Source organism: Allobosea sp. TAF32 (assembly GCF_052113585.1).
Lineage (GTDB): Bacteria > Pseudomonadota > Alphaproteobacteria > Rhizobiales > Beijerinckiaceae > Allobosea.
Genome location: NZ_JBFRDM010000006.1, coordinates 55,501 through 165,554, shown reverse-complemented (window position 1 = coordinate 165,554; position 110,054 = coordinate 55,501). Strand labels below are relative to the sequence as shown.

The following is a 110,054-nucleotide window of genomic DNA, read 5'->3' as shown; positions in this document are numbered from 1 at the left end:
GGCACACCCTGCCCCGCGACTTCCGAGCGTGTCTCGGCCGCGAGCTTCTCGGCCACGGCGTCGATCGCGGCCTTCGCCCCTCCGTCGACCGGGACATCGAGCGCGGCGGTGCGCGTCGAGCGGATTTCGGCCAGCCCCATGCCATAGGCCGAAAGCAGCCCGGAGAACGGGTGCAGCAGCACGGTCTTGATGCCGAGCGCATCCGCGACGAGGCAGGCATGCTGGCCGCCGGCACCGCCGAAGGAATTCAGCGCATAGCGGGTGATGTCGTAGCCGCGCTGCACTGAGATCTTCTTGATCGCCTCGGCCATGTTGGCGACGGCGATCTGGATGAAGCCGTCAGCGACCTCCTCGGCCGAGCGGCCATCGCCAACCTCCTCTGCCAGCGCGGCGAACTTCGCCCGCACCACCTCGACATCGAGTGGCTGATCCTGCTGCGGGCCGAAGATCGTCGGGAAGTAGGAGGGGATCAGCTTGCCGACCATGACGTTCGCGTCGGTCACCGCGAGCGGCCCGCCGCGGCGATAGGCGGCCGGCCCCGGATTGGCCCCGGCCGAATCCGGACCGACGCGGAACCGCGCGCCGTCATAATGGAGAATCGAGCCGCCGCCGGCCGCGACCGTATGGATCAGCATCATCGGCGCGCGCATGCGAACGCCGGCGACCTCGGTCTCGAAGGCGCGCTCATATTCGCCGTCGAAATGCGCGACGTCGGTCGAGGTGCCGCCCATGTCGAAGCCGATCACCTTGTCGAAGCCGGCCGAGCGGCCGGTCTCGGCGAGGCCCACGACGCCGCCCGCCGGACCGGACAGGATCGCATCCTTGCCCTGGAACAATTCGGCGGCGGTGAGACCGCCCGAGGACATCATGAACATCAGGCGCGCGCCGGTGCGGGCGACATCCAGTTCTTCCGAAACCTGCTGCACGTAGCGGCCGAGGATCGGCGAGAGATAGGCGTCGACCACGGCGGTATCGCCACGCCCGACCAGCTTGATCAGCGGCGAGACTTCGTGGCTGACCGAAACCTGCGGAAAGCCGATCTCACGAGCAATGCGCGCCGCCGCCTGCTCATGCGCCGGATAGCGATAGCCATGCATGAAGACGATGGCGACGGCGCGTAAGCCGGCATCGTACTGCGCCTGCAGCGCCGTGCGGACCGCGGCCTCGTCAATCGCCTGCTCGACCGTGCCGTCGGCGAGCACGCGCTGCTCGACCTCCAGCACGTCGTCATAGAGCTGCTCGGGCTTGACGATCTCCTTGGCGAAGATGTCGGGCCGCGCCTGGTAGCCGATGCGCAGTGCGTCGCGGAATCCCTTGGTGGTGACCAGCAGCGTCCGATCGCCCTTGCGCTCGAGCAGCGCGTTGGTGGCGACGGTGGTGCCCATGCGCACCTCGCCGACGGCCCCGACCGGGATCGGCTCGCCCTTCTTCAGGCCGAGGAGGTCGCGGATGCCCTGTACGGCCGCATCGCGATAGGCGCCGGGGTTCTCCGAAAGCAGCTTCCTGGCATGGAGATTGCCAGCAGGATCGCGCCCGATCACGTCGGTGAAGGTGCCGCCGCGATCGATCCAGAAGTCCCAGTAAGCCGCCGACATAAGACGATCTCCCCCTCCGCCAGGCCAGCAATGGATTACGCTGACGTTTTATCGATAAATCGTCGATGAGTTATTGACAAGGCGATTCCGACGGCTACGATCTCGATTGTGACTGGAACATGGCTGAGGGGCCAGGCCGGTACGAAAGCGGAGGATGTGACGATGCGAGCAACCCTGGCAACCGGGCGCGCACGCGCCATCGACCGGCGGGAGCGGCGCGCGCCATGATCCGCCGCACGCTCGATGCGCTCTATCTTGCAGCCGGCTACCTCGCAGGGTTCTTTCTCGTCGGCATCTTCGTGCTGATGATGCTGCTGTCGGTCGGCCGCGAGATCAATCTCAACGTCCCCTCCGGCGACGACTTCACCGCCTGGTCCTTGGTCGCGATGGCCTTCCTTGGCCTTGCCCACACCTTCAGGAAGGGCGAGATGATCCGCGTCGGGCTGCTGCTCGAGCGCCTGCATGGCCGCGCGCGACGGATCGCGGAACTGGTCTCCCTGACGATCGCCGGGGCCTTCATCAGCTATTTCACCTGGCAGGCCGGAAAGCTCGCCTATGATTCCTGGCAGTTCTTCGACATGTCCACCGGCGTCGTTTCGGTGCCGCTCTGGATTCCGCAGAGCGGCATGGTCATCGGACTGGCGATCCTGCTGGTCGCGATCGCCGAGGAATGGATCACCGTGGCGCGCGGCGGCAAGCCGACCTACGAGCCCGAGCCGCCGCAGACGACGGAAGAGCTGATCGAGCGCGTCGCGCAAGGCGGGGGCGTCTGAGCCATGACCCTTCCCGTCCTCGCCATCGTCCTGCTCGGTTTCCTCGTCGTCATCCTCGCCAGCGGTGTCTGGATCGCTGTCGGCCTCGGCCTCGTCGGCCTGCTCGCCATGGTCCTCGTCACCGATGTCCCGATCGGACAGGTGCTGGCCACGACCGTCTGGAGCGCCTCGGCCTCCTGGACGCTGGCCGCGCTGCCGCTCTTCATCTGGATGGGCGAAATCCTGTTCCGGACGCGGCTGTCGGCGCAGATGTTCCAGGGCCTCGCCCCGTGGTTGCAATGGCTGCCGGGTCGGCTCGTGCATACCAATATCGTCGGTTGCGGCATCTTCGCCGCCGTCTCCGGTTCCTCGGCGGCGACCTGCGCGACGATCGGCAAGATCGCCCTGCCGGAGCTCAAGAAGCGCGGCTATGACGAAGGCATCAGCATCGGCACGCTCGCCGGCTCCGGCACGCTCGGACTGCTAATCCCGCCGTCGATCCCGATGGTCGTCTACGCGGTCACGGCAAATGTCTCCGTGCTGCAGGTCTTCCTCGGCGGCTTCCTGCCCGGCCTGCTCGTGATGGCGCTCTATATGGGCTACGTCATCATCTGGTCCTGGCTGAACCCGAAGAAGGTGCCGCCGCGCGATCCGCCGATGGCGTTCATGGCCAAGGTCCGCCAGTCCGCCAAGCTCGCGCCCTGTCTCCTGCTCATCGCGGCCGTCTTCCTCTCACTCGTGCTCGGCTTCGCCACCGCGACCGAGTGCGCCGCCTGGGGTGTGACCGGCGCGCTGTTCCTGGCTTGGTGGAGCGGCACGCTGACCTGGGGAACCTTCGTCGAAAGCGTGATGAGCGCGACGCGCCTGACCTGCATGATCATGCTGATCCTGGCCGGCGCGGCCTTCTGCACGGCGGCGATGGCCTATACCGGCATCCCGGCGGCGCTGGCGGACTGGGTCAAGGGCCAGTCGCTCTCCCCGCATATGCTCGTGCTGGCGCTGACCTGCATGTACATCATCCTGGGTTGCCTGATCGACGGCATCTCGATGATCGTGCTGACGGCGGTGATCGTGCTGCCGATGGTGAAGGAGGCCGGCTTCGATCTCGTCTGGTTCGGCGTCTACCTCGTCATCCATGTCGAGATGGCGCAGATCACCCCGCCGGTCGGCTTCAACCTGTTCGTGCTGCAGAACATGAGCGGCAAGGACACGATGACGATTGCGAAGGCGGCCTTTCCGTTCTTCCTTCTGCTGAACGTCGCCGTCATCATCATCACCACCTTCCCCGACATCGTGCTCTACCTGCCGAACCTGGCCTTCCCGGATCGGTGACCGTCGCAATCACAATCAACCAGAGAGAGGGAATGTCAGCATGATCAACCGCAGAACCTTGACGGCAGCCGCCTTCGCCCTCGGCGTCAGCGCGCTCGCCATGGCCGCCCCGGCCTCGGCGCAGACGAAGTGGAATCTCCCCAACGCCTATCCGACCGACAATCCGCATACGGAAAACCTCGCCCTCTTCGCCAAGGACGTCGAGGCTGCGACATCAGGCAAGCTCCAGATCACTGTCCATGCCAACGCGGTTCTGTTCAAGGCGCCCGAAATCAAGCGCGCCGTCGCCAGCGGCCAGGCCCAGATGGGCGAGGTCCTGATGTCGCTCCATGAGAACGAGGACCCGATCTACGGCATCGACGTGGTGCCCTTCCTGGCGACCAGCTTCGCCGATGCGAAGAAGCTCTATCTCGCCTCGAAGCCGGCCGTCGAGAAGAAGCTCGACGCGCAAGGCATCAAGCTGCTCTTCATGGTTCCCTGGGCGCCGCAGGGCGTCTACGCCAAGAAGGACATCAACACGGTGGAGGACATGAAGGGGCTGAAATGGCGCTCCTACAATGTCGGCACCGCCCGCCTCGGCGAATTGCTCGGCATGCAGTCCGTCACCATCCAGGCGGCGGAGCTGCCGCAGGCGCTCGCCACGGGCGTCGTCAACTCCTTCATGTCGTCGGGCGGCACCGGCTACGATTCCAAGGTCTGGGAGTCGCTCGACCGTTTCTATGACGTCCAGGCCTGGATCCCGAAGGATGCGACCTTCGTCAACAAGGCGGCGTTCAACGCCCTCGACAAGCCGACGCAGGACGCCATCCTCAAGGCCGCCGCCGCCGCCGAGGAACGCGGCTGGAAGATGTGGCAGGAGAAGGCCGGCTGGTACATCGACCAGCTCAAGGCCAAGGGCATGAAGGTGCAGGCACCGTCGCCGGAACTGGCGGCCGGTTTCAAGAAGGCGGGCGAGACGCTGACCGCCGACTGGTTGAAGAAGGCCGGCAGCGACGGCCAGGCGATCGTCGACTCCTATAAGAAGATGTGAGGCGGGCGCTTCGCCCCCGCGCCAAATCGCGATCACGGTCATCCCGGGCGACCGGAGGAAACCCGGGATCCATGCCGGAGTGATTCAGGCATGGATCCCGGATCGGCGCCGCTCACGCGGCTTGTCCGGGACGACGCAGCGTTTCTATTCAGGACGATCGAGCGCCATGACCTCTTCGCCCCCCGACGACCTCGGCCCGATCGTCTCCTCCGGCCACCTCGCATCGGGAGCATTACCGGCGCTCTCGGAATTCGAGTTCGCCATGAACATGACGGTGCATGCCTTCCAGCGCTGGATGATCCGTTGCATGGCGGCGGCCGGCATCGCTGACCTGTCGCCGCTCGACGTGCTCGTGCTGCACAACGTCAACCACCGCGGCAAACCGAAGCGGCTCGCCGATGTCTGCCTCGTGCTCAATATCGAGGACACTCATCTGGTGAACTATTCGATGAAGAAGCTCGAACGGCTGAAGCTGCTCAAGGGCGGTCGCAAGGGCAAGGAGAAGACCGTCGAGGTTACTCCGGCCGGCGAGGAGGCCTGCCGGCGCTACGCTCAGATCCGCGAGCAGCTTCTGGTCAAATCCGTCCGTGCGACCGGCACGGATCCCGCCCGACTCTCGGAGATCGCCGCCGCGATGCGTTCCCTGTCGGGCCAGTACGACCAGGCTGCGCGGGCGGCGGCGAGCTTGTAGTCAATCCGCCCCGCCAGGTTCCGGCAAGCCGGCATAGCGTGCGGCATATTCGGCTTCGAGCTTCGCGTGCCCTGACCAGAACCCGCGGCGTGCGCTGCCGCTGAGCAGATCCTCCAGCAGGCCCAGATGCATGTGCCAGCCGCCGGAAACGCTGGTCATCTCCGCCTTGCTGGGGAGCTTGCGGTGCGTCACCACCAGCAGGACCTTGTCGCCCTTGGGGGTCAGCGCGAACTCGACCTCGGACTCCGGCTCGCCGCCGCCCCCCCCAGGTGAAGGCGATGATCCGCGGCGCCTCGCAGCGCGTGATCGTGCCGGTCGCGCGCACGCCGTTCTCATGCACGCCGCGGTAGGCCTCCGGCGGTGCCTCATCGGTGATTTCGGAGTGCCTGAACAGCAGTTCGGCCTGCCCGCCTGCCCGCAGCTCGAACGCCCCTGTCGCCAGCCATTTCCCCCGCTTCTCAGATTCCGCGATATAGGACCAAACCCGCTCGATCGGCCCCGGCAGCAAGCGCTCGAAGCGCACCGCCCCGCTTTCCAGCACGACACCATATTCGCTCATCGCGTTTCTCCCTCGCCCGCCTCGGGCTTTGCGAGTTCCTGCTCCAGCAGATCGAGATGGCGTGCCCAGAAGCGCCGCACCCGGCGCAGCCAGGCGTCGAAGGCATCGAGCCCGGCCGGGTCGAGCCGATAGATCCTCTGCTGGCCACGGACCTCGACCGTCACCAGCCCCGCCTCGCGCAACACCTTGAGATGCTGCGAGATCGCCGGGGGGCTCGCACTGAAGTGCGCCCCGATATCCCCAGCGGGAAGCGCTCGCTCCGCCAGCATCTCGACGATGCTGCGACGGGTCGGGTCGGCAAGGGCGGCGAAGCGGTCCATGCCGGAATGATTCCGCTCTCACTTAATTAAGTCAATACTTAAATTATTCAGTGGCGCCCGTGATGCTGCGGCGCAGGATTGCCAGAGCTCCCGGACTCGGCCAGTTGTGGCCCGCTTCAGAGAACCAACGCCCCGCCATGACCGCCCGCAACGCCTCCCTCACCGGCATCGCCATGATGCTCCTTGGCATCCTGTTGTTTTCGCTCAACGACGTGATGGGCAAATGGCTGGTCGCCACCTACACGGTGGGGCAAGTCTTGGTGATGCGCAGCCTGGCCGCGCTCGTCGTCATCATCCCCTTCGTCTTCAAGCAGGGCGTGCACCGGACCTTGAAGCCGGAGCGTCCCCACCTGCAGGCGCTGCGTGTCCTCTTCGGCTCCGGCGAGGTCGCGCTGTTCTATCTCGCCGTCAGCTATCTGCCGCTCGCCGACACCATGACGATCTGGCTTGCCGCACCGGTCTGGGTCGTCATCCTCGCGGCCTTGCTGCTGGGCGAGCGCGTCGATGGCTGGCGCTGGCTTGCCGTGGCGCTGGGCTTCGTCGGCGTCGCTGTCGCGCTCAATCCGAGCGGCGCGAGCCTGTCGATGCCGGCGCTGATCGCCGTGGTCGGCAGCTTCTTCTTTGCTGCGATGATGATCGCCGGCCGACAGCTGCGCGGCACGCCGGACGTGACGCTGGTGACCTGGCAGACGCTCGGCGCGCTGCTGATGGGTCTGGCACTGTTGCCCTTCGGCTGGGTTACGCCGAGCCTGAAGGACGCAGCCCTGCTCGGCCTGCTCGGCATCGTCGCCATGACCGCCCATATCTGCGTCACCCGCTCGCTCAAGCTGGCGGAAGCCTCCGTCGTCGTCCCCTATCAGTACACGCTGATCGTCTGGGCGCTGGTTTTCGGCTGGTTCATCTTCCACGACTGGCCGACACCGGCCATGCTGTGCGGCGCGGCTCTGATCGTGGCCGCGGGCCTCGCCCTGCTCATCCTCGAGCGCCGGGCGGCCCCCGCGCCGTCACCGATTGAAGCGACGGGAGCCGGTGCTCCCTGACGCCCGCCGACCGAGGACAGACGGCAGACAACGGCTTGCCCGGGAACCTCGTTTCGACCTGTCCGGCGCCCGTCAGTACAGACGCGTGCGATAGCCTTCTTCGAGATTGCGATCGGCCTCGTCGCCATCGACCGCCTTGGTCTGGTCGGCAATGATGCGGCCGAGCGTCGGGAAGCTATGGCGTGGCACCTGCGAAGCCGGGTCCCACAGCTTCGAGCGGATCAGTGCCTTGCCGCAGTGGAAATAGGCCTCCTCGACCTCGACGATCAGGCCGGTGACCGGCGCACGCTCAAGCATGGCCGACGGCGCCAGCAGTTCGGCATCGCGCGTAGCCCGCCCCTTGCCGTTCACGCGCAACGTCTCGGGAATGCCCGGCACCATGAAGACCAGGCCGACGCCGGGCGCGGACATGACATTGCCGAGGGAATCGACCCGGTTGTTGCCGCGCCGATCCGGAATCAGCAGCGTCTTGTCGTCGAGCACGAGCACGAAGCCGGGCCCGTCTCCGCGCGGGCTCGCATCGGCATTGCCCTGCGCATCGCAACTCGCCAGCACGAGAAACGGCGAGAGGGCGATGAAATCGCGACAGAACCGGTCCAGCCTGCTCAGGACCTTGCCGGTCGCCAGCGGATGGACCGGGCCGATATGATTGCGCAGCACATCGGCATCCGAGATGCGCGCGGCCGGATCGTCGAAGCAGTTCGTCATGGCGTCTCCCCTATCACGCACAATCTGTCCGAAGCCGGAGAAGCGCACCAGCATGGCATCCGACGAGATGCCCCGGCTGTCTCGCATGACGCGGAGACTGTTACCGCAAAGACCCCAGGGCGCTCCGCAAGAGCAACGAGAAGCATCTTTTCTTGACCCTCGCCCGCGGCATCGCCATCGTGCCGTCTAGCTTTGCCCTCCTGAAGAGGCCTGATTCCATGCGCCGCGCCCTGCTGCGAACCGCCCTCGTCTCTCTCGCGTGCCTGACGGCCTTTGCCGCCGGCGCGACCGGCCGCCGCTACGTTGATCCCGCGGATCGGGCGGAGGCGCGCATCATCCCCTATTCCGGCAACGTCCCCGCCTGCGAGGATCCTGCCGTGCTCGACGAACTGACGAGCTGGTTCAACTCCCGCGAAGCGAAGTTCTGGGGCCCGCTTCGCGCGGTGAACTATGACCGCATCGCGCAGATCGGCTTTCGCCCCTGGGGCGACGACTTCATTCCGCGCCGCTTCTGCACCGGCCGCATCTTGCTCAACGACGGGAACTTCCACCGCGTCGATTATTCCGTCCGCGAGCGTCTCGGCCTCTTCGGGATGACCTGGAACGTCAACTGGTGCGTCAGCGGTCTCGACCGTAACCGGGCCTATGCGCCCGACTGCCAGATGGCGCGCCCCTGACGCGCAGGGCGCGCCATGATGAAGCGCCTCGCGCTCGTAGCCCTGTCGCTGCTTTGCTTCGGCGCCACCGCCTCCGCGCAGGGCTTCGGCTCGCGCGGCGGCACGCCGGGCGAGTTTGATTTCTACGTCCTGGCCCTGTCCTGGTCGCCCGGCTTCTGCGAACTCGATGGTGATCGCACCCGCAACCGTGAGCAGTGCGGCGAGAGCAGCGGCCTTCGCTTCGTCGTCCACGGCCTCTGGCCACAGAACGAGCGTGGCTACCCCAGCGATTGCGGGCCCGCCGGCCGTTCGCCCTCGCGGCTCGCGCTGAGCGAGGCGGATGGCTTGTTTCCGAGCGAAAGCCTTGCCCGCTACGAATGGCGCAAGCACGGCACCTGCAGCGGATCGAGCCCGGGCGATTATTTTCGCGATGTCCGCCGCGCCCGCGACAAGGTGGCTATTCCGCCGGCTCTCGCCAAGGTTGATCGCGACCAGAGCTGGACAGCGATCGATCTCGAGCGCGCTTTCGTCGCGGCCAATCCCGGCCTGCGCACCGACATGATGTCCGTCGCATGCAAGCGCGGCGTGCTGCAGGAAGTCCGAATCTGCTTGAGCAAGGATCTCCGCGAATTTCGCAGCTGCCAGCAGGTCGATCGTTCCGGTTGCCGCGCCCGCGAATTCACCGTCGTCGCACCGCGCTGAAAGCGGCTGTCGCGATGGCCTTTGCCGCTTTCAGGCGCGGGCCGCATGATCTACGAACGCAGCCATGAACTACCGCCACGGCTTCCATGCCGGAAACTTCGCCGATGTGCTCAAGCATGTCGTTCTCACGCGCGTCCTGCTGCATCTCGCCGCCAAGCCGACGCCCTATCGCATCATCGACACCCATGCCGGCAGCGGGCGCTACGACCTCGGCTCCGAGGAAGCGCTGCGGACGCATGAGTGGAAGGATGGCGTGGCGCGGCTCGACCAGTCGCCGCTCGCCCCCGCGGCCGAGGAATTGCTTGCCCCCTACCGTGCCGCGATTGCCGGCATCCGCGCTCTCTACGGAGCCGGCGCCTATCCGGGCTCGCCCTGGTTCTGCCGCAACCTCATGCGGCCCGAGGACCGGCTTATCGCAGCCGAGCTACATCCGCCGACCTATCAGAAGCTTGTCGAGGCGATCGGGCGCGACAGGCGTTGCAAGGCGCTGGCGATCGACGGCTGGACGGCACTCAGGGCCAATGTGCCGCCCAAGGAACGGCGCGGCCTCGTCCTGATCGACCCACCTTTCGAACAGAAGGACGAGTTTGCGACCCTCGCCGCCCAGTTCATCGCGGCCCACCGCAAATGGCCGACCGGCATCTACGCGCTCTGGTATCCGATCAAGGATCTCCGGGCTGTGGAGCGCATGGTGGAAGAGATCGTCGAGAGCGGAATCACCCGGATCCTGCGCCTGGAGATCGCGGTCGATCGGCCCGAAGCGGCAGGCGGCCTCGGCGCGACAGGTCTGTTGATCGTCAACCCGCCATGGCTGCTCGCCAAGGAAGCGGACATCCTGCTGCCGGCTCTGACCGAGCGCCTCGCGCAGGGGCCGCGACCGCGCTATCTCTGCGAAGCGATCCGCCCCGACGGCTGATCGCCCGCTCTTCCCGAAGGAATTCGCCGATGCTCGTCCTGCGCTCCTCCCCCGCCTCTCCCTTCGGCCGCAAGGTCAAGATGGCGGCCCTCGAACTCGGGCTGATGGACCGCATCGAAATCGTCGCAGCCGACACGACCGATCCGTCGGAGCCGCTGCGTCAGCAGAACCCGCTCGGCAAGATCCCGACGCTGATTCTGGAGGACGGCACGACGCTGTTCGATTCGCGGGTCATCCTCGACTATCTCGACCATATCTCCGGCGGCAGGCTCATCCCGGCCGGCCAGGAGCGTTTCCTGCAGCTCCGTCTGCAAGCGCTTGCCGACGGCATCGCCGACGCAGCCCTGCTCCAGGTCTATGAAGGCCGCTTCCGCCCAGAGGAAGGGCGCAACCCGAACTGGCTATCCCATCAGCAAGGCAAGGTTGCGCGCGGCCTCGCCGCGCTGGAGGCAGCGCCTCCCGCCTTCCCGGATCGCCCGCGCATCGGCGAGATCACCTTGGCCTGCGCGCTCGGCTATCTGGATCTGCGCTTCGCGGGAAAATGGCGTGCCGCTCATCCGGCGCTCGTCGCCTGGCTCGACGATTTCGCGGCCCGCGTCCCAGCCTTCGAGACCACGCGCTTCAAAGGCTGAACAGTTCGACCGACATCGGCCATCCCGATGCCTTGATCAATCCGGTCCGCCGGCAGTCAAAAGCTGCCGGCGTTTCCATGGCAGAAGCTGGGCGGAGTATCCGCCGGACCGCGACAACAAAAAAACCCGGTGGCCGAGGCCACCGGGTTCGTTCTGTCTCCGAGAGGAGAAGATCAGAACTTGTAGCTGAGGCGAGCGCGGACGACCGAGAAATCGGTGCCGACCTTGCCGGTGCCAGCCAGCGTGGTGACGTTCTTGTCGCCGAGGTCGACGTAGAGGTACTCGACGCCAGCGATCAGGTTGTTGGTGAAGGCGTACTCGAGACCACCACCGAGGGCCCAGCCGCCGGTGTGGGTGCGGTCGGACGAGAAGCCGATGCCCGGGATCGAGGTCTTCACGTTGCCATAGGCCCAGCCGCCGGTGATGTAGGGCATGAACCGGTCGAAGGCGACGCCGAGGCGAGCACGGACGGTGCCGAAGTACTCGGTCTTGACGCTGGCGCCGAAGAAGTTGCCACCGGTGCTGAGGTCAGCGCCCTGGATGTCAGCTTCCGCGCCGACCACGAACTGGCCGATCTGGTAGTTGTAGCCGACCTGACCACCGCCGACGAAGCCGTCGAGGTTGCCGATGTTGTTGAAGCCGTTGCTGTTCACGTTGCCCCAGCCGTAGCCGGCGTTGGCACCGATGTAGAAGCCGGTCCAGGTGAAGACGGGAACGTAAACCGGAGCAGCGACCGGGCCCTTGCGGGACGGCAGGTCGGCAGCCGAGGCAGCGCCAGCGGCGACAATGCCGAGCGCGGCGACGCTCGCAAGCAGATACTTCTTCATGATAAACTCCTTAGTCGTCGCAAGCGCCGGACAGGCCGGCAGGTGATTTCGATGAACCCTTTATAAGACAGGGGCCACGGCTTTGTCTGTTGCATCGGAAGCACATCTGTCGTGCAGACCGCGGCAGAAATGCGGCACGAATGCGATGACTGCACGCAAATAGGTAAATACAGGTTAACCACGCTCATAGGAATAGGCATGCTAGATCGAATACTAATAACACGCTAGCCCCGCTCGCTGACGGGAACGGGTCCGGGCGACGAACGCAGGCCGCAGGTTAAGGTTCCACAATTTCAACGAGATCTGCCCAGGGCTTCAGGCACTAAACTTGCCGCACCGGACTGGACATGCTTAAGCCGTGGAATCTCAAGAAGTGACGGAACCGTGCCTCCTCTCTCGATTTTCCTCATCGCACTGAATGAAGTGGACCGCATCGGGCGCACCATCGAAGCCGCCCGCGCGCTCAGCGACGACATCGTGCTGGTCGACTCCGGTTCGACCGATGGGACTCAGGCCCTGGCGGAATCGCTCGGCGCCCGCGTGATCTTCAATCCCTGGCCGGGCTACGGCCAGCAGAAGCGCTTCGCGGAAGAACAGTGCCGTCACGATTGGCTCCTCAACGTCGATGCCGACGAAGTGCTGCCACCGGATCTCGTGGCCGAGATTTCCGCGCTTTTTGCCAGCGGCCCACCGCCAGCCGACGCCTACAAGATCCGCATCGCCGAGATCTTCCCTGGCGAGAAGGCGCCGCATCGCTTCGCCTATGCGCTCGCCCCCGTGCGGCTCTATCGCAAGAGCTGGGGCCGCTATTCGCTTTCGCCTGTGCACGACCGCGTCGATCTGCTGCCCGGCACCAAGGTCGGACGGCTGAAGGGTACGATCCACCACTTCTCCGTCCGGTCGCTGGGCGAGCAGATGGAAAAACTCAATGCCTACAGCGATGCCCAGGCGGATGATCTCGACGCCCGCGGCGAGACGCTCTCGGCATTCAGGCTCCTGGCCGAATTTCCCGCCAATTTCGTCAAGGCCTATATCGGCCGCCGCCATGCGCTGCGCGGCGTCTACGGCTTCATGACCGCGATGAATTATGCGTTCTATCGCTATCTGCGCGCTGCCAAGCATTGGGAGCGTCGGTTGCAACGGCGCTCTTCCGTCAAGGGCGTGGTGACGCCCGGCGACCGGCCCTCCTCGGATGACTGAAGTCGCGCTGGTCACGGGCGGTGCGAGGCGTATCGGCCGCGCGATCGTCACGCGACTGGCGCAAGCCGGCTACGCAGTCGCGATCCACCACGGTGACAGTCGCGATGAGGCCGAAGCCCTGGCCGCCGAACTCCGCGGCGCCGGTTCCGCCTGCTGCACCCTCGCCGCCGATCTCGCCGATACGCAGGCCGTGTCTGCCTTGATTCCGGCAGCTGCGGAGGCGCTGGGGCCGGTCACGCTGCTGGTCAACAGCGCCGCGAGCTTCGTCGACGACGATGTCCGCTCGCTCGACGTCGCAGCCTGGGATCGCCAGTTCGCGGTCAATCTGCGCGCGCCCTCGCTGTTGATTGGGGCCTTGGCGACACATTTGCCGGAGCAAGCGGGCGGAGCGGTCGTCAATATCGTCGACCAGCGCGTCTGGAAGCTGACGCCGCAGTATTACTCGTACACGCTGACCAAGGCCGCCCTGCTCACCGCGACGCGAACCCTGGCGCAGGCGCTCGCACCGCGGATTCGCGTCAATGCGGTCGGCCCCGGCCCGACCTTTCCCAACGCCTATGACGGCCCCGAGCTGATGGAACAGGAGGCGGCAGCGACCTTGCTCGGCCACAAGGTCTCCCCGGGCGAGATCGCCGAGGCCGTTCTCTACCTGGCTCGGGCGCGCTCGGTAACCGGCCAGATGATCGCGGTCGATGCCGGCCAACATCTCGGCTGGCGCACGCCCGATATCGTCGGCTGATTCTCAGGCTTCGCTGTCGGGCCGATAGGGAGCACGTCCGCTCGCCAGTGCCGAATCGAGCAGTTCGAGCCGATCCTGCCCCCAGAACACCTCGCCATCGAGCACATAGCTCGGTGCCCCGAAGACACCGGCCTCGACGGCCTGACCCAGCGCGGCCTCGTAGCGTTGCCGGATCGGCGGGCTGTCGGCCGCGGCGAGCAGAGCCAGCCCGTCGAGCCCCGCTCGGTTCGCGCAAGCCAGAAGCGCTTCAGGGCGGCCCATGTCTTCGTCGCGTGCCCAGACGCCCGCCATCACATCGCTGATGAAGGCAAAAGGATCGCCGCCACCAGCCGGAATCGCGGTCGTCATCCGGTCGGCCAAGGACGGATCGAAGGGAAAATGCTTGGGCTGAAGCACGAGCGGCAGGCCGCGCCGCTCACGCCAGCGCTGAAGATCGACCAACCTGTAGTGTTGCCGCACGGGATGCCGTTTCGGCAGTGGCAGCCCGCCCGTCTCGTTGAACACTGAGCGCAAGGGCATCGGCCGGTAATCGATCGTGCAGCCATGCCGGCGCGCAATGTCGTGGAAGGTCGCGTTGCCCAGATAGGTCCAAGGCGAGTGAAGCGAGAAGTAATAGGTGATCGAGCGGGACAAGGCGGCCTCCGAGACTTCTTCCGGGCGCAGCATCCCCGCCCCCCGTGCCACTCGCAAGTCCGTACCCTTGCAGGACATGCAGCCCGGCTCCGCGGGAAGCCGGGCTGCCGTATTCGCGGACCGCTGTCAGGCTGCCCTGTTCTTGAGCGCGCCGATGATCGCGGTCAGGACGGCGCCGCCCGCGCCGCCCGCGATCAGGTTCGTCAGGACCCCGCCAACGCTGAGATTGCCACCCTGTGCAGCCGCGCTGATCGCGGGCAGCACGAGCGGGACGAGCTGGCCGAGCACGCCGCCGCCTACCAGCCCGGAAATCGTATTGCCCAATGTCCCGAGATCGAAGCTGGGACTGGTCTTGCCGGCGGCATTCCCCCCGATCGCACCGGCGATCAGGTTCATCAGAATCTGTTCCATCTCGGCCCCCGCATGTGAATGCATCGCCCGAAGAACGTCTGTGAGCCGGGGAAGCGATGCATTCCCACCAGCCTGCAGCGACGATGACTCCGCTTGCGGGCCGCGACAAGCGCTATGACCGTTCCGTCGGCAGTTTCCCGTTCAGTCGAGCACGATCGCCGAAATCAGGCGGCCGTAATCGGGTTCGCCGCGATGGGTGGTGCGCCGATAGCTGAAGAAGTGCTTCTCGTCGCCATAGGTGCACAGGCCCATATCGACGAATCGGCCGATTCCCGCCTCCTGCGCCTTGAGCGTGATGAAAGCCGGGAGGTCGAACAGCGCATGGGCCGGCCGCTCGGACGGCGTGAAGAAGCGCGCATAGGTCCGGTTCTCGGCCTTGAAGCGCTCGATGAATTCCGGCCCCACCTCATAGGCCCTTGCGCTGATGGTCGGCCCAAGCACGGCCGTGACACGCTCTCGCCGTGCGCCGAGCTTCTCCATCGCGGTCACTGTCGCGCCGACGATGCCGGTGAACGCCCCCTTCCAGCCGGCATGGGCGGCGCCCACCACCCGCGCCTCGCTGTCCGCGAAGAGGATCGGCCCGCAATCGGCCGTGCTGACGCCGAGCGCGACATGCGATGCGGTCGTCACCATCGCATCGGCCTTCGGGCGCTCCCCCGGCCAGGGCCCGGTGACGACCTCCACATCGGCGGAATGCACCTGGTAGAGGCTGACGAGATGTGCCGGCTCGACCGCGAGGTGCTGCGCCATCCGCATCCGGTTCTCCGCGATCGCGGATGGATCGTCCGAAGAGCCCAGCCCGCCGTTCAAGGAAGCATAGATCCCGGTCGAGACGCCGCCTTCGCGGGTGAAGAAGGCGTGGCGGATGCCGGGCTCTCCGGCGAGTTCGCGGGCGGTGATGAACATGGTTCGAGTCCGGTTTGAGCGAAGGCGCTGGAGGCTCGCTGAAGTCAGCCCTGATCTGGCAGTCGATGAAGGTCAAATCCGGGCAAGGGCGGCAGGTTCCGCTGCGATAGCGCGAGAACCTTGAACAAATCGGCCATGCCGGTCTCGCCGGGTTCGATCAACCGGTCGAAGGCGGCGGAGATCGCCCCGCGCTGGGCGGCATCGGCCTTGAGCGACAGTGCCTGCGCCCGCTGCGGAAGTCCCAACGCCAACAGGAAATCGCGCTGGCTCGCGGGGCCGTGCAGCGCCGCCCCCGCCTTGAGCGCGACCTGCCCCATCCGCTCGAAATCGACATGGACGGTGAGGTCGGCCTCCCCCGGCTCAGCCAGCGGATCGACGAATCCATGCCGTTTCATCGCCTGCAGCGTATCGCCGAAGCCGGAGCGCGCCGAGCCATAATCGACGAAGAGCGCCGCGCCGCCCTCCGCCGCGACATGGCCGGCGACCTGTGCGACGATGTCGAGCGCGAGCGTCGGCTGCTCGAAAACCGTTCCGGCTGGAGCGGAGACGTTCAAAGCACCCTCCATCTCCGCAGCCAGACCGAAAGCCAGATTGCCTGTAGTATCCAGCCCCACGAGCCGCTCGCGCCAGCCTTCGGGCGTCATCACGAACTGGTCGAGCGGCAGCGCGTCGAGAAATTCGTTGGCGACGATGATCGCGGGGCCGGACAGCGCCTGGGCGACCGTGTCATGCCAGACCGGTTCGCTTCCCATCAGCGTCGCCGCCTGACGCTGGCGCAGGGCCGGGCTGGTTTCGACGAGATGGACCGAGGCCGCCTCGTGGAAGCCGGGCACGATCCGCGTCGCGCGTAGCATGTCGGCCATCAACGTGCCGCGCCCCGGGCCGAGCTCGACGAGGCGCAGCCGCGCGGGCGCGCCCATCGCCTGCCAGAGATGGGCGGCCCATAGCCCGATCAACTCGCCGAACATCTGGCTGATCTCGGGCGCCGTGGTGAAATCCCCGTCCTGTCCGAAGGGGTCGCGCGTCATGTAGTAGCCATGACGGGGATGGCCGAGCGCCAGCGCCATATAGCGGCCGATGCCGATCGGCCCCTCCTGCCGGATCAAATCGACGATCTCTGCCTTGAGCGCGCTCACGCACGCACCTCGCCCGGCGCGGCGTTCCGGCTGCGCAGCACGAGCCAGAGCCCGGCAAAGAACACCGGCAGCGACAGCAGCATGCCCATGGTGATGCCGCCGGAGAGCGCATTGACCGAGGTGCCGAACAGGAAGCCGAGCTGTGCGTCGGGCTCGCGGAAGAACTCGCAGACGATACGGGCGAGCGCATAGCCCATGCCGAAGATGCCGGCGACGAGTCCCGGCCGCCTGAAGCCGCCGAAGCGGACGACGAGATTCACCAGGATGAAGAGCAGCAGGCCTTCGCCGAGCGCCTCATAGAGCTGGCTCGGATGGCGCGGCACCGGCCCGCCATTGGGAAATATCATCGCATAGGGAAAGTCCGGCGCCGGCCGCCCCCAGAGCTCGCCATTGATGAAATTGGCGATGCGGCCGAGGAAAAGCCCGATCGGCACCACCGCAGCGGCCAGATCGAACACCGACAGCGCCGGATAGCCACGCCGCTTCGCGAACAGCCACAGGCCCAGTGTCGCGCCGATCAAACCGCCATGGAAGGACATGCCGCCCTGCCAGATCGCGAGGATATCCTGCGGGCGCTCGAGATAGCGGGGCAGATCGTAGAACAGCACGAAGCCGATGCGCCCGCCCAGCACGACGCCGAAGGCGACGAAGAGCAGCATATCGTCAAGCTCGACCGGCTGCGGCCGCGCCCGTCCGCCCCAGAGCCCGTCGGAAGCGACAAGGCGGCGCGCATACCACCAGCCGCCGAGGAGGCCGACGACATAGGCCAGCCCATACCATTTGATCGCGAGCGGCCCGATCTGAACCGCGACGGGATCGATCATCGGGAAAGGGATGGCGAAGACGGGCATGACCAATATCCGGCGGCGGGGGCACGGTGATGGCCGCGCGCCCGCTCAATGGTCAAGGAAAAAGGCTTGCCCGTGGCACGCTGCCTCAGAGCTTGACGATCATCTTGCCGAAGTTCCTGCCCTCGAGCAGGCCGATGAAGGCCTCGGGTGCGTTCTCCAGCCCCTCGACGATGTCTTCCTTGTACTTGACCGCGCCTTCCCCGATCCAGCGCGCCATCTCCTCGCGGAAAACCGGGGCCTGGGCGATGAATTCGCGTTGAATGAAGCCGCGGATCGTCAGGCTCTTGGATAGCACCTGGCGCATCAGCACCGGCAGCCGGTCCGGCCCCGGAAAATCGCCAGTCGCATTGTACTGAGCAACGAGACCGCAGACCGGGATGCGGGCGAAGGTGTTGAGCAGCGGAAAGACGGCATCCCAGACATGGCCGCCAACATTCTCGAAATAGACGTCGATTCCGTCCGGGCAGGCAGCCGCGAGCTTCCCGGCCATGTCGGGATCGCGATGGTCGATGACCGCGTCGAAGCCGAATGTCTCGCGCACGAAGGCGCATTTTTCGGGTCCGCCGGCGATGCCGACCGCCCGCGCTCCTTTGATCCGCGCGATCTGCCCCACTGCCGAGCCCACGGGCCCGCTCGCCGCCGCGACGACGACGGTCTCGCCCGGCTTGGGCTGGCCGATGGTGAGTAGCCCGGCATAGGCGGTGAAGCCGGGCATGCCGAGCACGCCGAGCGCCGTCGTCACCGGCGCGCTCTTCGGATCGAGCTTGCGCAGTTGCGAACCGTTCGCCACCGCATGGGACTGCCAGCCGGAATAGGACAGCACGAGGTCGCCGCGCCTGAAGGCAGGATCGCGGCTTTCGAGCACCTCGGCGACGGTACCGCCCTCCATCACCTGCCCGATCTCGGTCGGAGCGGCATAGGACTTCGCCGCGCTCATTCGCCCGCGCATATAGGGGTCGAGCGAGAGATACCGGACCTTGAGCAGCACCTGCCCTTCGGCGATCGCCGGGATGGCCGCATGCTCCGCCCGGAAATTCTGCGGGCTGGGGCGCCCTTCCGGGCGGGAGGCGAGAACGATCCGAACACTGTCAGACTGGGACATGAGCTTCGATCCTTGATGAATGCGCGGCATGGGCCGGGCTTTCCCCATATTGGGCCGGCCTTGCGTCTGCGACAGCCCCGGATCTGCATTCCGAGGCGAGACAAGCGCATCTGCGGCACGGCGAGATCATGCCCGAACCGCCTTCACCCTCGATCGCGACGCTCCCTCAGCCGATCGAAGGCCGATGGCCGCGACCGCCCGCGCCACGCCGCGATGACGACATCGGCATTGGCCTGCATGTCCTGCGTCCCGTCCACGTCGAGATCATAGAGGCAGTAGGAGTGGATGCGGAAATAGTCGCGCCGCGCATCGCCGACCGGCCGGTCGCCCCGCGCCAGCTCGCGGCGCTCCAGCTCGGCAAGCTCGCAATGGACGCCGACGAAGAAGACGTCCTGCCCGGCGAGCGTATCGGCGAGCCTGAGCAGCCAGGCCTCGCTCTCCATGATGTGCTCGACGATGAGATCGCTGCCAGCTTCGACATAAGCCAGCAGCGAGCGCTCGAAGCCGAGGAAGAAAGCCTCCCGCATCCTCCGCCAGTCGAACTCGCCGCTCTTGATCCGCGCCGTCGGCAATACGCCGGAGTCGCGGAGATGGTCGATCGAAATATGCCAGAACGGGGCGCCGATCCGGCCCTGCAGCGCCCGCGCCAGCGAGGATTTGCCGCTGCTCGACGCGCCGTTGAACAGGATGATGCGGCCGGATTTGAACGGCATCATGTCTCGGTCGCCGGCATCGCATCGCTTTCGAGTGTCGCCAGCAGCTCTTTGAGGAGTTCCGCCAGAGCCGTTCGTTTGGGAGGGCTGAGGCTTTCGAGAAACTGTGCCTCGCTCGCCATATCGGCGCGAAGCGCCTCCTCGGCTCGCTGGAAGCCTTGTTCAGTCAGGACGACGAGGACGCTTCGCCCATCCTCCGACGATTTCTCGCGGCGCACCAGCCCGGCCTTTTCCAGCCGCCCCAGCCGGTGCGTCAGCCCGCCGGAGGTAATCATCAGGGAACGATAGAGCGCCGTCGGCGTGAGCCGATAAGGCGGCCCGCTGCGGCGCAGGGTACTGATAACGTCGAACTCGCCGCGATCGAGCCCAAAGCCCGCGAAGGTCTCCTCGATGCTGGGACGAACGAGATTGGACAGGCGATACGCCCGCCCCAGGATCGCCGTGGGCGTCGTGTCGAGATCCGGCAATTCGCGGGCCCATTGAGCCCTGACGCGCTCGACATGGTCCATCTTCGTCATCGCTCGCCCCACACGCGCTTCGTCCCCTCATCTGCCTTGGCCCGGCTCCCGCGCCAAGAGATATCTTGACGAGAAGATATATTCAGCCCAACTATCTTTGTGCAAAGATAACTGAAGGAGTGTGATGCCGATGATGATCGACAGCAACGCCCTGCGCAGCGGCACAAGCCGCACTGCCCGGTTCGAACGCGGCAGCTACGGTTCGCAGGTGTCGTTTTTCCTGATCGACAACGAGCCCGGGCAGGGACCGGGCCTGCATGTTCATCCCTATTCGGAGACTTGGGTGATCCGGTCCGGCGAAGCAGAGTTCACCCTCGGGACGGAAAAATTGCGAGCTGGCGCTGGCACGATCGTGGTCGGGCCGGCCGGCGTTCCGCACAAATTCGTCAACATCGGAACGGGGCGGCTCGAGCTGGTCTGCATCCACGCCAACGAGGCGATCGTTCAGGAGTGGATCGACGACGATGCCGCGGCTTGAACGCGCCCTGGCACAGGTCGCGGCGAAACGAGATGCGGCGGCTCACCGCCTTCGTCAGGGCCGGCGCCGCTTCGACAGTGGCAATGGCCGCCACTCGACGGACAGATGATGCGAGCGAGCTCTTGAGAGCGCCATATCGTGATGGCTGCCCTGCCGGGATATCCTCCCAGCCAAGCGTGTCAGAGCGGCTTGGCCGCAGCTCGGCGCGGGCGCTTCACCGCCGCAGCGCTGCGCGGCGCCTTCGCCTTGGCCGCAGCTTCCTCGGCGTCTCTTGCAAGTCGCAGGGCTCTCAACTTCTCGGTCTTCAGGCGCGTCTGGCTGGATTGGTCCTCAAGCGCCTGCCACGCAACAAGCGTATCTCGCTTGCGTTGCTCGGTCGTCTCGAAAGCCGCCTGCGCCCGGGCCTTGATCTCGTCCAGCTTCATGTTCCGACTAGACATGGGAAACTCCTTCTCGGCAGGCGACAGCTGATCGATGCTGATCAGATGGAAGGCGGACGCGGCGCTCCGCTACGTGCCTTGCCGACGGGCAGCTTGCGCTTCGGCGCCGGCAGCAGCCCTTCGCGCTGCGCTTGCTTGCGCGCGGCCTTCTTGGCGCGGCGAACGGCCTCGCCTTTTTCTCGGGCGCGGCGCTCGGACGGCTTCTCATAGGCGCGGCGCTGCTTCATTTCGCGAAACACGCCTTCGCGCTGCAGCTTCTTCTTCAGGACACGAAGCGCCTGCTCGACATTGTTGTCCCGAACGAGAACTTGCATGACTACCCTTTCCAAAAAACACAAAGGGTCGGGCTAGCTGATCCCGACCCCTTACTCACCGTTGCCGAGAAACGTATCGTCGTGGCCTGGTATACCCGTGACCCCTCAAATCGCCGTTGCTCGCGCCTCTAGCGGCTACTCGGCGCGCAGATTATCGGCCGAGCTCTTGCCGGACCGCTTGTCCTGGACCAGCTCATACGAAATCTTCTGACCTTCACGTAGATCGCGCAGACCTGCGCGCTCTACCGCGCTGATATGGACGAACACGTCCTGTCCACCATCGTCAGGCTGAATGAAACCAAAACCCTTGGTCGCATTGAACCACTTAACTGAACCCGAAGCCATCGGCGCCTCCCGCAAGCGCGCTTATTCAAGCCGCATGGGTCACATGCAGCGGCGAATTCGATAAAAGGAAGAAATCATCAGCGTGTCGCGCTCACAAGGCGCGAATGGCCAAGTCATCAGGCCTAAATCGAGATTAACGAATAGAACGCGATCAACATGATGTCAAACCGAGATCAGATCGACGGGCGAATGAAAACGCCCCCTGCCCGCGGCGCGACGAAAGACAACGTTGAGAAACCATCGCCGATTTCGCTCGACGTTAAGCGGAGCGCGGGCCGCCGCTGTCGGAGCACAGCCATCCCCGTGCCGCTCCTGACATGACGAAGCCGCTGCGACATCCTACATGAACATCATGAATCGCGAACGTCAGGACGATCTGCCCCAAGACGAGTTCGATGACGAGGAGGATGCACTCCCCGTCGAGCCGACACCCGATCTTGCGGAGGCTGCGCCCGGCGCGCTCAAGGCCGGCATCGAGATCATCCAGCAATTCGCTAGGCATCTTCCGAACAAGCCCGGCGTCTACCGGATGTTCGACCGTGCGGGCGAGGTGCTCTATGTCGGCAAGGCCAAGAGCCTGAAGAACCGCGTGACCTCCTATGCCCGCGGCATGGCGCACACCAACGCCGTGGCGCGCATGATCGCCGAGACGGCGAATATGGAGTTCGTTACCACCGGCACAGAGACCGAGGCGCTGCTGCTCGAGTCGAACCTGATCAAGCAGCTCAGGCCGCGCTACAACGTGCTGCTGCGCGACGACAAGTCGTTCCCCTACATCCTGCTGACCGGCGACCACGACGCGCCCGCGATCCTGAAGCACCGCGGCTCGCGCCAGCGCAAGGGCGATTATTTCGGCCCCTTCGCCTCGGTCTGGGCGGTGACGCGCACCATCGACGCGTTGCAGAAGGCCTTCCTGATCCGCACCTGCTCGGATTCCTTCTACGAGAACCGCACGCGCCCCTGCCTGCTCTTCCAGATCAAGCGCTGCGCCGGCCCCTGTACAGGCGAGATCTCGATCCCCGATTATCAGGCGCTGGTCGGCCAGGCCCGCGACTTCCTCTCCGGCCGCTCCTCCGCCGTGAAACAGTTGCTCTCGGCGCGGATGCAGGAGGCTGCCGAGGAACTCGAATTCGAGAAGGCCGCACGCTACCGCGACCGCCTTGCCGCGCTCTCGGCCGTGCAGGCCGGGCAGGACATCAACACGCAAGGCGTGGAAGAGGCCGATGTCTTCGCCATCGACGAACAGGCCGGGCATTTCTGCGTCGAGATCTTCTTCTTCCGCAACCACCAGAACTGGGGCAACCGCGCCCTGTTCCCACGCGCCGACCGCTCGCTGACCCCGGCCGAGGTGCTGGCCTCGGTCGTCGCCCAGTTCTACGACGACAAGCCGCCGCCGCGCCTCGTGCTGCTCTCGCACCCGGTCGAGGAGATCGAACTGATCGGCCAAGCGCTCTCGGCCCGCGCCGGCCGCAAGGTCGAGGTCGCCCATCCCAAGCGCGGCGAACGGGCCGACCTGATGGCCCATGCCGTCAAGAACGCCCGCGAGGCGCTTTCCCGCAAGCTCGCCGAGAATGCAGGGCAGCAATCGCTGCTCGCCGCGCTTGGCGCCGCCTTCGGCATGGAGACCCCGCCGCGCCGGGTCGAGGTCTACGACAACTCGCACATCATGGGCACGAACGCGGTCGGGGGCATGATCGTTGCCGGACCGGACGGGTTCATGAAGAGCCACTACCGCACCTTCAACATCTCGACCGACACCATCGCCGGCGACGATTTCGGCATGATGCGGGAGGTGCTGACACGCCGGTTCTCGAGGCTCGCGAAGGAGGAAGGCATTTCTCTGAGCCCTCATCCTGAGGAGGCCGCGGATGCGGCCGTGTCGAAGGATGCTCCAGAGAGTGATGGAACCTCCGCGACCATCCTTCGAGACGCGCCTGATGGCGCTCCTCAGGATGAGGGCTCGCCGAAGAAGCCCCGCAAGGCGCCGAAGCCGCGCAAGGACGAGGACGGCTTCCCATCCCGTCCCGATCTCGTCATCGTCGATGGCGGCAAGGGACAGTTCTCCGCAGCGCTCAAGATCATGAAGGAGCTCGGCGCCGCCGACATCCCGCTCGTTGCCATCGCCAAGGGGGAAGACCGCAATGCCATGCGCGAAACCTTCCACATGGCTGGTCGCGAGCCCTTCAAGCTGCAGCCGCGCGATCCCGCGCTCTATTTCATCCAGCGCCTGCGCGACGAGGCGCATCGCTTCGCCATCGGCACCCACCGCGCCAAGCGCAAGCGCGAGACCATGAAGAACCCGCTCGACGAGATTCCCGGCATCGGCCCCTCGCGCAAGCGCGCGCTGCTGCTGCATTTCGGCACGGTGAAGGCGATCCAGCGGGCCAAGCTCGACGACCTCATGCGCACACCCGGCGTCAATGCGGCCACGGCCAAGGCCGTGCATAATTTCTTTCACGATGCGTAGAGCATCACGCGAGAATGCGCTAACCGGTCTTTCGGAGGCACAATGCCCCAGATTTCCGCAATCGAGCCCGCTTTTCGCATTCGGACGGCCCTCGTCGAATGCGACATGGTCTATAACTTCCGCCACATTCACGCTGTTGCGTGTTGACGCTGCCGCAGCGGCCTTGCTTTGGTGCTCGACGTGACGATTCTTCCTGACGCCATCAGGCGGCGCGGCCCGTGGTCGCTGCCCAACCTCCTCACCTACGGGCGGATCCTGGCGATCCCGGCCTTGGTGGCGATTCTGTTCTGGCCGCGCGACGACTGGATGCGCTGGCTCGCTTTGGCGATCTACACCCTCGCGGCGATCACCGACTATTTCGACGGCTACATCGCCCGCGCCTGGAGCCAGCAATCGGCCATCGGCCGCATGCTCGATCCGATTGCCGACAAGCTCCTCGTCGCCGCCCTGCTGCTGATGCTCGTCTATACCGGCCAGATCGAGGGCTGGACGCTATGGGCCGCGATCGTGATCCTCTGCCGCGAGATTCTCGTCTCGGGGCTGCGCGAGTTCCTGGCCGATCTCAAAGTGAGCGTCCCCGTCAGCAAGGTCGCGAAGTGGAAGACGACGGCGCAGCTCTTCGCGCTCGGCTTCCTCATTGCCGGCCCGGCCGGCGACAAGGTCCTGCCGGGGAATACCCAGATCGGGATCGTGCTGCTCTGGGCGGCTGCGGGTCTGACGATCTATACCGGCTGGGATTATTTCAACGCCGGCATCCGTCACCTCGTCGAGCAGGACGAGCGCATGCCATGAATGCCGTCGCCGCCACCACCGCTGCGCCCCGCCGCGTAAAGCTCGTCTATTTCGCCTGGGTGCGCGAACGCGTCGGCCTGCCGGAAGAAACGCTCGATATCCCCGCCGACCTCGCCACTGTCGCCGATCTCGTGCGCTGGCTGAAGGCGCGCGGCGAGAACTACGAGGCCGCTTTCACCAACGAGGCCGTGGTGCGAGCCGCGCTCGATCAGGTTCACACCAAGCCGCAAAGCCCGCTTGGCAACGCCCGCGAGATAGCCTTCTTTCCGCCGATGACCGGCGGCTGAGGCCGCCATGACACTCCTTATCCGTATCCAGCGCGAGGATTTCGAGCTTTCGGACGAGATCGCAGCGCTCAGCCACGGCCGTGCGGACATCGGTGCCGTCGTCTCCTTCATTGGGCTTTGCCGCGATGAATCCGGCGCGCTCGCCGCGCTGGAGCTGGAGCACTATCCCGGCATGGCCGAGGCTGAGATCGGCCGTGTCGCGGCCGAGGCCGCAGCGCGCTGGCCGCTCATGGGGCTCGTCGCGATCCACCGCTACGGCTTGATCCGGCCAGGCGAGCAGATCGTGCTGGTGCTCGCAGCATCGGCCCATCGGCGCGCCGCCTTCGAGGCCGCCGACTTCATGATGGACTACCTCAAGACACGCGCGCCCTTCTGGAAGCGCGAACACCGCGCGGACGGCACGCTCGGCGGCTGGATCGAGGCCAAGACGGATGACGACGATGCGGCGAGACGCTGGGAAGAAGCGCCCTGAAATGCTGAGGGGCTTCGCTCTCGCCGGTGGGTGGGTGCTGCTCCCGGCCCTGGCCGCGGCGGCATCACCGGAGCCGAAGACGTTTCGCGACTGGATGGCCGGCTGCGACAATCTCAAGAGCTGCACCGCCCTGTCGCTGCCCCCGGAGAGCGCCGACGCCGTCGCCTATCTGCGCCTGGAACGCCCTGCCGGGCCTGACGGTGCGGCCAACCTCGTCCTGCGCTTGCGCGGCGACTGGAAGAAGCCTCCGGCAGCGCTTCAGCTCAAGCTCGACGGCGCGCCCTTCCCCGCCGGCGGCAAGCCGCTCCCGGCAGCGGCCGATGGTGACATGGTGTCGCTATCCTTCCAGCCTGCCGAGATCGCGACGCTGATCGAAGCAGCTCGGAAGGCAACCAAGCTCGCCATATCCGCGCCCGGTGTGACAGCGACCATTTCGTTGTCCGGCTCGGTCGCAGCAATGCTCTGGATCGACGAGCAGCAGGGCCGGCTGAACACGACTTCGGCTCTCGTCCGCAAGGGCAACGGCATCTCCGTTCCGGCAGCCCCGCCGCTGCCGATCGTCACGGCAAAGCCCGCGGCCGGCACGCTGTCGGAGAAGGACGGAAAAGCGCTCGCTGCGTCGCTGCGCAAGCAGATCAAACAACGGGACGCCGATCTTTGCGAGGATGACGAAATGCTGGTCGCGGCCGATGAGGCCTGGGCCCTCGACGGCGAGCGCCGCCTCGTTGGCCTGGCCTGCTCGCGCGGCGCCTACAACGTCTCCACTGGTTTCTGGATGGTGGAGCGCGGCGATGTCACAGCCGCGAAGCCTGTCGCTCTGCCGGAGGGCGAAGGCGATGCGAAGAACATGCTGACCAATGCTGATTTCGACCCGAAGACCGGCCGGCTGAGTTTCTTCGCCAAGGGCCGCGGGCTCGGCGACTGCGGCGCCACCGGCGGCTACGCCTGGACGGGCACCGCCTTCGTCCAGACCGAGCTCAGCATGATGGGCGAATGCCGCGGCATCGGCCCGGACGACTGGATCACGCTCTACCGGAGCGAAGTGAAATAGCCGCGTCATTCTCGGGCGGAGCAAGGCTTCGCCCGAGAATCTGGTGACGGAAGGTCACTGGTTTCCGAGATGCCCGGGTCAAGCCCGGGCACGACGGCTGCGTGTTACGCCGCCTTCGACTGCGGGCGCACCGCGGCCGAGTAATCTTCCATGATCACCTTGCCCATGTTTCCGGTGATGAAGCTGTACGGCCCGACCTCGGACACCAGCGTCACTTCGGCGGCCGAGCCGGTGATGAAGCACTCGTTGAAGCCTTCCAGCTCCTCCGGGCGGATGCGCCGCTCCACCACCTCGAAACCGCGCTGCTTGCACAAATCGATCACCGACTGACGGGTGATGCCGTTGAGGAAGCGATCGGCCAGCGGGGTGTGGACCACGCCGTCCTTGATGAAGAAGATGTTGGCGCCGGTGCATTCGGCGACATTGCCTTCCCAATCCAGCATCATCGCATCGGCATAGCCGGCGCGCTCCGCCTTATGCTTCGACAGCGAGCAGATCATGTAGAGGCCCGCCGCCTTCGCATGAACAGGCGCGCAGGCCGGGTCCGGCCGGCGATAATCGGCAACGTCGAGGCGCACGCCCTTCAGCTTCTGCGCCATGTCGAACATGCTCGGCCATTCCCACACCGCGATGGCGGTATGGATCTTGTTGTTGATGCCCGACACGGCCATCATCTCCGAGCCGCGCCAGGCGACGGGACGGAGATAGGCGTCCTTGAGCCCGTTCTCCTTCAGGCAGAGATACTTGGCTTCGTCCAGCTCGGCGACCGAATAGGGGATCGTGAAATCCATGATCTCGGCCGATTTGTGGAAGCGCTGCGAATGCTCCGCGCACTTGTAGATGACGCCGTCATAGGCGCGCTCGCCCTCGAACACGCAGGAGCCGTAGTGGAGCCCGTGGGTCAGTACGTGAATCTTGGCGTCCTTCCACGGCACGAGCTTGCCGTCGAACCAGATGACGCCGTCGCGCTGGTCGAAAGGAATGACTGACATGGGACCTTCTCCTGGGTGCTTCCTCGCTCCGAACTCCGGCACAGCCGATTTGGGAACGCAAGCATGGGTCTAAAGCTGCGCCGCGACGATCGGCTTTGAAATAATCGTTCGCTCAGCGCCCTTGACCGGTAATCTTCCGTCTGAGATATGTCAATAAGGCTGACCCAAATTTTTGGAAGCGTGCTTTTGACCTTGTCCGAACCTCGCCCTGACGACGCCCCCCTGAAGCCCTCGTCCGAGGCCGTTCCGCACGACCTGATCGAGCTGCTTTTCTTCGCCTATCGCGATTTCGTCGGAGACCCCGACAGGATACTCGCGGATTACGGCTTCGGCCGGGCGCATCACCGCGTCCTGCATTTCGTCCAGCGCTGTCCGGGTCTGACCATCGCCGAGCTGCTCGACATCCTGCAGATCACGAAGCAGAGCCTGAACCGCGTCCTCAAAGAGCTGGTCGAGAAAGGCTATATCGAGCAGCGCACCGGCCGGCAGGACAAGCGCCAGCGCCATCTCCACACAACCGCCGCCGGGCAGGACCTGGCGCTTCGCCTCGTCCGGCTCCAGGCCAAGCGCATCAACCGGGCGCTCGAGGGCGTCGGCCCCGAGGCAGCGGCAATCGCCGCGCAATACCTGGCCGCCTTGATCGATCCGGCGGAGCGGCCGAAGGTCGAACGCCTGCTGACGAAGCCCTGACAAGCGACCCGCCTCGCGCATTGTGCTATGGCAGCCGGGCACCGTGATCGTTCCCGGCCCGGATGCAGGAGCAAGGCGCAAGCATGATCGCCAGCGAGACCCTAGCGAAGCCGGCCCGCAAGCCGATCCCCGACGAGGCGCCGCATGTTCTCGTCGTCGATGACGACCGCCGCTTGCGCGATCTGCTGGCCCGCTTCCTCGGCGACAATGGCTACCGCGTCACCACCGCCGCCAATGCGGGCGAGGCGGACACGCGGCTCGGCAATCTCGTCTTCGACGCGATCGTGCTCGACGTGATGATGCCTGGCGAGAACGGCTTCGATTTCGCCCGCCGTTTCCGCGGCGGCTCCGCCGTCCCGATTCTGATGCTGACCGCCCGCGCCGACGGCAAGGACCGGATCAACGGCCTCGAGATCGGCGTCGACGACTATCTCGCCAAGCCCTTCGAGCCGCGCGAACTGCTCCTGCGCCTCGGCAACATCCTGAAGCGCACCGTAGTGGTCGAAGCCGCCCAATCCGGCACGCGCCCCGATTTCGTCCGCTTCGGTCCCTTCATCTATGGGCTGGCCCGTGGCGAACTGCGCAAAGGCGAGGAGACGATCCGCCTGACCGAGCGCGAGCGCGAGATCCTCACCGCGCTCGCCGAGCGCGCCGGCGAGGTCGTCCCGCGCGAGGAGCTGGCGGCTCAGGGTTCGGCTGCGAACGACCGTACGGTCGACGTGCAGATGAACCGGCTGCGCCGTAAGATCGAGCGCGATCCGGCCGATCCGCTCTATCTCCAGACCGCGCGCGGCGTCGGCTACAGGCTGGTGACGGACAGGACGTGACTCCGCTTCACCACGGCAGGAACAGGCAGTCGGCGCTGCGCGCTGTTGCGGCGGCTCTGACTCGCGGCCTTGCCGTGCTCGATGCGATCGGCCACCAACTCGGCCGAATCGTGCGCCCGGCGCTGAGGAGCGTCGGCCGCCCGCTCCAGATCATCGCGCGCTACATGCCCAAGGGGCTCTATCCGCGCGCGCTCGTCATCGTCATCGCGCCGGTGGTGCTGCTGCAATCGGTCATCGCCTACGTCTTCATGGAGCGACACTGGCAGCTCGTGACGCAGCGCCTGTCCTCCGCCGTCTCCGCCGACATCGCGATGCTGATCGATGTCTATGAGAGCTATCCGCAGGATGCCGACACCACGACGCTCTCGCGCATCGCCGCCGAGAGGCTCGGCATGGACGTCGACATCATCCCCGATTCCGATCTGCCGGCGCCGGGTCCCCGCCCCTTCTTCTCGCTGCTCGACAACGCGCTTTCAACCGAGCTCAGCCAGCAGGTCGCGCGCCCCTTCTGGCTCGACACGGTCGGCCGCTCCAGCCTGATCGAGATCCGCATCAAGCTCGGCAAGGACGTGATGCGCATCCTGACCCGGCGCAATGCGGCCTATGCCTCCAACAGCCACATCTTCCTGCTCTGGATGATCGGCACCTCGCTGATCCTGCTCACCATCGCCGTGCTGTTCCTGCGCAACCAGATCCGCCCCATCCTGAAGCTTGCGGATGCCGCGGAGGCCTTCGGCAAGGGCCGCGACGCCGATTTCCGCCCGCGCGGCGCGCGCGAAGTCCGCCGCGCCGGCAACGCCTTCATCGAGATGAAGCGGCGCGTCGAGCGCTCGATCGGCGAGCGCACGACGATGCTGAACGGCGTCAGCCACGATTTGCGCACCATCCTCACGCGCTTCCGGCTCTCGCTCGCCCTGATGGAGCGCTCCTCCGAGATCGAGGCGCTCGAGAAGGATGTCGACGAGATGAGCCGCATGCTCGAGGACTATCTCGCCTTCGCGCGCGGCGACGCAGGCGAGGTGCCGGTCGAGACCGATATCCGCTCCCTGCTGGAAGAGCTGAAGGCGGATGCCGAGCGCCAGGGCCATCAGACCGGGCTCGAGGTGGTTGGCGATCCGCTGGTCGTCATACGCCCGGACGCCTTCCGGCGCCTCCTGACCAATCTCGTCTCCAACGCCGCCCGCTATGGCGACCGCATCGCAATCCGCGCGACGCATGACGCGCGCTACCTGATCGTGATGGTCGACGACGACGGGCCGGGCATCCCGCCCGACCAGCGCGAGGAGGTCTTCCGTCCCTTCTTCCGTCTCGACGAAGCCCGCAATGTCGATGGCGGCGGCACGGGTCTCGGCCTCGCCATCGCTCGCGACATCGCCCGCGCACATGGCGGCGACATCATGCTGAGCGACTCGCCGCTCGGCGGCCTGCGCGCAACGGTGCGCCTGCCGGTCTGACCCAAAAATCCGCTCGACGCCGACCGACCCGTAACCATAGGTATTCGCGAAACTCATTGGGGCCGGTCATGCGGACGTTCCGGATTGCTGCAGCATTCCTTGCAACCTCCCTTCTCCTTTCCGCGACGGCGGCGCGCTGCGAAGAGGTTGTCGATCTCGGCGGGGGTCTCTTCGGCGGCGGCCGCGCGCTTCTGAACAAGCCTGCGGGAAAACCTCGTGCGGGGCTGGTCCTGCTGACCGGCGGCGACGGCTATGTCGGCATAGGCTCCGACGGGAGCGTCGAGCGCGACGGCAACTGGATCGTACGGACCCGCGGCGCCTATCTACGCAGCGGCATCGCCAGCATCACGCTCGATGCCAATGCCGACCCGGCAAAGGCTGTGGAATACATGCGCGCTCTTGCGCCGCGCGTCATCGTCGTGGCGATGAGCCGCGGCGCGCTCAAGGTTGCCGGCACCCTGCCGGCAAGGCCGGACGGCATCGTCTTCACCTCGGCCATGCTTGACCAGGCGCGGGACATGATCGGCGATCCCTCGCGCCTGCCCCCGACGCTCATCATCCATCATCGCCAGGACACCTGTCGCGTGACGCTGCCGGAATCGGCCGTGAGTTTTCAACAATGGACCGGTGGCAAAGCGCGGCTGCTCTGGATCGACGGCGGTTCCTCGACCGGGAACCCATGCCAGGCCCGTGCCTATCACGGCTTCATCGGCCGCGAGGGACAGGTCGTCTCCGCCATATCCGGTTTTGCGGGCTCGCTGCGCTAGGAACAACCGCCGATCGGCGCTAGCTGCGGCAACCGCGCGACGGCATGGTCGATGAAGGCACGCACGCGCGGCGCCGGCTGGCGCCCTCCCGGCATCACAAGCTGCACCGGCAGTGGCGCCGGCTCGAACTCAGGGAGCAGACGCATCAGCGTTCCCGCAGCCAGATCGTCGGCCGCCTGATAGGACAGCACTTGTGCCAGCCCGCGTCCGGCGCGCGCCGCGATCAGCACCGATTCCACCTCGTTGACGATGAGCCGCGGCGTCAGCACGATCCCGCTGCCGCGGCGGGCGCCCCGGAAACGCCAGGTCAGCGTCTGGTTGGCCGCGACGCTCGCGATCGTCTCATGGGCCGCGATATCGGCCGGGCGGCGCAATGGCGGGCAACGGGCGAGATAGGACGGCGCCGCGACGAGGACGCGCCGGACTTCCCCGACCTTGCGCATCAGCAAGCCCGAATTCGGCAGCGGTCCGATCCGGACCGCAATCTGCAGATCCTCTTCGATCAGATCGAGGTTCCTGTCGGCGAGCACGAGTTCGACCTGCACCTGGGGATAGCGGTCGAGAAACTCGGACACCAGCGGCGTGACATGCCGCCTGCCGAAGGCGAGCGGCGCCGTGATCCTCAGCAACCCGCTGACCGGCTCAGCCGCCGCGACGCCCAGCGCGGTTTCATAATCGGACAGGAGCCGCCGGGCAGTCGTCGCAAGCTCCCTGCCTGCATCGTTCGGCGTCAGCCGCCGCGTCGTGCGCGCGATCAGCTGGGCGCCGACGCGCTCTTCCAGCGCCGCGAGCGCCCGCGTCACGGCCGGGCGCGATTTGCGAAGGCGCCGCGCGGCTCCAGCAAGGCTGCCGGCATCGACGATCGCCACGAAGATCGCAAGCTCCTCGATCCGATCCACCGCACTGTTCCATCAATTGAAATTCTGATTTGGAGAGATAGCAGATTTCGACAGTTCTTCGAAACGATCATGATCCTGCACGCAAGCAGGAGCATCGCCATGTCATCGACCGAGATCGTCCTTTACGGCACCGCCCTTTCAGGCCACGCCCACCGCGTCGAGCTGCTGTTGCGCGCCCTCGGGCTGCCCTACCGGTTCGAGCCGGCGCCCGCGGAAGTTCGGCAGAGTGCGGCGTTCCGCAGGCTCAATCCGCTCGGTCAGATTCCCGTCCTGCAGGATGGCGAGCTGACGCTCGCCGACAGCAGTGCGATCATGGTCTATCTGGTGAAGCGCTACGCCCCGGACAGCGTCTGGCTGCCGGTTGATCCCGTCGGCGCGGCGCATGTCCAGCGCTGGCTTTCGATCGCTGCCCGCGAGGTCATGCACGGTCCCTCCATAGCGCGGCTGATCACGCAATTCGGCCTGAACGACGATAAGGCGCGCGCCAAGCGCATCGCGGCACGGCTCCTCGCCTTCATGGAGGAGCATCTGGCGGAGCGCGACTACCTGGCGGCTGTTGACCCGACGCTCGCCGATCTGGCCTGCTACTCCTACGTCGCTCACGCGCCGGAGGGTGGCATCCCGCTGAGCCCCTATCCGGCCGTGCGCCGCTGGCTGGCTCGCGTCGAAGCCCTGTCGTTCTTCAAGCCGATCCCGCCTTCTCCCCTGCCGGCCGAGCTCGACGACGATGCAGCCTGACGGTCCCTTTCATACCGGCGAACTCGCCGTGCAGGCGCGAGCTGGCGTCGTCGCGCGCGGCGCCGGCATCCGCAGTTTCATGCCGGATCAGCATCGCATCTTCTTCGGGCAGCTTCCCTGGCTCTTCGCCGGCGTGCTCGATGCAGAGGGCTGGCCGCTGGCGACGCCGCTCACCGGTGCGCGCGGCTTCGTGACCAGCCCGGAACCGACGAGCCTGTCGATTGTAACTCTGCCGCACCCTGACGATCCGGCATTCGAAGCGTTCCGGCCGGGCAACCCCATCGGCCTGCTCGGGCTCGAATTCGAAACCCGGCGCCGCAACCGCGCCAACGGCTGGATCGACGCGGTTGGAGACGATGGCTTTTCGGTTGCCGTCACCCAGAGCTTCGGCAACTGCGCCAAATATATCCAGGCGCGCAGCAGGGCCCCGAACGGCAGTGTTTCCACCGGACAATCCGCTAGTCTCTCCGGTCTCGATACGGCGGCCCGGACGTTGATCGCCAATGCCGATACGCTCTTCATTGCCAGCGCCGCTCCATTTGGGACATCGCCAGGCGGCGCCGACATCTCCCACCGCGGCGGGCGGCCGGGCTTCGTGCGCGTCGATGGCGATACGCTGACCATCCCGGATTTCGCGGGAAACAACTACTTCAACACGCTCGGAAACCTGCTGGAGCAGCCGCGGGCAGCCCTGCTCTTCGTCGACTTCCAGACGGGCACGACACTGCAATTGCAAGGCGTGGCGGAGATCGTCTGGGACGGGCCGGAGCTTGCCGGGCTGGGGGGATCGCAGCGCCTGTGGCGCTTTCACGTCACGCGGGGTTGGCGGCGCCCTCAGGCGCTGGCGCTGCGTTGGTCGGCGCCGGAATTCGCGCCGACCACTTTGCAGACCGGTCTCTGGTCTGCTCCTGCCGCTTTGATGCAGGCCGGCTAGTACAGCCTTCCGCCGTCCGGGACGCCATCGCCCGGCCCGATCAGCACGACCTCGCCCTCGGCGTCGGGAATGCCGAGCGTCAGCACCTCCGACATGAACTTGCCGATCTGGCGCGGCGGGAAGTTGACCACGGCGAGCACCTGCCGGCCCGGAAGATCCTCGGGCCGGTAGTGCCTGGTGATCTGGGCCGAGGATTTCTTGCGGCCGATAGTGCCGCCGAAATCGATGACGAGCTTGATCGAGGGCTTGCGCGCCTCGGGATAGGGCTCGGCTTCGACGATCGTCCCGACACGGATGTCGACCTTGAGGAAATCGTCGAAGCCGATCGGTGCGGCCGGTTCGGCGGGCGTGCTCAAAATTCCTCCCACCCATTGTCGCGGGCGTCGGCATCGGCCTTGTGGGCAGTTGCCGCGCTGCCATTATAGACCTTGCTGCCGGCCCGTGGCGCGGCGGTGCGGGGCGCTGCGGCCCGCGGCGCGGGTGCGACAGCCGCCTGCATCGTCCGCGCCATCGCCTTGAGCCCGGCGACATCGCTGCCGAGCTGGAAGCGTGCGACCAGCCCCGACAGGCGATCGGCCTCCTGCGACAGGGAATGGGCCGCAGCGGTCGACTGCTCGGCCATCGCAGCGTTCTGCTGCGTCGCCTGATCCATCTCGCCCACGGCGGAGTTGACCTCCTGCAGGCCCGAGGCCTGCTCCTGCGCGGCACCGGCGATCTCCGCCACCAGCCCGGTGACGCGGGTGATCTCGGACGCCATGCGCTGGAGTGCGCCGCCGGTCTGGCCGACGAGGGCGACGCCCTTCTCGACCTCGATCGTCGAAGCGTCGATCAGTGTCTTGATCTCCTTGGCGGCGGAGGCCGAACGCTGGGCCAGCGCCCGCACTTCGGAGGCGACGACGGCGAAGCCCTTGCCGGCGTCACCAGCGCGCGCCGCCTCGACCGAGGCGTTGAGCGCGAGCAGGTTGGTCTGGAAGGCGATCTCGTCGATCACGCCGACGATCTGCGAAATCTCCTGCGCCGATTTCTCGATGCCGCCCATCGCCGTCACCGCATCGCGTACGATGCTGGTGGATTGTTCGGCCTCGGTCTTGACCTGTTCCGTCGCCTGATTGGCGAGGCGGGCACTTTCGGCGGTCTGGCGCACCGTGGCAGTTAGTTCGTCGAGCGCAGTCGCGGTCTCCTCGACCGAGGAAGCCTGCTGTTCGGTGCGGCTGGCGAGGTCGTCCGCCGCCTGGCTGATCTCGGTCGAGCCCGCCTTCATGCTCTCGGTATTGGTCGCGATCTGCCGCATCGCATCCTGGAGCTTGGCGATGGCGCCGTTGAAGTCGCCCTTCAGCTTGGCGTACTCGGCGGTAAACGCCGCCTCGATCCGATAGGTCAGGTCGCCGTCGGAGAGCCGCTCCAGGCCGGTGGCGAGAGCCTGCACCACAGCGGCCTGGGTGCGCGCATGCTCGGCACGCTCGGTCTCATTGCGGCGGCGCTCGCCATCGGCGGCGCTGCGATGGTCCGCTGCTTCCTCCTCGGTGCGCAGCTTGTCGGCTTCCATCGCCTCCTTGGCCAGGGCCGCATCGCGGAAGACCTCCAGCGAGCGGGCCATCGAGCCCACCTCGTCGGAGCGCTCCTGATGCTCGATCACAGTGTCGAGCTGCCCCGAGGCGAGGTCGTCCATCGAACCCTTCAGCGAACGCAGCATGCTGGTGGCGCGACGGCTCAGCACGACGACGAGACCGAGCATGAGAAGGCCGAGCGGCACGAGCACCTTGGCGACGCCCGCGACCATGCTCATGAAGGCGGAGTCGACATCCTGCACATGCAGGCCGGAGCCAACCACCCACTGCCATTTCGGAATGCCGACGACATAGGAGATCTTGAGGGATGGCTGCTTGTCGCCGGCCTTGAGCCAGCCATAGTCGAGGAAGCCCTCGCCTTTCGCCTTCACCAGCGCGATCATGTCCTGGACGAAGAACTTGCCGTCCGCGTCCTTGAGCGGCTTCATGTCCGTCGACTGGATCTTCTTGTTGGCATGCAGGACGCTGATGCCGTCATAGTTGACGAGGAAGTAGTAGTTCCCGTCGTCGAAACGGGCATTGCCGAGGGCCGCCATCGCCATATTCTTGGCGTCGTCTTCCTTGAGCTCGCCGGCCTCGACCCGCGCCAGATAGCCTTTCACCGTCGTCGAAGCAGCCTCGACGAGATTCTTCATCTCGCCGCGCTTCAGCGCGATCATCTCGTTGCGGGCGGCGTTCAACGTGTAGCCGACGCTGCCGACGGCGATCAGCACGGCCAGGGCTGCGATCAGGGCGAATGAGCGGCTGATCGACAGGGTCGCAAGCTTCTTGAAGAAAGACATACGCGTTTCCTGCGCAGGAGGGACCCTTCACCTCGCGCAAATTGACTAAAACGCGCTTAACACCGACCCATTTCGGCCACATTTGGGCTGCTGCCAGGCAGCGGCGATCCGGCTCAGATCGCCGGCGCGTAATCCTCGTTGTCCTCGCCGCGCTCCGGGGCGCGCTCGCGCCGGCGCGTCTTCAGCGGTCGGCCGGAACAGATCGCCCGCGCCAGCCCTCTGAAGGGCGCCGTCAGGCGATGCATGTCCTCCGCCCGGGCCAGGATGCAGCTGGCCAGCTTCAGCTCGCGATCGAGCCGCGCCATGGTCTTCGACAATTCAGGTTGATCGTCATGGAGCCAGGTTTCGGACACCCGTGCCATCAACAGCACCGCGCCCTGCACCCGGAGATGACCGAGCGCATCCTCGGTCGGAATGCCGGCGGATGCCAGCATGTAGCGCCAGGAATTGACCGCGCCGCGATTGAGCGCCGCCAGCGCCAGCGGATCGCGCCGGATGACCGGCACGATCTTGCGCAGGCCCGCCTTGTACGGCGCCATCGCATCGAGCCGGCGCATCACCAGATCGAACATGCGCTCCTTGGCGGGCTCCCCCGCCAGATCCTCCGACGTGCCGGACAGAACCGCGTCGTCGACGAGGCGCGTGACCCCGCCCAGCATCGCGAGCTTGGAGGGGAAGAGCGCGCGCAGCTGCGCCAGGGTCAACCCGGCCTCACCGGCGATATCCGGCAGCTCGATCTGGTCCCACGCACGCTCGGCGGCGAGCTTCATCAGCGCATCGACGGCGCGCTTGCGCGGCTCGGCGGAATTGCCAGCCGGCATCGGCTCGGCGCCCGCCGGCGGCGTGGAAACGGGTTTGCGGACCATGGGGACAGCTCCTCTCGCTTCGCGTTGAAAAGAGGTTAGGCCGCTATCGTGGCATGTGGAAGGCCGATTAGCCGGAAAGCTCCCCGGCGCGACGTTTCGCGGCAGCCACCGCCTTGTTCATCAGCGGCTTCAGGCCGTCATCGGCCATGAGGACATCGAGCGCAGCGGCTGTGGTGCCACCCGGCGAGGTCACGTTCTGGCGCAGCGTTCCCGGCGGCAGCGGCGACTGGAACAGCAATTCGCCGGCGCCCTCCACCGTCGCCCGCGCCAGCCGCTCCGCCACGTCTGCAGGCAGCCCCGCCGCAGCCCCGGCTGCGGCCAGGCATTCAACCAGATGGAAGACATAAGCCGGGCCTGAGCCCGACACTGCCGTGACGGCGTCGATCAGCCCCTCATCGTCGAGCCACTCGACCTTGCCGATGCTGCCGAGCAGCGCATCGGCGCTGGCGCGCTGCGCCGCGCTCACGCCCTTGCCGGGCGCGGCAGCCGTCACGCCGCGCTGCACCGAGGCCGGCAGATTCGGCATCGCGCGAATGATCGCGGCGGCGTTCGGCAGGCGCGCCGCGAGGTCACCGAGCGTCTTGCCGGCCAGGATCGAGATCAGCAGCGTGCGGGGGTGGATGAATGCCTGGACGGCCGGCGCGGCGGTATCCAGCATCTGAGGCTTGGTCGCGAGGACGACGACATCGGCCGCCGGGATCTCCTTCGCGGAAGGATTAAGCCGCATCCCCTTCTCGCCGGCGAGTTCGACCATCTCGTCCGAGGGCTTGGGATCGATCAGGCTGATGCCCTTGGGATCGATGCCGATGCGCAGCCAGCCCTCCAGCATCGCTCCGCCCATCTTGCCGGCGCCGATAAGGACGAGCGATTGCGGAAGGAAATTCGACATGGTGGTTCTCGTCGCTTGGGACCAGGGCGTCATGCCCGGGCTTGCGCCGGGCATCCCAGGACCAGAGCCTGCAAGGGCTGGCCGGGTCAAGCCCGGCCGTGACGGCATTGCGGCCGCTCAGGCTTCGCCGATCGTCTCCAGGATGGCGCCTTCCATGCCCTCCTTGGCCGTCTTGCCGGCCCAGACGACGAACTGGAAAGCCTGATAGTAGCGCTCACAGGCCTCGACTGCCGTCTTGACCAGCGCCGCCGCCTGCTCGTCGGTCGGCTCTGCCCCGCCGGACAGCAGCAGGGCATGACGATACATCACCACGCTCTCGGTGCTCCAGAGATCGAAATGGCCGAGCCAGAGCTGCTCGTTGACAAGGCTTACCAGTTGCAGGACCTCGCCGCGCCGCCGCTCCGGCACCTTGAGATCGAAGGCGCAGGCGATGTGCAGCGCCTCGACCTCCGCGAGCCAGGTGATCGCGACGTGATACTCCGACCAGCCGCCGACAACGGAAACCGAGAGTTCGTCCTCGCTGTCGCGATCGAAGGACCAGTCATTGAGAGCGGCCAGGCGTTCAAACAGGTCGAGGGGGTTGGAAGGCCGATCCAGCTCGGCATCCATATCGAGTTCTATCATGCCCTAAGGTCCACCTTCCGGACGCTGGCGCATCCGGCGCGTTCGAGAACAGGAACACGGCGACTGGAAAGCCGAAGGAACGCAACACACCTCCGGAACGCTCCTGGGAGAGCGGCCCCATCCGTCGGCCAGAAGCGAATGCGCCCAACGAATCAATTCTTTCCACCGACGATAGCGCAGGCGCTGTGACGCTCCCAACACAGAGCGAAGGTCCGCGGATTCGGCCGGTGGGCTCAATCCCCCTGAGCTGCTGTCCACAACACATGGCTGTGGACATGACGTCACGACATGAAAGCTGTCGTTTGCACGCAGCCCCGTCAGGGCTTGCCGGTCAGGACTTGCCGAGCTTCTCCTCAAGCGCGGTAAGACGCGCCGCGAGCTTGTCGTTCTCCTCGCGGGCGATCAGCGCCATCTCGCGCACCGCCTCGAATTCCTCGCGGGTGACAACGTCGAGATCGCGCAGCAGGCGCTCGATCTGCGTCTTCACCACGGTCTCGACCTCCCGGCGCACGCCTTGCGCGGCTCCGGCTGCATCGGTGGCGAGGCGGGCGATGTCGTCGAGGATGCGGTTGCCGGGGTTCACCATGGCTCTCTCCCATCGGGGCGAAACTTTCAGAGCAAAGCCTATAGGCAGCGCGGACCGGCGCCGCAATTGCGACCGGAGGTCCGGCTTGCTCGCAGGCCATGGCCACGATCAGATGCCCGCCCGGCTTGAGGAGACGCATCATGGCCCTGCATTTCACGCCCACCGAATTCGCCCGCCGCCGCACAGCCCTCCTCGCCGCGATGCAGGCAGACCGGCTCGATGCGCTCTTTCTGTTCCAGCAGGAATCGATGTTCTGGCTGACCGGCTATGACACCTTCGGCTTCTGCTTCTTCCAGTGTCTCGTCGTCAGGGCCGACGGGACCATGGCGCTGCTGACCCGCTCGGCGGATCTCCGCCAGGCACAGCACACTTCCAACCTCGACGACATCCGCATCTGGAAGGACGGACGCGACGCCAATCCGGCCCGCGACCTCCTGGCGCTCGCGCGCGATCATGGCCTGTCCGGCAAGCGCATCGGCGTCGAGTTCGAGTCACATGGCCTTGTCGCCTCGAACTACCACAAGCTGGACGCCGCCTTCACCGGCCAGGCCGAGCTCCTCGACGCCTCGGCGATCGTCACGCGGCTGCGCGCCGTGAAATCGGACGAGGAGGTCGTCTATGTCCGCAGCGCGGCAGCGCTGGCCGACGCGGCCGACCGGGCAGCTCTCGACGCCATCCGGGCCGGCGCTGACGAGGGCGAGATCCTCGCCGCCCAGCACAACGCGATATTCGCGGGCGGCGGCGACTACCCGGCCAACGAATTCATCATCGGCTCGGATCGAGACGCCCTGCTCTGCCGCTACAAATCCGGCCGGCGCAGGCTCGGCGCCAGCGACCAGATCACCCTGGAATTCGCCGGCGTCGACCGGCACTACCATGTCGCGGCGATGCGTACCGTCGTGGTCGGCGATCCCCGCCCTCTGCACCGCCCCTATCATGCCGCCGCCCGCGACGCGCTGCTCGCCTGCGAGGCCGCGCTGAAGCCGGGCCGCACCGCGGGTGACGTCTTCGCTGCCCATGCCCGCGTCTTCGACGAGCACGGCTTGGCACAGCACCGGCTCAACGCCTGCGGCTATTCGCTGGGCGCCAAATTCACACCGTCCTGGATGGACTGGCCGATGTTCTACGAGGCCAATGACTGGGAAATCGTGCCGGGGATGGTGATGTTCGCCCACATGATCCTGATGGATTCCGACAGTGAGACCGCGATGTGCCTGGGCCGCACCTATCTGGTGGGCAACGAGGGCGCCGAGGCGCTGAATTTGCCTGAGCTGGACCTCGTCCTCCGTTAAGCCTAGAAAAGCTGCACAGGGAATCTCGAAGCAGTCCACAGCCCAAAGGGCGGGAGGCGTCATGATCAACCGTTTGAGCGGCCTCGTTCTGGGGCCGGTTTTTGCGCTGGCGCTCGCCGGATGCCAGGAAACCAGCCAGACCGCAGCCCGCCCGCGCGTCGATGCACCGGGCGTTCCGGTCTCGGTCCAGAGCATTTCCGGGGCGCCGGAAGACGTCACCACCAGCTTCGCCGGCCTGCTCGGCGAGGCCGCGGCCGAGCGCAAGATGGAGATCGTTCCGGGCAACAAGCCGGCGCGCTTCCGCGTCAAGGGCTATCTCACGGCACAGCCGACGGAGGACGGCCAGACGTCGCTCGCCTTCGTCTGGGACGTCTACGACTCGACGAAGCAGCGCGCCCAGCGTGTTCAGGGCGAGAGCATCGGCCGGCGCAGCAGCAGCTCCGATCCCTGGGCCGGCATCGACCGGACCATCGTCGCCAAGGCCGCCTCCGACTCGATGGATGCGATCGCGAGCTTCCTCGTCACCACCCCGGCCGTCGAGACGCTGGGCGGCGACAAGGACAAGAAGGCCGACAAGCCGGCGAAGCCTGCCACCAAGGTCGCCGCTACCACCGACAAGAAAAAGAGCTGAACGCCCGCGTTCGCTCCCTTCGGCGACGCAGCGTCAGTGGATTCTGGGCCACGCCGGCGCCGCGAGCGCTTTTTGCGCAGCGATTATTGCAGCGCAGCGGTCGACTCCATGTCATCGCACTGTTAAGAGCCGTTCGAATTGAGCCGGCCTAGCCGGCTCGTGCCCCGCCTTGTCCAACGGTGCGCCACGGCATGCCCTCTCATTTCAAAGTCGTCGCCGGCAACTCCAACCGGCCGCTTGCAGAAGCCATCTGCAGCCATCTCAGCATTCCCCTCGCCAAGGCCACGGTGCGGCGCTTTGCCGACATGGAGGTCTTCGTCGAGATCCAGGAGAATGTGCGCGGGCAGGATGTCTTCGTCATCCAGTCCACCTCGTTCCCCACCAACGACCACCTGATGGAGCTGCTGATCATCACCGATGCGCTGCGCCGCTCCTCGGCGCGCCGCATCACGGCGGTGATCCCCTATTTCGGCTATGCCAGGCAGGATCGGCGCGCGTCGGGCCGCACCCCGATCTCGGCCAAGCTGGTCGCCAACCTCATCGCCCATGCCGGCGTCGACCGCGTGCTGACGCTCGATCTCCACGCCGGCCAGATCCAGGGCTTCTTCGACATCCCGACCGACAATCTGTTCGGCGCCCCGCTCATGGCGCGCGACATCAAGGACCGGCTGGAGTGGAAGAACGCCATGGTCGTGTCGCCGGACGTCGGCGGCGTGGTCCGCGCCCGCGCGCTCGCCAAGCGAATCGACGCTCCGCTCGCCATCGTCGACAAGCGCCGCGACCGGCCGGGCGAATCGGAAGTGATGAACATCATCGGCTCGGTCGAGGGCCGCTCCTGCATCCTGATCGACGACATCGTCGACTCCGGCGGCACGCTGGTGAACGCCGCCGAGGCGCTGCTCGAGCAGGGTGCCAAGGAGGTCTACGCCTACATCACCCATGGCGTGCTCTCGGGCGGCGCGGTCGCCCGCATCGCTTCCTCGAAGCTCAAGGAACTGGTCATCACCGACTCGATCATGCCGACCGAGGCGGTGAAGGTCGCGCGCAATATCCGCGTCATCTCCATCGCCGGGCTGATGGGCGAGGCGATCGAGCGCACGGCGAGCGAGACCAGCGTGTCCAGCCTGTTCGACTGAGGATGGTCACTTGAGGTCCGGCGCGCTCGTCCTGTTTTCCGGCGGCCAGGACTCCACCACCGTGCTGGCCTGGGCGCTCGATCGTTTCGACACCGTCGAGACGATCGGCTTCGACTACGGCCAGCGTCACCTCGTCGAGATGGAGTGCCGCCTCGCCATTCGGGAGAAGCTGCCGACGCTCTCCTCCGGCTATGCCGAGCGGCTCGGCCCCGATCATCTCGTCGACCTGAAGGCGCTCGGTGCGATTTCGGAAACCGCGCTGACGCGCGAGACCGAAATCAGCTTCGCCGAGACCGGCCTGCCGACCACCTTCGTGCCCGGCCGCAACCTGATCTTCCTGACATTCGCCGCAGCCCTCGCCTATCGGCGCGGCCTGAAGCACATCGTCCTCGGCGTCTGCGAGACCGACTATTCCGGCTATCCCGATTGCCGGGACGATACGATCAAGGCGATGCAGGTGGCGCTCGGCCTCGGCCTCGACCGCCGGCTCGTGCTCCACACGCCGCTGATGTGGCGCGACAAGGCGCAGACCTTCGCTCTGGCGCGGGAACTCGGCGGGCAGGCCCTCCTCGATCTCGTCCTGGAGGAAACCCATAGCTGCTATCTGGGCGACAGGACGACTCGGCACGGCTGGGGTTTCGGCTGCGGCCATTGCCCGGCCTGCGATTTGCGCGCAAAAGGCTTCGCGGCCTATCTCGTGTCACCCGACGACAGCGGACCCTCTTATGAATCGTGATCACCAGCGGCGGCTCGAAGGCATCGTCGCGCTCGTGCTGTTCGGTCTCACCATTCCGGCGGCCAACTGGCTCATCGGCAATGCCGGCACCGTCTGCGTGCCGAACGGCCCCTGCCTCGTGCCGGTCTGGCCGGGGATCATGGCGCCGAGCGGCGTCCTGATGGTCGGGCTTGCGCTCGTGCTGCGCGACCTCGTGCAGCGCCGTCTCGGTACGCTTGCGGGGCTCGGCGCGATCGCCGTCGGCGCGCTGATCTCGGCCCTGCTTGCCCCCGCGGCCATCGTGATCGCCTCCGTCTCGGCCTTCCTGCTGTCGGAGCTCGCCGATTTCGCCATCTACACGCCCCTGCAGCGCCGCCGCTTCCTGACGGCGGTCTTCGCCTCCGGCATCGTCGGCCTCGTCGTCGACAGCATCGTCTTCCTGCACCTCGCCTTCGGCAGCCTGGATTTCCTTACCGGCCAGGTCATCGGCAAGGCCTGGATGGTGCTGTTCGCGCTGCCGCTGATGCATCTGCTGCGCCGCCGCGACGAGCGCCTCGGCCTCGCCGCCGCCTGAGCGGATAAAGTTTGAATCGGCCCCTCAATCGGCCCTTAAGCCGATTGAGTTAGAATTTGCGTTCTTCGACAAGCCCTTCTCTGTCGGGAACAGCGTGATCAAGCCCTCCGACCGCCTGCAGGCCCTGCAGAACGATATTCTGGAAGACATCGCGCGCGGGGAAACGCTCGCCTTGTGCATGGAACGGCTGTGCCACCGGGCGGAAGCGATCTCGCCCGGCGTGATCTGTTCGGTCGTGACGGTCGATGATGAGGGTCATCTGCGCCCCCTCGCCTCGCCGAGTCTCCCCGATCACTATGCCGCCGCCATCGCCGGCACGCCGACGGGCCCCCGTGCCGGCTCCTGTGGCACCGCGGTCCATCGCGCCGTCCCCGTCGAGGTGACTGACATCGCGACCGACCCGCTCTGGGCAGCCTATACGCAGCTCGTCCTGCCGCTCGGCCTCAGAGCCTGCTGGTCGACCCCGATCAAGGCACGGGACGGCCGCGTCGTCGGTGCCTTCGCCTTCTATTTCCGCAAGCCCCGCCGGCCGCGAGCTCTCGAGCGCCGCATCGTCGCGACCTGCGTCCACCTCTGCGCCATTGCGATCGAGCACGACGAAGTGCGCGCCCGCAATCACCATCTCGCCTATTTCGACACGCTGACCAGGCTGCCGAACCGGGCCCAGTTCAACGACGCCATCACCGCAATGAGCACGGCTTCGCGGCGCTACGGGCTGATGCTGATCGATATCGATCACCTCAAAACGGTGAACGATACGCTCGGCCATGCCGCCGGCGACAGTCTTATCGCCGGCGTCGGCGACCGCCTGAACACGGCTCTGATCGGTTGCCTGTCCTGCCGGATCGGTGGCGACGAATTCGCCGTCCTGGTCCCGGATTGCGACAGTCCCGCTCGAATGCGCAGCCTCGCCTCCGCCGCTCTCGCCGCAATTGCCGCCGCGCCGCTGGAACATGACGGGCACAGCATTCAGCCGAGCGTCACGATCGGCGGCGCGCTCGCCGGCGAGGATGGCGAGGACAGCGTGACGCTGCGGCAGAATGCCGACCTCGCGCTGTACCATGCCAAGGAGACCCGCCGCGGCCGCTATGTGCGCTTCCGCCGCAAGCTGCGCAGCGCGATGATGCATCGCACCCGAATCCGCAAGGATGTCGACGGCGCGCTCGGCGGCGAGCGCATCGTGCCGTACTACCAGCCGATCATCCGGCTCGACACCGCCGAGATTGTCGGCGTCGAGGCCCTCGCCCGCATGCGGCAGGACGACGGGCGCATCGTCACGGCCGGCGAATTTCAGGAAGCTTTGCAGGATCCCAAGATCGCCCACCGCATCACCACACAGATGCTGGCTTTGGTCGCGTCCGACATGGCCGAATGGCAGAGTGCAGGCCTGCATATCCACCACGCCAGCGTGAACGTGACCTCTGCCGACTTCCAGAAGGGGGACCTGGCGCAACGCGTGGCCCGGGCGCTCGACAAGGCCGGTCTGCCGATGCGCCACCTCGTCGTCGAGGTGACCGAGCAGGTCTTCATGGGCAGCCGCAGGGACGGTGTTGCGCGGACGATGGAAGCGCTGCGCGCCTGCGGCATGCTGGTCGCACTGGACGATTTCGGCACCGGTTTCGCCTCGCTGACCCATCTGCTCGATTTTCCGATCGACATCATCAAGATCGACCGCTCCTTCGTCAGCGCGATCGACAGCGGCGCCCGCAGTGCCGTCATCGTCGAATCCCTGCTGACGATGACACGCCGTCTCGGCATGAAGATCATCGCCGAAGGCATCGAGACGCAGTCGCAAGCTCAGCGCCTCGAGGAGATGGGCTGCCGTTTCGGGCAGGGCTTTCTCTATTCGCCGCCTGTGCCGGCGCTGGTCATCCGCGAGCTCCTGCAACGCTTCGGCCAGGCAACCCCGGCCACTGCGCTCCAGCGCGAAGCCGTCGCGAACGCCGCCTGACGCAACGGGGTTGAGATTGCGCCGGTTTTAGCCTATGAGCAGCCGCGCGTCCCGCTGACACCCTTGGAGGCTCTGGACGCGCAAGCCGATGGCCGCCACGAGGCGGCCTTGTCATTTACAAGTCAAGGACATCCAACATGACCGCCGTGAAGCAAATCGAGGCTTCGGCGCGCGCACAGGTCGGCAAGGGGGCCGCCCGTGCTGTTCGCCGCCAGGGCCAGACGCCTGCCGTGATCTATGGTGGGGGCGCCGCTCCCGAAGCCATCGCGCTCGACGCCAACAAGACCCGCCAGCTGATTTTCGGCGGCCACTTCCTGACCACGATCTTCGAGATCAGCGTCGCGGGCAAGAAGCAGCGCGTCATTCCGCGCGACTACCAGCTCGACCCGGTCAAGGACTTCCCGATCCACGTCGACTTCCTGCGCGTCGCCAAGGGCCAGACCGTCACGGTCCAGGTCCCGGTTCACGTCACCGGTCAGGAAGCCAGCCCCGGCGTCAAGGCCGGCGGCCTGGTCCAGATCATCGAGCACGCACTTGAGGTCACCGTCGAGCCCGACAGCATTCCGGAGTCCATCGACGTGTCAGTGGCCGGCCTGAACGTCGGCGACTCCGTCCACGCCGATGCCATCAAGCTCCCGGCCGGTGCCAAGCTTTCCATCGGTTCGGACGCCACGATCATCGCGATCTCCGCGCCGACCGTCGAGGCAGAGCCCGCTGCCGACGCAGCCGCCGAGGCTCCGGCCGAAGCCAAGGCGTGAGAAACGGCGCCGTCTGGCGCCGCTTCCGCCTTTCATTCTACCGAGACGGCCGGGTTTTCCCGGCCGTCTTGCTTTGGCATCGGACCGAAAAGTGGAATCCACGTCTTCGGATGAATCCGATGCTGATCCATGAGCCTGCCGGAGTTCCGCCATGCTGATCTTTGCCGGCCTCGGCAATCCCGGCGCGCGCTATGCCCGCAACCGGCACAATATCGGCTTCATGGCCGTCGAGGAGATCGCCCGCCTCCATCGCGCCTCGCCCTGGCGCGTGCGTTTCCAGGCGGAATCCTGCGAAGCCACGATCGGCGGCGAGAAGGTGATCCTGCTCAAGCCGCAGACCTACATGAACGAATCGGGCCGCTCGATCGGTGAGGCCGCGCGCTTCTTCAAGATCGCGCCTGCGGACGTCGTCGTCTTCCATGACGAGCTCGACCTGGCTCCCGCGAAGCTGCGCGTGAAGCTCGGCGGCGGCAATGCCGGCCATAACGGCCTGCGCTCGACCACGGCCGCGATCGGCAACGACTACCGCCGCGTCCGCATGGGCATCGGCCATCCCGGCCTGAAAGAGCTGGTCCATGGCTATGTGCTGAACGATTTCGGCAAGGCCGAGCAGCCCTGGGTCGAGGACCTCTGCACGGCCTGCGCCGATCACGCGCCCCTGCTCGCGGCACATGACGACACGGGCTTCCAGAACAAGGTGCATCTCTTCATGGACGCACGCGGCCATGGCGCCGTGAAGCGACTGGGCGAGAAGAGCGAAGGCTGAACGTCAGAGCGGCAGTTTCGCGCCCGATTTCGCGACCGTCACGCGGCTCGTGCTGTAGCTGCCATCGGCCTGCCGACTCGCCGTCATCGCGACCTGGGCGCCGGGCGTGAGCTCGCTCGCCTCGGCCGGTGCCGCCATCAGGATGGTCGCCTCAGGCGTGATCGCGACCTTCTGCTCGCCGCCGGGATAGCTCAGGACGAGATTGGCGCCGTCGACCCATGCAACCGTCTCGGCCACGGTCGCGTTCGTCATGGTCGCGTCAGGCAGCACCGCCCAGGGGCGGTGCCCCTCCCCGGTCCCGCGCTGCGTCTCCGGGAAGATCATGACCTGCACCGCCAGCAGCGTGCCGTCCGGCTGGGGCTTGGCGCCGACCCCGATGAAACTCCCCTTCGCGATGTCGGACGCCTTCGCGGGCACGACCCCGCCGGTGGAGAATCCTGGCGCGAGCGCGACTTTGAACTGCCGCCCATCCGCCGCCCTGAGATCCAGAGTCGAGCCTTCCATGCGCTCCACCGTGCCACGCAATCGCGTCCCCGGCACCTGCGCGACGGCCAGGCCTCCGGCCAGAGCGAAGATCGGCAGGGTAAGGGCGAAACCAAAACGATTCATAGCGATGCTCCGGACCGCGCAGGCGAACGCGGCAGGCGATCCAGCATCAGCATCCGACCCCTCGCCATGCACGTTCGCGTGAGCGGCGCATCGGCCAGAAGGCGCGCGGCACTTGTCTTTATCGCGCAAGCCCCCCAATAAGGCCGCAACTTTCAAAGCTTCACGCCCGGCGGCGGCTCCGTCCGCGGGCAACGGAACAGGCGACCATGGGCTTCAAATGCGGAATCGTCGGCCTGCCGAATGTCGGCAAGTCGACCCTCTTCAACGCGCTGACGCAGACTGCCGCGGCGCAGGCCGCCAACTACCCGTTCTGCACCATCGAGCCGAATGTCGGCGATGTCGCGGTGCCCGACGAGCGGCTTGAGCAACTCGCCGCCATCGCCGGCTCGAAGGAGATCATCCCGACGCGACTGACCTTCGTCGACATCGCCGGCCTCGTGCGCGGCGCCTCGAAGGGCGAAGGGCTGGGCAACCAGTTTCTCGCCAATATCCGCGAATGCGACGCCATCGCCCATGTCGTGCGCTGCTTCGAAGACGGCGACATCACCCATGTTGAAGGCAAGGTCGCGCCCATCGACGACATCGAGATCATCGAGACCGAGCTGATGCTCGCCGATCTCGAAAGCCTCGAGAAGCGCGTCCAGCCACTGGAGAAGAAGGCCAAAACCGGCGACAAGGACGCCAAAGAACTGGCCGATCTGATGAACCGCTGCCTCGTGCTGCTACGCGACGGCAAGCCGGCCCGCCTCGTCCAGGTCGCAGCCGAGGAGCGCCGGCCTTTCGAGCTGCTCGGCCTGCTCTCGTCCAAGCCCGTGCTCTATGTCTGCAATGTCGAGGAAGCCAGCGCCGACAAAGGCAACGCCTTCTCCGTGCAGGTGAAGAAGCGCGCCGCCGAGGAAGGCGCCGTCGCCGTCGTCGTCTCGGCCAAGATCGAGAGCGAGATCGCGGTTCTGCCGCCCGAGGAGCAGACCGAATATCTGGAAGCCGTGGGACTGGAGGAGCCGGGGCTCAACCGTGTCATCCGCGCCGGCTACAGCCTGCTCAACCTCGTGACCTATTTCACCGTCGGCCCGAAGGAAGCCCGCGCCTGGACGATCGAGAAGGGCACCAAGGGGCCGCAGGCCGCCGGCGTGATCCATACCGATTTCGAGAAGGGCTACATCCGCGCCGAGACGATCGCCTATGACGACTACGTCGCCAACAAGGGCGAGTCGGGCGCGCGCGAAGCCGGCAAGTTCCGCCTCGAAGGCAAGGAGTACGTCGTCGCCGACGGAGACGTGCTGCACTTCCGTTTCGCGACCTGAGAAAGCCCGCCGATGCTGCAGTTCGAGGATTTCGTCCCAGGCGAGAGCGTCCTCTCGCACAGCATCGCCGTCTCTGAGGACGATATCGTCGCCTTCGCCTCGCGCTATGACGCGCAGGACTTCCATGTCGATCCGGAAGCCGCGAAGGCGAGCTTCGTCGGCCGCCTGATCGGCTCCGGCTGGCATAGCTGCTCGCTGCTGATGCGGCTGATGGCGGAGAGCTTCCTGCTCGACTCGACCGGCATGGGCGCGCCGGGCATCGAGGAGGTGAAGTGGCTGCGCCCGCTCCTTCCCGGCGACAGCGTCACCGCCCGCCGCACCGTGATCGAGACCAAGACCTCCCGCTCGCGGCCCGAAATGGGCCTCGTGCGCTTCCGGCTCGAATTGCTCAACCAGCGCGGTGAACCGCTGCTTGAGCAAATCAACTGGATCATGTTCGGCCGGAAGGATTCCGGCGTCTCCCCTCAGCCACAGGGCGATTGGCTCGCGCATTCGCCGCGCTACGAACGCCCGGCCTTGGAGAGCCCGCTTGAGGCGCCTTCAGAAGGTCCCGAGCCCACCCGCTTCTTCGAGGAGCTCGCCATCGGCAGCCGCCACGAGCTCGGCAGCTTCGTCTTCACCGCGGATGAAATCATCGCCTTCGCCCGTAGCTTCGACCCGCAGCCCTTCCACATGGACGAGGCGGCGGCGCGCGTCAGCCTGTTCGGCCGGCTCGCCGCTTCAGGTTGGCATACCGCGGCGGTCTGGATGGCGACCATGGTTTCGCACCGCAGGCGCCAGCTCGCCGCGACGACCGGGCGCCCTGCCCGCCTCGGCCCCTCGCCCGGCTTCAGGAATCTGCGCTGGTCGAAGCCGGTCCTCGCCGGCGATCGCATCACCTATTTCTCGGAGGTGGTGGATAAGCGCGAGAGCGCCTCGCGCCCGCAATGGGGCCTGTTCTTCCACCGCAACACCGGCATCAACCAGCGCGGCGAAGAGGTCTTCCGCTTCGACGGCTGCGTCTTCGTCGAGCGGAAACCCGCCTGATCCCAAATCCCGACTGCCGTCCCTGTAGACGGCAGTCTCGGCGAAGCCGGGCCAGCGTCAGGGCTTCGGCTCGACCAGCTCGGACCTCTGACCTTCGATCGCCTTGAAGGGATTGAGATAGGATTCCCTTGCCTTTGCAGCCGGCAAAGGGGGAATTCTCAGATCCCAAGTCTCGGTCAGCGCGCGGTCACCTTGCTTCAGCACTGCGCGCAAATCGGACGACACCGCCGGATTCTTGACCTTTACCCTATAGGTCAGGCGCCAGCCCTGAATGGCCGGGTTGGGTTGAAGGTCGGTTCCGACGATCTCGACATTGTCGTTGGCCGTGACCTCGGCCGTGATCTTCGCCTGCGGCGAAAGCTTGCGCAACGAAGGCCCCTTGAAGTCGATCAGGAACGCCTGCGTCCCGTCGCCCGCGCGAATGAGGTTGGACTGATAGAACTCCCCGGTAGAGCGTATGGTCTGCCAGACATAGGACGTACCGTCCTTCAAGATCGCCGGCTCGTCCATCGTCCAGTGCATCCTATAGTCGAACTGCAGCGGCTGGCCCGGTGCCGGCATGCTTTCCGGCACCCAGAAGGCGACGATGTTGTCGTTGGTCTCGTCCGCCGTCGGGATTTCGACGAGACGCACGCTGCCCTTGCCCCAATTGTTGGTCGGCTCGATCCAGGCGCTCGGGCGCAGATCGTACCGATCCTTCAGATCTTCGTAGCGCGTGAAGGAGCGTCCACGCTGGAGCAGCCCGAAGCCCTTCGGATTCTCGGCCGGGAAATTGGTTACGGCCACCGCGGATGGCGGGTTGCCGAGCGGGCTCCAGGTCCACTTGCCGTCGCCACCTTGAATGGCGAGCCCGTTGGAATCATGGATGGCCGGCCGGAAGTTATAGGTCGGCGAAGGCTGGTTGGGGCCGAAGAGGAACATGCTGGTCAGCGGCGCGATGCCGAGCGTGCGCGGCGCCGCCCCCTCGCGCATGAAGACGCGCGCCTTGACGTTCAGCACGGTGTCGGCGCCCGGCACCAGCGTGAATTCATAGGCGCCGGTCGCCCGTGGCGAATCCATCAGCGCATAGAAGGTCAGTTGCTTGTCCTGGGGCTTCGGGCGGCGCAGCCAGAATTCGCGGAATTTGGGGAACTCCTCGGTGATCGGCAGGCCGGTATCGATGGCCAGGCCGCGCCCCGAGAGGCCGTAGATCTGGCCCTTGCCGATGACGCGGAAATAGCTCGCGCCCAGCACGCTCATGATCTCGTCGAGCTTGCCGGCCTGGTTGATCGGATAGACCACCCGGAAACCGGCCCAGCCGAGCTTGCTGGTCTCGGCTGGGTCGAAATGCAGGTCGGCAAAGTCGAAACGCCCGGCGTCATAGGGGATCTCGTGCACGACGCCATTGACGATCTCGTTGATCTTCACCGGCGTGTTGAACTGCATGCCCTGATGATAGAAGGCCAGCTTGAAGGGCGTCCGCAACTCCGTCCAGGCGAAGCGGTCACGCCGCGGCTGCATCTTCTGGTAGTCGGCGAATTGCATCTTGCTGAACACGTCGGGCAGGTTGCTGACCGGGGTCACGTAAGGCTTGTCCGCCAGCGCCTTCGCCTTCGCGAGCACGTCCTCGAGCCCGAAATCCGCCGGGCGCTTCTGCGCGAAGGCAGAGGTCCCGACGAGCGCTCCGAGCGCCAGGCAGCCGGCAGCCAGGCTCAACCGGGCCAAACCCGACCTGCTGCAGGTCGCTGCGCATTGCCTCAAAGCCAACACCAGCATGCGTCGGGCCGAAGAAGAAAACCGGGCCATATCAAGGGCCCCGTCACCAGAACGGGTCGACAAGTTCACAACAGCTCCTTAAAGATGCACGCTGGCGGGGCGGAGTGCGCCCGTCCCATGTCGGCAGCGGCGCACGCGAGCACAAATGCCCATCATCGACACAAGGGTCAAGGAAGAGCGTCGTTCTTCCGCAACCGCTCCGCGCCGCCCTTGGCCTTCGTCAACCTGAATGAACGAACTCAGCATGAACAATTCGAACGGTACGCCGGTCGCTGATGGGCTGGATGCGATGCCTTGTACTGATGAGACGGAGAAGGGCCTGTCCCGGCGCCAGGCTTTGGGCGCGATGGCTTCGGTCGCGATGGCAGCGGGAATGACGGCGCAATCGGCCGCAGCAGCGCCGAAACAGGCCCTCAACCTGACCGGTCCCGTCAGCAAGCAGGCTTTCATCGACGACCTGATCAAGCGCATGACGGTCGAGGAAAAGATCGGCCAGCTCCGTCTGATCAGCATCGGCCCCGAGATGCCGCATGCCAAGCTGATGGACGAGGTCGCGGCGGGGCGCATCGCGGGCTCGTTCAACACCGTCATCCGGCGCGACAATCGGCCGCTGCAGGAGGCGGCCGTCAAGCGCAGCCGCCTGAAGATCCCGCTCTTCTTCGCCTATGACGTAGTCCACGGCCACCGCACCACCTTCCCCATCCCGCTCGGGCTGGCGGCGAGCTTCGACATGGCCACGATCGAGCGGATGGCCCGCGTCTCGGCCATCGAGGCCTGCAACGACGGCGTGGACATGACTTTCGCGCCGATGGTCGACATCAGCCGCGATCCGCGCTGGGGCCGCACCTCGGAGGGCTTCGGCGAAGACCCCTATCTCGTTTCCGAATGCGCAAGGGCCAGCGTCCGCGGTTTCCAGGGCGACGCGACCGACCGCCCGGACAGCATCATGGCGGCGGTCAAGCATTTCGCGCTTTACGGCGCCGTCGAGGGCGGGCGCGACTACAACACGGTCGATATGAGCCCGCTGCGCATGCATCAGGTCTATCTGCCGCCCTACCGTGCCGCGATCGAGGCCGGGGCCGGCGGCGTGATGGTCGCGCTCAATTCGATCAACGGCGTACCCGCGACCTCCAACACCTGGCTGATGCAGGATCTGCTGCGCAAGCAGTGGGGCTTCGATGGCGTGACCGTCAGCGACCACGGCGCAATCACGGAGCTGACGCGCCATGGCGTCGCGCGCGACGCGCGTGAGGCGGCCAAGCTCGCCATCAAGGCGGGCATCGATCTCAGCATGGCCGATCAGGTCTATCTTGCCGAGCTGCCGGGCCTCATCGCCTCGGGCGAGGTCAAGATGGCCGAACTCGACGCCTGCGTCCGAGAGGTGCTGGGCGCAAAATACGATCTGGGCCTGTTCGCCAACCCGTTCCTGCGCATGGGCAAGCCCGCCGACGACCCGGTGAACGAGAAGGCCGACAGCCGCCTCCACCGCCAGCCGGCGCGGGAGATTGCCCGCCAGACCATCGTGCTGCTGGAGAACCGCAACCAGACGCTGCCGCTGAAGAAGACCGGAACCATCGCGCTCGTCGGGCCTCTGGCCGATTCCGGGCTCGATATCCTCGGCAGCTGGTCCGCCCAGGGCGTAGCCGAGCAGGCCGTGACGGTGCGGGCTGGCATTGAGAAGGCGATCGAGGGCAAGGCGCGCCTCCTGACCGCTCGCGGCTCCAACGTCCTCGACGACCAGAAGGTCGTCGAATACCTGAACTATCTGAACTGGGACAAGCCTGAGGTCGTCCAGGATCCACGCAGCCCCGAGGAGATGATCCAGGAGGCCGTGTCGGTCGCCAAGCAGGCCGATGTGGTCATCGCCGTCGTCGGCGAAGTCCGCGGCATGTCGCATGAGTCATCGAGCCGCATCAGTATCGAGATGCCCGGTTCGCAGCGCGCCCTGCTCAAGGCCGTCAAGGCGACCGGCAAGCCGCTCATCGTCGTGCTGATGAACGGCCGCCCGCTCGCGCTGGGCTGGGAAAAGGACAATGCCGACGCGCTGCTGGAGACCTGGTACACCGGAACCGAGGGCGGCAACGCCATCGCCGACGTGCTGTTCGGCGACCACAACCCCTCGGCCAAGCTGCCGATCTCCTTCCCCCGCTCCGCCGGTCAGATCCCGACCTACTACAACCCTCTGCGGATCGGGCGCCCCTTCACCCCGGGCAAGCCGGGCAACTACACCTCGCAGTATTTCGAGGAGGAGCAGGGCCCGCTCTATCCCTTCGGCTTCGGGCTGAGCTACAGCCGTTTCGCCCTATCCAATCTGAAGCTCTCGGCGGCCCGGATCACGCGGGACCAACGCCTGACTGCAGAGGCGACGTTGACCAATGAAGGCACCTATGAGGGCGCCAACGTCGTGCAGCTCTACATTGCCGACCCCTACGCCTCGATCGCACGCCCGATCAAGGAGCTGAAGGGTTTCCAGAAGGTGACCCTCAAGCCCGGCGAGAGCCGCGTGGTGCGCTTCGAGATCGGCAAGGAGCAGCTCAAATTCATCAATGCCGAACTCAAGGAAGTCGTCGAGAGCGGACGCTTCGAGGTGCAGCTCGGCCTCGACTCCAGGGACGTGCTCGAGCAGGCCTTCATGCTCGACTAGGCCCGCCCCCGATCAGGTTGCGCTCCGATCTGATCGGCGCAAGCTCTCGGTCGGGATGCCATCCTGGTACGACGGAACCAGTTCAGAACGAAAAATACCCTGCTGCGTTCATCGCGGCAGGGTGATCACAGGTGCCAGGCCGGCGCGGCGACGGCTTCAGCCGACCTTGCCGTAGCCCGCGAACTTCGCGCCGACGCGTTCCATCTCGGCAGCGTCGAGGATGACCGGCTCGAGCCCGGCTGCCAGGATATCGAGATACTGGCCGGCGAGATTTTCGACCTCAGCGACTATCGTATGAGCACCGGCCAGCGTCTGGCCGAGCGCGATGACGCCGTGATTGGCGAGCAGTACCGCCTTGCGCCCCTCCAGCCCCTTCACGGCATTGGCCGCAAGTTCCGGCGTCCCGAAGGTCGCGTAGTCGGCACAGCGCACATCGGCGCCGCCGCAGAGCGCGATCATGTAATGGAACGCCGGGATGCCGCGGCGGGCGCTGGAGAGCGCCGTGGCGCGCGGGGAATGGGTGTGCACGATCGCCTGCGCATCCGGGCGGGCCTTGTAGATCTCGACATGGAAGGGCCATTCCGAGGAAGGCTTGCGCGCGCCGCTGAGCACCGTTCCGTCGAGGGCCAGATGGATCAGGTCCTCCGGCTTCGTCTGGGCGTAGGGCAGTCCGGACGGGGTGATCAGCAACCCCACCCCGAAGCGCGCGGAGACATTGCCCGATTTCGACGGGCAGAAGCCCGCCCGGTCGATCGCCTGCGCGACCGCGACGATCTCCTGTCGCAGCTCCGTTTCGTTCATGCCGTCGCCTTGTTCGCCAGATCGGGGAAGAGTTGCGTGAGCCCTTCGGCGCTTGCCGCGCAGACCCCGCGTTCGGTTATGAGCCCGGTGACGAGGCGCGCCGGCGTCACATCGAAAGCCGGGTTGGCGGCACCGCTACCCGGCGCGGCGACGCGGAAAGACCGCACCTCGCCATCCTCCGCAAGCCCGGACAGATGCGTCACCTCGCGCGCGGCGCGTTCCTCGATCGGAATTTCCGCAAGGCCGTCACCGATGCTCCAGTCGATTGTCGGCGACGGCAGCGCGACATAGAATGGCACGTCGTTGTCATGTGCGGCGAGCGCCTTGAGATAGGTGCCGATTTTGTTGGCGACGTCGCCTGTGGCTGTCGTCCGGTCGGTGCCGACGATCACCATGTCGACCGCACCGCGCTGCATCAGATGCCCGCCTGCATTGTCGGTGATAACGGTGTGCGGCACGCCATGCGCGCCGAGCTCATAGGCCGTCAGCGCCGCGCCTTGATTACGCGGGCGCGTCTCGTCGACCCAGACGTGGACAGGGATTCCCGCGTCATGCGCCCGATAGATCGGCGCCAGCGCCGTGCCCCAATCCACGGTAGCGATCCAGCCGGCATTGCAATGGGTCAGGATATTGACCGGCTGCCCCGCCGGCTTCCGCCCAGCGATCTCACGGATGAGCGGCAGGCCATGCTCGCCGATCGCGCGGCACAGCGCGACATCCTCGTCGCAGATCGCGGCTGCTTCGGCATAGGCAGCCTCCGCACGCTTCTCCGACGGCAACCCCGCGAGGATGCGGCCCATGCGCTCCAGCGCCCAGCGCAGATTGACCGCAGTCGGCCGGGTCTCGCCGAGCAGCGTCAGCGCCGCCTTCAAGGCGGCATCCGAGGCATCCGCCCGCATCGCCAGCGCCACGCCATAGGCTGCCGTCGCGCCGATCAGCGGCGCGCCGCGCACCACCATCGAGCGGATCGCATCGGCCGCCTGCTCGGCCGAGCCGAGTGACACCGTCTCGAAGCGGAAAGGCAATCGCGTCTGATCGATGACCACGACGCGCCAGCCATCCTGCGCGAGCCAGATCGTCCGATAGTGCTGGCCGTTGATCTTCATGGGCTCAAGGATCGGTGAAGGATACCAGCGTCCGTACGGGCACGCCGAGCCGGCGGATCTTGTCCGCACCGCCCAGATCGGGAAGGTCGACGATGAAGCAGGCGGCAACCACTTCAGCTCCCACCCCACTCAGCAGATTGACGGCCGCTTCGGCCGTGCCGCCGGTCGCGACGAGATCGTCGACCAGCAGGACCCGCTCGCCCGGTTGGACGGCATCACGATGGATCTCGATCTCGTCGGTGCCGTATTCGAGCGCATAGGTCGCTCGCAGCGTCTCGAGCGGCAGCTTGCCCTTCTTCCGGACGGGGATGAAGCCGGCCGAGAGCTGATGTGCCACGGCGCCGCCGAGGATGAAGCCGCGCGCTTCGATGCCGGCAATCTTGGCAATCTTCAACCCCGCGAAGGGCTGCACCAGCTCGTCCACGGCGCGGCGGAAGGCCCGCGCATCGCCGAGCAGCGTCGTGATGTCGCGAAAGACAATGCCGGGCCGAGGATAGTCCGGAATCGCGCGGATGCTGTCGGCAAGGTTCATGGGCGTCGTCTCGGATAGGGTGACGGACGCCTTGGTCGGACGTCGAGCCGGCTTCGTCAAGGGCGCGGCCATCAATCAGCCCCTGAGTACGCGCCCGGCGACCGCGTCGAGCTTCGCCAGCAGGGCGGGATCGCGGAACGCGGGCGCAGTGATGATCGCATTGTCGAGGGCGTTGTGCGAGCCGGCCGGGCAACGTTCCCGCTCGGCCGGGAAATCGGCGGCGAGCCGGGCAATGAGGTGACGAGCCTTGTCGGCGTTCTCATGCAGCACTGCCACGACCGAGGCAACGTCCACGGCACCGTGCAGCTCATGCCAGCAATCGTAATCCGTCACCATGGCGACGGTGGCGTAGGTGATCTCGGCCTCGCGCGCGAGCTTGGCCTCCGGCATCGCCGTCATGCCGATGAGGTCGTAGCCGAGGCCGCGATAGGTCATCGATTCCGCATAGGTCGAGAATTGCGGCCCTTCCATCGTCACAAGCGTTCCGCCGCGCACGAAGGGCAGATCCTCCGCTTCCGCCGCCGCCGCGATGCGCCCCTGCAGCGCCGGGCCAACCGGATGAGCGACGGAGACGTGGGCGACGCAGCCCTTGCCGAAGAAGGAGCTCTCCCGACGCGTGGTGCGATCGACGAACTGGTCAACCAGGACGAACAGTCCGGGATAGAGCTCGGCCTTGTAGGAACCGCACGCCGACAGAGAGACGAGATCGGTCACGCCCGCGCGCTTGAGCACGTCGATATTGGCGCGATAGTTGATCTCGGAAGGCGGAATGGCATGGCCGCGCCCATGCCGCGGCAGGAAGACGATCTTGGTCGAGCCGATTCGGCCGATCCGCAGCGCATCCGAAGGTTCGCCCCAGGGGCTGTCGATGCGCTCCTCGCGGAGGTCGCTGAGGCCCGGCAGATCGTAGATACCCGATCCGCCGATGATTCCGAGAACGGCTTCGCTCATGGCTGTTTCCCTGTTGCGGGCGCGGAAAGGACCATCTTTCGATGACGGTCGCAACACAGCGCAGAGAGTTCCGGCGGCGCCATTGCCCGATAGCAAAAAGGCCCCGTCTCCGGGGCCTTTCGCAAGATCGTCATTCCCGGCTCAGTGGGCGGGCGAGCCGTCCGGCATGCGCGACCACACCTTCTTCTTGGTGTAGTAGAGCAGGAACGAGAAGGCGACGAGGAAGAGCATCACCTGCATGCCCAAGCGCTTGCGCGCTTCCATATGCGGCTCGGCCATCCAGACCATGAAGGCCGCGACGTCGCGCGCATACTGGTCGACCGTTTCCGGCACCGGCGACTTGCCGTCCGGGCCCTTCGGATACTCGACCTGCCCGTCGCTCAGCGGCTTCGGCATCGCGATCAAGTGACCGGGCATATACCTGTTGTAGTTCTGCCCCGGCAGAAGCGTCACGCCGGCCGGCGGCTCCTCATAGCCCACCATCAGGGCATGGATGTAGTCCGGCCCCTGCTCCTGATACTGGGTGAAGATGTCGAAGATGAAGGTCGGGAAGCCGCGCACATAGGTGCGGGCCTTGGCCAGAACCGAGAAGTCCGGCGGATAGGCACCGCCCTGGGCCGCGCGGGCCGCCTGCTCGTTCGGGAACGGCGACGGGAAGCGGTCAGCCGGCCGGCCCGGCCGGTCGAACATCTCGCCCTGCTCGTTCGGGCCGTCCTTGATCTGATAGGTCGCGGCAAGCGCGGCGACCTGGCCGGGCGTGAATTCGGGACCGCCCGGCTGCGACAGGTTGCGGAAGGCGACAAGGCTGGCGCCGTGACAGGCCGCGCAGACTTCCTTGTAGACCTTGAAGCCGCGCTGAAGCTGGGCCCGGTCGAACTTGCCGACGGGGCCGGAGAACGACCAGCTCAGCGCCGGCGGCTGGAAGCCACCTTCGGCCGCCTGCGCCGCCGGCTGGAACAGCACCAGCGACAGGCCGGCAGCGAGCCCGGTCAGGGTAAGACGAAACGATGTTCTGCTCATGGTTCCGTCAGCCCTTGACGTTCGGTTCGGCAGCGGTGGCGGTCGCGATGCGCGCCGCCGAGCCGTTCTTGGCGGAAGCAGCGAGCACGGCATCGGCGATCGAGGTCGGCAGCGCCTTAGGCCGCTCGAACAGGCCGACGACGAAGAGCGCGACGAAGAAGCCGAAATACAGCACGGTGAAGATCTGCGAGGCGATGACGTAGCCGCCGTCCGCCGGCATGGCGCCGAGATAGCCCAGGCCGATGCAGACCAGGACGAAGGCCCAGAAGAGCTGGCGCGCGATCGGGCGGTAGCTCATCGACTTCACCTTGGAGGTGTCGATCCAGGGCAGGAAGGCGAGCACGACGATGGCCGAGCCCATGGCCAGCACGCCGCCGAGCTTGTCGGGGATGGCGCGCAGGATCGCGTAGAACGGCAGGAAGTACCATTCGGGGACGATGTGCGCCGGCGTCGCGGCCGGGTTCGCCACGATGTAGTTGTCGGCGTGACCCAGGAAGTTCGGCTGGTAGAACACGAACCAGGAGAACAGGATCATGAACACGACCATGCCGAAGATGTCCTTGACGGTCGCATAGGGCGTGAAGGGCACGGTGTCCTTCTCGACGTTCTTCACCTCGACGCCGGTCGGGTTGTTCTGGCCGACGACGTGCAGCGCCCAGATATGCAGCACGACGACGCCGAAGATCATGAACGGCAGCAGATAGTGCAGCGAGAAGAAGCGGTTCAGCGTCGGGTTGTCGACCGAATAGCCGCCCCACAGGAAGGTGACGATCGTCTCGCCGATCACCGGCAATGCCGAGAACAGATTGGTGATGACGGTAGCGCCCCAGAAGGACATCTGACCCCAGGGCAACACGTAGCCCATGAAGGCCGTCGCCATCATCAGCAGGAAGATGACCACGCCGAGGATCCAGAGCACCTCGCGCGGTGCCTTGTACGAACCGTAATAGAGCCCGCGGAAGATGTGCACGTAGACGGCGATGAAGAACATCGAGGCGCCGTTCGAGTGCAGATAGCGCAGCAGCCAGCCATAGTTCACGTCGCGCATGATGTGCTCGACGGAGTTGAACGCCAGCAGCGAATTGGCGGTGTAGTGCATCGCCAGGATCACGCCGGTGATGATCTGCGCCACCAGCATGAACACCAGGATGCCGCCGAACGTCCAAAGATAGTTCAGGTTGCGCGGCACCGGATAGGAGACTGCCGAATCATGAGCCAGCCGGATGATCGGCAGGCGGGCGTCGAGCCAGCGTTCGATGCCGGTCTTCGGAACGTAGGAACTGTGACCACTCATGAAGAATGCCTCAAGGCTGTCTCATCTTGGCGGGAAAGCGTCGAGCGCATTGCTCAGCCGATCTTGATCTTGGTGTCCGCGGTGAAGGCGTAAGGCGGAACCGGCAGGTTGAGCGGTGCCGGGCCCTTGCGGATGCGGCCGGAGGAATCGTAGTGCGAGCCGTGGCAGGGGCAGAACCAGCCGTCGTAGTCGCCCTTGGGCTCGCCGGGCGCGGTGCCGAGCGGGATGCAGCCGAGATGGGTGCAGTTGCCGAAGACGATGAGATACTGCTCATGGCCGGCCTTCGTGCGCTGCTGGTCGGTCTGCGGGTCGCGCAACGTGCTGACATCGACGGCGAGCGCCTCGTCGATCTCCTTCTTGGTGCGATGGCGCACGAAGATGGGTTTGCCGCGCCAGAAGATCTTGATTGCCTGGCCTTCGGCGATCGGTGCCAGATCGACGTCGACCGGCGCGCCGGCCGCGACGGTCTGCGCATCGGGAGCGAGCTGGCTGATCAGGGGGACGATGACAGCGCCGATGCCGACGGCGCCTGCAGCCCCGGTCGTAAGCATCAGGAAATCGCGGCGGGTTGTTCCGGTCGATGTATCGGTCGCGTTCGCCACGATCCAATCCTCTTACACGTCTTGCGAGCTGGAACAGCTCGAAATTGTCGCCTCTCGCCCTCATAGGGGCGCGCCACGACCGCCGCAATGCGGCGGTGCGTCACCTCGGGCTCTTTGACATGCAGATTGGACGAAGTCTACTGTCGCGAACCTCCCGCCCATGCATGGCGCACAGTTCGCAGGCGAGGACCTCAGACGGCGAGCTTTTCCGGATCGGCGGCGGCAAGGAAACCACCCGATTGCCGCGCCCACAGCCGGGCGTAGAGCCCGCCTCGCCGGATCAACTCCTCATGGCTTCCGGTCGCCACGATCCGCCCCTGATCGAGCACGATCAGCCGGTCGAGCGCGGCGATCGTCGATAGTCTATGCGCGATCGCGATCACGGTCTTGCCTTGCATCAGCGCGGCGAGCTGCTGCTGGATGGCCGCCTCGACCTCTGAATCCAGCGCCGAGGTCGCCTCGTCGAGAATCAGGATCGGCGCATCCTTGAGCAGCACGCGCGCGATGGCGATGCGCTGGCGCTGGCCACCCGAGAGCTTCACGCCGCGCTCCCCGACGCGCGAATCAAAGCCCTCGCGCCCGTCCTGGTCGCCGAGCCCGAGGATGAAGTCATGCGCCTCGGCCTGTCGCGCGGCGGCGATGATCTCGGCTTCGCTCGCGCCCATCCGGCCATAGGCGATGTTGTCGCCGATCGAGCGGTGCAGCAGCGAGTTGTCCTGCGTCACCATGCCGATCTGCGCCCGCAGACTGTCCTGCGTGACATGGGCGATGTCCTGCCCGTCGATCAGGATGCGCCCGCTTTCGAGCGGGTAGAGCCGGAGCAGCAGGTTCACCAGCGTCGATTTGCCGGCGCCCGAGGGGCCGACGAGCCCGATCCGCTCGCCCGGCTTGATCTGAAGATCGAGCCCCTCGAACAGCCCGGCGCCCCGGCCGTAGTTGAAGCGGATCTTCTCGAAGCTGATCGCCCCCTTGTCGACGACGAGCGGCTGGGCGTCCGGCATATCGCGCAGATCATGCGGCTTCGCGATCGTCTCCATGCTCTCCTGCACCGAGCCGATATTCTCGAAGATGCCGCGCACCAGATGGATCAGCCACCCCGACATCTGCACGAGGCGCAGCACGAGGCCGATCGCGGCGGCGACCGCGCCCGGCGTCATCTCGCCCTGGCTCCAGAGCAGCAGGGCGAGCCAGGCGGTCGCCACGACGAGCAGGCTGTTCATCGTCTGCAGGATCACGCTCACGCCGGTGATCAGCCGCGACAGGTTGAGGAAGGAGGCGTTCCACCGCGTCAACGAGTCGCGGACGGCGGAGCGCTCGGCATCGGCCCGCGCGAACAGTTTGACCGTCAGGATGTTCGTGTAGGAATCGACGATGCGCCCCGTCGTCGTCGAACGGCCGAAGGAATTCGCCTCCGAGCGCTTTTTGGCGCGCGGCACGAAGTAGATCAGCAGCGCGACATAGGCGCCGAGCCAGACGATGACCGGCAGGGCGAGCCAGAGACTGGTCTTGCCGAAGAAGCCGATCGCCACCGTGGCGAAGACCAGCGCGTACCAGAGGTCGTCGATAACCTCGATCGTCGCGCCGCGGATCGACTGCCCGGCCTGGATGACGCGCGCCGAAAGCCGTCCTGCGAAATCGTTCTGGAAGTAACCCAGCGCATGGCCGAGCGTGTAGACATGGTTACGCCAGCGGATTTGGTTGGTGATCTGCGGCACCACGACCTGATCGACGATAGCGTGGTTGGCGAAATAGATCAGCGGCCGGACGACCACGAGCAGGAAGGCGGCGCTCGCAAGCAGCCAGCCATGATCCCGGAAGATCGTATCGGGCGACTGCGTCGAGAGCAGATCGACGAACCAGCCGACCATCAGATACATCGCCGCCTCGATGCCGCTGAAGCCGAGGCCGGTGATCATGATCGCCGCCATCCAGCCCTTCACACCCTTGATGTGGTGCCACATGAAGGGCCAGACGCCATGCGGCGGCGTCTCCTGCTCGTCGAAGGGAGCGAAGACGTCGATTCGGCTTTCGAGCCAGCGGAAGAGCGGAGCGAACATGTCTGCCTTCCCTGGAGCGGCATCGCGACGGTTTCGAGGCATATGGCCCCCGCTTGTGCGAATGGCCAGCCTGCTTGACGCATATCCGGGCGTCACCGCATGACAGGGCCATGTTGCGTCTCGCCCTGTTCCAGCCGGATATCCCGCAGAATGCCGGCACGATGATCCGCATGGCGGCTTGTCTCGGCATCGCGGTCGATATCGTCGAGCCCGCCGCATTTGACGTGTCGGACCGGCATTTCCGCCGTTCGGGCATTGATTATCTCGAGCGCGCGGCCGTCTCCCGCCACGATTCCTTCGCGGCCTTCGACCAGTGGCGGCGCGAGGCGGGGCACCGCCTCGTCCTGGCGGAGACGGACGGCGCGACCCCGCTGCCGGATTTCGTCTTCCAGCCCGGCGATATCATCCTTGTCGGGCGCGAATCGGCCGGCGTCACGCCCGCGGTGCAGGCTGCGGCCGATGCCAGCCTTCACATCCCGATGCGCCCGGCTTTGCGATCGCTCAATGTCGCGCTTGCGGCGGCGATGGTAATGGGTGAGGCGTTGCGACAGACAGGCGGCTTTCCGCGCCGCGATGGACATGACCATGAACAAGCCCAAGCCCGCTGAAGCTGCGCCCGCCGATCCGGCTGTCGTCGAGGCGATGAAGCCCCGCACGGCGGCGTGGTTCGAGAATCTCCGCGACCGGATCTGCGCCGCCTTCGAGGAGATCGAGGACGAGGCTGCGGGTCCCTTCCCGTCTGAGACCGACCGGCCCGGCCGCTTCGTCCGCACGCCCTGGCAGCGCACCAATCACGACGGAGTTCCCGGTGGCGGCGGCGTCATGTCGATCATGAAGGGCCGTGTCTTCGAGAAGGTCGGCGTTCACGTCTCCACCGTCCATGGCAGTTTTCACCCGGATTTCGCCGGCCAGATCCCCGGCGCCTCCGACGATCCGCGCTTCCACGCCACGGGCATCTCGCTGATCGCCCATCCCTGGAACCCGCATGCGCCGACCGTGCACATGAACACCCGCTTCGTCGTCACGACGAAGCCCTGGTTCGGCGGCGGCGCCGATCTGACGCCGGTGCTGGATGCCCGGCGCAATCAGGACGATCTGGATTCGCGGGATTTCCATGCCGCGATGCGCCGGCCCTGCGACAACTTCCCGGCAGTGGCGGATTATTCCCGCTTCAAGGAGTGGTGCGACGAATACTTCTTCCTGAAGCACCGCAACGAGCCGCGCGGCATCGGCGGCATCTTCTACGACTATATCTGGACCGGCGATCCGGACGCCGATTTCGCCTTCACCAAGGCAGTCGGCGAGGCCTTTCTCGACATCTACCCCAATGTGCTCTGCCGCAATATCGGCAAGCCATGGACCGAGGCGCAGCGCCAGGAGCAGCAGGTCCGGCGCGGCCGCTATGTCGAGTTCAACCTGCTCTACGACCGCGGCACGATCTTCGGGCTGAAGACCGGCGGCAACGTCGATTCGATCCTGTCCTCGATGCCGCCGACGGTGCGCTGGCCCTAAGGCAGCGCCTCCCGGCTGGCGACGTCGAGCAGTTCGAACTGCGCGGCCCGATCGGACGGGCACCCGGCTTCGATCCAGAGCCGGCGTGCCTTCGCGAGAGCCCGCCCGATGCGCTCGCCCTTCGGCACGCCGCGGGCGAGAACATCCTGCCCGCGCGGCAGGAAAGCGGGCGTCCGGCCCAATTGGTCGACGAGATCCCGCACGCTCCTGCCGGTCTCGTCATTCGCCGAAGCGGTGAGAAGGGCTAAAGCAGCGGCCACGGCATCGCTTCCGGCGCGATCCGCGACATGGCGCAGCCGCGCCAGCGACGACAACTTCGCCTGCCCGGCGAGCCCCTCCAGCGCGAGCGCGATTCCGTCGATCCGGTCAAATTCCTCGTTCGAGAGCCGCAGCCGTGCCCGCAAGCGCGGCGCATCCTCCCGAACCGACAACGCCAGCGCCGCCAGCCGAAAAGCCGGGTCGGCGCGGTCGCCGCCCTCATCGGCGATGGCGGCGAAGCGCGAGCGATGCGGCACGCCACCGATCACGGGCATCAACAGCCCCGCCCCGGCCATCGCTTCGAGCGTGGCGCCCGCGGCCGGAGCGACCAGAAGCTTCATCAACTCGGCCCGGACGCGCTCCCGCGACAGGGCTGCGAGTCCGTCGCGGCCTGCAATGCAGGCGCGCAGCCCTTCCGCGTCGGGCGCGCCCATGCCGTAGCGGGCGTGGAAACGGAAGAAGCGCAGGATCCGCAGATAGTCTTCGCGGATGCGCGTCTCGGCATCGCCGATGAATCGGACGCGCCGCCCGGCCAGATCGGCAAGACCGGTGCTGTAATCATGCAGCTTGCCGCCGCAATCGAGCCCGAGCGCATTGATGGTGAAGTCGCGCCGCAGCGCATCCTCGGCAAAATCCCGCCCGAACAAGACCTTGGCACGTCGCCCGTCGGTCTCGACATCGCGCCGCAGGGTCGTCACCTCGAAACTCGTGCCGCCCAAGACCAGCGTCACCGTGCCATGTTCGATGCCGGTCGGCACGGCCTTGAACCCGGCCTTCCGGCCGCGCCGGATCGTCTCCTGCGGCAGGGCGGTGGTGGCGAGGTCGACGTCATCGGCCGGTTCGCCGAGCAGGAGATTGCGCACGGCTCCGCCGACGATGCGGGTTTCCTCCCCCGCCCCGTTCAGCGCGTCCAGGAGTCGGACCAAAATCGGCTCGGCCAGGAAGCGGGCGATGGCGTGTTCGTGTCCCCCGGTCATTTGAAGCGGCCGGGCACCAGCACCCCATTCTCCATATGCGGCGGCTCGTAGGCCCCCTCACTGCGCGGCGCGATGAAGCCGGTATAGGTGAGCACCGAGATCGCCAGCAGCAGGCCGGCCACAGCGAGCCAGAAGGCGTGCCGGCTCCAATGCGCGACGTCGAAAGGGTTGCGCCGCTGGACGATGAGATAGCCCGCGAAGACGCAGAAAGGCAGGACGAAGAGCAGGACCTCTTCGATGATCGCGCGCAGCATCGGCTTCGTCGTTCCCAGGCGCGCTTTCCGCGCAAGACAATCCTAACCTGCCAGCCGTTCGTAGAGATTACGGATCATGCCGGCAGTCGCACCCCAGATATAGCGGCCCTCGAACGGCATCGCATAGTAGGTGCGGAAATGCCCCTTCCATTCGCGGCCCTCCCGCTTGTGATTGGCGGGATCGAGCAGGAAGGAGAGCGGCGTCTCGAAAGCCTCGTCGACCTCGTGATGGTTGATCGCCAGCGAGAAAGGCGGCTCGATCAGCGCCACCACCGGCACGATGCGATAGCCCGTTCCGGTCAGATAGGCATCGAGGAACCCCAGCGTTCGGATGCGTTCCCGCGACAGGCCGATCTCCTCCTCCGTCTCACGCAGGGCCGTCACGACCGGCGAACCGTCGACGGCATCGACCCGCCCGCCGGGAAAGGAGACCTGCGCCGAGTGATTGCGCAGCGCCGCGGCGCGCTGGGTCAGGAGCACGGTGGGGCCCGCCTCGCGCGGCACGATGCCGATCAGCACGGCCGCGGGGACAGCGCGCTTCACGTCCGGAATCGGCACCGGCTGCGGCTGGTTCTCGTGGTCGCCGCGCGGCCGGGCGATGAGATCGCCGAGCGACGGCGGCTCGGCGCGCAGCCGCTCGCGCGCCAGCTTGGCGAAAGCATCGGTGCTGAGGTTCAGAGCCTGGCCGTTCACGTCAAATCCCGATGCCTTCGATCTCGCTCGCCGGCAGCGCCGGGTAGAACCGGCCACCCGCTGCCACCCCGAACATGGCCTGCCCAGCGGCCTCCCGCACCTCGCCGAGCGCGAGCAGATCATAGGTCAGCGCGCGCGTCAGCCGGGCCCAGAGGCCGCTACGGACATGGACATAAGGCTTCAGGCCGTCCTTCGCAGCCCGCTGGAAACGCAGGGGATGCTCCGGCCCGACGCAGAGCAGATCGTCGACCTGCGTCCGGAAGGCGATGCTCCGTTCGTCCCCCTCGCCGTCGAGCTGCATTTCGACAGCCTGAAACGGCGCATCGTCGACCTTGATTCCGACCTTTTCGACCGGCGTCACGAGAAAGTAATCGTCACCCTCGCGCTTCAGCACCGAGGAGAAAAGCTTCACCAGGGCCGGCCGGCCGATCGGCGTGCCCAGATAAAACCAAGTTCCATCGGCCGCGATCCGCATGTCGAGATCGCCGCAAAACGGCGGATTCCAGCGCTCGACCGGCGACAATCCGCGCGCCTTCCCGCTGCCCAGCGCGGCCATCAGCCGGTCCATCGCATTGCCCGGAGCCGTCATCGAAAAGCCCGTCTCCACTTGCTGCGGCATATTGATTGCACCGCGTTTCTGCCTTGAACTCCACATAATCGTGAAGCCGAGATGATGTGTACCATTCCATTCGGCGCTTGAGCCGCCGGGGTGGCCCGTCCACACTCAAGGACGGAACACACCGATCGGTTCGGATGGCGGCACAACGGCCCGCGACAGTGAAGGAGACCGACATGGCGGCGCAAGCCCGCGTGAGCGAGAGCACTTCCCCCATCGATCTCGACAGCGGGATCGTCGAGGCGGCCGAGGCCGCGCTCGGCGCCATCGGCGCGGCCCGCAAGGAGATCGGGCAGGTCATCTTCGGTCAGCAGGCGGTGGTCGACCTCTCGCTCGTCACCTTGCTGGCGGGCGGACATGGGCTGCTGGTCGGCGTGCCCGGCCTCGCCAAGACCAAGCTGGTCGAGGCGATGGGCACGGTGCTCGGCCTCGCCGCCCGGCGCGTCCAGTTCACGCCGGATCTGATGCCCTCCGACATCCTCGGCTCGGAGGTGCTCGACGAGAGCGCCGACGGCAAGCGCCATTTCCGCTTCATCAAGGGCCCGGTCTTCGCGCAGCTCCTGATGGCGGACGAGATCAACCGCGCCTCGCCCCGCACTCAATCCGCGCTGCTGCAGGCGATGCAGGAGCACCACGTCACCGTCGCCGGCGAACGCTACGATCTGCCCGCCCCCTTCCACGTCCTCGCCACCCAGAACCCGATCGAGCAGGAGGGTACCTACCCGTTGCCCGAGGCGCAGCTCGACCGCTTCCTGCTCGAGATCGATGTCGGCTATCCCGACCGCGAGGCCGAGCGGCGGATCCTGCTCGAAACCACCGGCGCGACCGAATACAAGCCGTCCCAGGCGATGACCTCGGAGACGCTGATGTCGATCCAGCGTCTGGTGCGCCGTCTGCCGGTCGGTGAAGCCGTCGTCGACGCGATCCTCGATCTCGTCCGCTCCGCCCGCCCCGGCGAAGGCGATGCCGCCATCACCGACAAGCTCGCTTGGGGGCCGGGTCCGCGTGCCAGCCAGTCGCTGACGCTCGCGGTGCGCGCCCGCGCGTTGGTCGAGGGCAGGCTCGCGCCGTCCGTGGACGATGTCGCCGCGCTCGCCCTGCCGGTCCTCAAGCACCGCGTCGCGCTGACCTTCGCCGCCCGCGCCGATGGCGAGACCGTCGAGGGCGTCATCGGCCGGCTCGTGGAACGGCTGGGATAGGCCGATGTTGCGCATGCGCGTCCTGGGCCCGAACGAGCGGAAACCGGCCAAGCCGGTTCTGACGGAATCGCTCGACCTTGCCGCGCGCCTGCCCCGCCTGATCCTCGAAGCCCGCCGCGTCTCCGCCAGCGTCCACGGCATCCACGGCAGGCGCCGCTCCGGCCCGGGCGAAACCTTCTGGCAGTACCGCCCGCTGGTTGCCGGCGAATCCGCCTCGCGCATCGACTGGCGCCGCTCCGCGAGGGACGGCCATCTCTTCGTGCGCGAGCGCGAATGGGAGGCCTCGCATTCGATCTGGCTCTGGATCGACCGTTCGCCCTCGATGGGCTTCGCCTCCTCGCTGGCGATGGCGCCGAAGGTCGACCGCGCATTGGTCGCAGGCTTCGCCCTCGCAGAAACGATGGTGGAGGGAGGCGAGCGCGTCGGCCATATCGGCCTGACGCGGGCGCTGGCCTCGCGCCGCATCGTCGAGCTGCTGGCGCAGGCCATTGCCGCCGATAGCCGCAATGGCGAGGTTGACCTCCCTCCCGGCGCGCCGCTACCGCGGCTGGCGGATGCAATCATCATCACCGACGGGCTCTCGCCCTCCGCCTCGCTGGCACAGCGCATCGCTACGATGGCGTCGTCGGGCGCGCGCGGCCATCTGCTGCTGATCGTCGATCCGATCGAGGAAACCTTCCCCTTCACCGGCCAGGCCGAGCTCTTCGATCTGGAGGATGGGCTGACGCTGCGCGTCGGCGATGCCGGCGCCTGGGGCGACGCCTATCGCCAGCGCCTCGCCGCTCATCGCGAAGCGATCGCGGAGGCCTGCCGCAAGGCCGGCTGGACCCTGACGCTTCACCGCACCGACCGTCCGGCGAGCGAAGCCGTTCTGCGCATAGCCAGCCTCGTCGCCGCTTCGCGCGGCGTCTCGGGCTTATAAGGGAGCCGCCATGTTCAGCGCCCTCCCCTTGACCTTCACCGCCCCGCTCGCACTGGCCGCGCTCGCCCTGCTGCCAGCGCTCTGGCTGATCCTGCGTGTGACGCCGCCACGGCCGCGCCGGATCGACTTTCCGCCGCTCAAGATCATGGCCGACCTCGTCGCCAAGCGGGAATTGCCGGCGCATACGCCCTGGTGGCTGCTCGCCATCCGCATGGCGGTTGCCGCGCTCGTCATCCTCGCGGTCGCCGGCCCGATCTGGAACCCGCCGCGCGAAGGCGCAGCCCTGCGCGGCCCCGTCTTGCTCCTCGTCGACAACGGCTTCGGCGCCGCCTCCGACTGGCCGGATCGCGTCACCGTCGCCGAGTCGCGGATCGCGGCCGCAACGCGCGAGGGCCGCCCGGTCGCCATCGTCGGACTGGCCGAGGCCCCGGCCGCCATCTCGCTGGCGGAGCCGCGCGTAGCGCTCGACCGGCTGCGCGCGCTGGCGCTCCAGCCACATGCGCCTGATCGAGCCGCGCATCTGCCGCGCATCGAATCCTTCCTCCAGACAGCACCGGAAGCGGAGATCGTCTGGATATCCGACGGCCTCGCGGTTTCCGACGACGGCAGCTTCCAGGCCAGGCTGAAGCAGCTCGCCGACGCAAGACGGCTTTCGATCCATGCCGGCCCCCCGAACCAGCTCGCACTCGCTGCGCCCGACAATCTAGCCGGCGCGCTCAGCGTGAAAGTTCTGCGGCCGACGGCGAGCGCACCCGCCACCGGGCAGGTCCGCGCGCTCGACCTGAAGGGCCTGCCGCTCGGCGACGCACCTTTCATCTTCGAAGGTTCGAATCTGCAAACCACGGCGCGCCTGACCCTGCCGATCGAAGTCCGCAACGCGGTCTCGCGGCTGGAAATCCTCGGCGAGAACAGCGCCGGCGCCGTCGCCCTGCTCGACGATCGCGCCAAGCGCCGCCGGATCGGCATCGTCTCGGGCGCCACCGCCGACACGGCGCAACCGCTGCTCTCGCCGACCTACTACATCTCGCGCGCGCTCCAGCCCTTCGCCGAAGTCCGCGAACCGCGCCAGGGTTCGACCGACCCGGTCGGTGAGCTCCTCGCGCAGAATCTCTCGGTCCTGGTTCTGGCCGATATCGGCGCGCTCGACCGCGACACCAGCGCCAAGGTCTCCGATTTCGTCACCCGCGGCGGTGTGCTGCTACGCTTTGCCGGCGCGCGCCTTGCCGCCTCTTCGGACGATCTCACGCCGGTGCGCCTGCGCCGCGGCGGACGGACTTTGGGCGGCGGCCTCTCCTGGGAGACGCCACGCAAGCTCGCGCCCTTCACGCGCGAAAGCCCCTTCTACGGCCTGACGATCAGTGACGATATCCGCGTCAGCCGCCAGATCCTGGCGGAGCCGGAGGCCGATCTCTCGCGCAAGACCTGGGCGGCGCTGGAAGATGGCACGCCCGTCGTCACCGGCGAGCGGCGCGGCGACGGGCTGATCGCCATGGTCCACGTCACCGCCGACACCACCTGGTCGAACCTGCCTCTCTCCGGCCTCTTCGTGGAGATGCTGCGCCGCGTGGTGAATCTCGCCGGCACCGGCCCTGCCGCCGATGCCCAAAGCGACGAGGTCCGCGTCGAGACGCTCTCGCCGACCCGCGTGCTCGACGGCAGCGGCCGCTTCCGCACCCCGCCGGCGACCAGCCAGCCCGTGCCCCGCAACTATGCCGGCCGCGGCACGCTCGCCCATCCGCCCGGCCTCTATGGCCCTGCCGACGGCACGCTCGCAGTGAATGCTCTCACCCCGAATGACACGCTGGGTGCGCTCGATCTCGCCGGCCTCGGCGCTCCGATCCTGCCGATCGACGAGCCGGTGGCGCGCGACGCCCGCCCGCCCCTGCTGGCGCTGGCCCTGCTGCTGCTGATCGCGGATACGCTGGCGACGCTCTGGCTCGGCGGGCGGCTCGGCTTCGGCCGCGCCCGCAAAGCGACCGCGGCGGCCGCGATCCTCATCGCATTGGGCTTCGCAGGCGGCTTCGCGCCCGACAGCGCTCGCGCCCAACCCGCGCCGAACCCGCAAGCGGACACACGCCCGCCGATTCCCCGCGCGCTCCTCGCCAATGGCGCGGTGACGCGGCTCGCCTATGTCGTCACCGGCGACAAGGCCGTCGACGACATGTCGAAGGCCGGTCTCGCCGGGCTCAATATCGTCCTCGGCGCGCGCACCGCGCTGGAACCGGGTGAGCCGGTCGGCGTCAATGTCGAGCGCGACGAACTGGCCTTCTTCCCGGTGCTCTACTGGCCGGTGGTTGCCGGCCGGCCGATCCCCTCGGCCGAGACGCTGCGCAAGCTGGAAGCCTATATGAAGGGCGGCGGCCTCGTGATCTTCGACACGCGCGACGCCATGAGCGCCCGTCCCGGCGGCGGCACGACGCCGGAAGGCGACCAGCTCAAGCGCATGCTGCAGACGCTCGACATTCCCGAGCTCGAGCCGCTGCCGCGCGACCATGTCCTGACCAAGACCTTCTATATCCTCGACGAACTCGTCGGCCGGTACGACAGCGGCACGACCTGGGTCGAGACGCTACCGCCCGCAGACAGCGACGGCCGGCGCCCGGCACGCGCTGGCGACAATGTTTCGCCCATCATCATCACCGCCAACGACCTCGCCGCGGCCTGGGCCATCGACAAGCGCGGCGAAGGGCTGGTGCCGCTCTCCGGCGCCGATCCGCGCCAGCGCGAGATGGCGCTGCGCGGCGGCATCAACCTCGTGATGTACGCCCTCACCGGCAACTACAAGGCCGATCAGGTCCATGTTCCGGCTCTGCTGGAAAGGCTGGGCCAGTGATGCCCCTTCGTATTCCCTCAGCCCTCATCCTGAGGAGCCGCGAAGCGGCGTCTCGAAGGATGTTCCAGACGTCTCCAGGACCTTCTGGACCATCCTTCGAGACGCCAATCATCTCCGAATGGCTACACCAGATGAAGGCTGAAGGTCGGAAACCGGAAGGATTGCGCTGATGTGGAGCGTCTCCTTCGCCCCACTCGTGCCGCTGCCGCTCCTGATCGGCCTCGCCGTGCTGGCGGCGCTGGCCGCCGGCGCCGCCCTCGTCCTCGCCGGCCGCAGCGCCATCCTGCGGGCCCTGGCACTCATCGTACTGACGACGGCTCTCGCCGATCCCTCGCTGGTCTTCGAGGAGCGTGAGCCGGTCAAGGACGTCGTCCCGGTCGTGGTCGATCGCTCGGCGTCGAACCGCCTCGCCGACCGTTCGGCCCAGACCAATGCCGCCGTGGCCGAGGTCGAACGGCAATTGCGCGGCATCCCCAATGTCGAACCGCGGATCGTCGAGCTGCGCGACGCACAGGGGTCGAGCGACGGCACCCGCCTCTTCGAGGCCCTGGCCTCGAGCCTCGCCGATGTTCCCTCCGAACGCGTCGCCGGCGCCATCGCCATCACCGACGGCCTCGCCCACGACACGCCGGCCAATGCCGAGGCACTCGGCCTGCGCGCTCCGCTCCATATCCTGACGACCGGCCGCAATGCCGAGATCGACCGCCGCATCATGCTGGTCGATGCGCCACGCTTCGGCATCGTCGGCAAGGACCAGGTCATCCGGCTGCGGGTGGTCGACAAGAACGGATCGAGCCGCGCCGGCCTCACCATTCGCCGCGACGGCGAGATCATTGCCCGCCGCGACGTCGCGACCGGCCAGATCGTTCAGGTGCCTATCCGCATCGACCGCGGCGGCCCGAACGTCGTCGAGATCGAGGCCGCGCCGCTCGACAACGAGCTGACGCTCGCCAACAACCGCGCCGTCATCACCATCGAAGGTGTCAGGGACAAGCTGCGCGTGCTGCTGGTCTCGGGCGAGCCCCATCCGGGTGAGCGCACCTGGCGCAACCTGCTCAAGGCCGACGCCAATGTCGACCTCGTCCATTTCACGATCCTTCGCCCACCGGAGAAGCAGGACGGCACGCCGATCAACGAACTCTCGCTGATCGCCTTCCCGACGCGCGAACTGTTCCAGGTCAAGATCAAGGAATTCGACCTGATCATCTTCGACCGCTACGCCAACCAGTCGATCCTGCCGCTGCTCTATTTCGACAACATCGTCCGCTACGTCCGCGACGGCGGCGCGCTGCTGGTCGCGGCCGGCCCGGAATATGCGGGATCGCAGACGCTGGCGCGCACCCCGCTCGGCCAGATCCTGCCGGCCCTGCCGGACGGCAGCGTCATCGACGAAGCCTATCGCGCGGAGGTCAGCGAGCCCGGCAAGCGCCACCCGGTCACCCGCGACCTGCCGGGCTCGGAAGTCTCGCCGCCGCGCTGGGGCGAGTGGCTGCGCATGGTCGGCGCGCAGGCGCGCGCTGGCGCATCCCCGGTCATGACCGGCCCTGGCGAACGGCCGCTGCTGATGCTGGCCCGCGAACAGAAGGGCCGCGTCGCGCTCTTCCTCTCCGATCACGCCTGGCTCTGGGCCCGCGGCTTCCGCGACGGCGGCCCCTATCTGGACCTGCTGCGACGCCTCAGCCATTGGCTGATGAAGGAACCGGAGCTGGAGGAGGAGGCGCTGCGCGCCACCACCCGCGGCGGCACCATCGAGGTCGAGCGTCAGACGCTGGGCGACAATCCCGCCCCCGTCACCATCACCGGCCCCGACGGCCAGTCGCGCTCGATCCCGCTGGAAGCGGGGCGGCCGGGCCTGTTCACCGCGCGCATCCCGGCTGGCGATCAGGGCCTTTACCGGCTGACGGCCGATAATCTCACCGCCTTCGCCAGCGTCGGCCCCGAGAACCCGCGCGAATTGATGGAAGTTGTCAGCGATCCAACGGCACTTCAGAGCCTGGCTCAGGCGACCGGCGGCTCCTCGCGCCGCACCGGCCATGAAGGCGATTCCGGCGTCAGCATTCCGCGCATCGTGCCGGTGCGTTCCGGCAGCCAGTTCGCCGGCAATGACTGGATCGGCCTCAGAATCAGCGATTCCGGCATCGTGCGCGGCGTGCAGGTCTCGCCGCTCTTCGTTGGGCTGATCGGTCTTGCGATCCTGTTCGGCGCGCTCGTCGCCGGCTGGCTCGGCGAGAGCGGGCGCCGCTTCAAGCGGCAGGCATGAACGCCGCTCCCGGGCAGGCCGAAGGCCTGAGCCCGGGATGATGGCGTGAGCCTTTCAGCCCCCCGCCCGCGCGGACGTTACGGGGCCGCGGCGATCGTTGAGCACGCCTTCAACCAGCTCCAGCGCCAGGAAGCGCGCGGGATCGGCCGGTCCCGGCAGAACGAGCTGGCCCGGCGGCAACACCTTGAAGCCGAAGCGCGCATAGTACGGCGCATCGCCGACCAGCAAGATCAGGTCGTGGCCGGCCTCGCGCGCGGCTTCGATCGAGCGGTTCATCAGCGCGGACCCGATGCCCCGGCCGTCAAAGGCGGGGTCGACCGTCAGAGGCCCGAGCATCAGCGCCTTGTGGCCGCCGGCGAGGACGGGCGTCACTTTCACCGAGCCGACAAGGAAGGTGCCGACATGGGCGGCGAAGGAGAGCGCCGGATCGGGCGGCACGCCTTCGCGCAAGCGGAAAGCGGTGCGGGCGAAGCGGCCCGGGCCGAAGGCACGCTCATGCAGGCGCTCGATGGCAGCGGCGTCCACGGGCAATTCGTGGCGGATGGTCAGCGGCAGGGATGTCATGGCAGCAGGCAGAGCAAGAGAGGCGATCGGCGGAGGCAGGCGCGTGCGGGCGCACTGCCGGAAGGCGCTTTCAGCGCGCCGGTCGTCGCAGGTCGCGGAGGCTGTGCCCGTTGCTCATGGAAAGCGCCTGTAGCAGAGGCGGATAGACCCGTCCATCGCGCTTTCGTTCTACCAGTCGGCCGCGGCCGGCGTGCCCGTCATGATTTCCGCCAGGCGCCGCCTTGTCGCAGGCGTGGTCCCCTCTGGCAAGCGATCCAGGGGGAAGAACCCGGCCTCGGCGATTTCCCTGTCGGGCAGCCTGACGCCTTCGACGATGAAGGAGCGGATGACGAAGAGGGCGACGTGATCGCGGCGCGAGATCCGGCGGTTGAAAAAGATGCCGTGGAGGGTCGGCTGCCCGGTGATCCTGATATTGCCCTCCTCAGCGACTTCGCGCTCAAGGGCATCCCACATCGTCTCGCCAACCTCGACTCCCCCGCCCGGCAGGTACCAGCCGGGGATGTAGCCATGCCGGACCAGGAAGACCTCGCCGCGCGCGTTGAGTACCGCGGCGCGCACGCCGAACGTCATGCTGCGGGAAAGCCGGAAATAGACATGCAGCACCGCGGTGAGCAGCCGATGCCGGAGTGTCCGCGGCATCTCGGTATCGGCTGGCGGATGGGGCGCCTGCGACTGCATCGGAACGACTCTCAAGGCTGCGTTAATTGTCTATGCAAAAAGCGCATGACGGACCGTCAACCAAGTCGATTGCCCTGTCACAAACGCGCCCCAAATAAGGGTCACACAGCCGCCGCATCCGCTAGGAACCACCAACATGCTGCTCTCGTTCATCGTTTCTTACCTGAAGGCCAAGCCGGCCTATGTCTGGAAGCCCGCCGTTACCCTGACCGATTCCCGTATCGTGTCGGAACTCACCGGCGCCGCCAACTGAAGCTTTCCGCATCCCGTCAGCCGAGGCGCATCAACGGCGCGCTTGACTGACGGCGGGCGGGAAGGGCAAGCGCTGGAGCGTGTTCAAGCTCGCGCATCTGTCCGACCCGCATCTCGGCCCGCTCGCCGGGTTTTCGTTGCATCAACTGCTGGGCAAGCGCGCGACCGGTTACGTCAACTGGCGTCGCAAGCGCAGGCACGCCCATGACATGGATGTCCTGGCCCGCATCGTCGCCGACATCCACGCGCAGCAGCCGGACCACACCGCCTGTACCGGCGACGTCGCCCATATCGGGCTGCCCGACGAATTCAGGACCGCCATCGCTTTTCTGGACACGCTGGGTCCGCGAGAGACCGTCAGCTTCGTGCCGGGCAATCACGATGCCTATGCGCGCTCATCGCTAAAGCCGTTGGCCGGGCTGCTCGCCCCCTGGTGCGCCGATGATGACGGGCGTGCCGGCTACCCCTGGTATCGCCGCCGCGGGCCGGTCGCGCTGATCGGCGTCAACAGCGGCGTGCCGACCTTGCCGCTGATGGCGACGGGGCGTATCGGCAGCGAGCAGATGGAGCGGATCGCTGCCCTGCTCGACCGCGCCCGCGAAGAGCACCTCATCCGCGTCGTCCTGATCCACCATCCGCCCTATGTCGGCGGTGCCAAGCGCGGCCGTGAACTGGTCGATGCCGCCGCCTTCGAGGCCATGCTGAAGCGCAAGGGCGCCGACCTCATCATCCACGGGCACAATCACAGCTTCTCGCTGGCCTGGCGCCCCGGGCCAAACCATGATGTTCCGATCGTCGGCGTGCCCTCGGCCTCGCTCGGCCTGCTCGGTCATGGCGAGCTCGGCTCCTGGCATCTCTTCCATATCGCGGGAGACGCTGCTGCACCGCAGATCAGGCTGGAACAACGCGGCTTCGAGCCTGACGGCACGGTCGTCCTTCGCCAGGAAATCGCGCTCCTGGGTGAGCGCGCCTAGCTACCTCTCCATTCTGAAGCGTTGGAGAATTCGTCAGCGCGAGACGCATGGCGCGCCGTTCGAGAACCGGCGCGCAGCAGACTTTCGTCCGTGAGCACCGGAAGCACAGAACGGCGCGTTGGGCGGCCGCTATGGCGGATCGGCCAATGCTTCAGACGCAGCGGCCGCCGTCGACCGCGAGCACCGAGCCCGTCACCATGTCCGCCTCGTCCGAGCAGAGGAACAGCGCGGCATTGGCGATGTCCTGCGGCGTCGAAAACCGGCCCCACGGGATCGAGGCGGTGAACTGAGCGCGCCGCTCGGGCGTGTCCTCGCCCATGAAGGTGGCGAGCAGCGGCGTCTCGCCGGCCACCGGCGCGATTGCGTTGACGCGGATCTTGTCCGGCGCAAGCTCGACCGCCATCGACTGCGAGATCAGGTTCGCCGCGCCCTTCGAGCCGTTGTACCAGGTCAAGCCCGGTCGCGGACGAAGACCCGCGGTCGAGCCGATGTTGAGGATGACGCCGCCGCCATGCTCGCGGAAATGCGGCACCGTCGCCCGCGCCATCAGATAGATCGACTTCACGTTGACCGCGAAGATCCGGTCGAACTCCTCCTCGGTCACCTCGGTCATCGGCTTGTTGCGATGGGTGGTGCCGGCATTGTTCACGACGATGTCGAGCCGCCCGACTTTGGCGAGGATCTTCTCGACCGCCTTATCAACGCTCTTGGCCTTGCCGACATCGCAGGTCACTGCGAAAGCCTTGCGGCCGATCGCCTTGGCGGCTTCCTTGGCCTTGTCGCCGTTGATGTCCAGCACCGCGACGCGCGCGCCCTCGCGCACGAAGGTCTCGGCGATGCCGAAGCCGAAACCCTGCGCCGCGCCGGTCACCAGCGCCGTCTTGCCTTTCAGTCTCATGGTCGTTCCTCGTGCTTTGCGGTTGCGCGATGTTTGAAACGATTGAGCGAGTCGGTAAATGCGCTTTCGTGCGCAGCCGGATTCGGAAATCGTATGGGCGAGGTCGTCATTCTCGGGCGAAGCGGAGCTTCGACCCGAGAATCTTATGACGAGAGGGCGCTGGTTTCCGAGATGCTCGGGTCAAGCCCGAGCATGACCGCGGGACCTTAAGCCCCGATCTCCTCGCGCAGCATCTCCAGCTCCAGCCAGCGCTCCTCGGCATCGCCGATCTCGCGCGCCACCTCTTCCAGCCGCGCCGTCGCCTTGGCGAAAAGCTTGGGATCGCGCGTGTAGAGATCGCCCGCCACGGCAGTGTTGAGCTTTGCGGCTTCCACCTGCAACGCCTCGATCTTCTTGGGCAATGTCTCCAGCGCGTGCTTCTCGTTGAAGGAGAGCTTGCGCTTGGACGCCGGCGCGGCCTGTACGGGGGCACCCGCAGTCTTTGGCGCCGCAGCTGGCGCTTTCTCCAGCACTCGCACCTTGGCGCCGACACCGCGACCGCGCTGCGCCAGCATGTCGGAATAGCCGCCGGCGAATTCGGTCCAGACGCCGTCTCCGTCCGAGATCAGCACCGCCGAGACGACCCGGTCGATGAAGTCGCGGTCATGGCTGACCAGCAGCACTGTGCCCTGATAATCGGCCAGCAGTTCCTGCAGCAGGTCGAGCGTTTCGAGGTCGAGATCATTGGTCGGCTCGTCCAGCACCAGCAGGTTCGACGGCTTGGCCAGCGCGCGGGCCAGCATCAGCCGCCCGCGCTCCCCGCCCGAGAGCGCGCCGACCGGGGTGCCGCGCTGGATCGGCTGGAACAGGAAGTCCTTCATGTATGAGACGACATGGCGGGGCTGGCCGCCGACCATCACCTGGTCCGAGCCGCCACCCGTCAGTGCATCGCCGAGCGGTGTCGCCGGATCGAGGCTTTCGCGGCGCTGGTCGAGCGTCACCATCTCCAGCGCCGTGCCGAGCTTGACCGTGCCGCTGTCGGGCGCGAGCGCGCCGGTCAGCAGGTTGATCAGCGTCGTCTTGCCGGCGCCGTTCGGACCGACGATGCCGATCCGGTCGCCACGCGCCACGCGCAGCGACAGGTTCTTGATGATAACGTTGTCGCCATAGGCCTTGGCCACGTCGATGGCCTCGATGACGAGCTTGCCGGAGGTCTGCGCCTCGCTCGCCTCCAGACGGACATTGCCGACCGCGCTGCGGGCCGTGCGGCGCTGGTCGCGCAGCGAATGAAGCTCACCGAGCCGGCGCTGGTTGCGGGTACGCCGGGCGCTGACGCCGTAGCGCAGCCAGTCCTCCTCGCGCGCGATCTTGCGGTCGAGCTTGTGGCGGTCGAGTTCTTCCTGCGCCAACACCTCGTCGCGCCAGGCCTCGAACTCGCCGAAGCCCTTCTCCATCCGCCGGGTGACGCCGCGGTCGAGCCAGATCGTCGCGCGCGAAAGCGAGGTCAGGAAACGCCGGTCGTGGCTGATCAGCACCATCGCCGATCGCAGCGACTTCAACTCCTGCTCCAGCCATTCGATCACCGGCAGGTCGAGATGGTTGGTCGGCTCGTCCAGCAGCAGGATGTCAGGCTCCGGCGCCAGCACGCGCGCCAACGCCGCCCGGCGCCCTTCGCCGCCCGACATCGAAGCGGGGTTCTCCTGCCCGGTCAGGCCGAGCTCCGTCAGCAGATATTGGGCGCGATAGGCGTCGTCGCCCGGCCCGAGCCCCGCCTCGACATAGGCGAGCGAGGTCCGGTAGCCGGTGAAATCCGGCTCCTGCGGCAGATAGCGGATGGTCGCGCCCGGCTGGACGAAGCGGTCCGCGCTGTCGGGCTCGACGAGGCCGGCCGCAATCTTGAGCAGGGTCGACTTGCCCGAACCGTTGCGGCCGACCAGGCAGACGCGCTCGCCGGCCGAGACCGCGATCTCGGCGGCTTCGAGCAAAGGCTGTCCGCCGAAGGTGAGCGCGACGTCGCGCAAATGCAGCAAGGGGGCCATGGTCCGTCCTGTGTTCCGGCCTGCGGGATAGACTGCCGCCGCCGCCCTGTCACGTCCGCAGGCGATGGCACGGCCCTTGCCAGCGCCGTTCCGCCCCCTATCGTGAGGCGCAGCAGCCCATGAGTCCGAGAGCCATGCCCAGCGAACGCCCCATCGGGATCGGCCATAATGGCGGTCCGCCGCTGAAGGAGCGCAAGCGCCGTTCCTCGAGCGGATCAGGCAATATCGGCCGCTATTTCGACTGGCGCTTCGCCCACCGCAAGGCCTGGAAGAAGCCGCGCGAGATCGCGCTGCGGCGTGAGGAGAAGGCATCTGCCCTCGGCCTGACCTATGAGGAATATTCGCTCGAGATCATGGAGCGCGGCTATTATCCGCAGCCCGAGCATGTCGAGACGATCAAGTCCAAGCGGGCACAGCGGCGCAAGGACGGCGGCGTGGTCGGCCAGTCGCTGAAGGGCATGAAGCTGAACTGAGTGTCGCCGTTATTCGCGGGCGAAGCTCTCGGGTCCGGCCGTCGGCCGGCCCAGGGATAAACCCCGTGCAGACCCGAGAAGCTCATGACAGAGGGGCCACGGAGCTTCTTCCTGCTGGGGATGATCGGGTCAAGCCTGAGCAGGACGGCCGCCGCTGCTTTCCAACCAGCGCCGCACAAGCCGCGTCGCCGGCTTCTCGAAGAAGCGATAGAGCAGGACTGCCGCCACCACGGCACCCGTAAGTGCAATTGCGATGAAGAGCATCGGCGCATGGAGCCCGATCCGCAACGCGACCTCGCGCATCCCCCGGATCACGAAGGGATGGACGAGATAGAGCGCATAGGAGGCATCGCCGACCGCCGCCAGCGCCTTGACCGGCCACACCGGCACGATGCCCTCGCGCCCACAGCCCGCAGAGAGCATCAGCAGGACGGCCGCGCCGCCGCGCCATAGCACGCTGCTCCATGGGCCATCCGTGCCCGGCAGCTGCGCGGCCGCGATCAGCACGGCCACGCCCCCGGCGGCGACCGCAACGCGCAAGGCGCCATGCAGGCGAAACCCTCTGCGCCGCAACACGGCAATGCCCATGCCGGCTGCGAATTCCAGAACGATCGGTTGACCCCAGAATCCAAAAGGCAGCGACAAGGGCCCTCCCAGGCTCTCCCCCCCGACCAGTACCGCCAGGACCAAAGTGACAGCCGGCAAGGTCCAGCCTTTCGGCAAGATGAGCCCGAGCGCGAACAGCGCGTAGAACAGCATCTCGTAGTTCAGCGTCCAGCCCAGCGAATAGACCGGCTGAACCAGGCCCTGCGTCGAGACAACCGGCCAGAACAGATAGGAGCCGAGGATCTGCGTGAAGCTCGGCACGCCCGAATTGAGCGCCGCCGGCACGACGAGCCCGACCAGCAAGAAGAGCGTCGTCATCGCCCAATAGAGCGGGACGATGCGCGCCAGCCGGCGCTTCAGGAATTCGCGCCAGGCGCCGGCCCGCCCGAACAGGTCCTGCGAGGCATGGACCATGATGAAGCCGGAGACGACGAAGAAGATGTCGACGCCGGCCATCCAGGGCAGCAGGTCGCTGCGGCTAAAGCTCAGGCCCGCCCGCTCGGCCAGCGCGGCGGCGTCCGGCTGCACGTGATGAATCGCGACCATGAATGCCGCGAGCGCGCGCAGGACCTGGATCGAATAGATGGGCTGCACGCGAACCTGTCGGGAAGCAGTCGGATGAGCGGGGCGCTCAGCCAAACCACAGCCGCTTCGGATCGTCGAGCCCGAAACGATGGAGATTGGCGGCAATCGCGGCGAGCCCCTGCTCGGCGGCGTCCTTCGTGGTGACGACGTGCAGAGCAAAGCGCGCCGCGAGATCCTCCATCGGCGGCTTACCGGCAAAGGCGGCGCGAACCGCCGCCCGATCCGCGAGCGGCAGCAGATGCGGCGCGATTCCACCCGCGATGAAGACACCGCCCGTCGCCTTGAAGACGAGGGCCAGATCGCCGGCGACACGCGCCAGCAGCCGCCAGAAGCAGACCACCGCCATCAGCGCTGCCGGATCGCCGTCATGGGCGAGGCGGGAGACGTCGGCAGCGCTCACCTCCGCCTCCAGCATGCCGGAGGTCCGCGCCACGGCCCGGTGCAGGCGCACGAGCCCGTCGCCGCTCAGCAGATGTTCGACGGTGAGGCGCGGTATGCCTTCGCTCAAAGCCGGCCAGAGCCGCTGCTCGGTCTGGTCCTCGGGGCCAATGCCGATATGGCCCGCTTCGGTCGGGATCAGCATGCCGCGTTCGCCATGTGTCAGCAAAGCCGCTGTTCCGAAGCCAGTCCCCGGCCCCAGCACCAGCCGCACGCCTTCCCGCTCCGGCCTGCCCTCGATCAATGTGGCGACGTCGTGCGGGCCCAGGACGGCGAGGGAAGCCGCCAGGGCCTCGAAGTCGTTGACCAGCAGGCCCTGCGTCAGCCCGAGAGCCTCCGCGATCCGCGGCCCATCGAGATTCCAGACCGCATTGGTCAATTGCGCCTGCCGGCCGTCGAGCGGCCCGGCGACGGCGAGCACGGCCGAACGCGGCTTCTCCGAAACCTCCGCGAGCACTACGGAAAATGCCGCTTCCGCCGTCGGATAGCTGCCGGTGCCGATCCGCGCGAGCGGCTGGTGGGGGCTGTCCGGGTCTGGGACCAGCGATAGCCGGCAGTTCGTGCCGCCGATATCGGCGACCAGCACCGGATAGGATATCGACGGCGGGCGCATCAGAGCGGCTTCCGCCAGGGCGCGAACCAGCCGAGACCTTCGAGCGTGCCGCGCTCGGGCCGATATTCGCATCCGACGAAGCCGTCATAGCCGAGCGCATCGAGCTCAGCGAAGAGGGTCGGATAATCCGGGCCCGAGGCGTCGGGTTCGTGGCGGCCATTAGCGCGAGCGATCTGGACATGGCCGACGAGCGGATAGAGCGCCTTCAGCCGCGCCGAGACATCGCCGTGGATCAACTCGCAATGATACATGTCGAATTGCAGCCGGACGTTCGGCCGGCCGGATTCGCGCGCATAGGCCGCAGCCTGATCGAAGTCGTTCAGGAAGTATCCCGGCATGTCCTTGCCATTGATCGGCTCGAGCAGGAGGTCGACGCCGTGCTCCGCCAGCTTGTCGGCGGCGTAGGCGAGCGAGGCGCGGTAGGTCTTCTGCGCGATGGGATCGTTGGGATCGGCGAGCCCTGCCATCATATGCAGGCGCTTGACGCCGGTCTCGTGCACATAAGCTAGCGCCGCTTCGACCGAGGCCTTGAACTCGTCCTCGCGACCAGCCAGCGCCGCAATGCCGCGCTCTCCTTTGGAGAAATCGCCCGGCGGCAGGTTGAACAGAGCCTGCGTGAGCTCGCCGCCGGTCAGCGCGAGCCCGATCTGCTCGGGGGTATGCTCATAGGGAAACAGGAATTCCACGGCCTCGAAGCCGGCCTCCGCGGCCGCTCTGAAACGGTCGAGGAAATCCCATTCGGTGAACATCATCGAAAGGTTGGCGGCAAAACGCGGCATGAAGGTCTCTGCGGAATAAGCGGTAGCAATCACGGCAAGCTAGCGCGCTGCGCCGGCCGCGTCATGACCAAACGCCGCAGGGAGGGGATGCGTTCCGATGCCGCCCCTCGGCGGCTACTTCTTTTCCGGCTTCGGCGGCGGATTCGGATCGGCCGAGAAATGCCGGAAAACCATGTCGGGAGAGGAGGTGTTGTGACGCGAATGGGTGGTGCGCCCCATCCAGATATCGGTTGCCTTGCCACCCTGGAACGGCATCAGGGCCTCCTCCCGCCAGCCCTTGGCGCTGGGCTCGCGCACCGCGATGCGGGCGACATCGTTGTTGAACTCGGTGACGTACATCGAACGCAAGGCGACAAAGGCCCTGCCCCCCGTCACCGGCTTGTCGAGCACGGCATCCAGCACCATCCGGTTCTCGTCGACGCTGTCGAGTCTCAGGCTACCGGCGGACCCGTCCTTGAAGTTCAGCTTGAAGGTCAGGGTATTCGGATCGAATTCGATCTCCTTGATGTTCACGACCGGGCGCCCATCCTGCTCGATCGGCCCGAACAGGAAGGAGGAGCCGTAGGAGGTGAAGCCGAGATGCTCCGGCGGCAGCGGCCGGGCACGCCAGTAGCCGTCCTGCGGATAGACGACCAGTACCTCGTAGGACTTGTCCTTGCCGAGCTTCCAGAGCTGAACGAGATGCAGCCCCTTCTCCACCCGGTCGCCGACGCGGAAAGTGGTGTCGGCCGGCCGCCAGAAAGTCGGGAAGGTGTAGCCGACCAGCCAGTAATCGATCGTTTCCCAGAACGTGATGCGGCGCGGCGGTGTCGGCGGCGTGAAGGAAGGATCGCCCTTCATGTCGCAATTCGCCCAATCGGCATCCCAATTGTCGCGCACGAGTCCGGCGATATAGGCCGGATGCGCGGCTTCGATCTGGAATCGCCGCACCTCGGGCGAAATCGCTTTGATCGTGACGTTGTCCTTCTCGGCGCAGAGCACGGGCTCGGATTCGTTCCTCACCTCGACGGCGACGTCGCCGGCGGCCCGCGCAATCGTCAGGGAGGCGAGAAGCGCGACCGAAACCGCAAGCGGGCGAAGAAGGCTGAGCATGGCAATCCCTGGCGAGTGGTTTCGGGAGCAGCGTAGCGACGCAAGATGAACGCCGGCTGGCCGCATGGCCTCACCTGCCGGGCAGTGCGGGCGAAACCGAAACAGGTTCTGGCTTGCACTGCAACGCCGGTATTGGCCGATGGTTGCCAGGGTTTCATTGTCCGGGATGGCGGAGGCGATCGATGCAGATGCCGCCTCTGCACCCCGTCTTCAGCCTTGAAGGATGGCGTAGACATCGCCCGAATTGGCCGCATGAGGCAAGCCGCGCAGATAATCGCCCATGGCATCCGCGCTCGCGGGCTCGCCGAGCTCAAGCCTCTGGCTCTCGCCGATCGCGACGTTGAAGCGGTAGGGGCCGAGCGTCTCCAGTACGGCGAGGCAGGCCTCCGCCACCTCGCGTTGGATCGTCGTGAACTCGAAGGAGATCACCGGCACCGCCTTGGTCAGCCCCGCGAGCACATGCGCCTCGAAGCCCTCGACATCGATCTTCAGAAGCTTGGGCAGGCCGTGGCGCAGGATCAGCCGGTCGAGCGTGGTGCAGGGCACGCTGATCTCGTGGTCCCAGACCTGCCCCTCCCAGCCGCGCGCGCCGGCCGCGGCGCCGATGAAGGCAGCCGACGCCGTCGAGACCGTCGGGTTCGCGCTGTTGATCCTGAGCGCGATCGAGCCCTCGTGATCGCCGCAAGCGGCTGCGATCAGCGTCACCAGCGGGTCGCGCCGGTGGATCAGGCGGATCACACGAGCCGGTCCGGGCTGCGGCTCCAGCGCCACCACGCGCGCGCCGAGCCTGCGGAACGAGGAAATCCGGTCGCCGACATGGGCGCCGATGTCGAAGGCGAGATCGCCCGGTCGCAGGAAAGTCCCGTAGAGCTGGTCCATGGCTGCGTTGCGCCGCTTGTCGCCGTGATAGATGCGCAAGGAGCGCGACAGCGCCTTCACCGTTCCCTTCGGATAGACGGTGGCGTTCATGCGCTGTCCCCGTCGCGGATGGCAGCCAGTACGGGCGGCATGTCGAAATCCTCGGGGATTGCGCAAAGCCCGTGGCGGGCCAGCCAGGCACCCGCAACCGGCCAGGCGGTCAGCATCGCGAACGGGATCGCGAGCAGATAGCCGGCCGTGAGGGGCAGGGACCAGATCAGCACGGTCGGCGCGATCACGCCGAGCCCGGCAAACAGATAGATCCCGAACAGCAGATGCGGCCATAATCCTGCGAAGGCCGTGGCGAAGGTCAGCGCATGGGCATCGCGGGCCTGCCCGTTCCAGCCGATCCGCGCCTTGCCGAAAGCGAGGCCGATCATGAACAGCGTGGTGCGGAAGCTCGAGACCGCGCCTTGCAGGAAGGCGAACAGCGTCTCGATCAGCGCCGAGAACAGGAAACGCGCCGCGCCGCCATAGCGCCGCACGCCGCCGCGCGTCAGCAGGATGTCGGCGAAGCCGGCGAGCTTGGGCGAGAGATACATGGCCAGGAACAGGACATAGAGCCCGGCCGTCAGCGCTGCCGGATAGTCCGCGATCGTCCGGTCCTCCATGGCCTTCAGCGGCAGCAGCGCGATCATCAGCGTCCAGGCCGGCAGACCGAGGAACATCAGGATCGCCCAGACCAGCTGGAACCGGCTCATCGGCTTGAGATCGGCTAAGTCGAGCAGCTTGAGGTACTGCAGATTGCCGAGACACCAGCGCAGGTCGCGCTTGGCGAATTCCAGCATGGTCGGCGGATTCTCCTCCCAGCTCCCGCCCTCGACCGGCAGCACGCGCACCTCGAAGCCGGCGCGGCGCATCAGCGTCGCCTCGACCTGGTCGTGGCTCATGACGGCGCCGCCCAGAGGTGGTCCGCCGGGCAGCACAGGCAAATCGCAGTGGTCGCGGAAAGGCGCGATCCGCACCAGCGCATTGTGCCCCCAGAACGGCCCGCAATCCCCACCCCACCAGGCCGAGCCCATCGTGTAGGGCCGCATGCCCTGGCGCATGCCGAACTGGAAGATGCGGGCGAAAGCGGAGCGACTGGGCATTCCGACCACGAGACTCTGCAGGATTCCGAGTTTTGGATAGGCCTGCATCATTCGGGCCATGCGGAGGATCGTCTCGCCTGACATCACGCTGTCGGCATCGAGCGGCAGCATCAGCGCGTAGCGCTCGCCCCAGCGCTCGCAGAAATCCCGGAGATTGCCGGCCTTGAAGCCGTCATTCTCGGCGCGGCGTCGATAGATCAGGCGTGCGGGCTCGCCGAGTTCGCGCGCCCAGGCAGCGGCAAGATCCTGTTCTCCGGCGGCGACAGCCGGGTCATTGGTGTCGGACAGGACGAAATAGTCGAACCAGATGCCCTCACCCGTCTCGTCAAGGCTCCGCTTCACCACCTCGAGCCGCCGGAAGGCGCGCGCCGGATCCTCATTGCGCAACGTCATCAGCACCGCGGTGCGCAGCGAGAGCGGCGTCGCCCGCTGCCCGGCGGCGGCGAAGGGCGCGACCTCGGCAAGCCCATCCTTGCGGCCATGCAGCAACCACAGCCCGATCGCAGCGTTCCAGAAGCCCAGCACGGTCCAGGGTGCCCCGACAAGGAAGGCGACGAAGATCGCCACATCCGCAACCGTCCAGCCGCCCGCCCCCAGCACCTGAGCAAGCCCCGCCAGCAACAGGATCAGTGTCGCAAGATTGAGCACGAGAACGAGGAGGCGCCGCCGCCGGAGCACGATTGCGTCCTGCAGGCCGGCCGGCGTCAGGCCGATCGCTTCGTCCCCTTGCGTCACCCGCTGGAACGTGTTCGGACCGGGACGCTGGTTCGTGGCAGTCTCTGTCATGGGGGCAGACAGGCTCGGACGGAGGGCAGACGCGATGGCGCGGGAGCTAAAGCCTGCAACCACGATTGACGCAAGGGCCAAGGCCCTCGCGCTTTGGTATATAGCCCCCCGTGAATGCAAGCTGAATGATGTGGCCTTGCCGGTGCCTGGCCCAGCAGACTGCCTCGTCACCACATTGTGGAGCGGGCTGAGCCGCGGCACCGAGCGGCTGATATTCGAAGGCCGCGTGCCGCCTTCCGAACATGAGTGCATGCGCGCGCCCTTTCAGGAGGGTAATTTTCCCTTCCCGGTCAAATACGGCTACTGCGCCGTCGGCCGCGTCGATGCCGGCCCGCCGGACATGCTAGGCCGCATCGTCTTCTGCCTGCATCCGCATCAGGACCGTTTCATTGCACCGCGCAGCAGCCTGATACCGGTTCCCGACAGCGTTCCACCCCGGCGCGCCATCCTCGCCGCCAATATGGAAACGGCCCTGAACGCCCATTGGGACGCCGGCTCCGCCCCGGCCGACCGGATTGTCGTGGTGGGCGGCGGCGTGCTCGGCCTGCTCGTCGCCTGGCTCGCCGCACGCCTGCCGGGAGCCGACGTGACGCTGGTCGATGTCGAGCCCGGCCGTGCAGTGCCTGCCGCCGAACTGGGCTTTGGCTTCGCCATGCCGGACGCAGCGCCGCGCGACGCCGATCTCGTCTTTCACACCAGCGCGACGGCGGCCGGCCTCGCTACCGCCGTGGCTGCGGCCGGCACCGAGGCGCGGATCGTCGAAATGAGCTGGTATGGCGAGGGAACCGTGCCGGCGACCCTCGGCTGCGCCTTCCATGCGCGCCGTCTCCAGCTCGTCTCGTCGCAGGTCGGCATGGTCGCCGCCTCGCATCGGGCGCGCTGGGACCACGCACGACGGGCGGCAGCGGCGATGACGCTCCTCGCCGACGACCGGCTCGACGCTGTAATCACCGAGGAGATCGCCTTCCGCGATGCACCGCAGCGCATCCCGGAACTGCTCGCGCCGGGCGCCGCTGGCCTCACCGCCGCGATTTGCTATGAAACGCGGCCGTGACCGCGCCCGCTTCGGGCGTCTCTCCAGGAGATCGCATGTTTTCCGTCGAAGTCCGCGACCGCATCATGATCGGCCACTCCTTGCCCGATCCCTTCTTCGGTCCCGCGCAGAACATGCATGGAGCGACGTTTGTGGTCGACGTTGCCTTCTTCCGCGAAACGTTGAACCGGCAGAACGTGGTCGTCGACATCGGCGCCGCGCTCGACACGCTCGGCAAGACCCTGAAGCCGCTCAACTACCAGAATCTCGACGCCCTGCCGCAATTCGCTGGGATCCTGACCACCACTGAATTTCTCTGCAAGCATATCTTCGACGCCATGTCCGCCGCCGCGAAATCCGGCGCGCTCGGTGCCGATGGCGCCGGCCTCGCGAAGATCCGCGTCACGCTCCACGAGACCGACCTCGCCCGCGCCAGCTACGAGGGCGTGCTGGCGTGAGCGCCATCGTCTTCGCCATCCCCGGCAATATCGATCTGCCGACCGGCGGCTACGGCTATGACCGCCGTCTCCTGCGTGAATGGCGCCAGATGGGCGTCGAGGCCCGGCATCTGGCCTTGCCGGGCGGCTTTCCCTTCCCGACCGAAGCCGATCTTGCAGCGACGGAATTGCTGCTGGCGGCGACCGCGCCGGACGACATCCTGCTGGTCGACGGTCTCGCCTTCGGGGCCTTTCCCGAAGCACTCGCCGCGCGCTTCGCCGACCGGCTGGTCGCGCTCGTCCACCATCCGCTGGCGCTCGAAACGGGCTTAGAGGCCGCCCAGGCGGCGGCGCTGCGCGCGAGCGAACGGGCCGCTCTCGGCCATGCCCGCTCCGTCGCGGTGACGAGCCCGGCGACGGCAACGGTTTTGAGCACGGAGTTCGGCGTCCCCGAGAGCCGCATTTTCGTCGCCGTTCCCGGTGTCGATCCCGCGCCGCGCGCCACCGGCAGCCGCGGCGATCAGCCGCTGCAACTGCTCGCAGTCGGCTCCCTGATTCCGCGCAAGGGTTACGATGTCCTGATCGAGGCGCTGACGCGGATCGCCGACCGCGACTGGCATCTCACCATCGCCGGCTCTCCCGATTACGCGCCCGAAACCGCGGCCGCGATCGAGACCCATATCCGCTCCGCCGGGCTGGCGGACCGCATCTTGCTTGCCGGGGCCGTGCAACCGGATAACCTCGGTGAACTCTATGACAAAGCTGACCTATTCGCCATGCCCTCGCTCTATGAGGGCTACGGCATGGTTCTGACGGAAGCGCTGGCGCGCGGCCTGCCGATCGTCTGCACGCTGAGCGGCGCGGGCGCCGATGCCTTGCCGGCCGACGCGGCTCTCAAGGTGCCGCCCGGCGACGTTGCGGCACTTGCCAACGCGCTTGCGAGGCTGATTGATGCGCCGGCTGAGCGCCGGCAGAGGGCCGATGCGGCATGGGCGGGAGCCGGCGCCTTGCCACGCTGGCACGATGCCGCCCGCATCGTCGCGCGGGCATGTCTGGGCGGCGGCAGCCGGGAGGTGGGTTGATGGCTGGATTTTCTCCGGAATGGCTCGCCTTGCGCGAGCCTGCGGATCATGCCGCGCGCAATCCGCAGGTGCTCGCCGCGGTCGGCTCGTATTTCTCCGACAGGCCTTCGCTGTCCATCCTCGATCTCGGCTGCGGCGCAGGCTCGAATCTGCGCGCATCCTACGCCGCCCTGCCCGACCGTCAGCACTGGACACTCGTCGATCACGATGCCGACCTGCTTGCCCATGCCCGCAGCCGCCTGGCGGATTGGGCCGATGAAGCGCGCGAGCAGGGCGAGGAACTCGTCCTCGCCAAGGGGGAAAAACTGATCGGCGTGGACACGCGCCGCGTCGACCTCAACAAGGATCTCGACTGGGTGCTCGGCTGGCGGCCAGACCTCGTGACGGCCGCCGCCCTCTTCGACCTCACGTCGCGGCGCTGGATCGAGCGCCTCGTCGCCGCGCTCACGAGCCAACGCCTGCCGCTCTATGCCGTGCTGACCTATGACGGCCGCGAGGCTTGGCAGCCGGAGCACCCCGCCGATGCCGGCATGCACGCCGCCTTTGTCGATCATCAGCGCGGCGACAAGGGCTTCGGCCCCTCCGCCGGCCCGGCGGCCTGCGAAATCGTGGCCGAGGCCTTCCGCAAGGCCGGCTTCGCGGTTTCGACGGGCGACAGCAGCTGGCTGATCGATGGTGCTCGCGCCGATCTGCGCGCGGCCCTGGCCGAGGGCATTGCGCAGGCCGTGCGCGAAACCGGACGGGTCGATCCCGCGACCGTCGAGAGCTGGCTTGCCGCACGCAGCGAGGAAGGATCGGCGCGGATCGGCCATCAGGATCTCTGGGCGCGCCCGGTCTGAGGCTCCGCCCCGAAAACGAGCCGGATCGCCATCTTCCCTCCGGAGGGATTGCACGCCTTAGCCGGTTCCCGGCCACATCCGGCGCAAAACGCCATCCTTGCGGATGACGCGGTGGTAGAGCACCGCGGCGATGTGCAAAATCGCAATTGCGCCGAGCGTCAGCGCAAGCTTGCCATGGACGCCGAGCACCTGCTTGGCCGCCGCTTCATTCGGCCCAGCCAGCGCTGGCAGGTTGAACAGGTCGAACACGGTGAGCGCCGGAAACAGGGAGACGCCGATCCAGCCCAGCAGCGGGACGACGAGGAGCAACCCGTAAAGCAGCCAGTGGACGAGATGCGAGCCGGCCTTCTGCCACCATTCCAGCGTCGGTTCATCCGCCGGCGCTCCATGCAGAAGGCGATAGACCAGGCGCCCTGCCGTCAGCCACAACAGCAGGAATCCGGTAAGCTTATGAGCGCTGTAGAGGCCGTTGGTCAGCCCGTCCCAGAGGTTCAGGACGTTGCCTCGATAGCTCATCGTCACCCCAACCGGGATCATCACGAAGACCGCAACCACGGTGATCCAATGCAGGGTGCGGGCGGTCGCGCTGTAACCGCCGGGCGCCATTTCCGCCGACATCGGCCGTTCTCCGGGTGCTGCCGCTAGGGAAAGCATTCATCCCACGTTCAAGCGTACCAACCTATACGACACTGCTCCGGTCAGGTTCCCGTTTCTCGTTCCCGAGCACTTGCGTGCAATGGAACCGTGCCCTGCCGGGAACGTTGCTGGAAGGGCGAACCAAGAACCCCTATATCCTTTTCCCATGGTGCCTCTGACGCTCCTAGGCCGCTTGCCGGCCCAATCTGACGGACTTCCCGATGCCTGAGTCGCGTACGCTCTTCGGCCCCTCCCTCGAAACTGCGCTTATGAGGGTGGACCGGGCCATCGCCGAGTTTCGCGCCGGCCGCCCCGTCCTGCTGCGGAACGGTGATCAGCGCGCGCTCGCCCTGTCTGCCGAATTGGCCGAAGAGAGCCTCGTGCAGGGTCTCGATGAGCTGGCTCATGGCGGCGGGCATCTTGTCCTCAGCGGTGCGAGGCTGCGCCGGCTTGGCGCAAAGGGGCGCAGCGAAAGCGGCGTCTTTGCGCTGCCCACGATCGATCTCGGCCGCGTCGAGACGCTCGCCCTGAAGATCGATGCGCGGATGGATGCGCCGATCGCGCCCGCCTCCGGGCTCGACGAGGCCGCGCTGGAATTGGCCCGCCTGTCGCTCGTCCTCCCGGCCGTCGTGGTCGTGCGGGTCGACGCCGCCGACATCGCAGATGAGCCGCTGGTCGAAGTCGCCATCGAAGCGATCAAAGGCTATCGCGCCCAGCAGGCCGCTTCGCTGAAGATCGTCGGCCGCGCGCCCGTGCCGCTCGAAGGCGCCCCGGAGACCGAGTTCGTCGTTTTCCGCGGTGGCGAGGGGTTGCGCGATCAGGTCGCGATCATCGTCGGCAGGCCCGATCTTTCGGGGCCGGTGGCGGTGCGTCTGCACTCGGCCTGCCTCACGGGCGATCTCTTCGGTTCGCTGAAATGCGATTGCGGCGACCAACTGCGCGAGACCGTGCAGTGGATGGCGGAGAACACAGGCGGCGTCCTGCTCTACCTGGATCAGGAAGGCCGCGGCAACGGCATCTCCAACAAGATGCGGGCCTACAAGCTGCAGAGCCAGGGCTGGGACACCTATGATGCCGACGAGGTGCTCGGCTTCGATCTCGACCAGCGCCATTTCGATTTCGCGGCGACCATGCTGAAGCAGCTTGGCGTCTCCAGCGTCGTGGCGCTCACCAACAATCCCCTGAAGATCAGCGCGATCGAGGCGGCGGGTCTCGAGGTTGCCGCCAGCCAGCGCGTGCTGGGCCGCCCGAACGCCCACAACGTCCGCTACCTCGCCTCCAAGCGCGACCGCGCCGGCCACTTCATCGACATGGACGCGCTGATGGCGCGTGCCGCCCCGACGGATTGACGGTGTATCCGATCGCGGTCAGGCCAGGCTGATGCCGGTGCCCGGGACGACATCATTCGAGGACGATCCGACACGCTGGCCGCTTGCCAGCGTGTTCTGCATCGTGTTTCTCGGCTGGCTGGCCCTGTCCTGGCCCTGGCTCTCCGGTGCCGTCACGATCCCCTGGGACGCCAAGGCCCATTTCCACCCTCAGCTACAATTCCTCGCCGATAGCTGGCATCGTGGCCTGTCCCCCTTCTGGACGCCCTACGTCTTCTCCGGCTCGCCGCAGGTCGCCGATCCGCAGTCGCTGATCTTCTCCCCCTCCTTCGCGCTGATCGCCGCGCTCAATCCCGCGCCCGATTTCCGCTGGAGCGATGGAGCCGTGCTCGGAACGCTGCTGGTCGGTGCGCTGGCGATCGTCCTGATCTTCCGTGACCGTGGCTGGCATCCGGCCGGCGCGGTCGTCGCGGCCCTCTCCTTCGCCTTCGGCGCCGCCGCCGCCTGGCGTATCCAGCATGTCGGGCAGGTGCTGAACCTCGGCTATTTCACCGTCACCCTCTTCCTGCTCTCCCGTGCGCTGGAGCGCGGCTCGATAGGCTACGGCTTCGCCGCCGGGCTGGTCTCGGGCTTCATGGTGCTCGGCCGCGATCAGGTCGCGCTGATCGGCGTCTACGTTCTTGCCGGGCTGGTCATCGCCGCGATCCTGATGGCGCGCGATCCCTGGCGCGCCTTCCGCGCCAGCCTGTTGCCGCTTCTCGCCGGCACGCTAGGCGCCATTCTGGTCGCCACCATCCCCATCCTCCTGACCGCCTTCATCGCGCAGGAATCGAACCGTCCCGCGATCGACTTCGTCGAAGCCGGGAAGGGCTCGCTGCACCCCGCGGCGCTGCTCACCGGCCTGATCGCCAATCTCTACGGCGCGGCCGGGCCGCTCGCGGATTTCTGGGGTGCGCCGAGCCCGGCCTGGGAAGCCCGCTTCGGCTCGCTCGGGCTCTTCCTCGCCCGCAATATGAGCCAGCTCTATCTCGGTCTGTTGCCGATGGGGCTGGTCCTGACCCTCGGCCTCGTCCGCGGCGCGCTCTGGCGGCGCGAGATCGTCGCGCTCAGCGTCGCCGCGCTCATCGTCCTGCTCTATGCGCTCGGGCGTTACACGCCCGCCTTCCGGCTCCTGTTCGAGCTTCCCGGCGTGAGCTTCTATCGCCGCCCCGCCGACGCGCTCTTCATCCTCGGCTCTCTCATCGCCATCCTCGGCGGCTATCTGACCCACCTCGTCATGACCGGCACGGCGCCGAAGGCGCGCCCGTGGCAGATCGCCCTGGAAGCGCTGATCTTCGCCGGGGCGCTCGCTCTCGCCCTCTGGCTCGCCTGGACGGTCGGGCGCATCCCGGTCGCGATCACGCCGCTCGTCATTGCGCTGCTGTGCGGCCTGCTCACGCTCGGCGGCCTGGTTGCCGCGCGCGGGCTGGCGCAGCGCGGCTCGGCATTGGCGGCGACCGTCGTGCTTGCCGCGATCCTCACCATGGATTTGTCGGTCAATAACGGCCCGAGCGAATCCACTGCCCTGCCGCCGCAGATGTACGACGTGCTGCGGAAGGACAGCGCGAACGAGACCATCGCGCTCCTCAAGCGCGAGACCGCCCGCACTGCCGCTCCCGACCGGCGCGACCGCATCGAGCTCGCCGCCATCGACTTCCACTGGCCCAATGCCAGCCTCGTCCACGAACTCGACAACACGCTGGGCTACAATCCGCTGCGCCTCGGCCTCTACAGCAAGGCGACCGGCGCCGGCGACCAGGTCGCCCTGCCCGACCAGCGCACCTTCTCCGCCCTGATGCCGGGCTATCGTTCCCTGCTGGCTGACTTGCTGGGCCTGCGCTTCATCGCGACCGGCGTTCCCGTCGAGCAGATCGACACGCGGCTGAAGCCCGGCGATCTCAGACAGATCGCCCGGACCAAGGACGCCTATATCTACGAGAACCCGCGCGCCTTGCCGCGCGTCCTGCTGGTCACCGAGGCGCAGAAGGCCGATTTCGACGCCATATTGACGACCGGCCAATGGCCGACCGGCTTCGATCCGCGCCGGACCGTCCTGCTCGACCGCGACCCGCCGCCGCTGGCCACCGGCGCTATCGGGCCGGCCAAGGTTGCGATCCGCGATTACGGCACGACCACGGTGACGCTCGCCGTCGATGCGCCCCGCGGCGGCTATCTCGTCCTCAACGACGTCTGGCACCACTGGTGGCGGGTAGAGGTCGACGATCGCCCGGCGGAGTTGCTGCGCGCCAATGTGCTTTTCCGGGCCGTCGTCGTCCCGCCCGGGAAATCCACCGTTCGCTTCGTCTTCCGCCCGCTCGAAGGCCTCTACGAGGACATCCTCGCACGGCTGCGCAATCACTAGGCTTAGGAACCGCTGCCGTCACTCCGAGGCGGCCCTTGGGCCTGCCCCGTAATGACGGCGGTGCTGCAACAAGGCCAGCTCGGCCAAGCGTCCACCGCCTGAGGCCCGGCTTCAGGCCAGCGCGCCCATTGCCGCGATCGGCCGGACCGGCAACCCGTCCAGCACCTTGGCGAGCCCGGAAGGATCGACCTCACCGCCATGCATCGTCTCGTCGCGATGGATGCCGCCGGCGATGAAAAGGCTGTCGAAGCCCATCAGCCTTGCGCCGGCGAGATCGGTCCTGACCGCGTCGCCGATCACCAGGACCTTGCCGGGTTCGACAGGGCTGCCGCCGCGCGCCTCGGCGGCGGCTGCAAGCGCCAGGTCATAGGCCGGACGATAAGGCTTGCCGGCCCAGGCGACGGTCCCGCCCAGCTCCTCATAGATCGCCGCGAGCGAACCGGCGCAGGGCAGCAGATCCTCGCCGACATGCACGACGAGATCCGGGTTGCCGCAGATGAAAGGCAGGCCGCGCCGGGCGAAGCGCTCGAGCAGCGGCCGGTACTGTTCCGGCGTCTCGGTGCGGTAATCGTTGAGCTCGGTCGCCACGATGATGTCGGCCTGCTCTTCGCCGACCAGCTCGACATCGAGCCCAGCGAAAACCGCCCGGTCGCTTTGCCAGCCGATATGGTAGACGCGCTTGTGATGGCTCTCCGCGATCAGCGCGCGCGTGACGTCGCCGGACGTGACGAGCCGGTTCCAGGCCTCGCGCGGCACGCGCTTGGTATCGAGCAGACCAGCCACCTGCGTGGACGGCCCGGGGGCATTGGAGAGCAGCGCGACCGTCCCGCCCAGCTTCCGGAAGGCGATCAATGCCTCGCAGGCCGGCTCCAGCGCCCAAAGCCCGTCATGAACGACGCCCCAGACATCGCTGATCAGCACATCGTAGCGGGCGAGGAGATCGCCCGCGCGCTTCAGAACGGGAACGGTCATTAGCTCTTGGCCTCGGCAGCGATACGCGCTTCGACCTCGTCACGGCGCGGCAGCGGCGCGACGGCGCCATAGCCCTGCGTCGAGAGCGCCGCGGCGACATTGGCATAGGCGCCCGCCGCGAAGGCATCGCCGGTGCGCAGATATTCGGCGAGGAAGGCGCCGTCATAGCAATCGCCCGCGCCCGTCGCGTCGATGGCATCGACCTTGATCGGGCGGAAACGCTCCCTGCGCACCGGCGTCGCAACCAGCGAGCCTTCGTGGCCGAGCGTCAGCGCGACGACCCGCGCGCCCAGGCCGAGATAGAAATCGACGATGGCGTCGGGATTGTTGAGCCCGGTGAGCTGCGTCGCATCGTCGAGGCCCGGCAGAACGATGTCCGCCATGGCGCAGGCGGCGTGGATGATCGCCCGCGCGCGAGTCAGCGGCCAGAGCTTCAGGCGCAGATTTGTGTCGTAGGCGGTGAGAACACCGGCCTTGCGCGCCGTCTCGAAGGCTTCGAACACCGCATCGCAGGCGCTGGCCGAAATGGCCTGGCTGATGCCGGAGGCCTGGATGATGCGGGCCGAGCGAATGAGATCGCGCGGCAGGTCGCGCGATCCGTAGAGGCTCGCGGCCGAACCGGCGCGCAGATAGGAGAAGACGTGGCCGGACGGGCCGTGATCGACGAAATAGAGCCCCGTCGGAGCGGTCGGATGCGTCGAGACATGGGCGTCGTTGACGCCCTCCCGCTTCCACAGCGCCCGGATCGAATGGCCGGCGCTGTCATCGCCGAGCGCCCCGAGATACCCCACCGATAGGCCCTGCCGGGCCGCCGCGACGGCACAATTAGATGTGTCGCCGCCATGCCCGAACAGGAAGGCCCCGGTCTCGGCCCGGGTGGCGTTGAACTCGCCGAGCGGCTCGCCCAGGCACAAGAGATCGATTTGGCTGTCCGTCACGATTTAAAACCATTCAGGTGGCGCCGGCGCGCCGGGAGGCCCCGTCTTCCTAGAGCATCGGGCCGAAAAGTGGAATCCACTTCTCGGAAAAATCCGATGCCCGAACAAAGAGATAGATCGTCGCTCCGGTCCGACAGAGATGCAAGGCGATCTGGAGCATCGACGAGGAAAGGGGAAGCCGCTTTTCGGTGCTGCCCGGACCACGCGACGAACGGCGCGGCCGATTCCGCGCTATTCTGCCGCCTCACGCTTCGGCGATAGGCTCATCAAGCGGTCGGCCAGCCGGACGATCTCCTCGCGCAAGGCCGAATTGGCCTGCGCGCCCGATGCCGCTCTGCGCAGGTCCGACATCTCGTCCAGGAGCTGATTTCGATCTTCGCGGGCCCGGCTGAGGGCTCCTTGCAGCGTTTGAAGCTCGGCATGCACAAGCTCGATCTGACCATCCCGTTCGCGCTGACTGTCCTGCAAGGCCGTGATCTCTTCCTGTTTGCGCCGGCGCAGATCGACCAGCTCATCCTTGGCAGCCGCAAGCGCCAGTTCCAGGGCATCCACCCGGCCTTGCAGCGTCTCTTGATCGGCCATCGTCTGCTCCAGCCTCACGCCGAGCTGCCGCGCCTCGACAGCCGCCGCGCTGGCGCGCGCATCGGCCGCTGCCAGCCCAGCTTCAGCCTGCTCGGCACGCGCGGAGAAGGCACCGGCCCGCACCTGTTCGCCGTCGCGCTCGCCCGTCATCGTTTTCAATGACGCCTCGCTGCGGCCCAGCGCATCCTCGACTCCCGCCAGTCTGCCGGCAAGCTCGTCGCGCTTGCCCTGGAGGATCATGATCTGGGTGCGGTCCTCCACCAGCGCCAAGCGCAGCTTCGCATGCTCGTCGCGGATCCCCGCCAGTTCGGTCTCGCGTTCGGCGAGCAGCTTCTCGATCCGCCCGACCGTCTCGCGTTCCCGCGCGAGCTCGTCGTCGCGCATGCTCAGATCCGCGCCGGTGCCGGTCAGAGCTTGCCGTGTCTCAGCCAGGCTCTGCTCCAGGCTCGCCAGATCCGCGAGCCGCTCCTCCAGCGCCGCGGCCGTTTCGCCATGGCCCGCCTGTTCCTGTTCGAGGGTTCTGCGCGTGTCGCCAAGCTCGGCCCGGGTCGTAGCGAGCAGGTTTTCGAGTTCCGCGATCCGTGTGTCGCGCTCGCCACGCTCGCGCTCCAGCCGGCCGATCGTCATGTCGCGGCGGCCAAGCTCCTGCATCGCCCCGGCCTTGGCCGCAAAGCCACGCTCGGCCTGTTGCTCAACGGAGCGCATGCGCAGGGCGAGTTCGGCGCGCAGATGGTCGCGATCAGCAGCGATTTCCCCCAGGGAGAGCGGGAACGCAGCCTCAGCCCGCTTGCGCGCCAGCCGATCGGCACGGCGAGCAAGCGCCGGCACCGCTGCCAGCGCGAGCAGGGCCGCGCAAAGGAAGCCGAGCGCGAACAGCATGGCGGCTTCGATCAAGACCCAGGTCTCCCGAACCAGGCGTGGACACAGGCGATGGCTGAATCTGCCACGCCCGCGCCGCCAAGGCCAGTTCTAGTCACCCGCTCGAGATCGGCGGGCTAGAACGGATTCCACGTCGCCTGCGGCGTGAACTTGAGATAGCCGAGATTGACGCCGAGCCGCCAGCCGACGCCGGTGCGAATCGGCACGATGGTGATGCCCTCCGCCGTCATCGCGGTGAAGCCGAATCCGCCGATGAAATAGGCCGAGCCGTCGACACCGGCGAAGCGCTGGTAGAGCGCGTCCACCGCCGGCAGGTTGTAGGCCAGCATCATCGTGCGTGCGCCTTCGCCGCCGAAGTCGAAGCCGATCGACGGCCCCTGCCAGAACACCCTGCGGTCGCCGGCATTGCGGGTGTAGAGCTGGCCCTCGCCGAAGCGCAGCCCACCGACGAAGGCTCCAGAGGCCTCCTGGCCGAGCACATAGCCATTGGGCTCGCCCCAGCGCCGCACGGCCTCCTCGATGGTGAGCGCGAGACCTCGCGACACGTTGCCGAAGAACTTGTGGCCGGACGTGACCAGTTCGTTCTGCGAGAAGGAGCGCTGCTCGTTGTAGTTCTGCGCGAAAGCCGGGGCCGACAGACCGGTGAGGCCGGTTCCGGCTACGGCGAGACCGCTCTTGATGAGACTGCGGCGGGTCTGGTTCATATGCTAGATCTCCGGACAGAGGGTCTGGCCAGGCCGGACGCCAGAACGGTTTGATCGCCCGGGCTCGCGGCGCCGGCCTCGGTTGCCGGGCAACCTGTTCCGGACAAGCGCGATGCGGACCGGACGGCGGGCCGATTCTGGGCTATCCGCCGCTCGCACCGGCGTCGAAAAAACGACGTCCGGCGAAAACGAATCATTTCGGTAACCAGTTTGATACGCTGCAAATCTATCCAAGGCGTGAAAATTCCGGAGAGCCGAGCCGCCCGTGATCCGGGATTGCGAGGATTTGTGGGGATGAAGGCCGCAACAAGGCGACGCTGGAGCGCGACCTGCGCCGGCATTGCCATTCTCTTCCTCGTCGTCTCCATGACGTCCGCCAACACCACCTCCGCCGAGCCGGTTGTTCCGGCTTCGACGGGGGCACCGGGGCTGCCAGCCGGTCTGCCCAGCCTGCCCGCACTTGGCGAAGTGATGCAGCGCGACCTGCGCACCGGCCTTGCCATCAACGGCTTCGACCCGGTGTCCTATCGCTTAGGCAATGGGCCTTCGGCCGGCCTCGCGGACCACGAGCTGATTCATGAGGGTATTGTCTGGCGCTTCGCCTCGCAGGCCAATCTCGAGGCCTTCCGCGATGCACCGGGCGTCTACGCGCCCGCTTTCGGCGGCTTCGACCCGACGGGCGTCGCCAATGGCGTCGCTGTCGAGAGCGATCCCAGCCAATACGCGATCATCGGCTCGCGGCTGTTCCTGTTCCGCTCGGCGGAAAACCGCCAGCGGTTCCTGCAGGGCGCCGCGCTCCTGGCCCAGGCCGAAGATCGCTGGAAATCGGTGCTGCGTTTCGTCGCCCGCTGAGGTCTCCGAGAGGCCTTTTGGAGACCCGAGCCCTCATCCTGAGGAGCGCCGCAAGGCGGGTCTCGAAGGGGATGGCCCAGATATCTCCGGAGCCTCCTGGAGCATCCTTCGAGACTCCATTCCCAAGGGAATGGCTCCTCAGGATGAGGGCTCGGGGAATTCTCAAAAAGGCTCTCAGCAGCCGGTATCACCGGCGATGGCCCGCCGCGCCAGCGCCTCGCTCGACGCCGCCACGAAAGGCGGATTGCGGAACTGCCGCTCGCTCACGCCGTAATGCGGCAAGGCGCCGTCAAGCGTCAGCACCACCCCGCCCGCCGCCGAAAGAATGGCGTCGCCGGCCGCGATGTCCCATTCCATGGTCTGGCCACAGCGGACATGGAGATCCGCCTCGCCCGAAGCGATCATCCCGAACTTCACCGCCGACGAGACGGGGATGCCTTTGTGGCAGCACATCGACGCGGCGATGCCGTCGCTGCGGCCGTCGCCATGGAAGCGGCTGACCAGCGCCACCGGCCCGTCGCTGGGCAAGGCACGCACCGCCGCGCGGCGCGCTTCCCCGAGCACGGTGCCGTCGGCGGCAAAATCCTGCACATAGGCGTGCTGGCCCGCGAACCAGAGGCGGCCGATGGCCGGGGCAGCAATCGCGCCCGCGATCGGCCTGCCGTCACAGACCACCGCAATCGCGACGCAGTAACTGTCGCCGCCGGCCAGGAACTCGCGCGTGCCGTCCAGCGGATCGAGCAGGATGAAGACCTCGCCCGGCGCGACGCTGTCGGCCGTTTCCTCGCTGATGACAGGGAAGCCGGGGCAAAGGCGCGCGAGCGCATCCTTCGCGGCATGGTCGGCAGCCAAATCCGCCGAGCAGACCGGCGAGCCGTCCTGCTTGAGCGTCACATCGCGTGCCGCCCGCTTCGCCAGCAGGACGGTCGAACTGATCCTGGCAGCTTCCGCAAGCTTGCGCCCCAGCCCGTCGCAATCGCGCAGGCGGGCATCGTCGCGGCCGATCATGGCGGCCCATCCTTCGAACATTGGCCCGGTATATGGCGATTAACCACATGAAAACCAAGATGACAGCATATCTGGCGGCATTGCCGCCCTACCCTCGGCGCATCGCCATCCCAGGATTTCGCCCCCATGACCGCCATCTCGCTCGACTCGCTCGATCTGGCCGCTCTTCTTTGCAGCCGCGTCTGCCATGACGTGATCAGCCCGGTCGGCGCGATTGTCAACGCTCTGGAGGTTCTCGAGGAAGACGATCCCTCGATGCGCGACTTCGCGCTCGAGCTCATCAAGAAGAGCGCCCGCAACGCCTCCGCCCGCCTGCAGTTCGCGCGCCTCGCCTTCGGCGCAGCCGGCTCGGCCGGCGCGATGATCGATCTCGGCGATGCCGGCAACGTCGCCAACGGCTTCCTGAACGACGAGAAACTGTCGCTCGACTGGGATGCGCCGCGCGCCCTGTTGCCGAAGAACCAGGTCAAGCTCCTGCTGAACCTGCTGGTCATCGCAGCCCAGGCGGTGCCGCGCGGCGGCAAGCTTGTCTCGCGAGCCAGCGTCGAGGGTGAACAGGGCAGCTTCGAGATCAAGGCCACCGGCTCGCATGCCCGCATCCCCGCCCATGTCGAGGAACTGCTCGCCGGCAATGCGCCGGGCGGCACGATCGACGCCCATGCCGTCCAGCCGGTCTATACCGGCATGGTGGCGCGCGCCGCAGGGATGGAGGTTTCCGTCGCGATCGACGGCGAGACCGTGACCATCAAGGCAGCCAAGGCGGCCTGAAACCGAAATCAGTCGACGGGCGATCTCAACCGATCATAAACCCTTCTCGTGCTTTGGTTCCTGGAGGGTTTCGCGTTGAGTGATGTTCCTGCATGGACGAGTTGCTGCAAGAGTTCCTGACCGAGACCGGCGAGAACCTCGATACGGTCGACCGGGAGCTCGTCCGCTTCGAGCAGGACCCGAACGATCGGGATATCCTGCGCAACATCTTCAGGCTGGTTCACACCGTCAAGGGAACCTGCGGCTTCATCGGCCTGCCGCGGCTCGAGGCGCTGACCCACGCGGCCGAGTCGGTGATCGGGCAGTTCCGTGACGGCGCGACGGTGAAGCCGAGCGCCGTCACCGCCATTCTCGAAACCATCGACCGCATCAAGGACATCCTCGCCGAGCTGACCGAGAAGGGGCAGGAGCCGGAGGGCGACGACAAGACGCTGATCCACGAATTGCAGGCTCTGGCCGACCGCGCCAGGGGCGAACTCGACCACGCGTACCCGGCCGAGGAGCCGATCGATCCCGTCGCCGCCTATCTCGCCCGGCATGGCCAGGCTGACGCCAAGGCTGCAACGGACGACATCGTGTTTCGCAGCGCACCGGAGCCGCAGCGCGACCGCAACGGCCGTATCGAAAGCGGCGAAAGTCCCACGCATTCCGAAGATGGCCCGTCATCCCCGCGAAGCGGCGGCCCGGCGACACTGCGCGTCAATGTCGACACGATCGAGCATCTGATGACCATGGTCTCCGAGCTCGTTCTGACACGCAACCAGCTCCTCGATGTCTCCCGCCAGCAGGAGGACGCCAAGCTCAAGGCACCGCTGCAGCGCCTCTCGCTGATCACCGCCGAGCTGCAGGACGGCGTGATGAAGACCCGTATGCAGCCGATCGGCAACGCCTGGTCGAAGCTGCCGCGCATCGTCCGCGACCTCAGCACCGAACTCGGCAAGCGCATCGAACTCGTGACCGATGGGGCGGAAACCGAACTCGACCGCCAGATCCTCGACCTGATCAAGGACCCGCTCATCCACATGGTCCGCAACTGCGCCGACCATGCGATCGAGCTTCCGGCGGAGCGCCGGGCAGCCGGCAAGCTCGAACAGGGCACGATCCGGCTTTCCGCCTATCATGAGGGCGGCTCCGTCACGATCTCGATCGCGGATGACGGGCGCGGGCTCGATGTCGGACGCATCCGGAACAAGGCCATCGCCCGGGGCCTTGCGACCGAAGCCGAGATCGAGAAGCTCGGCGACGCCCAGATCAGCCGCTTCATCTTCCTGCCCGGCTTCTCGACCGTGGATAATGTGACGGCGGTTTCCGGCCGCGGCGTCGGCATGGATGTGGTCAAGGCCAATGTCGATTCGATCGGCGGGATGATTGACGTCGCCAGCCGTCCCGGCTTCGGCACGACCATCACCATCAAGATCCCGCTGACGCTCGCGATCATCTCCGCCTTGATCGTGGTGGCGGGCAATGACCGATATGCGATCCCGCAGATCGCGGTGCGCGAGCTCGTGCGGGTGAAGGCGGGGGACGACAACCGCATCGAGGAGATCAACGGCGCCCCGGTCCTGCGGCTGCGCGGACGGCTGCTTCCGATCATTTCGCTTCCCGAGCTGATGGGCGCGCCCAAGGCCGCTGACGGTGAGGGCTTCATCGTCATCACCCAGATCGGCGAGCGGCAATTCGGGATCCTCGTCGACAGCGTCTTCCACACCGAGGAAATCGTGGTGAAGCCGATGTCGAGCAAGCTGCGCCACATCCCGCTTTTCTCCGGCAATACCATCCTCGGCGACGGGGCCGTCGTGCTGATCGTCGACCCCAACGGCGTCGCCAGCCTGGTCGGCGCTGTTCTGTCGGGCGAGGCCGAGGCGAAGCCGCATGCCGCCGCCCCTCATGCCCAGGCCAGCGAGAAGACGACGATGCTCGTCTTCCGCACCGGAGCCGGCAGTCTCCAGGCCCTGCCTTTGTCGCTGGTGACAAGGCTCGAGGAGGTCGACGCCGAGCAGTTCCAGCGCGGCGGCGGCCGCACTTTGCTGCATTATCGCGGGCGGCTCGTACCCGTCACGCCGCTCGCGGAAACGCAGTTGCGCAGCCAGGGCATCCAGCCACTCGTCATCGTCTCGGACGGCGACCTGACCGTCGCGCTTGCCGTCGATGCCATCGTCGATATCGTCGAGGACAGTTTCGACCTCGAAATGGCCGCCAGCCACGAGCGCGGCGTAATCGGCTCGGCCATGATCCGGGGCCGCGCCACCGATATCGTCGATCTCGCCCATTACCTGCCGCTGAACGAACCCGGCTGGTTTGCCGTGCGGCGCAGCTCGGCTCCATCCGCCCGTGTCCTGCTGATCGAGCCGTCGGATTTCCTGCGGGAAATGCTGAGCCCGATCCTGAAGGCGTCCGGCCATGTGATCACCATGGCGGCCGATTTCCACCTTGATCCCACTGCAGCCGCCGAGCCGTTCAGCATCGTCCTGCTCGATCTCGATCGGCAGACCGAAGCGGCCTTCGTCTTCGCCGCCGCGCTGCGCGCGCAGGCCGGCAGCGAGCGCCTGCGCATCCTCGGACTCACCACTTGCGCGACCCCCGATCTGCACATGCGGGCCGTACAGGCCGGCCTCGACGATATCGTCGCAAAATTCGATCGCCGGGCCCTGCTGAGCGAGCTGAATGCCGGCAGCGCGGATATGAGGCAGGCAGCATGACCCTTCCGGTGCCCGACAAGGCGCAGCAGGCGGCCTCCGCCGGTTTCGGCGATTCGCTGGACTACGTGACGATCCGCATCGGCGAGCAGTTGCTCGGGCTGCCGATCGGCCGCGTACAGGACGTCTTCATCACCGACCGCATCACGCTCGTCCCTCGCGCACCGAGCGAGATCGTCGGTCTGCTGAATCTGCGCGGACGCATCGTCACGGCGATCTGCCTGCGCAAGCGGCTAGGCAGGATGGTTCCGGAGGCGCAGGGGCAAGGCGAGCTGACGGCGATTGGGATCGACCATCGCGGCGAGGCCTTTGCCCTCATCGTCGACGCCGTCGGCGAGGTGATCCGGCTGGACCGTTCCACCTTCGAGCCGTTGCCCGTTCATCTCGACCGCGTCTGGACCGCGTTGGCGACCGGCGTTCACCGGCTCGCCGACGAGCTCCTCGTCATACTCGATCTCGATGCAGTCCTCGATCTCGACCTTCCCGCCGCGGCCTGAGGCGCGGCCCCAAAGCTTTGGAGACAGACCATGAAGTACTGCCTCGTCGTCGATGACTCAGCGGTAATCCGCAAGGTCGCACGCCGTATCCTGGAAGGTCTTCAGTTCCGCATCGCCGAAGCCGAGGATGGGGCACGCGCCATCGATGCCTGCAAGGGCGAGATGCCCGATGCTGTGCTGCTCGACTGGAACATGCCGATCATGGACGGCTACGAGTTCCTGCGCACGCTGCGCCAGATGCCCGGCGGCAAGCGGCCGAAGGTCGTCTTCTGCACCACCGAGAACGACATCGCCCATATCGCGCGCGCCATGCATGCCGGCGCAGACGAATACATCATGAAGCCCTTCGACAAGGAAATCGTGGCGTCCAAGTTCCATCAGGTCGGCCTGCTCTGAGCAGTCCGGCGGGGGCGGATGCCCGATCTCCGTCGGACGGCACTGCCGATCCAGTAAGCAGCATGAGCATGATGGCGTCCCGCCTCCCCCTTCCGGCCCCACCGACCCGGCACAAGACGGTCGTGATCGCCGACGATTCCGTTGTCGTGCGCGGGCTTTTCGCCCGTTGGCTGGGGGAAGCCGGCCATTTTCACGTCGTGGCGGTGGCCGGCGACGGCGAGACGGCCGTGGCCCATGCGACGCGCTACAAGCCGGACGTCATGGTGCTCGACCTCGACATGCCGGGCGTCGACGGCGCTGCGGCACTGCCGCAGATCCTCAAGGAAAGCCCCAATACCGGCGTCCTCCTCGCCGCCACGCTGAACGAGCGCAACACCCGCATCGCGCTGGAATGCATGACCAAGGGCGCGATGGACGTCGTCTCGAAACCTGACAGCCGCGCCGGCATGACGCTGTCGCTGGATTTCCGCAGCGAATTTCTGCTCAAGCTCGGCAACATCGCCCATACGCCGGCACGCCCCGGCTCCCTGCCGCCTGAGGTCGACATCGTCGATCTGCCGCATGGCGGCCCCGTCAATCTGCGCCCCCTGGTTTCAGTGATGCCGCGCTATCTCGTGATCGGCGCCTCGACCGGCGGGCCGCGCGCCGTCGCCAAGGTGCTGTTCGATATCGGCGAAGGCCTTCACGACCTGACGACGCTGGTCGTCCAGCACATGCCGCCGCTGTTCACAGCCTCCTTCGCCGAGCAGATCGCGAGCCATATCGGCGTGCCCGCGCGAGAGCCCTTCGACGGCGAGCGCTTGATGCGCGGCACCGTCTATGTCGCGCCGGGAGGGCGCCATCTCGGCATTGACCGCCGGCTCGGGCACATCGTCGCGCGGATCGGCGACGAGGCGCCGGTCAACTTCTGCCGGCCCGCCGTCGACGTGCTGTTCAACGATGCCGCCCGCCATCTCGGCGCTGCGACGATGGGCCTCGTTCTGACGGGTATGGGTAGCGACGGCACGGAGGGCGCCGGTGCCCTGCGCAAGGCCGGCGCGGCCGTTTTGGCCCAGGATGAGCCGAGCAGCACGATCTGGGGCATGCCGGGCGCGGTCGTCCGTGCACGCCATGCCAGCAGCGTGATTGCGCTCGACGAGATCGGCGCCTCGATTCGTTGCCTTGTGCGCGGGGTGCAGCCGGCATGACCGAGACCGATTTCGCCTTCCTGCGCCTGCTGCTGCAGCAGCGCTCGGGCCTGTCGCTGACGCCCGACAAACTATATCTGGCGGAAAGCCGCCTGAGCATCCTGTGCCGTCGGCGGGGCATCGCCGATATCGCGACGCTGATCGGCCAGTTGCGGCTCGGCCGCGATCGCGTGCTTGAAAGCGCTGTCGTCGATGCGATGACGACGAACGAGACGCTGTTCTTCCGCGACCGCATGCCGTTCGACCTGTTCCGCGACGTGATCCTGCCGGAGCGCATCGCGGCGAACGCCGCCAGCCGCTCGCTGCGCATCTGGTGCGCCGCGGTATCGAGCGGACAGGAGGCCTATTCGCTGGCCATGATCATCGACGACCTCGCCGAGCGCCTCGCCGGCTGGAAGGTCGAGATCATCGGCACCGACATCTCCTCCGAGATCCTGGAGAAGGCGCGCTCGGGCATCTACAGCCAGTTCGAGGTACAGCGCGGCCTGCCGATCCAGATGCTGCTCAAGCATTTCGAGCAGCGCGGCGACAAATGGCAGATCTCGGAGCGGCTGCGCCGCATGATCGATTTCCGCCATCACAATCTGCTGGAGCGGAACGATCATTTCGGCCGGTTCGACGTCATCTTCTGCCGCAACGTGCTGATCTATTTCGATGTGCCGACGAAGGTGAAGGCGCTGGAGTTGCTGACGCCGCGCCTCGTCCCTGACGGAGCTTTCGTTCTCGGCGCAGCGGAAACGGTCCTCGGGCTAGCCACCAGGCTGACCTGCGATCCCGAGCACCGGGGCCTTTACCGCCAGGCCGCCGCTCTCGCCGCGCAGCCGCGCAGCGCCGCGCCGCTTGCCAATCGAAGCTTTGCGCAACCGCTGGCGGGCTGGCGCGCCTGAGCGCCGGACATCGCCACATCGGCACCGTCGGCGGTTGGCCAAAACAAAAACCCCGCCTCGCGGCGGGGTCCCGTCGACCTGTCGTGTACATCCGACGATCAGGTCAAAACTTGTATGCCATCGCTTCGTGACTGCCCGATGACGGGCCGGCGACGGGAATGCGTCAGGCCGTAATGCGCTCGTCGACCTCGGAAGGCTCGCGCAGCACATAGCCGCGGCCCCAGACGGTCTCGATGTAGTTCTTGCCGTCCGACGCGTTCGCCAGCTTCTTGCGCAGCTTGCAGATGAACACGTCGATGATCTTGAGCTCTGGCTCGTCCATGCCGCCATAGAGATGGTTGAGGAACATCTCCTTGGTGAGCGTCGTGCCCTTGCGGAGCGAGAGCAGCTCCAGCATCTGGTATTCCTTGCCGGTGAGGTGGACGCGGGCGGCGTCGACTTCCACGGTCTTGGTGTCGAGGTTGACGACCAGATCGCCGGTCGTGATGACCGACTGGGCGTGGCCCTTCGAGCGGCGCACGATCGCATGGATGCGGGCGACCAGCTCGTCCTTATGGAACGGCTTGGTGAGATAATCGTCGGCGCCGAAGCCGAGGCCCTTCACCTTGTCCTCGATGCCGGCGAGGCCGGAGAGGATCAGGATCGGCGTCTTGACCTTGGCGACACGCAGGCTGCGCAGCACCTCGTAACCCGACATGTCGGGCAGGTTCAGGTCGAGCAGGATGATGTCGTAGTCGTAGAGTTTGCCGAGATCGACGCCCTCTTCGCCGAGATCCGTCGTGTAGACGTTGAAGCTCTCGGATTTGAGCATGAGCTCGATGCTTTGAGCGGTCGCGCTATCGTCCTCGATCAGCAGAACCCGCATGTCCACGTCCCCAATTTCGCCCGCAGGGCAGGTTAACCGTTGCTTTCGCCCGGACCTTCCCGGCCCTTGGCGACGACGCACTTGCCCAATGAAACGCCACGCGACACGCTACGAGGAAACTGGTTAACAAACCGTGATTCCCGAGCGCAAGCGCTTCCTCGGAGAAAGTGAACGATCCTTGTCGAGGTGAGTCGAATTTGACACGGATCGATGAACTCTCACCCGCGAAAAGCGCCCTTTCGCGGAGGGATGCTGCGAGAAACGGGGCCAAACGGCCCTGCGACACGCGGCAGCCTCGATCTGCAGTGTTAATCACAGAGCTTAACGGCTGGTAAATGAGCGCAATTTGTTAGGAACCATTACCAAATCATCCACAAGGGCGATTTGCCGAATATCCCGCCCCCCTCGCCGACCGGCAAGGACGTCATCGCATCATGAATTCCCCCTCGCACGGCCATGACCGTCTCTCGGCCCTCGCCTCCGCCATCGAGCACATCGAGGGGGTGAGCATCTATGGCCGCGTCATCGGCGTGCGCGGCCTTCTCGTCGAGGTCGCCGGACCGATCGGCGCGATGAGTCTGGGTGGCCGTGTCGGCATCGAGATCGCCGCCGGCACCCGCGTTCCCTGCGAGGTCGTCGGCTTCTCCGGCGAGAAGGCGCTGGTGATGCCCTTCGGCGGCCTCGACGGCGTGCGCCGTGGCTGCCCGGTCCATGTCGACCGCGCTCAGCCCGGCCTGCGCCCCACTCCCGCCTGGCTCGGCCGCGTCGTCGATGCGCTCGGCCGGCCGGTCGACGGCGGCCCGCCACTGCCGCAAGGCGATACGCTCTATGCCTTCCGCAACGATCCGCCGCCTGCGCATAAACGGCGGCGCGTCGGCAGGCCGCTCGATCTCGGAGTCCGCGCTCTCAACGCCTTCCTGACCTGCTGCATCGGCCAGCGCATGGGCATCTTCGCCGGCTCCGGCGTCGGGAAGTCGGTCCTGCTCTCGATGCTGGCCCGCTATGCTCAGGCCGACGTCAACATCATCGGCCTCGTCGGCGAGCGTGGCCGCGAGGTGCAGGAGTTCCTGCAGGAGGATCTCGGGCCGCAGGGCCTCGCCCGCTCGATCGTCGTCGTCGCCACCTCCGACGAGCCGGCGCTGATGCGCAAGCAGGCGGCGCTGACCACGCTGACTCTGGCAGAGTATTACCGTGATCGTGGCCTGCAGGTGATGTGCCTGATGGACTCGGTCACCCGCTTCGCGATGGCGATGCGCGAGATCGGCCTCGCGGCAGGCGAGCCGCCGACGACAAAAGGCTACACGCCGACCGTCTTCGCCGAGCTGCCGCGCCTGCTGGAGCGAGCGGGCCCCGGCACAGAAGACGGCGCGATCACCGGGCTCTTCACCGTGCTGGTCGATGGCGGCGACCATGATGAGCCGGTCGCGGACGCGGTGCGCGGCATCCTCGACGGCCATATCGTCATGGAGCGCTCCATTGCCGAGCGCGGCCGCTACCCCGCCGTCAACATCCTGAAATCGGTTTCGCGCACCATGCCGCGCTCCTGCGATCCGGCCTATTACCCGACCGTGCAGAAGGCCCGCGCGACGCTCGCGACCTATGCCGACATGGAAGAACTGATCCGGCTCGGCGCCTACCGTCAGGGCGCTTCGGCCGAGGTCGACGAGGCAATCCGCCTGCACCCGGCGCTTGAGGCCTTCCTCAAGCAGGCGAAGGACGACGCGACCCCCTTGCCCGAATGCTATCAGCGCCTCCATGCGATCATGAGCGGCAGCGTGTGACGCCGGTTCACCCTTTTCACAGGAAACCCTATCGATGATCGGCTCGGCTCTGATTGGCCTCGTCGCCCTCATCCACATCTACATCGTCATTCTGGAGATGTGGCTGTGGGATACGCCGCGCGGCCACAAGGCTTTTGGACTGACGCCTGAATTTGCGGCGCGCTCCAAGGTGCTGGCAGCCAATCAGGGGCTCTATAACGGCTTCCTGGTCGCCGGCCTCGCCTGGGGACTCTGGCTCGGTG

At 66.7% G+C, this 110,054-nt stretch carries 112 protein-coding genes and 1 pseudogene (2 of these 113 only partly in view); 57 read left to right on the top strand and 56 right to left on the bottom strand.

Translation table 11 applies throughout. From position 1 onward, the window contains the following. Window positions 1–1,595: the start of a hydantoinase B/oxoprolinase family protein gene (locus tag AB4Z16_RS14370; RefSeq protein WP_441512031.1), read on the bottom strand. It extends 2,005 nt beyond the left edge of the window; only the first 1,595 of its 3,600 coding nucleotides appear in the window; its start codon is at window positions 1,593–1,595; its stop codon lies beyond the left edge, outside the window. A gap of 224 nt (window positions 1,596–1,819) precedes the next feature. Between AB4Z16_RS14370 and AB4Z16_RS14365 the strand changes: the two genes are divergently transcribed. The 4 genes from AB4Z16_RS14365 (at window position 1,820) to AB4Z16_RS14350 (ending at window position 5,400) form a co-directional block, all read left to right on the top strand. Next, window positions 1,820–2,368, top strand: coding sequence for a TRAP transporter small permease (locus tag AB4Z16_RS14365; RefSeq protein ID WP_441512030.1), 549 nt, complete (start codon window positions 1,820–1,822; stop codon window positions 2,366–2,368). 3 nt (window positions 2,369–2,371) lie between these two features. After that, window positions 2,372–3,679: a TRAP transporter large permease gene (locus tag AB4Z16_RS14360; protein WP_441512029.1), complete on the top strand. Its 1,308-nt coding sequence runs from the start codon at window positions 2,372–2,374 to the stop codon at window positions 3,677–3,679. 40 nt (window positions 3,680–3,719) lie between these two features. Further along, entirely contained in the window at window positions 3,720–4,709 is a 990-nt protein-coding gene (locus AB4Z16_RS14355; RefSeq protein WP_441512028.1) for a TRAP transporter substrate-binding protein, read from the top strand. A gap of 166 nt (window positions 4,710–4,875) precedes the next feature. Further along, on the top strand, window positions 4,876–5,400 hold the full coding sequence (locus tag AB4Z16_RS14350; RefSeq protein WP_441512027.1) for a winged helix DNA-binding protein: 525 nt from the start codon (window positions 4,876–4,878) through the stop codon (window positions 5,398–5,400). Here AB4Z16_RS14350 and AB4Z16_RS14345 read toward each other — a convergent pair whose 3' ends face one another. The 3 genes and pseudogenes from AB4Z16_RS14345 to AB4Z16_RS14335 form a co-directional block, all read right to left on the bottom strand. After that, entirely contained in the window at window positions 5,401–5,559 is a 159-nt protein-coding gene (locus AB4Z16_RS14345; protein WP_441512221.1) for an SRPBCC family protein, read from the bottom strand. A gap of 3 nt (window positions 5,560–5,562) precedes the next feature. Next, window positions 5,563–5,736, bottom strand: a pseudogene (locus AB4Z16_RS14340) (hypothetical protein); the annotation flags it as partial. A 219-nt stretch (window positions 5,737–5,955) separates the two neighbouring features. Further along, window positions 5,956–6,279: an ArsR/SmtB family transcription factor gene (locus AB4Z16_RS14335; protein ID WP_441512026.1), complete on the bottom strand. Its 324-nt coding sequence runs from the start codon at window positions 6,277–6,279 to the stop codon at window positions 5,956–5,958. A 137-nt stretch (window positions 6,280–6,416) separates the two neighbouring features. Between AB4Z16_RS14335 and AB4Z16_RS14330 the strand changes: the two genes are divergently transcribed. Then, window positions 6,417–7,319 (top strand): DMT family transporter, encoded by a 903-nt coding sequence (locus AB4Z16_RS14330; protein ID WP_441512025.1) that lies wholly within the window; start codon window positions 6,417–6,419, stop codon window positions 7,317–7,319. 72 nt (window positions 7,320–7,391) lie between these two features. Here the strand turns inward: AB4Z16_RS14330 and AB4Z16_RS14325 are convergent, their stop codons facing one another. Continuing rightward, window positions 7,392–8,027 (bottom strand): pyridoxamine 5'-phosphate oxidase family protein, encoded by a 636-nt coding sequence (locus tag AB4Z16_RS14325; protein ID WP_441512024.1) that lies wholly within the window; start codon window positions 8,025–8,027, stop codon window positions 7,392–7,394. Window positions 8,028–8,179: 152 nt separating this feature from the next. Between AB4Z16_RS14325 and AB4Z16_RS14320 the strand changes: the two genes are divergently transcribed. The 4 genes from AB4Z16_RS14320 (at window position 8,180) to AB4Z16_RS14305 (ending at window position 10,933) form a co-directional block, all read left to right on the top strand. After that, window positions 8,180–8,704, top strand: coding sequence for a hypothetical protein (locus AB4Z16_RS14320; RefSeq protein WP_441512023.1), 525 nt, complete (start codon window positions 8,180–8,182; stop codon window positions 8,702–8,704). 18 nt (window positions 8,705–8,722) lie between these two features. Beyond that, the gene (locus tag AB4Z16_RS14315) at window positions 8,723–9,385 is read left to right on the top strand and encodes a ribonuclease T2 family protein (protein WP_441512217.1); all 663 of its coding nucleotides are present in this window, start codon (window positions 8,723–8,725) and stop codon (window positions 9,383–9,385) included. A gap of 64 nt (window positions 9,386–9,449) precedes the next feature. Next, on the top strand, window positions 9,450–10,301 hold the full coding sequence (locus AB4Z16_RS14310) for a 23S rRNA (adenine(2030)-N(6))-methyltransferase RlmJ (protein ID WP_441512022.1): 852 nt from the start codon (window positions 9,450–9,452) through the stop codon (window positions 10,299–10,301). 29 nt (window positions 10,302–10,330) lie between these two features. Next, window positions 10,331–10,933 (top strand): glutathione S-transferase, encoded by a 603-nt coding sequence (locus AB4Z16_RS14305; RefSeq protein ID WP_441512021.1) that lies wholly within the window; start codon window positions 10,331–10,333, stop codon window positions 10,931–10,933. A 173-nt stretch (window positions 10,934–11,106) separates the two neighbouring features. On the opposite strand, the gene AB4Z16_RS14300 is transcribed toward AB4Z16_RS14305, so the two are convergent. Next, entirely contained in the window at window positions 11,107–11,760 is a 654-nt protein-coding gene (locus tag AB4Z16_RS14300) for an outer membrane protein (protein WP_441512020.1), read from the bottom strand. A gap of 384 nt (window positions 11,761–12,144) precedes the next feature. On the opposite strand from AB4Z16_RS14300, the gene AB4Z16_RS14295 reads away from it, so the two are divergent. Both AB4Z16_RS14295 and AB4Z16_RS14290 read left to right on the top strand, forming a co-directional pair. Next, on the top strand, window positions 12,145–12,960 hold the full coding sequence (locus tag AB4Z16_RS14295) for a glycosyltransferase family 2 protein (protein WP_441512019.1): 816 nt from the start codon (window positions 12,145–12,147) through the stop codon (window positions 12,958–12,960). After that, a complete protein-coding gene (locus AB4Z16_RS14290; protein WP_441512018.1) occupies window positions 12,953–13,699 on the top strand; it encodes an SDR family oxidoreductase in 747 nt (248 codons plus the stop codon). The genes AB4Z16_RS14295 and AB4Z16_RS14290 overlap by 8 nt, the downstream gene beginning before the upstream one ends. Window positions 13,700–13,702: 3 nt before the next feature. Here AB4Z16_RS14290 and AB4Z16_RS14285 read toward each other — a convergent pair whose 3' ends face one another. The 8 genes from AB4Z16_RS14285 to AB4Z16_RS14250 form a co-directional block, all read right to left on the bottom strand. After that, window positions 13,703–14,332 (bottom strand): 2-hydroxychromene-2-carboxylate isomerase, encoded by a 630-nt coding sequence (locus AB4Z16_RS14285; protein ID WP_441512017.1) that lies wholly within the window; start codon window positions 14,330–14,332, stop codon window positions 13,703–13,705. A gap of 126 nt (window positions 14,333–14,458) precedes the next feature. Next, the gene (locus AB4Z16_RS14280) at window positions 14,459–14,743 is read right to left on the bottom strand and encodes a hypothetical protein (protein ID WP_441512016.1); all 285 of its coding nucleotides are present in this window, start codon (window positions 14,741–14,743) and stop codon (window positions 14,459–14,461) included. 141 nt (window positions 14,744–14,884) lie between these two features. Further along, window positions 14,885–15,649, bottom strand: a complete 765-nt coding sequence (pgeF, locus tag AB4Z16_RS14275; RefSeq protein WP_441512015.1) for a peptidoglycan editing factor PgeF — start codon at window positions 15,647–15,649, stop codon at window positions 14,885–14,887. Between the two features lie 44 nt (window positions 15,650–15,693). After that, a complete protein-coding gene (locus tag AB4Z16_RS14270) occupies window positions 15,694–16,785 on the bottom strand; it encodes a class I SAM-dependent methyltransferase (RefSeq protein ID WP_441512014.1) in 1,092 nt (363 codons plus the stop codon). Then, complete coding sequence (gene lgt, locus AB4Z16_RS14265) at window positions 16,782–17,636, bottom strand: prolipoprotein diacylglyceryl transferase (protein ID WP_441512013.1); 855 nt, start codon at window positions 17,634–17,636, stop codon at window positions 16,782–16,784. Before lgt ends, AB4Z16_RS14270 begins: the two co-directional genes overlap by 4 nt. 85 nt (window positions 17,637–17,721) lie before the next feature. Beyond that, window positions 17,722–18,738 (bottom strand): NADP-dependent oxidoreductase, encoded by a 1,017-nt coding sequence (locus AB4Z16_RS14260; protein ID WP_441512012.1) that lies wholly within the window; start codon window positions 18,736–18,738, stop codon window positions 17,722–17,724. Between the two features lie 143 nt (window positions 18,739–18,881). Next, window positions 18,882–19,454: a chloramphenicol phosphotransferase CPT family protein gene (locus AB4Z16_RS14255; RefSeq protein ID WP_441512011.1), complete on the bottom strand. Its 573-nt coding sequence runs from the start codon at window positions 19,452–19,454 to the stop codon at window positions 18,882–18,884. Continuing rightward, window positions 19,451–19,969, bottom strand: a complete 519-nt coding sequence (locus AB4Z16_RS14250; protein WP_441512010.1) for a MarR family winged helix-turn-helix transcriptional regulator — start codon at window positions 19,967–19,969, stop codon at window positions 19,451–19,453. The genes AB4Z16_RS14255 and AB4Z16_RS14250 overlap by 4 nt, the downstream gene beginning before the upstream one ends. A 130-nt stretch (window positions 19,970–20,099) precedes the next feature. Between AB4Z16_RS14250 and AB4Z16_RS14245 the strand changes: the two genes are divergently transcribed. Further along, the gene (locus AB4Z16_RS14245; RefSeq protein ID WP_441512009.1) at window positions 20,100–20,447 is read left to right on the top strand and encodes a cupin domain-containing protein; all 348 of its coding nucleotides are present in this window, start codon (window positions 20,100–20,102) and stop codon (window positions 20,445–20,447) included. A gap of 179 nt (window positions 20,448–20,626) precedes the next feature. On the opposite strand, the gene AB4Z16_RS14240 is transcribed toward AB4Z16_RS14245, so the two are convergent. The 3 genes from AB4Z16_RS14240 to AB4Z16_RS14230 all read right to left on the bottom strand — a co-directional run bounded on the left by AB4Z16_RS14240 (window position 20,627) and on the right by AB4Z16_RS14230 (window position 21,546). After that, window positions 20,627–20,887, bottom strand: coding sequence for a transcriptional regulator (locus AB4Z16_RS14240; RefSeq protein ID WP_441512008.1), 261 nt, complete (start codon window positions 20,885–20,887; stop codon window positions 20,627–20,629). 41 nt (window positions 20,888–20,928) lie between these two features. Further along, window positions 20,929–21,201, bottom strand: a complete 273-nt coding sequence (gene rpsU, locus AB4Z16_RS14235) for a 30S ribosomal protein S21 (RefSeq protein WP_441512007.1) — start codon at window positions 21,199–21,201, stop codon at window positions 20,929–20,931. 135 nt (window positions 21,202–21,336) lie between these two features. Next, a complete protein-coding gene (locus AB4Z16_RS14230; protein WP_441469865.1) occupies window positions 21,337–21,546 on the bottom strand; it encodes a cold-shock protein in 210 nt (69 codons plus the stop codon). 352 nt (window positions 21,547–21,898) lie between these two features. On the opposite strand from AB4Z16_RS14230, the gene uvrC reads away from it, so the two are divergent. The 5 genes from uvrC (at window position 21,899) to AB4Z16_RS14205 (ending at window position 26,615) form a co-directional block, all read left to right on the top strand. Continuing rightward, entirely contained in the window at window positions 21,899–24,013 is a 2,115-nt protein-coding gene (gene uvrC, locus AB4Z16_RS14225; protein ID WP_441512216.1) for an excinuclease ABC subunit UvrC, read from the top strand. A gap of 171 nt (window positions 24,014–24,184) precedes the next feature. After that, the gene (pgsA, locus tag AB4Z16_RS14220) at window positions 24,185–24,805 is read left to right on the top strand and encodes a CDP-diacylglycerol--glycerol-3-phosphate 3-phosphatidyltransferase (protein WP_441512006.1); all 621 of its coding nucleotides are present in this window, start codon (window positions 24,185–24,187) and stop codon (window positions 24,803–24,805) included. Continuing rightward, window positions 24,802–25,092 carry a molybdopterin converting factor subunit 1 gene (gene moaD, locus AB4Z16_RS14215; protein WP_441512005.1) on the top strand — a complete coding sequence of 97 codons (291 nt, stop codon included), beginning with the start codon at window positions 24,802–24,804 and terminating at the stop codon, window positions 25,090–25,092. Before pgsA ends, moaD begins: the two co-directional genes overlap by 4 nt. 7 nt (window positions 25,093–25,099) lie before the next feature. Next, window positions 25,100–25,564: a molybdenum cofactor biosynthesis protein MoaE gene (locus AB4Z16_RS14210; RefSeq protein WP_441512004.1), complete on the top strand. Its 465-nt coding sequence runs from the start codon at window positions 25,100–25,102 to the stop codon at window positions 25,562–25,564. Between the two features lies 1 nt (window position 25,565). Further along, window positions 25,566–26,615 carry a DUF1176 domain-containing protein gene (locus AB4Z16_RS14205; RefSeq protein WP_441512003.1) on the top strand — a complete coding sequence of 350 codons (1,050 nt, stop codon included), beginning with the start codon at window positions 25,566–25,568 and terminating at the stop codon, window positions 26,613–26,615. A gap of 104 nt (window positions 26,616–26,719) precedes the next feature. Here AB4Z16_RS14205 and AB4Z16_RS14200 read toward each other — a convergent pair whose 3' ends face one another. Then, window positions 26,720–27,607: a branched-chain amino acid aminotransferase gene (locus tag AB4Z16_RS14200; RefSeq protein ID WP_441512002.1), complete on the bottom strand. Its 888-nt coding sequence runs from the start codon at window positions 27,605–27,607 to the stop codon at window positions 26,720–26,722. A gap of 147 nt (window positions 27,608–27,754) precedes the next feature. Between AB4Z16_RS14200 and AB4Z16_RS14195 the strand changes: the two genes are divergently transcribed. The 4 genes from AB4Z16_RS14195 (at window position 27,755) to AB4Z16_RS14180 (ending at window position 31,345) form a co-directional block, all read left to right on the top strand. Then, window positions 27,755–28,297 carry a MarR family winged helix-turn-helix transcriptional regulator gene (locus tag AB4Z16_RS14195; protein ID WP_441512001.1) on the top strand — a complete coding sequence of 181 codons (543 nt, stop codon included), beginning with the start codon at window positions 27,755–27,757 and terminating at the stop codon, window positions 28,295–28,297. A gap of 83 nt (window positions 28,298–28,380) precedes the next feature. Beyond that, window positions 28,381–29,124 carry a response regulator gene (locus tag AB4Z16_RS14190; protein WP_441512000.1) on the top strand — a complete coding sequence of 248 codons (744 nt, stop codon included), beginning with the start codon at window positions 28,381–28,383 and terminating at the stop codon, window positions 29,122–29,124. Between the two features lie 107 nt (window positions 29,125–29,231). Continuing rightward, window positions 29,232–30,578 carry an ATP-binding protein gene (locus AB4Z16_RS14185; protein ID WP_441512215.1) on the top strand — a complete coding sequence of 449 codons (1,347 nt, stop codon included), beginning with the start codon at window positions 29,232–29,234 and terminating at the stop codon, window positions 30,576–30,578. A 68-nt stretch (window positions 30,579–30,646) separates the two neighbouring features. Continuing rightward, complete coding sequence (locus tag AB4Z16_RS14180; protein WP_441511999.1) at window positions 30,647–31,345, top strand: alpha/beta fold hydrolase; 699 nt, start codon at window positions 30,647–30,649, stop codon at window positions 31,343–31,345. Here the strand turns inward: AB4Z16_RS14180 and AB4Z16_RS14175 are convergent. Beyond that, complete coding sequence (locus AB4Z16_RS14175) at window positions 31,342–32,244, bottom strand: LysR family transcriptional regulator (RefSeq protein ID WP_441511998.1); 903 nt, start codon at window positions 32,242–32,244, stop codon at window positions 31,342–31,344. The genes AB4Z16_RS14180 and AB4Z16_RS14175 overlap by 4 nt on opposite strands. Window positions 32,245–32,343: 99 nt before the next feature. Here AB4Z16_RS14175 and AB4Z16_RS14170 point away from each other — a divergent pair, with 99 nt between their 5' ends. Both AB4Z16_RS14170 and AB4Z16_RS14165 read left to right on the top strand, forming a co-directional pair. Beyond that, on the top strand, window positions 32,344–32,982 hold the full coding sequence (locus AB4Z16_RS14170; protein ID WP_441511997.1) for a glutathione S-transferase: 639 nt from the start codon (window positions 32,344–32,346) through the stop codon (window positions 32,980–32,982). After that, entirely contained in the window at window positions 32,972–33,916 is a 945-nt protein-coding gene (locus tag AB4Z16_RS14165) for a pyridoxamine 5'-phosphate oxidase family protein (RefSeq protein WP_441511996.1), read from the top strand. The genes AB4Z16_RS14170 and AB4Z16_RS14165 overlap by 11 nt, the downstream gene beginning before the upstream one ends. Here the strand turns inward: AB4Z16_RS14165 and AB4Z16_RS14160 are convergent. The 6 genes from AB4Z16_RS14160 to AB4Z16_RS14135 all read right to left on the bottom strand — a co-directional run bounded on the left by AB4Z16_RS14160 (window position 33,913) and on the right by AB4Z16_RS14135 (window position 39,231). Further along, a complete protein-coding gene (locus AB4Z16_RS14160) occupies window positions 33,913–34,272 on the bottom strand; it encodes a tRNA-binding protein (protein ID WP_441511995.1) in 360 nt (119 codons plus the stop codon). The genes AB4Z16_RS14165 and AB4Z16_RS14160 overlap by 4 nt on opposite strands. Then, the gene (locus AB4Z16_RS14155) at window positions 34,269–36,266 is read right to left on the bottom strand and encodes a methyl-accepting chemotaxis protein (protein ID WP_441511994.1); all 1,998 of its coding nucleotides are present in this window, start codon (window positions 36,264–36,266) and stop codon (window positions 34,269–34,271) included. Before AB4Z16_RS14155 ends, AB4Z16_RS14160 begins: the two co-directional genes overlap by 4 nt. Before the next feature lie 113 nt (window positions 36,267–36,379). Further along, window positions 36,380–37,132 (bottom strand): TetR/AcrR family transcriptional regulator, encoded by a 753-nt coding sequence (locus AB4Z16_RS14150; protein WP_441511993.1) that lies wholly within the window; start codon window positions 37,130–37,132, stop codon window positions 36,380–36,382. Window positions 37,133–37,199: 67 nt separating this feature from the next. Then, complete coding sequence (proC, locus tag AB4Z16_RS14145) at window positions 37,200–38,021, bottom strand: pyrroline-5-carboxylate reductase (protein ID WP_441511992.1); 822 nt, start codon at window positions 38,019–38,021, stop codon at window positions 37,200–37,202. A 117-nt stretch (window positions 38,022–38,138) separates the two neighbouring features. Next, window positions 38,139–38,645: a type III secretion system chaperone family protein gene (locus tag AB4Z16_RS14140; protein ID WP_441511991.1), complete on the bottom strand. Its 507-nt coding sequence runs from the start codon at window positions 38,643–38,645 to the stop codon at window positions 38,139–38,141. A 331-nt stretch (window positions 38,646–38,976) separates the two neighbouring features. Further along, on the bottom strand, window positions 38,977–39,231 hold the full coding sequence (locus AB4Z16_RS14135; protein WP_441511990.1) for an accessory factor UbiK family protein: 255 nt from the start codon (window positions 39,229–39,231) through the stop codon (window positions 38,977–38,979). Between the two features lie 140 nt (window positions 39,232–39,371). On the opposite strand from AB4Z16_RS14135, the gene AB4Z16_RS14130 reads away from it, so the two are divergent. The 8 genes from AB4Z16_RS14130 to pth all read left to right on the top strand — a co-directional run bounded on the left by AB4Z16_RS14130 (window position 39,372) and on the right by pth (window position 47,054). Continuing rightward, on the top strand, window positions 39,372–40,523 hold the full coding sequence (locus AB4Z16_RS14130) for a M24 family metallopeptidase (RefSeq protein ID WP_441511989.1): 1,152 nt from the start codon (window positions 39,372–39,374) through the stop codon (window positions 40,521–40,523). Window positions 40,524–40,584: 61 nt separating this feature from the next. Next, window positions 40,585–41,154 carry a hypothetical protein gene (locus AB4Z16_RS14125; protein WP_441511988.1) on the top strand — a complete coding sequence of 190 codons (570 nt, stop codon included), beginning with the start codon at window positions 40,585–40,587 and terminating at the stop codon, window positions 41,152–41,154. A gap of 191 nt (window positions 41,155–41,345) precedes the next feature. Then, window positions 41,346–42,290 (top strand): ribose-phosphate pyrophosphokinase, encoded by a 945-nt coding sequence (locus AB4Z16_RS14120; protein WP_441511987.1) that lies wholly within the window; start codon window positions 41,346–41,348, stop codon window positions 42,288–42,290. A 10-nt stretch (window positions 42,291–42,300) separates the two neighbouring features. Further along, entirely contained in the window at window positions 42,301–43,026 is a 726-nt protein-coding gene (queC, locus tag AB4Z16_RS14115) for a 7-cyano-7-deazaguanine synthase QueC (protein WP_441511986.1), read from the top strand. Further along, the gene (locus AB4Z16_RS14110; RefSeq protein WP_441511985.1) at window positions 43,016–43,579 is read left to right on the top strand and encodes a VUT family protein; all 564 of its coding nucleotides are present in this window, start codon (window positions 43,016–43,018) and stop codon (window positions 43,577–43,579) included. Before queC ends, AB4Z16_RS14110 begins: the two co-directional genes overlap by 11 nt. 94 nt (window positions 43,580–43,673) lie before the next feature. Beyond that, window positions 43,674–45,530, top strand: coding sequence for a putative bifunctional diguanylate cyclase/phosphodiesterase (locus tag AB4Z16_RS14105; protein ID WP_441511984.1), 1,857 nt, complete (start codon window positions 43,674–43,676; stop codon window positions 45,528–45,530). A 137-nt stretch (window positions 45,531–45,667) separates the two neighbouring features. Beyond that, window positions 45,668–46,288, top strand: a complete 621-nt coding sequence (locus AB4Z16_RS14100) for a 50S ribosomal protein L25/general stress protein Ctc (RefSeq protein ID WP_441511983.1) — start codon at window positions 45,668–45,670, stop codon at window positions 46,286–46,288. Between the two features lie 151 nt (window positions 46,289–46,439). Then, the gene (gene pth / locus AB4Z16_RS14095; RefSeq protein WP_441511982.1) at window positions 46,440–47,054 is read left to right on the top strand and encodes an aminoacyl-tRNA hydrolase; all 615 of its coding nucleotides are present in this window, start codon (window positions 46,440–46,442) and stop codon (window positions 47,052–47,054) included. Window positions 47,055–47,057: 3 nt separating this feature from the next. On the opposite strand, the gene AB4Z16_RS14090 is transcribed toward pth, so the two are convergent. Next, complete coding sequence (locus tag AB4Z16_RS14090) at window positions 47,058–47,663, bottom strand: hypothetical protein (RefSeq protein WP_441511981.1); 606 nt, start codon at window positions 47,661–47,663, stop codon at window positions 47,058–47,060. A 206-nt stretch (window positions 47,664–47,869) separates the two neighbouring features. Between AB4Z16_RS14090 and ychF the strand changes: the two genes are divergently transcribed. Both ychF and AB4Z16_RS14080 read left to right on the top strand, forming a co-directional pair. Beyond that, the gene (gene ychF, locus AB4Z16_RS14085; RefSeq protein ID WP_441511980.1) at window positions 47,870–48,967 is read left to right on the top strand and encodes a redox-regulated ATPase YchF; all 1,098 of its coding nucleotides are present in this window, start codon (window positions 47,870–47,872) and stop codon (window positions 48,965–48,967) included. A gap of 12 nt (window positions 48,968–48,979) precedes the next feature. After that, window positions 48,980–49,993 (top strand): MaoC family dehydratase, encoded by a 1,014-nt coding sequence (locus tag AB4Z16_RS14080; RefSeq protein ID WP_441511979.1) that lies wholly within the window; start codon window positions 48,980–48,982, stop codon window positions 49,991–49,993. A gap of 57 nt (window positions 49,994–50,050) precedes the next feature. Here the strand turns inward: AB4Z16_RS14080 and AB4Z16_RS14075 are convergent, their stop codons facing one another. Further along, window positions 50,051–51,688: a glucan biosynthesis protein G gene (locus tag AB4Z16_RS14075; protein ID WP_441511978.1), complete on the bottom strand. Its 1,638-nt coding sequence runs from the start codon at window positions 51,686–51,688 to the stop codon at window positions 50,051–50,053. Between the two features lie 304 nt (window positions 51,689–51,992). On the opposite strand from AB4Z16_RS14075, the gene bglX reads away from it, so the two are divergent. Beyond that, window positions 51,993–54,392 carry a beta-glucosidase BglX gene (gene bglX / locus AB4Z16_RS14070; protein WP_441511977.1) on the top strand — a complete coding sequence of 800 codons (2,400 nt, stop codon included), beginning with the start codon at window positions 51,993–51,995 and terminating at the stop codon, window positions 54,390–54,392. Between the two features lie 156 nt (window positions 54,393–54,548). Here the strand turns inward: bglX and AB4Z16_RS14065 are convergent, their stop codons facing one another. The 8 genes from AB4Z16_RS14065 to AB4Z16_RS14030 form a co-directional block, all read right to left on the bottom strand. Further along, the gene (locus tag AB4Z16_RS14065) at window positions 54,549–55,193 is read right to left on the bottom strand and encodes a class II aldolase/adducin family protein (protein WP_441511976.1); all 645 of its coding nucleotides are present in this window, start codon (window positions 55,191–55,193) and stop codon (window positions 54,549–54,551) included. After that, window positions 55,190–56,299 (bottom strand): S-methyl-5-thioribose-1-phosphate isomerase, encoded by a 1,110-nt coding sequence (mtnA, locus tag AB4Z16_RS14060; protein ID WP_441511975.1) that lies wholly within the window; start codon window positions 56,297–56,299, stop codon window positions 55,190–55,192. The genes AB4Z16_RS14065 and mtnA overlap by 4 nt, the downstream gene beginning before the upstream one ends. A 4-nt stretch (window positions 56,300–56,303) precedes the next feature. Then, window positions 56,304–56,831, bottom strand: a complete 528-nt coding sequence (locus AB4Z16_RS14055) for an adenine phosphoribosyltransferase (RefSeq protein ID WP_441511974.1) — start codon at window positions 56,829–56,831, stop codon at window positions 56,304–56,306. Between the two features lie 75 nt (window positions 56,832–56,906). After that, window positions 56,907–57,782: an S-methyl-5'-thioadenosine phosphorylase gene (locus AB4Z16_RS14050; RefSeq protein WP_441511973.1), complete on the bottom strand. Its 876-nt coding sequence runs from the start codon at window positions 57,780–57,782 to the stop codon at window positions 56,907–56,909. Window positions 57,783–57,923: 141 nt separating this feature from the next. Beyond that, window positions 57,924–58,802 carry a cytochrome c1 gene (locus AB4Z16_RS14045; RefSeq protein WP_441511972.1) on the bottom strand — a complete coding sequence of 293 codons (879 nt, stop codon included), beginning with the start codon at window positions 58,800–58,802 and terminating at the stop codon, window positions 57,924–57,926. A 7-nt stretch (window positions 58,803–58,809) separates the two neighbouring features. After that, a complete protein-coding gene (locus AB4Z16_RS14040) occupies window positions 58,810–60,096 on the bottom strand; it encodes a cytochrome b (RefSeq protein ID WP_441511971.1) in 1,287 nt (428 codons plus the stop codon). 53 nt (window positions 60,097–60,149) lie between these two features. Beyond that, a complete protein-coding gene (gene petA / locus AB4Z16_RS14035; RefSeq protein ID WP_441511970.1) occupies window positions 60,150–60,698 on the bottom strand; it encodes a ubiquinol-cytochrome c reductase iron-sulfur subunit in 549 nt (182 codons plus the stop codon). 191 nt (window positions 60,699–60,889) lie between these two features. Further along, window positions 60,890–62,755 (bottom strand): ABC transporter ATP-binding protein, encoded by a 1,866-nt coding sequence (locus AB4Z16_RS14030; protein WP_441511969.1) that lies wholly within the window; start codon window positions 62,753–62,755, stop codon window positions 60,890–60,892. A gap of 110 nt (window positions 62,756–62,865) precedes the next feature. On the opposite strand from AB4Z16_RS14030, the gene AB4Z16_RS14025 reads away from it, so the two are divergent. Then, on the top strand, window positions 62,866–63,363 hold the full coding sequence (locus AB4Z16_RS14025) for a tRNA (cytidine(34)-2'-O)-methyltransferase (RefSeq protein ID WP_441511968.1): 498 nt from the start codon (window positions 62,866–62,868) through the stop codon (window positions 63,361–63,363). Then, complete coding sequence (hemF, locus tag AB4Z16_RS14020; protein WP_441511967.1) at window positions 63,335–64,267, top strand: oxygen-dependent coproporphyrinogen oxidase; 933 nt, start codon at window positions 63,335–63,337, stop codon at window positions 64,265–64,267. The genes AB4Z16_RS14025 and hemF overlap by 29 nt, the downstream gene beginning before the upstream one ends. Here the strand turns inward: hemF and AB4Z16_RS14015 are convergent. Genes AB4Z16_RS14015 through AB4Z16_RS14000 form a run of 4 tightly spaced genes read right to left on the bottom strand, consistent with a single transcriptional unit; the run spans window position 64,264 to window position 67,038 of the window. Further along, window positions 64,264–65,502: a CCA tRNA nucleotidyltransferase gene (locus tag AB4Z16_RS14015; RefSeq protein ID WP_441511966.1), complete on the bottom strand. Its 1,239-nt coding sequence runs from the start codon at window positions 65,500–65,502 to the stop codon at window positions 64,264–64,266. The genes hemF and AB4Z16_RS14015 overlap by 4 nt on opposite strands. Next, window positions 65,499–65,756 (bottom strand): DUF6111 family protein, encoded by a 258-nt coding sequence (locus AB4Z16_RS14010; protein WP_441511965.1) that lies wholly within the window; start codon window positions 65,754–65,756, stop codon window positions 65,499–65,501. Before AB4Z16_RS14010 ends, AB4Z16_RS14015 begins: the two co-directional genes overlap by 4 nt. A gap of 42 nt (window positions 65,757–65,798) precedes the next feature. Continuing rightward, complete coding sequence (locus AB4Z16_RS14005; RefSeq protein WP_441511964.1) at window positions 65,799–66,449, bottom strand: CoA pyrophosphatase; 651 nt, start codon at window positions 66,447–66,449, stop codon at window positions 65,799–65,801. A gap of 1 nt (window position 66,450) precedes the next feature. Next, a complete protein-coding gene (locus AB4Z16_RS14000; RefSeq protein ID WP_441511963.1) occupies window positions 66,451–67,038 on the bottom strand; it encodes a DUF1285 domain-containing protein in 588 nt (195 codons plus the stop codon). 203 nt (window positions 67,039–67,241) lie between these two features. Between AB4Z16_RS14000 and AB4Z16_RS13995 the strand changes: the two genes are divergently transcribed. From AB4Z16_RS13995 to AB4Z16_RS13980, 4 genes are all read left to right on the top strand, one after another. Further along, a complete protein-coding gene (locus AB4Z16_RS13995) occupies window positions 67,242–68,264 on the top strand; it encodes an AAA family ATPase (RefSeq protein ID WP_441511962.1) in 1,023 nt (340 codons plus the stop codon). A 4-nt stretch (window positions 68,265–68,268) separates the two neighbouring features. Beyond that, on the top strand, window positions 68,269–69,186 hold the full coding sequence (locus AB4Z16_RS13990; RefSeq protein ID WP_441511961.1) for a DUF58 domain-containing protein: 918 nt from the start codon (window positions 68,269–68,271) through the stop codon (window positions 69,184–69,186). Between the two features lie 10 nt (window positions 69,187–69,196). Continuing rightward, a complete protein-coding gene (locus tag AB4Z16_RS13985) occupies window positions 69,197–72,019 on the top strand; it encodes a DUF4159 domain-containing protein (RefSeq protein WP_441511960.1) in 2,823 nt (940 codons plus the stop codon). 169 nt (window positions 72,020–72,188) lie between these two features. Further along, window positions 72,189–74,279 carry a hypothetical protein gene (locus AB4Z16_RS13980; protein WP_441511959.1) on the top strand — a complete coding sequence of 697 codons (2,091 nt, stop codon included), beginning with the start codon at window positions 72,189–72,191 and terminating at the stop codon, window positions 74,277–74,279. A gap of 54 nt (window positions 74,280–74,333) precedes the next feature. On the opposite strand, the gene AB4Z16_RS13975 is transcribed toward AB4Z16_RS13980, so the two are convergent. Continuing rightward, window positions 74,334–74,843: a GNAT family N-acetyltransferase gene (locus tag AB4Z16_RS13975; protein ID WP_441511958.1), complete on the bottom strand. Its 510-nt coding sequence runs from the start codon at window positions 74,841–74,843 to the stop codon at window positions 74,334–74,336. Between the two features lie 168 nt (window positions 74,844–75,011). Further along, a complete protein-coding gene (locus tag AB4Z16_RS13970; RefSeq protein ID WP_441512214.1) occupies window positions 75,012–75,482 on the bottom strand; it encodes an NUDIX domain-containing protein in 471 nt (156 codons plus the stop codon). A 371-nt stretch (window positions 75,483–75,853) separates the two neighbouring features. Between AB4Z16_RS13970 and AB4Z16_RS13965 the strand changes: the two genes are divergently transcribed. Beyond that, entirely contained in the window at window positions 75,854–76,747 is an 894-nt protein-coding gene (locus tag AB4Z16_RS13965; RefSeq protein ID WP_441511957.1) for a metallophosphoesterase family protein, read from the top strand. Window positions 76,748–76,898: 151 nt separating this feature from the next. Here the strand turns inward: AB4Z16_RS13965 and AB4Z16_RS13960 are convergent, their stop codons facing one another. Further along, window positions 76,899–77,645 carry an SDR family oxidoreductase gene (locus tag AB4Z16_RS13960; protein ID WP_441511956.1) on the bottom strand — a complete coding sequence of 249 codons (747 nt, stop codon included), beginning with the start codon at window positions 77,643–77,645 and terminating at the stop codon, window positions 76,899–76,901. Between the two features lie 206 nt (window positions 77,646–77,851). Next, window positions 77,852–79,663 carry an ABC-F family ATP-binding cassette domain-containing protein gene (locus tag AB4Z16_RS13955; RefSeq protein ID WP_441511955.1) on the bottom strand — a complete coding sequence of 604 codons (1,812 nt, stop codon included), beginning with the start codon at window positions 79,661–79,663 and terminating at the stop codon, window positions 77,852–77,854. Between the two features lie 134 nt (window positions 79,664–79,797). Between AB4Z16_RS13955 and AB4Z16_RS13950 the strand changes: the two genes are divergently transcribed. After that, window positions 79,798–80,136 carry a hypothetical protein gene (locus AB4Z16_RS13950; protein ID WP_441511954.1) on the top strand — a complete coding sequence of 113 codons (339 nt, stop codon included), beginning with the start codon at window positions 79,798–79,800 and terminating at the stop codon, window positions 80,134–80,136. Between the two features lie 129 nt (window positions 80,137–80,265). Here AB4Z16_RS13950 and AB4Z16_RS13945 read toward each other — a convergent pair whose 3' ends face one another. The 6 genes from AB4Z16_RS13945 to mdoH all read right to left on the bottom strand — a co-directional run bounded on the left by AB4Z16_RS13945 (window position 80,266) and on the right by mdoH (window position 87,044). Continuing rightward, window positions 80,266–81,336 (bottom strand): acyltransferase family protein, encoded by a 1,071-nt coding sequence (locus tag AB4Z16_RS13945; RefSeq protein ID WP_441511953.1) that lies wholly within the window; start codon window positions 81,334–81,336, stop codon window positions 80,266–80,268. Between the two features lie 37 nt (window positions 81,337–81,373). Further along, the gene (locus AB4Z16_RS13940; protein ID WP_441511952.1) at window positions 81,374–82,378 is read right to left on the bottom strand and encodes a glucokinase; all 1,005 of its coding nucleotides are present in this window, start codon (window positions 82,376–82,378) and stop codon (window positions 81,374–81,376) included. Next, on the bottom strand, window positions 82,378–83,157 hold the full coding sequence (gene otnI, locus AB4Z16_RS13935) for a 2-oxo-tetronate isomerase (protein WP_441511951.1): 780 nt from the start codon (window positions 83,155–83,157) through the stop codon (window positions 82,378–82,380). The genes AB4Z16_RS13940 and otnI overlap by 1 nt, the downstream gene beginning before the upstream one ends. 114 nt (window positions 83,158–83,271) lie before the next feature. Continuing rightward, a complete protein-coding gene (locus AB4Z16_RS13930) occupies window positions 83,272–84,249 on the bottom strand; it encodes a hypothetical protein (RefSeq protein ID WP_441511950.1) in 978 nt (325 codons plus the stop codon). A 210-nt stretch (window positions 84,250–84,459) separates the two neighbouring features. Continuing rightward, complete coding sequence (locus AB4Z16_RS13925) at window positions 84,460–85,218, bottom strand: FkbM family methyltransferase (RefSeq protein WP_441511949.1); 759 nt, start codon at window positions 85,216–85,218, stop codon at window positions 84,460–84,462. Beyond that, the gene (gene mdoH / locus AB4Z16_RS13920; protein ID WP_441511948.1) at window positions 85,215–87,044 is read right to left on the bottom strand and encodes a glucans biosynthesis glucosyltransferase MdoH; all 1,830 of its coding nucleotides are present in this window, start codon (window positions 87,042–87,044) and stop codon (window positions 85,215–85,217) included. The genes AB4Z16_RS13925 and mdoH overlap by 4 nt, the downstream gene beginning before the upstream one ends. A gap of 34 nt (window positions 87,045–87,078) precedes the next feature. On the opposite strand from mdoH, the gene AB4Z16_RS13915 reads away from it, so the two are divergent. Genes AB4Z16_RS13915 through AB4Z16_RS13900 form a run of 4 tightly spaced genes read left to right on the top strand, consistent with a single transcriptional unit; the run spans window position 87,079 to window position 90,435 of the window. Next, window positions 87,079–88,098 (top strand): zinc-dependent alcohol dehydrogenase, encoded by a 1,020-nt coding sequence (locus AB4Z16_RS13915; protein WP_441511947.1) that lies wholly within the window; start codon window positions 87,079–87,081, stop codon window positions 88,096–88,098. A gap of 35 nt (window positions 88,099–88,133) precedes the next feature. Further along, complete coding sequence (locus AB4Z16_RS13910) at window positions 88,134–88,535, top strand: 6-pyruvoyl trahydropterin synthase family protein (RefSeq protein WP_441511946.1); 402 nt, start codon at window positions 88,134–88,136, stop codon at window positions 88,533–88,535. Continuing rightward, window positions 88,532–89,596 (top strand): glycosyltransferase family 4 protein, encoded by a 1,065-nt coding sequence (locus tag AB4Z16_RS13905; RefSeq protein ID WP_441511945.1) that lies wholly within the window; start codon window positions 88,532–88,534, stop codon window positions 89,594–89,596. Before AB4Z16_RS13910 ends, AB4Z16_RS13905 begins: the two co-directional genes overlap by 4 nt. Continuing rightward, window positions 89,596–90,435: a class I SAM-dependent methyltransferase gene (locus AB4Z16_RS13900; protein ID WP_441511944.1), complete on the top strand. Its 840-nt coding sequence runs from the start codon at window positions 89,596–89,598 to the stop codon at window positions 90,433–90,435. The genes AB4Z16_RS13905 and AB4Z16_RS13900 overlap by 1 nt, the downstream gene beginning before the upstream one ends. Window positions 90,436–90,492: 57 nt before the next feature. Here AB4Z16_RS13900 and AB4Z16_RS13895 read toward each other — a convergent pair whose 3' ends face one another. Further along, window positions 90,493–91,053: a cytochrome b gene (locus tag AB4Z16_RS13895; RefSeq protein ID WP_441511943.1), complete on the bottom strand. Its 561-nt coding sequence runs from the start codon at window positions 91,051–91,053 to the stop codon at window positions 90,493–90,495. Between the two features lie 239 nt (window positions 91,054–91,292). Here AB4Z16_RS13895 and ribA point away from each other — a divergent pair, with 239 nt between their 5' ends. Next, window positions 91,293–92,420, top strand: a complete 1,128-nt coding sequence (ribA, locus tag AB4Z16_RS13890) for a GTP cyclohydrolase II RibA (RefSeq protein ID WP_441511942.1) — start codon at window positions 91,293–91,295, stop codon at window positions 92,418–92,420. 31 nt (window positions 92,421–92,451) lie between these two features. Further along, on the top strand, window positions 92,452–94,800 hold the full coding sequence (locus tag AB4Z16_RS13885; RefSeq protein ID WP_441511941.1) for a hypothetical protein: 2,349 nt from the start codon (window positions 92,452–92,454) through the stop codon (window positions 94,798–94,800). A gap of 111 nt (window positions 94,801–94,911) precedes the next feature. On the opposite strand, the gene AB4Z16_RS13880 is transcribed toward AB4Z16_RS13885, so the two are convergent. The 4 genes from AB4Z16_RS13880 to AB4Z16_RS13865 all read right to left on the bottom strand — a co-directional run bounded on the left by AB4Z16_RS13880 (window position 94,912) and on the right by AB4Z16_RS13865 (window position 98,875). Next, on the bottom strand, window positions 94,912–95,772 hold the full coding sequence (locus AB4Z16_RS13880; protein ID WP_441511940.1) for a TIGR01459 family HAD-type hydrolase: 861 nt from the start codon (window positions 95,770–95,772) through the stop codon (window positions 94,912–94,914). Continuing rightward, window positions 95,772–96,710, bottom strand: a complete 939-nt coding sequence (locus AB4Z16_RS13875; RefSeq protein ID WP_441511939.1) for a sugar kinase — start codon at window positions 96,708–96,710, stop codon at window positions 95,772–95,774. The genes AB4Z16_RS13880 and AB4Z16_RS13875 overlap by 1 nt, the downstream gene beginning before the upstream one ends. Before the next feature lie 231 nt (window positions 96,711–96,941). Then, entirely contained in the window at window positions 96,942–98,171 is a 1,230-nt protein-coding gene (locus AB4Z16_RS13870) for a coiled-coil domain-containing protein (protein ID WP_441511938.1), read from the bottom strand. Between the two features lie 116 nt (window positions 98,172–98,287). Beyond that, complete coding sequence (locus AB4Z16_RS13865) at window positions 98,288–98,875, bottom strand: DUF1134 domain-containing protein (RefSeq protein ID WP_441511937.1); 588 nt, start codon at window positions 98,873–98,875, stop codon at window positions 98,288–98,290. Window positions 98,876–99,169: 294 nt separating this feature from the next. Here AB4Z16_RS13865 and AB4Z16_RS13860 point away from each other — a divergent pair, with 294 nt between their 5' ends. Beyond that, a complete protein-coding gene (locus AB4Z16_RS13860) occupies window positions 99,170–99,727 on the top strand; it encodes a YHS domain-containing (seleno)protein (protein ID WP_441511936.1) in 558 nt (185 codons plus the stop codon). A gap of 174 nt (window positions 99,728–99,901) precedes the next feature. Here AB4Z16_RS13860 and AB4Z16_RS13855 read toward each other — a convergent pair whose 3' ends face one another. After that, window positions 99,902–100,735: a 3'(2'),5'-bisphosphate nucleotidase CysQ family protein gene (locus AB4Z16_RS13855; RefSeq protein WP_441511935.1), complete on the bottom strand. Its 834-nt coding sequence runs from the start codon at window positions 100,733–100,735 to the stop codon at window positions 99,902–99,904. Between the two features lie 126 nt (window positions 100,736–100,861). Between AB4Z16_RS13855 and chpT the strand changes: the two genes are divergently transcribed. The 6 genes from chpT (at window position 100,862) to AB4Z16_RS13825 (ending at window position 107,166) form a co-directional block, all read left to right on the top strand. After that, on the top strand, window positions 100,862–101,503 hold the full coding sequence (chpT, locus tag AB4Z16_RS13850) for a histidine phosphotransferase ChpT (RefSeq protein WP_441511934.1): 642 nt from the start codon (window positions 100,862–100,864) through the stop codon (window positions 101,501–101,503). A gap of 92 nt (window positions 101,504–101,595) precedes the next feature. After that, window positions 101,596–104,202, top strand: a complete 2,607-nt coding sequence (locus tag AB4Z16_RS13845; RefSeq protein WP_441511933.1) for a chemotaxis protein CheW — start codon at window positions 101,596–101,598, stop codon at window positions 104,200–104,202. Continuing rightward, window positions 104,199–104,696 carry a chemotaxis protein CheW gene (locus AB4Z16_RS13840; RefSeq protein WP_441511932.1) on the top strand — a complete coding sequence of 166 codons (498 nt, stop codon included), beginning with the start codon at window positions 104,199–104,201 and terminating at the stop codon, window positions 104,694–104,696. The genes AB4Z16_RS13845 and AB4Z16_RS13840 overlap by 4 nt, the downstream gene beginning before the upstream one ends. 30 nt (window positions 104,697–104,726) lie before the next feature. Continuing rightward, window positions 104,727–105,092, top strand: a complete 366-nt coding sequence (locus AB4Z16_RS13835) for a response regulator (RefSeq protein WP_038359309.1) — start codon at window positions 104,727–104,729, stop codon at window positions 105,090–105,092. A 68-nt stretch (window positions 105,093–105,160) separates the two neighbouring features. Continuing rightward, window positions 105,161–106,279, top strand: a complete 1,119-nt coding sequence (gene cheB, locus AB4Z16_RS13830; protein WP_441511931.1) for a chemotaxis-specific protein-glutamate methyltransferase CheB — start codon at window positions 105,161–105,163, stop codon at window positions 106,277–106,279. After that, window positions 106,276–107,166 carry a CheR family methyltransferase gene (locus AB4Z16_RS13825; protein WP_441511930.1) on the top strand — a complete coding sequence of 297 codons (891 nt, stop codon included), beginning with the start codon at window positions 106,276–106,278 and terminating at the stop codon, window positions 107,164–107,166. The genes cheB and AB4Z16_RS13825 overlap by 4 nt, the downstream gene beginning before the upstream one ends. A 163-nt stretch (window positions 107,167–107,329) precedes the next feature. Here AB4Z16_RS13825 and ctrA read toward each other — a convergent pair whose 3' ends face one another. Continuing rightward, window positions 107,330–108,031 (bottom strand): response regulator transcription factor CtrA, encoded by a 702-nt coding sequence (gene ctrA, locus AB4Z16_RS13820; RefSeq protein ID WP_441511929.1) that lies wholly within the window; start codon window positions 108,029–108,031, stop codon window positions 107,330–107,332. Between the two features lie 434 nt (window positions 108,032–108,465). On the opposite strand from ctrA, the gene fliI reads away from it, so the two are divergent. Together fliI and AB4Z16_RS13810 are read left to right on the top strand one after the other, a co-directional pair. Further along, entirely contained in the window at window positions 108,466–109,812 is a 1,347-nt protein-coding gene (gene fliI, locus AB4Z16_RS13815; RefSeq protein ID WP_441511928.1) for a flagellar protein export ATPase FliI, read from the top strand. Window positions 109,813–109,846: 34 nt separating this feature from the next. Then, window positions 109,847–110,054 carry the 5' portion of a DUF1304 domain-containing protein gene (locus tag AB4Z16_RS13810; RefSeq protein ID WP_441511927.1) on the top strand. 146 nt of this gene lie beyond the right edge of the window, so only the first 208 of its 354 coding nucleotides appear in the window; the start codon lies at window positions 109,847–109,849; its stop codon lies off the right edge, out of view.

Excerpts from the sequence above, each read along its gene's own strand:
- AB4Z16_RS14365 (WP_441512030.1), top strand. The coding sequence starts at position 1,820 with ATGATCCGCCGCACGCTCGATGCGCTCTATCTTGCAGCCGGCTACCTC.
- AB4Z16_RS14360 (WP_441512029.1), top strand. The coding sequence starts at position 2,372 with ATGACCCTTCCCGTCCTCGCCATCGTCCTGCTCGGTTTCCTCGTCGTC.
- AB4Z16_RS14355 (WP_441512028.1), top strand. The coding sequence starts at position 3,720 with ATGATCAACCGCAGAACCTTGACGGCAGCCGCCTTCGCCCTCGGCGTC.
- AB4Z16_RS14350 (WP_441512027.1), top strand. The coding sequence starts at position 4,876 with ATGACCTCTTCGCCCCCCGACGACCTCGGCCCGATCGTCTCCTCCGGC.
- AB4Z16_RS14345 (WP_441512221.1), bottom strand. The coding sequence starts at position 5,559 with ATGACCAGCGTTTCCGGCGGCTGGCACATGCATCTGGGCCTGCTGGAG.
- AB4Z16_RS14335 (WP_441512026.1), bottom strand. The coding sequence starts at position 6,279 with ATGGACCGCTTCGCCGCCCTTGCCGACCCGACCCGTCGCAGCATCGTC.
- AB4Z16_RS14330 (WP_441512025.1), top strand. The coding sequence starts at position 6,417 with ATGACCGCCCGCAACGCCTCCCTCACCGGCATCGCCATGATGCTCCTT.
- AB4Z16_RS14325 (WP_441512024.1), bottom strand. The coding sequence starts at position 8,027 with ATGACGAACTGCTTCGACGATCCGGCCGCGCGCATCTCGGATGCCGAT.
- AB4Z16_RS14315 (WP_441512217.1), top strand. The coding sequence starts at position 8,723 with ATGAAGCGCCTCGCGCTCGTAGCCCTGTCGCTGCTTTGCTTCGGCGCC.
- AB4Z16_RS14310 (WP_441512022.1), top strand. The coding sequence starts at position 9,450 with ATGAACTACCGCCACGGCTTCCATGCCGGAAACTTCGCCGATGTGCTC.
- AB4Z16_RS14305 (WP_441512021.1), top strand. The coding sequence starts at position 10,331 with ATGCTCGTCCTGCGCTCCTCCCCCGCCTCTCCCTTCGGCCGCAAGGTC.
- AB4Z16_RS14300 (WP_441512020.1), bottom strand. The coding sequence starts at position 11,760 with ATGAAGAAGTATCTGCTTGCGAGCGTCGCCGCGCTCGGCATTGTCGCC.
- AB4Z16_RS14290 (WP_441512018.1), top strand. The coding sequence starts at position 12,953 with ATGACTGAAGTCGCGCTGGTCACGGGCGGTGCGAGGCGTATCGGCCGC.
- AB4Z16_RS14280 (WP_441512016.1), bottom strand. The coding sequence starts at position 14,743 with ATGGAACAGATTCTGATGAACCTGATCGCCGGTGCGATCGGGGGGAAT.
- pgeF (WP_441512015.1), bottom strand. The coding sequence starts at position 15,649 with ATGTTCATCACCGCCCGCGAACTCGCCGGAGAGCCCGGCATCCGCCAC.
- lgt (WP_441512013.1), bottom strand. The coding sequence starts at position 17,636 with ATGCCCGTCTTCGCCATCCCTTTCCCGATGATCGATCCCGTCGCGGTT.
- AB4Z16_RS14260 (WP_441512012.1), bottom strand. The coding sequence starts at position 18,738 with ATGTCCCAGTCTGACAGTGTTCGGATCGTTCTCGCCTCCCGCCCGGAA.
- AB4Z16_RS14255 (WP_441512011.1), bottom strand. The coding sequence starts at position 19,454 with ATGATGCCGTTCAAATCCGGCCGCATCATCCTGTTCAACGGCGCGTCG.
- AB4Z16_RS14250 (WP_441512010.1), bottom strand. The coding sequence starts at position 19,969 with ATGACGAAGATGGACCATGTCGAGCGCGTCAGGGCTCAATGGGCCCGC.
- AB4Z16_RS14245 (WP_441512009.1), top strand. The coding sequence starts at position 20,100 with ATGATGATCGACAGCAACGCCCTGCGCAGCGGCACAAGCCGCACTGCC.
- AB4Z16_RS14240 (WP_441512008.1), bottom strand. The coding sequence starts at position 20,887 with ATGTCTAGTCGGAACATGAAGCTGGACGAGATCAAGGCCCGGGCGCAG.
- rpsU (WP_441512007.1), bottom strand. The coding sequence starts at position 21,201 with ATGCAAGTTCTCGTTCGGGACAACAATGTCGAGCAGGCGCTTCGTGTC.
- AB4Z16_RS14230 (WP_441469865.1), bottom strand. The coding sequence starts at position 21,546 with ATGGCTTCGGGTTCAGTTAAGTGGTTCAATGCGACCAAGGGTTTTGGT.
- uvrC (WP_441512216.1), top strand. The coding sequence starts at position 21,899 with ATGAATCGCGAACGTCAGGACGATCTGCCCCAAGACGAGTTCGATGAC.
- moaD (WP_441512005.1), top strand. The coding sequence starts at position 24,802 with ATGAATGCCGTCGCCGCCACCACCGCTGCGCCCCGCCGCGTAAAGCTC.
- AB4Z16_RS14210 (WP_441512004.1), top strand. The coding sequence starts at position 25,100 with ATGACACTCCTTATCCGTATCCAGCGCGAGGATTTCGAGCTTTCGGAC.
- AB4Z16_RS14205 (WP_441512003.1), top strand. The coding sequence starts at position 25,566 with ATGCTGAGGGGCTTCGCTCTCGCCGGTGGGTGGGTGCTGCTCCCGGCC.
- AB4Z16_RS14200 (WP_441512002.1), bottom strand. The coding sequence starts at position 27,607 with ATGTCAGTCATTCCTTTCGACCAGCGCGACGGCGTCATCTGGTTCGAC.
- AB4Z16_RS14195 (WP_441512001.1), top strand. The coding sequence starts at position 27,755 with ATGTCAATAAGGCTGACCCAAATTTTTGGAAGCGTGCTTTTGACCTTG.
- AB4Z16_RS14190 (WP_441512000.1), top strand. The coding sequence starts at position 28,381 with ATGATCGCCAGCGAGACCCTAGCGAAGCCGGCCCGCAAGCCGATCCCC.
- AB4Z16_RS14180 (WP_441511999.1), top strand. The coding sequence starts at position 30,647 with ATGCGGACGTTCCGGATTGCTGCAGCATTCCTTGCAACCTCCCTTCTC.
- AB4Z16_RS14170 (WP_441511997.1), top strand. The coding sequence starts at position 32,344 with ATGTCATCGACCGAGATCGTCCTTTACGGCACCGCCCTTTCAGGCCAC.
- AB4Z16_RS14165 (WP_441511996.1), top strand. The coding sequence starts at position 32,972 with ATGCAGCCTGACGGTCCCTTTCATACCGGCGAACTCGCCGTGCAGGCG.
- AB4Z16_RS14155 (WP_441511994.1), bottom strand. The coding sequence starts at position 36,266 with ATGTCTTTCTTCAAGAAGCTTGCGACCCTGTCGATCAGCCGCTCATTC.
- AB4Z16_RS14150 (WP_441511993.1), bottom strand. The coding sequence starts at position 37,132 with ATGGTCCGCAAACCCGTTTCCACGCCGCCGGCGGGCGCCGAGCCGATG.
- proC (WP_441511992.1), bottom strand. The coding sequence starts at position 38,021 with ATGTCGAATTTCCTTCCGCAATCGCTCGTCCTTATCGGCGCCGGCAAG.
- AB4Z16_RS14140 (WP_441511991.1), bottom strand. The coding sequence starts at position 38,645 with ATGATAGAACTCGATATGGATGCCGAGCTGGATCGGCCTTCCAACCCC.
- AB4Z16_RS14135 (WP_441511990.1), bottom strand. The coding sequence starts at position 39,231 with ATGGTGAACCCCGGCAACCGCATCCTCGACGACATCGCCCGCCTCGCC.
- AB4Z16_RS14130 (WP_441511989.1), top strand. The coding sequence starts at position 39,372 with ATGGCCCTGCATTTCACGCCCACCGAATTCGCCCGCCGCCGCACAGCC.
- AB4Z16_RS14125 (WP_441511988.1), top strand. The coding sequence starts at position 40,585 with ATGATCAACCGTTTGAGCGGCCTCGTTCTGGGGCCGGTTTTTGCGCTG.
- AB4Z16_RS14120 (WP_441511987.1), top strand. The coding sequence starts at position 41,346 with ATGCCCTCTCATTTCAAAGTCGTCGCCGGCAACTCCAACCGGCCGCTT.
- AB4Z16_RS14110 (WP_441511985.1), top strand. The coding sequence starts at position 43,016 with ATGAATCGTGATCACCAGCGGCGGCTCGAAGGCATCGTCGCGCTCGTG.
- AB4Z16_RS14100 (WP_441511983.1), top strand. The coding sequence starts at position 45,668 with ATGACCGCCGTGAAGCAAATCGAGGCTTCGGCGCGCGCACAGGTCGGC.
- pth (WP_441511982.1), top strand. The coding sequence starts at position 46,440 with ATGCTGATCTTTGCCGGCCTCGGCAATCCCGGCGCGCGCTATGCCCGC.
- AB4Z16_RS14090 (WP_441511981.1), bottom strand. The coding sequence starts at position 47,663 with ATGAATCGTTTTGGTTTCGCCCTTACCCTGCCGATCTTCGCTCTGGCC.
- ychF (WP_441511980.1), top strand. The coding sequence starts at position 47,870 with ATGGGCTTCAAATGCGGAATCGTCGGCCTGCCGAATGTCGGCAAGTCG.
- AB4Z16_RS14080 (WP_441511979.1), top strand. The coding sequence starts at position 48,980 with ATGCTGCAGTTCGAGGATTTCGTCCCAGGCGAGAGCGTCCTCTCGCAC.
- bglX (WP_441511977.1), top strand. The coding sequence starts at position 51,993 with ATGAACAATTCGAACGGTACGCCGGTCGCTGATGGGCTGGATGCGATG.
- AB4Z16_RS14065 (WP_441511976.1), bottom strand. The coding sequence starts at position 55,193 with ATGAACGAAACGGAGCTGCGACAGGAGATCGTCGCGGTCGCGCAGGCG.
- mtnA (WP_441511975.1), bottom strand. The coding sequence starts at position 56,299 with ATGAAGATCAACGGCCAGCACTATCGGACGATCTGGCTCGCGCAGGAT.
- AB4Z16_RS14055 (WP_441511974.1), bottom strand. The coding sequence starts at position 56,831 with ATGAACCTTGCCGACAGCATCCGCGCGATTCCGGACTATCCTCGGCCC.
- AB4Z16_RS14050 (WP_441511973.1), bottom strand. The coding sequence starts at position 57,782 with ATGAGCGAAGCCGTTCTCGGAATCATCGGCGGATCGGGTATCTACGAT.
- AB4Z16_RS14045 (WP_441511972.1), bottom strand. The coding sequence starts at position 58,802 with ATGAGCAGAACATCGTTTCGTCTTACCCTGACCGGGCTCGCTGCCGGC.
- AB4Z16_RS14040 (WP_441511971.1), bottom strand. The coding sequence starts at position 60,096 with ATGAGTGGTCACAGTTCCTACGTTCCGAAGACCGGCATCGAACGCTGG.
- AB4Z16_RS14030 (WP_441511969.1), bottom strand. The coding sequence starts at position 62,755 with ATGTTCGCTCCGCTCTTCCGCTGGCTCGAAAGCCGAATCGACGTCTTC.
- AB4Z16_RS14025 (WP_441511968.1), top strand. The coding sequence starts at position 62,866 with ATGTTGCGTCTCGCCCTGTTCCAGCCGGATATCCCGCAGAATGCCGGC.
- hemF (WP_441511967.1), top strand. The coding sequence starts at position 63,335 with ATGACCATGAACAAGCCCAAGCCCGCTGAAGCTGCGCCCGCCGATCCG.
- AB4Z16_RS14015 (WP_441511966.1), bottom strand. The coding sequence starts at position 65,502 with ATGACCGGGGGACACGAACACGCCATCGCCCGCTTCCTGGCCGAGCCG.
- AB4Z16_RS14010 (WP_441511965.1), bottom strand. The coding sequence starts at position 65,756 with ATGCTGCGCGCGATCATCGAAGAGGTCCTGCTCTTCGTCCTGCCTTTC.
- AB4Z16_RS14000 (WP_441511963.1), bottom strand. The coding sequence starts at position 67,038 with ATGACGGCTCCGGGCAATGCGATGGACCGGCTGATGGCCGCGCTGGGC.
- AB4Z16_RS13995 (WP_441511962.1), top strand. The coding sequence starts at position 67,242 with ATGGCGGCGCAAGCCCGCGTGAGCGAGAGCACTTCCCCCATCGATCTC.
- AB4Z16_RS13990 (WP_441511961.1), top strand. The coding sequence starts at position 68,269 with ATGTTGCGCATGCGCGTCCTGGGCCCGAACGAGCGGAAACCGGCCAAG.
- AB4Z16_RS13985 (WP_441511960.1), top strand. The coding sequence starts at position 69,197 with ATGTTCAGCGCCCTCCCCTTGACCTTCACCGCCCCGCTCGCACTGGCC.
- AB4Z16_RS13980 (WP_441511959.1), top strand. The coding sequence starts at position 72,189 with ATGTGGAGCGTCTCCTTCGCCCCACTCGTGCCGCTGCCGCTCCTGATC.
- AB4Z16_RS13975 (WP_441511958.1), bottom strand. The coding sequence starts at position 74,843 with ATGACATCCCTGCCGCTGACCATCCGCCACGAATTGCCCGTGGACGCC.
- AB4Z16_RS13970 (WP_441512214.1), bottom strand. The coding sequence starts at position 75,482 with ATGCCGCGGACACTCCGGCATCGGCTGCTCACCGCGGTGCTGCATGTC.
- AB4Z16_RS13960 (WP_441511956.1), bottom strand. The coding sequence starts at position 77,645 with ATGAGACTGAAAGGCAAGACGGCGCTGGTGACCGGCGCGGCGCAGGGT.
- AB4Z16_RS13955 (WP_441511955.1), bottom strand. The coding sequence starts at position 79,663 with ATGGCCCCCTTGCTGCATTTGCGCGACGTCGCGCTCACCTTCGGCGGA.
- AB4Z16_RS13950 (WP_441511954.1), top strand. The coding sequence starts at position 79,798 with ATGCCCAGCGAACGCCCCATCGGGATCGGCCATAATGGCGGTCCGCCG.
- AB4Z16_RS13940 (WP_441511952.1), bottom strand. The coding sequence starts at position 82,378 with ATGCGCCCGCCGTCGATATCCTATCCGGTGCTGGTCGCCGATATCGGC.
- otnI (WP_441511951.1), bottom strand. The coding sequence starts at position 83,157 with ATGCCGCGTTTTGCCGCCAACCTTTCGATGATGTTCACCGAATGGGAT.
- AB4Z16_RS13930 (WP_441511950.1), bottom strand. The coding sequence starts at position 84,249 with ATGCTCAGCCTTCTTCGCCCGCTTGCGGTTTCGGTCGCGCTTCTCGCC.
- AB4Z16_RS13925 (WP_441511949.1), bottom strand. The coding sequence starts at position 85,218 with ATGAACGCCACCGTCTATCCGAAGGGAACGGTGAAGGCGCTGTCGCGC.
- mdoH (WP_441511948.1), bottom strand. The coding sequence starts at position 87,044 with ATGACAGAGACTGCCACGAACCAGCGTCCCGGTCCGAACACGTTCCAG.
- AB4Z16_RS13915 (WP_441511947.1), top strand. The coding sequence starts at position 87,079 with ATGGCGCGGGAGCTAAAGCCTGCAACCACGATTGACGCAAGGGCCAAG.
- AB4Z16_RS13910 (WP_441511946.1), top strand. The coding sequence starts at position 88,134 with ATGTTTTCCGTCGAAGTCCGCGACCGCATCATGATCGGCCACTCCTTG.
- AB4Z16_RS13900 (WP_441511944.1), top strand. The coding sequence starts at position 89,596 with ATGGCTGGATTTTCTCCGGAATGGCTCGCCTTGCGCGAGCCTGCGGAT.
- AB4Z16_RS13895 (WP_441511943.1), bottom strand. The coding sequence starts at position 91,053 with ATGTCGGCGGAAATGGCGCCCGGCGGTTACAGCGCGACCGCCCGCACC.
- ribA (WP_441511942.1), top strand. The coding sequence starts at position 91,293 with ATGCCTGAGTCGCGTACGCTCTTCGGCCCCTCCCTCGAAACTGCGCTT.
- AB4Z16_RS13885 (WP_441511941.1), top strand. The coding sequence starts at position 92,452 with ATGCCGGTGCCCGGGACGACATCATTCGAGGACGATCCGACACGCTGG.
- AB4Z16_RS13880 (WP_441511940.1), bottom strand. The coding sequence starts at position 95,772 with ATGACCGTTCCCGTTCTGAAGCGCGCGGGCGATCTCCTCGCCCGCTAC.
- AB4Z16_RS13870 (WP_441511938.1), bottom strand. The coding sequence starts at position 98,171 with ATGCTGTTCGCGCTCGGCTTCCTTTGCGCGGCCCTGCTCGCGCTGGCA.
- AB4Z16_RS13865 (WP_441511937.1), bottom strand. The coding sequence starts at position 98,875 with ATGAACCAGACCCGCCGCAGTCTCATCAAGAGCGGTCTCGCCGTAGCC.
- AB4Z16_RS13860 (WP_441511936.1), top strand. The coding sequence starts at position 99,170 with ATGAAGGCCGCAACAAGGCGACGCTGGAGCGCGACCTGCGCCGGCATT.
- AB4Z16_RS13855 (WP_441511935.1), bottom strand. The coding sequence starts at position 100,735 with ATGATCGGCCGCGACGATGCCCGCCTGCGCGATTGCGACGGGCTGGGG.
- chpT (WP_441511934.1), top strand. The coding sequence starts at position 100,862 with ATGACCGCCATCTCGCTCGACTCGCTCGATCTGGCCGCTCTTCTTTGC.
- AB4Z16_RS13845 (WP_441511933.1), top strand. The coding sequence starts at position 101,596 with ATGGACGAGTTGCTGCAAGAGTTCCTGACCGAGACCGGCGAGAACCTC.
- AB4Z16_RS13840 (WP_441511932.1), top strand. The coding sequence starts at position 104,199 with ATGACCCTTCCGGTGCCCGACAAGGCGCAGCAGGCGGCCTCCGCCGGT.
- AB4Z16_RS13835 (WP_038359309.1), top strand. The coding sequence starts at position 104,727 with ATGAAGTACTGCCTCGTCGTCGATGACTCAGCGGTAATCCGCAAGGTC.
- cheB (WP_441511931.1), top strand. The coding sequence starts at position 105,161 with ATGATGGCGTCCCGCCTCCCCCTTCCGGCCCCACCGACCCGGCACAAG.
- AB4Z16_RS13825 (WP_441511930.1), top strand. The coding sequence starts at position 106,276 with ATGACCGAGACCGATTTCGCCTTCCTGCGCCTGCTGCTGCAGCAGCGC.
- ctrA (WP_441511929.1), bottom strand. The coding sequence starts at position 108,031 with ATGCGGGTTCTGCTGATCGAGGACGATAGCGCGACCGCTCAAAGCATC.
- fliI (WP_441511928.1), top strand. The coding sequence starts at position 108,466 with ATGAATTCCCCCTCGCACGGCCATGACCGTCTCTCGGCCCTCGCCTCC.